The following is a 114,667-nucleotide window of genomic DNA, read 5'->3' as shown; positions in this document are numbered from 1 at the left end:
AAGCGGCGTGTTGACCTGTTGTTCCTGAGGGGTCAATGGACGGAAGCTGTATGTCGTGCGGCGTAATGCGACGTTATATGAGTCTGCCTTGTCCAAAGGCATGATGAACAGGAACTGATAGGTCGAGTCTTCATGCCGGATAACGACCACGCGCAACCGCGCAGCGCCAGAGCTTAGTGAAACATCAGCACTTCCGGTCGCGGCTTCCTGACCGTTAATATCAAGCATTTCGATATTCTGAAGTGTTATCTGTTTTGAAAATGCGCTTTTAAGATAGTTATCGAGGCGCATGTCCCGCGCTTCGGGCGCTCCTTCAAAGACGATTTGCGCCCCTTGTTTGTCGCGCGCGACCACGGCCGTTGGCTGATTAATCATGGAAAAATCATCGGGAACTTCAAACTGGAAGTTAAGCGGAACATGAACGAATTCCGGACCATGGATATAACCCTGGTCCGGACCATCGCCATACAGGATGCCATCAATGGCGGTCATGTATCGCACGGTGCCCAGTTCCGGGTTGGCAACCGGGGTGACATTGGCCTGCGCATGGGCTTGTTGTATGCGGTCAAGTGTACGCGGGTGTGTCGCCATGAAATCAAACTGATCGACATCATCGGGTGAACGTCCCGCAAGCACGGCCTGAAGGCGCGAATGCGCACGCAGCTTTTCAAGGAAGGTTGCCATGGCGTCAGGGTCATATCCTGCCCGCGTGATATAGCGCACGCCCAGCATGTCTGCTTCCAGTTCATGCTCACGCGAGAAGGATTTCAAATAAGCGTTCGCACCGGTGCCAATAATCTCCCCAGCGCCATTGCCTATGGCAACCGAAAGCCCCCCAGCCAAAATCTGGGTAATCATACCCCGGCTATAGCGCTGGGCGGAATGGCGGGCAACCACATGGCCGATTTCATGGGCAAGAACGCCTGCAAGTTCTGCTTCGTTTGAGGCAAGTGCAGTAAGCCCACGCGTGATGTAGACATATCCCCCCGGAAGCGCAAAGGCGTTGATGACAGGGGAATCAAGAACCGTGAATGTAAACTTCTCATCGGGTGTTTCTGACACGGCGACCAGTTTTTCACCGATTTTAGTGACATAGGCTGGCAGGTCCTTTTCATCGTATTTCCCGCCAAATTCCTTGACCATTTTCGGGTGTTCTTGTGCCCCGATCTTGCGTTCTTCGTCTGGAGACATAAAGGCGGTAAAGCTGTCTTCGCCGGTTGCACGATTGGTCGAGCACCCCGCAAGGCCAACCGTAAGGCTGGCTGCCGCAAACAATGCCGCCACGTGTCGTTTGTGTATGGAATGCAGCCAACCCATTGATGTCTTTCCTCTCGTTGCTTTGCCGCGTAAGTTTGAATCAAACGCCAGACAGAATTTCATGAGAATTGGTAACGCGTGTTGCAGAACCGATCAACACATTCGCAGTCTTTATCCTACGCGGTGAAATTGGGAAATTTTACGGCCAAGGTGGTGCGCGCTTTCAAAGTGATGTTGGTTTTACTGGTTTCTCTGATGCCAGTCGGGAGGGCTCAAGCAAGCGATTGGCGCTGTGGGGCCGGTGTAAACTCTGATGGTGCTGACAGTATGGCTGCCGGGAGCGGGTCATCATCATGGAGTACGTATCAGTTGTTGCCTCCTGTTGCGGTTGACCAGCTTTTTGCGCCTGATTTTGCAAAACAACCGCTTCGATTGTCTGATATCGCGTTTGTACCGCAGTTCGAGGCCGCTGCATTTAATTGGCTGAAAAAAGCTAGTCAGGAACCGGTCGAAATTGCCAAGATTACCGCAAAGGCAGATTACCTTAATCGTCTTCCTGTCCGCATTCGCAGTGGTTCTCCAAATTCCTTTCTAATCTGGCAGGAAGCGCTGTTGTCAAAGGGGTTGGCGTTGCTGATGCTTGAAACTTCCGATGATATGGGCCGATTGATTGCAGTAGAAGATGCCGCCATTTCCAATGGGCTGGGTATGTGGCGTGATGATGCGATGGATGAGCCTCCTTATGTTGTTGCAGGTGCCTCAGACAAAACCTTGTGGGGACGTTCAAACCTTGCGGATGTAAAAGATGCGATTGGCCGGTTTGTTGTGGTTGATGCAGTTCTTGTCAGTGTCGAGCATCAGGAATGGCGCAGTTACCTCAATTTCGGGCAGGACTGGCGACGTGACTTCACCATCGCAATTGGTTCTGATCTTCGTGATGTATTGGTCGGCTCTAAAGAAGCTCTTGATGATTGGATTGGTCGGAAAGTTCGGGTTCGAGGTGTCATTGAAAACCGCGGCGGTCCTTATATCGCACTTCGAAACCTCAATTGGTTGTGCGTTGAGGCACAATAGGTGCTTGTTATTGCCGTCAAAATCATGAGAAAGGTAATTTCTGGCATTTACCAAACTCAATGAATGAGGTCTCCACGTGCTTTATCCAGACGTTACTCCCCATGCAACCGGCTGGATTGTCCGTGATGATGGTCATGAAATCTACTGGGAAGAGGTCGGAAATCCGGACGGTATTCCGGTTGTTTTCCTGCATGGTGGGCCCGGCGCTGGGATCTCGGTCAACAGCCATCGTTTCTTTGATCCTCAAAAATATCGGGTGATTTTGCTTGATCAGCGTGGTTCCGGGAAATCAACACCATTTGGCAGTCTTGAAAACAACACCACAGATCATTTGATTGGGGATATTGAAGCCCTGCGCGAAGATCGTGGCATTGACCGTTGGCTGGTGTTTGGCGGATCGTGGGGATCGACATTGGCGCTGGCATATGGGCAGGCCCATCCCGAGAATGTTCTTGGGTTCGTTTTGCGTGGGATTTTTCTGTGCCGGGAAACGGAAATTGCCTGGTTTATGGACGGCATGGGGCGTTTCTTTCCGGAAGCGGAGCGTAAATTTATCGAGATTGTTGGATTCCAGAAAAATCCGGGTTGGCAGAAATTACTTGATCGCTATGACGATATTTTTGCAGGCAAAGAAGGCGAAGATATCGCAATTGAATCAGCCCGAGTCTGGTCTGCATTCGAGGCAACCTGCTGTACCCTTTTGCCCGATGATGGCTTGGTCGAAGATTTCGAGGGTGATCAGATCGCATTGGCCTTGGCAAAACTTGAACATCATTATTTTGTAAACCGGGGCTTTTTTGAGCCAGATCAGCTTTTGCGCAATATAGGACGCATTTCGCACTTGCCTGCGATCATTGTGCAGGGTCGCTATGACGTTGTTTGTCCGCCGACCTCAGCATTTTCATTGCATGCGGCTTGGCCCGGGGCTGAGATGTTTGTGGTTGATGATGCTGGTCACGCAGCAAGCGAACCTGGGATTGTCCGTGAACTGGTTCGGGCAACCGACAGATTTGATGGTTCTCGGTTTGCGGGAAAATAGGATTTTCGTTCCAATGTTTGATTGTGTCTGTTAAATCCTTGGCTAGAATATCTTATTGATTGATCTCATGGGGACGTGATTGATGAAGCTGGGCTTGGGGAAACTGCTTGCAGTTTGTGTCTTTTTTGGGTTTTTGGGTACTGCGCACGCGCAGCAGATTTTGGGTAATAACAACGATTCGGGGCTGCTTGAGTTCTCGACCGGTATGGTCGATATCACTCAGGATGAAGAAGCAGCCGAGTTTCGTCTTGATTACCGCGCCCAGCACGCAATGTTTGATGTGACCCGCCCGATTGGCGGTGTGATGGTAACCTCCGAAGGTGCGGTTCACGGATATGGCGGTTTGGCCGTTGACGTGCTCTGGGGGGATCACTTCGTCTCGAGTGTCTATACCTCTGTCGGGGCATATCATCAGGGGAACGGTGAAGACCTTGGTCATTGGATCGAGTTTCGCTCTGGTCTTGAACTTGGTTTCCGCTTTGACAGCCACGAACGTCTGAGCCTTGGCATCTCACACATCTCGAATGCGAGTATCGGCGATGAAAATCCGGGTACAGAAATTCTGTCGCTGACTTATTCGTTCCCGATCGAACGCATTTTTGAATAGTCGCCTAACGAGTACGAATACGTATGACTGACCGGTTTGCCTTCGATGTAAGTTTCGTGATCACGGTCTTTAACAAGGCCCCATATTTGGGGCCGATGTTGCGGAGCATCGAACGGCAAATCGGTGACTTTTCCAGAGAGTTCATCTTCGTTGATGACGGTTCGACAGATGAGTTTGTTGCCCTGATCAAAGAGGCAACAGCGCACTGGGACAATGTTCATATCATCAGTCAGAAAAATGCGGGTCCCGCTGTTGCCACCAATACAGGCGGGTTTGCTGCCAAGGGCGAGTTTATCAAGATTGTCGATGCCGATGATGTGATGACGCCCTTTGCAACGCTACGTTTGCTCGAGACCATTCGACAAAAAGATATCGACTTTCTGTATGGCCGTTGGCGTTATGCCGATGATCCGGAGGCCGAAAGTCTTGCCGAGCCCGACATGGTCGGGGACTTTTTTGAATATCCCGATCCGTTGGCACATTTCGTTAAGCACGGTATGGCGGGTTCGACCAACGTCATCATGCGCACAGCCATTTTTCAAAAGATTGGCGGTGCCGATCCTGAACTGTTTGTTCAAGACATGTCGCTACCTTTGAGATTTTCCAAAGATCATCGTATCGGCAATGTTGATGTCATGGCCGTCATGGGCCCAAAAGAAGTTGCCGGTCGCATAATGGGCAACAATGCCGAAGTGGTTTATTCGTTGACGGCGACGATGTACCATTTCTTGCGTGATAACCCCGATGTGGCCCCGGAGTTGCAACGTATTGCGTTTAAGAGGTGTGCTGGTCGGGCTTGGAAATGGGCAAAACGTAACAACGGCAAGACATTTATCTCGCGCGAATTTGGATTTTACCTTTTATCGCGTCTTCCGGTTTGGAAGCGTACCGGGCTTCTGATCGGCAAGACAATCCGGGTTTGGAAAGACGCTGATATCCGCTATATGATTAAGCTCCCCGATTGATCACACTTTGATTTGCTGCTAAGTCAAGGCTGCCTTTGTGCAGCGCGCCCGTAGCTCAGCAGGATAGAGCACCAGATTCCTAATCTGGGGGCCGTGGGTTCGAATCCCGCCGGGCGCGCCAAATTCCTATTTTCCCTTAATATATGTCCCCATAAAGTACATTAAAGTCGGCACGTTTCGGGCTTGCTAAGCATGGTTTTGTGTTTAGGTAAGGGTAGGCGGTAATCTCTACATCTTATGAGTGTACGGGGATAAAACTTTGCTCGGCTTGAAAAGAAGGTCCATTCTTCACATATCCGTAATAGGTGCGGCACGCATAAAACCGCCAAACAGGGCCGCCATTGCATATCGGCCGGGAGGGTATCGTGAAGAACTGGATCAGACTTCCAAATAGCGAAGGGAACTGCATTTCAACACCGGATGGTGGCTCCGGACAAAAACTGTATCAGCGAGAAGTTGGCCGATCAGGTTTTCGGGGGCCATCCGCCCAAATTTACCACAAGCATCCACCTGCGGGTTGGTCGACTTTTGAAGGACCATTGCGCCCACGTGCTTTTACGCTTGGCAAGCTTGCTGCGGGGCCCGCGTGCCCGCTTCAGGCGCGGCGGGTGTTGTTTAATGATGCGATGGAAGTTCGGTACTGGAAAACTGATAGCAGAATGCATGCGTTAGCACGCAATGCCGACGGTGATATGCTTTTGTTCGTGCACGAAGGTGCGGGGGAACTATTTTGCGATTACGGACATCTCACCTATCGCGACGGGGATTATATTCTGTTGCCTCGTGGAACGGCGTGGCGGGTTGAGCCAGAAGGCACTTGTGAATTTATGATGATAGAGGCAACGGGTGACGCGTTTGGTCTGCCGGACCCAAACAATGTACCCGGCGGCGTTTCTGTGGATCCGATGCGCTTTACCCTACCCAGCATTGATGATGCGTTTCGCGCCCAGCAAGATGATGCCTTTTGGGAAATCCATATCAAACGCCGTGGGGCGATTTCAACACTGACATATCCCTATAACCCGCTTGATGCCGCAGGCTGGGAAGGGGATTTATGTGTTGTGAAGCTGAATTGGCGTGATTTGGCGCAACGTCGGGCGCCCGGGCAAAAGGTTCCGCCTGCCGCTCATTGCACGTTTGTCACCAGCAATATGTCGGTTAGCACCTTTGTGCCCAAGGTTGGTGAGGGGCAATCGGGCATGCTGCGCGTACCATTCTATCATTCCAACGAGGACGTTGATGAATTCGTGTTCTACCATCGCGGCGAGTTTTTCAGTCGCGGTGACATCAAGGCCGGTATGGCAACCTTCCACCCCAGTGGTTTCCCGCATGGCCCGCATCCATGTTCCTATCAGGAAAAAATGATAGAAGCCCCGGTGGAAACGGACGAAGTGGCGGTTATGATCGACAGCCTAGCTTTCCTGAATGTCGATGAAACGATTCCCGATGGTGCTGAATGGAAAGCTTATGTGAAAACTTGGGAAAAAGCTCAGGAAACGCTATAAGCTCTTGATCGGGATCATCGGGCAGTGGCAATGTTATCGCCGCGAGATTTGAGCGCGGCGATGGCCAAAACGTTAATGATTTTGTCAGCTTGTCGCGGTAGCTTATGATTTGATCAAGACACAGGCCCTATGGTGTCAAAATAGTCCAAACACCAGACGTTCCGATAGATGGTCGTTGTGGTTTCGCAAAACGTGCAAGCGGCTCAAGAATTATTGTTACCGGAACAGGTTGACCAAAGCCGATAATGACCAAACAGAAGATTGTCCAATCCGTAAGTCATAAAACTCCTGATGCGCCACAGGCATCAGAACATCCGTTGGCATGTCTGCCGCAAAGTTTTCTTTCGCGCGGCGCACGCACACCGTTCACCAGCAAAAGCCTACGATATGCGCGCGTGGCTGAGGGCAAGGGTGGACGCGCCATGGTCAATTTGCCCGGTCTTGCCGGCGGTCTCGGGACATATGAATTGCCCCTTGATACCCTGCGTGAAGTCTTTGATCTTTCGGTTCATGACAGGATGTTGTTTGACCGTCTGCTGGAGCTTGAAACATTACGCCCGAACACGGTTCTTGAACAAGCACGTGCTGTTGCGATTACCGGCGTTGGTGGTATCGAACTGGCGCGGGTGAACAATGCGCGCGGCCAGGAAGAAAAATCATCTCGTGAACTTGGCCAGCTTGCCGTTTTGCATCAGGCCTTGCTTCAGCTCGGTGGTGCTGCCGTTCAGGACATGAAGCGTGAAGAGCTACTGACGATGGAAGGGCAGATACGTGCCCGCAAAGCGCTGAACCGTTTTTCCTCGGAGCACAAGGTTGCCAATGACACTATCATCGACAGTCTTGGCGAGTGGAGCAAAATGTCGGCACCGGTCGGGTTGGCACTTGACGGGTGTCAGGGACCGTTGCGTGTTCTGGTCGCCGATCTTAAAAAGTTTGCATCAGATGTTGAGGAATGGTCAAATTCTGAACAAGCTGATTTCCGGTTTATGGCAGGGCGTATCAGTAGCGCGACCAAGGCAACCTGTGATCACGCGATGAAGCTGATCAGCCAGGTTGATGGCTGGAACAATGAACTTGGCAAGGTCCTGACCAATTGGGAGCGTGCCAAGAATGATATCGCGAAAATGATTGATCATCTTTGGTGGTTGCTTGATGGCTGGCAGGAACTGATCGATCTTTGGCAAAAGCGCCCGGTAAATGACCGCGTGCGCCAACGCGAAATCATCGAAGAGGTCGCAAGTTTCACACCGGTTCTTCCAATCGATGAAATCTCAGTTGAAGAGCAGCCGTTCTGGATTGATGTCCGCGTGAACCAGATGTTGTGGGCTGGTGAATTGCGTAAATTGGGTAGTGGTGAAATTGATGCGGATATGGTGGATCGTCTCGAGCGCTTCAGGAGACAGTCTGCATGAAGATTGAAGAGGCCGGAAAACTCGGTGCTTCGCAGCTCGGTCAATTGTTTGAATCCCTTAGCGGTTCTGAAATCGCCCGGTTTACCCGTGCGATCGAAAGCGACCGTGTCGATCCGAAGCTTCCCCTTCCGCATGAGACGATTCTGCAAATCCTGCGTCCGCGTCTAGCGTCTCTCAAACCGGAACGTTATCCCACACCGATGCGCCAGTTTTGCGATCCGATCGAAGATCTTTTGACGTCGGCAATGCCAAGTGACAAAAGCATTCGCATCAGCCGATCGTCGTTAATGCCGATCTGGAACTTTGTCAGCAGTGCCGCCGGACCCGAATTCCAAAAGGCGATGCGCGATATCGAGGTCGCGGCCGCCGCGCGCAATGCTGATAAACTTGCCGCTGCCGAAAGAACGCTTTGGAAGCTGGGCGCACGTTGCATCGAAGATGAGGTCGAAGCGTCTCATAACGGCGTAAAGCAGGAACGTGCCCTTGCAACCCGGCTTGGGTCACGCCTTCATCTTAAGGCCCTGATCGAGATGGGTCAGATTTTGAATGTTGGCGAAGAGATCGCGCAGGTTCGAAACCGGTTCCCGTCCGCACCGATACGTGCCCTTGACCCCAATGATGTTTCCTGGTTGCGTGACCGGTTTGTTGAAATTTCCGAAGCCAAACCGGGGCTGGAGCCGATGTTCCTGCTTGCGGTGCTGGCCCGGCTTTTACGCCCGAGTGAATTGTTCAAGCTGATCCGCGTTCTGTCAAACAAGGCAGATGACCGTACCATCGAAAAAACCAATCTTGCGGAAACCGGCGACCTGATCATTGACCTGTTGGCAGAAACCGTGACCGAGATTGAAGAAGGTGTCGGGACAGGCAAGGACGAAGCTCATATTCTGTCGCTTGCACGTTGGTATGCATCTGAATTTACGCGCATCACCCGCGAATTTAAAATCCGTAAAGATGGTCGCTGGGGCGAAAAGCTGCTTGAAACACGCCGGCGCGTGTCAAAGGCGTTGGCAAATACAATGTTCGGGGCAACACCTGAACGCGTAATTGATGCCTTGCCAAAACTTGAAGTGCGTCAGGGACCAGGTTCAGGCGCGAAAGGATTGGCAAGGCCAATCTTTGCTCAGGATTTTGATGATGAGAAGGTTCTGGCGGCTGAAAAGTCGGCAGAAGCCATCGCCGAAACAGCACGTATTTCCGATGTGCTTGCCGCACAAAGCTCGGCAGCCAAGGCTGTTGTAGAGCTTAAGAAAAAGCTCAACCAGATCGGTCGGGCAGGCGTTGATGGTATGGGCCGCCTGGCCCCGGAAGAAATCCCGATTGCCCAGCGAAACCTTATGGCGACGGTACGTTTACTTGAAATTGTCGATGGCCCCGAAGATGCGGATGTTTTACGTTAACGTGGCATGTCAGCCTTGCGCGCGCTTCAAGGGCAGAAGGCAGGTTAAGGAGCCTGTTTTCTGATGTCTTGAATGTTGGCGATGACCGAAACTTTTGGCCTTAAGGCTTGAGTTTTGCTGTGACTTCAAGCTGATCCAACCATCCCATGAAGGCGCGAATTTTTGGGAGGCGTGATCGGCTGGTGGGGCTGGTCGCATAATAATGAAACGGGCTTGCCTGTGGCGGGCCGAACGGGGCAATAATCCGGCCGTTCTTGAGCTCGTCTTCAATGGCAAATGTCGGGAGGAGTGCAACGCCCAGTCCGGCTGCCGCCGCCTGCATGGCCATGGTGAAATGTTCGAACTTCGGCCCGTTTTCCCCATCAATATCGGTAAATCCACTTGCGGCAAGCCAGTCAGCCCAGCCGTGTGGTCGGGTTGCGATATGAAGCAGGGGGAAGTGGCGTAAATCATCGGTTGTTGGCGCATGATCAAGCTTGCTGATCAATTGCGGTCCACAGATTGGCACCATTTCCTCGCCGTGCAAAATATGGGCATCTAGCCCCGACCATTGGCCGTTACCAAACAGAACCGCGATATCGATTTGTTCGCGGTCAAAATCGGGCATGCCGATGCGCGAAATGAAATTGATCACGATATCTGGAAATTGGGCGCGAAAGGCTGGCAACAAAGGGATTAGACAGCGCGAGCCAAATGTTGGCGGGGCGGCAACGGTCAAAACACCGCTTTCCGATCCGCCCGACAGCAACGTCAATGTTGCACTTTCAAGGTGATCAAGGGCCGGGCGGATTGATTGCAGATAATTTTCGCCCTCAGGGGTCAGGACAAGTCTCTGCTTTTCACGGGTAAACAGTTTGCAGCCAAGCCAGTCTTCAAGTCCCTGTATCTGACGGCTGATCGCACTTTGCGTTAGATAGAGTTCTTCTGCTGCACGCGACGCACTACCAAAACGTGCTGTTTGCTCAAAACAGCTTAGGGCCTTCAGGCTGGGGATGCGGCGGCTCACGATTTGGTCCTGTTTTTAATGTGATTAACCTAGTTCATGAGTTTTATGCATAAACTAAATCAGTTTTATCATTTGCAACTTGATCTGCCAATTCCTAGCTTACCCCTATAAGCGATAAGCTTTCAGGGGTAATGTCGTCTCGCCCTTCTATGACGTTACCCCTGTTTTGTTTTCATTAATTTCATAAGAGGATCAGGCATATGGCCAGCCGCGCACCTTTTCACTGGGAAGATCCGCTCCTGCTTGAAGATCAGTTGAGCGAAGAAGAGCGCATGATCCGCGACGCGGCGCGCGCATATTGTCAGGAAAACCTTCAGACCCGTGTTCTCGAAGCCAACCGTCACGAGATTTTCCATCGCGAAATCATGACCGAAATGGGCGAGCTTGGCCTGCTTGGCCCGACGATCCCTGAAGAATACGGCGGGCCGGGTGTCAACCATGTGGCCTATGGTCTGGTGGCGCGCGAAGTCGAACGTGTGAACTCGGGGTATCGCTCGGCAATGTCGGTACAAAGCTCGCTTGTAATGCATCCGATCTTTGCCTATGGCAGCGAAGAACAGCGCAAAAAATACCTTCCGAAACTGGCAACTGGCGAATGGGTTGGTTGTTTTGGTCTGACCGAGCCGGACCACGGTTCCGATCCGGGTGGTATGAAAACCCGTGCCCGCAAGGCCGATGGTGGTTTTACCCTTTCGGGTGCGAAAATGTGGATCACCAACAGCCCGATTGCGGACGTATTCGTTGTTTGGGGCAAGGATGACGACGGTGTCATTCGCGGCTTTATCCTTGAAAAAGGTATGAAGGGCCTGTCGGCACCTAAGATCGAAGGCAAGTTTTCGCTGCGTGCCTCGATCACCGGTGAGATCGTTATGGACAATGTCTTTGTACCCGAAGAAAACATGCTGCCGAATGTGAAGGGCCTTGGCGGTCCGTTTGGTTGCTTGAACAAGGCACGTTACGGTATCGCTTGGGGTGCCATGGGTGCAGCTGAATTCTGCTGGCATGCTGCACGTCAATATACTCTTGACCGCAAACAGTTTGGTCGTCCATTGGCGGCCAATCAGCTGATCCAGCTGAAACTGGCGAACATGCAGACCGAAATCACGCTGGGTCTTCAGGGGGCTTTGCAGTTAGGTCGTATGCTCGATGCTGGAACGGCGGCACCTGAATCGATCTCGCTGATGAAGCGTAACAATTGCGGCAAGGCGCTTGATATTGCCCGTGTATCGCGGGATATGCACGGCGGCAACGGTATTGCAGACGAATACCATGTTATTCGCCATGCGATGAACCTTGAAGCTGTGAATACTTACGAGGGAACGCATGACATTCATGCTCTGATCCTTGGTCGTGCTCAGACCGGCATTCAGGCGTTCTCGTCCGAAGGCTAAGTTAAGGTCTCGGCGGGCGGTTGCGTTAAGCTTCCGCCCGTTTTGAGTCCTGATCGCATATTCTGTTTTTGATATTTCCGGGATAAATAGATGACAGGCGCGCTTTCTGGCATTCGTGTGCTCGACCTTTCTCGTGTGCTGGCAGGGCCTTGGGCCAGTCAGACGCTGGCCGATCTGGGGGCTGAGGTCATCAAGATCGAACGTCCCGACGCCGGGGATGACACCCGTGGCTGGGGCCCGCCCTTTGCCAAGGACGAAGCCGGAAACGATACCACCGAAGCGGCCTATTACCTGACGGCAAACCGGGGCAAAAAATCACTAACGGTCGATATCACCAAGCCCGAAGGTCAGGAGATCGTCCGCAACCTTGCGGCCCAAAGCGACGTGGTTCTGGAAAACTTTAAGGTTGGCGGCCTTGCCAAATACGGCCTTGATTATGTGTCGCTGGCAAAAATCAATCCCAAGCTGGTTTATTGCTCTATCACCGGGTTTGGTCAGGATGGGCCGTATAAAGACCGACCGGGTTATGATTTTATGATTCAGGGCATGGGCGGTCTTATGAGCATCACCGGCGCACCGGATGCCGTTCCGGGTGGTCAGCCGATGAAGGTCGGGGTTGCGGTTGCTGATATCTTTACCGGGCTTTATGCCACCATCGGTATTCTTGCTGCACTCCGCCACCGCGATGCGACCGGAGAAGGTCAATATATTGATCTGGCTTTGCTGGATGTGCAGACCGCCGTCCTTGCCAATCAGGCGATGAATTATCTGACAACCGGCACGGCACCGGGACGCCTTGGCAATGCGCATCCCAATATTGTTCCTTACGAAGCCTTCCCGTCTGCAGATGGTTATCTGATCTTGGCGGTTGGCAATGACAGCCAGTTTAAAAGTTTCTGCAAAGTTGCTGGCTTGGCAGACCTGCCGTCTGATGATCGATATACAACCAACCGGTCACGTGTGGCGAACCGTGAAACGTTGGTGCCTCTGATCCGCCGTGCGATGGTGACCAAAACCACCGATGAATGGATCGCAGCACTTGAAAAGGCCAATGTACCGTGTGGCCCGATCAATACCCTTGATCGGGTGTTTGACAACCCGCAAGTTCAGCACCGCGGCATGATCCGCTATCTTGATCATCCAACAGCTGGTAAAGTTCCAACGGTTGCAAATCCAATCAAGTTTTCCAAAACGCCAATTTCCGGTGAAACAGCCGCACCGATGTTGGGGCAACATAGTGATGAAATCCTGCGTCAGGTTGCCGATCTAAGTGACGAGCAAATCGAAAAACTTCGCAGCGCCGGAATTATCTGATCATCCATTTTGGTGGGCTGTTTCGGTTTGAATACGCATCGGTTGACGTCGAAAAGATGGTAAATGGACGATTTGTGCGATGCACAAAATTTTAAAAACCCTTGCTTTAACGCAACCAAAGTCTTTCAGGTCATAGATCATGCGTGGATGTTGCGGAACTTCTTGAATTTTACGTGTTTTTGCTCAAGGTGAATTGCAACTATCTGAATATTTTATATCCTTTTAAAAAATACAAATCGGGGATGTGCATGTCAGAAGTTGTGATTTCTGCTCAGTCGATCAGTAAAACCTTTGGCGCGGGGGCCGATAAGGTTACCGCCCTTGACGACGTATCGGTTGATATCTTTCAAAATGAATTCTTCACAATGCTGGGCCCGTCAGGCTGTGGCAAAACCACTTTGCTGCGTCTTATCGGTGGGTTTGAGCAGGCAAGTGCCGGGCAGATTTTGCTCGAAGGGCAGGCGTTAAACGATTTGCCGCCGTTCAAACGCCCGATCAATACCGTTTTCCAGTCATATGCGCTGTTCCCGCATTTAACGGTGCGCCAGAACATTACCTTTGGCCTTGAAATGAAGTCCATATCGAGTTCTGACGCAAATGCGCGGGCTGATGAAATGTTGGAGTTGGTGCAGCTTGCCCAATACGGTGATCGTTCACCCAGTCAACTTTCCGGCGGGCAGCAGCAACGTATCGCGCTTGCGCGCGCCCTTGCCCCCGCACCAAAAGTGTTGCTTCTTGATGAGCCGCTTTCGGCCCTTGATCTGAAATTGCGCAAGGAAATGCAGATCGAACTCAAACGTCTGCAAACCGAAACCGGCATCACCTTTGTTTTTGTCACCCACGATCAGGAAGAAGCACTTGCGATGTCTGATCGCATTGCGGTGATGCAATCTGGTAAAATCTTGCAGGTTGGCGCGCCGCGTGAAATTTACGAACAACCGACCCATCGCTTTGTTGCTGACTTTATCGGGGACAGCAACTTCCTGCGGGGGGATTTGGTTGATGGGCCACATGGTGGGCACGCAATCAGCTTTGGTGAAGGTCAGGTGATCAATCTGGCGCAGGATGTTAAGTCCGACAAGCTCAAGGATGTGAATGTCTCGATCCGCCCAGAGCGCCTCAGCATCACAGACGCAAAAGCCACCAACGGTAACCAGCTTACCGGGACGGTGACGTTTGTGACCTATTTCGGAACTGATACCACCTATCGCGTTGATCTGGATGGTCAGGGACCGGTGACGGTCCGCATGCAAAATGGTGATGGGGCAAATGCACAGTTTGGCAAAGGCGACCGTGTCGGTGTTGTGATGCCTGCCGAAGCAATCCGTGTTTTGGTGGATTGATCATGGCGCAGTTGTTTCGCAGTAAACGATTTTGGCTGATCGCACCGGCGGTTGTTTATATCGCATTCTTCATGGCCATTCCGCTGATGCAGATGGCTTATGTCTCAATCCTGGAACGCGGCGATTATGGCGGGGTTAATTGGGGGGCGTTTTCGGTCGATGCCTATGTCAATTTCCTGTTTGAACGCGACCTTATGGATAATCTGGTGCTCAACACCGATTATATCCAAATCTTTGTCCGTTCCTTTGGTCTGTCGGCCATGACCATGGTTTTTGCGCTGCTGCTTGGTTTTCCAACCGCGTTTTACATTTCCATGCAGTCGCAGGGGCGTCGCAACTTTCTGATCTTTTTGGTGACGATCCCGTTCTGGACCAACATTCTGGTGCGAAACTATGCGTGGATGTTGTTGCTGCGCAATGGCGGTTTGATTGATGGATTTCTGAACTGGGCCGGGATTGAAACCGGCGGGCTTGATATCCTCTATACGCCTTATGCCGTTTCCATCGGCCTGACCTACACCTATTTGCCGTTCATGGTGTTGCCAATTTATGCCAGCCTTGAAAAGCTTGATCACAGGTTGGTCGAGGCCGCATTTGATCTTGGTGCCAATAAACGCCGTGCCATGAAACGTGTCATTTTACCGCTTGCCGCACCGGGCATTGCGGCGGGCTGTATCCTTGTTTTCATTCCGTGCCTTGGCGCCTATGTCACCCCGGAACTTTTGGGCGGGGGCAAGTTCATGATGATTGCCAATCTGATTGGCAGTCAGTTTGGCGCAGCGCGTAACTGGCCGTTTGGCGCGGGGCTTGGCTTTGTTTTGCTGGCGCTGGTTTTGATTTCGATGCTGGCCTATTCGCTGAAATTCAAATCATTGCCGGAGGAAAAGATATGAAGGTCGATGCCTCCAACCCGCTATGGCGTTTTCGCGGGATCACCTCGACGGCAATGTTGTTCTTTGCCTATTTATATCTGCCGATTGTGATCCTGATTGCGTTGTCATTTAACGAAAACAGGCTGGCGACCATCTGGACGGGCTTTACCACTGATTGGTATGTTGTGGCATTGTCCAATGATGACATGTTGCGCGCGGCACAAAATTCGCTTGTGGTGGCTGTGTCGGCAACCGTCATTGCCACCATTGTTGCAACGCTTGCCGCAATGGGAATGTCACGCGGGCGTTTTCGTGGTGAAACCGGTGTATCGGCCATGTTGGCCTTGCCGTTGCTGGTCCCCGAAGTTGTCACTGCGATTGCAACCTTGCTGTTCTTTGTTGCTATCGGGATCAAGCTTGGCCTTGTGACCATCATAATTGCCCATACGGTATTTTGCATTCCGTTTGCCTATTTGCCGATCCGCGCCCGGCTTGAGGGCATGGACCCGTCTTTGACCGAGGCGGCAAATGATCTTTATGCCAACGAATGGAAGGCGTTCCGTCGTGTCACCTTGCCGTTGCTGTGGCCCGGCATTTTGTCGGGTGCTATGTTATCGTTTATCATCTCGCTGGATGATTTTGTGATTTCATACTTCGTCGGCGGGGCAGGGGCGACCACGCTTCCGATCTATATCTTTGGCATGATCCGTATTGGCATTACCCCAGAGGTCAACGCCATTTCGGCAATGATGTTGCTGGTGTCGATTATCTTTGTCAGCGTGTCATTCCTGATAGATCGCATTCGCTACTGACAATTCCTTTTCAGGTGTTCGGTTTCTGGGCGGGCCGAACGCATAAAACAATAAATGACCGTCCATAACAGGGAGACTTACGATGAAATTTCGTTCCGTAATTTTAGGAGCATCTGCTCTTGCCTTGTTGTCCGTTGGGTCGGCAAAAGCAGATGGTGAACTGTTTTTCTATAACTGGTCGAACTACTTTCCGCCGGAACTGATGGAAAAGTTCGAAAAGGAAACCGGCATTAAGGTCACGCTGGATGTCTATGATTCCAACGAAACCATGCTGGCAAAGCTTCAGGCTGGCGCATCGGGCTATGACATTGCCGTGGCGTCTGATTACATGGTCGATGTGATGATCAAGGAAGGCTTGGCAACCGAGATTGATGCCAAAGACTTTGAGAATTTTAAAAATGTCGCCAAGCCACACGACACCATGAAATACGATCCTGATCGTAAATACTCTGCGACCTATCTTTGGGGCACAACCGGCTTTACCTATGACGCATCGGCAACCGATGCTGAAATGGAACGCAGCTGGAAAGAGTTCTTCGAACCACGTGAAGAATTCCGCGGCAAGATCGGCGCGCTAAATGACGAAGTCGAGATGTTCAATGCAGCGTCCTACTACGCTGGTGTGGAAAAATGCACAGAAGACCCGGCTGAGGCGCAGAAAGTCCTCGACGTTCTGCTAAAGCAGAAACCTTATATCGCGGTGTATAGCTCCGAAGGTACGATTGACCGGATGTCCGCGCGGGAAGTTTCCATGCATATGCAATGGAACGGTGCCGCACACCGGACCAAGGAAACCATTCCAGAAGCTGTCTTTGTGTATCCGAAAGAAGGCCTGACCTATTGGTCGGATCACTTCGTTGTTCCGACCGGGGCGCCGAACCTCGAAAATGCCAAAACCTTCCTGAACTGGATGATGAAGCCAGAAAATGCCGCCGAGGCATCGAACTATGCCGGTTACATGAATTCGATCAAAGGAAGTGGTGAGTTTATGGATCCGTCCATGAATGATGATCCTGCGGTGAATATGCCCGAAGAGTATGCCGATCTTTTGATCCCGGGGCAGAACTGCTCAGTCAAGGCGCGTGACTTGCGCAACCGCGTTTGGACCAAGCTTAAAAGCTGATCTCAATTATGAAAACCTGATTGTTTCGGCCCGGTGCATGTGCTGTCGGGCCGAAACAATCAATTGGGTTCAGACCCTAGCCACCATCGCCCCATTCGACAGGAAGACCATGTCATGACGTCGCCCGCTTCTTTCCCTGATTACGTTACGATTGCGCTTTGGGCCACCAACCTTGGTAAACCGATCAGCAGCATGGCCGATTGGGCCGATCATGTTGATGGGCAAATGGCGAAGGCCGCCAAACAGGGGGCGAAGGTCTTTGTCATGCCTGAATATGACAGTGAACAGTGGATGGCCTTTAAGCCGGAAGGTCTTCAAACCAATCAGGAAATTTCCTGGATGGCGGATCAGGCACCGGCTGCACGTGAACATGCTGCTCGGCTTTCAAAAAAGCATGACATGCTGTTCGTCGCCGGAAGCATGCCTTGGCATCTTGATCCGGCGGACCCGGCCAAGGGGCAAACAAACAGTGCGATGATCTTTACGCCAGAAGGCGATGCAATCATTCAGGATAAACTTTCCCTAACCCCCGGTGAGCAGGAACCTGATGACTGGAACCTCATACCCGGTAAGGAGTTTGGCGTTTTTAAATGGCGGGGTTTGAACGTAGCAGTTCTGATCTGCCTTGATATTGAAATGCCTGCTCTTTCGTGCTTGCTCGCCCCGCTTGATATTGATCTTCTTTTGGTGCCCTCGATGACAATGACCCCGTCGGGCTATCACCGTGTGTTTGGCTGCGCCAAAGCCCGTGCGGTTGAACTGATGACTGTGGTTGGGGCCTGTGGCACGACGGGGACGGCAATCAATACAACGCAGAACCCGACAAATTATTCCGGCTGTTCGGTCTTTACCCCGTGCGAGCCGCAGCTTGGCCACACGGGTATTTTTGCCCAGACCGAACCAACATTTGATGATGGCGGCGATGGTGAACTGCTGATCGCCAAGGATATCCCCGTTGGACTTGTCCGTGCGTTGCGTGGTGGCGATGCCGAAGTCTGGCCCGGTTGTTGGACGGCAAATCACGTGCAAATCAACAGTAAGACGTCATAACGACTTGAACCTTGCGGCAAAATGACAAGGATGATGTTGGTTGGGTAATCTGGCCACGGGGCATCTGTGCGCGCGACATGGACCAAGATACAAATAAGTTTGGAGCAAAAATCGCATGAAGATTGCAGTTATGGGTGCAGGTGCTGTCGGGTGTTATTACGGTGCCATGCTGGCGCGTGCCGGGCATGATGTGACTTTGATCGGACGTCCCGCCCATGTTGAGGCAATGAACCGCGATGGATTGCTTCTCGACCTGGGAACATCGCAGGAATATGTCGCCGTGACCGGCAGTACGGAGGCGTCGTCCGTTGACGGTGCAGAACTGATTTTGTTGTGTGTAAAGTCGACGGATACGGAAGATGCGGGTCAGCAGATCAAACCGTTTATTGGCAAGGACACCATTATCCTGAGCTTGCAAAACGGTGTTGATAACGCCGAACGCCTTGGTCAGGTTCTTGGTCAGCCAGTTATTCCTGTGGTGGTGTATGTCGCAACCAGCATGGGTGGTGCCGGCCATGTGAAACACCATGGTCGCGGTGAACTCGTCATTGGCATGTCATCGCAAAGCCAGGTGGTCGCAGATACATTGCGTCCGGCGCGCATTCCCGTCGAAATTTCCGAAAATGCCGATGGTGCATTGTGGGCCAAAATGATTCTCAACTGTGCCTATAACGCATTGTCCGCAATTACCCAGACCCCGTACGGTGAACTGGTGAAACAGGACGGTATTTGGGATGTGATGCGCAACACGGTGGATGAATGCCTTGCGGTTGCGGCGGCCTGCGGCGTTACTGTTCCGGGTGACGTCTGGGGGGCAATTGAAAAGATTGTCGAAACCATGCCCGCGCAGTTTTCATCGACCGCACAGGATTTGGCACGCGGCAAACCAAGCGAGATCGATTATCTCAATGGTTATATCGTGCGCAAAGGCCGCGAATTTGGTATTGCCACCCCGACCAATCTTGCACTGCATGCCATAACGAAATTGCAGGAACGCAGAGCCTGACAACACGTGACGTCCGGGGCGCCTTATTCAGCCTGTTTGGCCGGTGGCGTTGTGATGTCCGGTTTTGGAATGGGAACACCTATTCTGTCACCAAACATCACAATCGCGGCGGCAAGCACGATCAGGAAAGCCCCAACCAAGCTCACCGGTGCGGGTAGTAGGCCAAACACGGTAACGTCGAGCAACAGCGCCCAGATCATCGCGGTATATTCGAACGCGGCCAGTGTCGATGCTGGGGCGCGTGCCAATGCTTCGGTCATGAAAATATGGGCAAGTCCACCGGTCAGCCCCGCCCCGATCAGGCAGGCCAGAACTTTGAAGGATGGATCAGCCCAGCCAAACGGCAGGGTCAGTAACCCACCCAGCAAGCAGATCACAGCAAAATAAAACGCGATGGTGCCAGCTGATTCCGTGCTGGTCAGAGCCTTGATTTGAATCTTGGCAAAGGCGGTGGTGACGGCCATGGCAAGCCCAGCCCCGATGCCGAGCAGAACGCCGGTGTCGATCCCCGGTGTTGAGAGTGTCGGCCACAGCATCAGGAACACGCCGCCAAACCCGGCGAAGGTGGCGGTAAACACGGCAATGCCGGGCTTTTCGCGCAGGATGACCATGGCAATCGGTAAAACCAGAAGCGGTGCCAAAAAGCCAAGTGCTGTTGCAAGAGCAAGCGGTAGATAGGCCAGAGACAGGAACGAAAAGAACATCGACACGACGCCAAATGTGCTGCGTTGAAGATGGCCCATGGGGCGCGCGGTGCGAAGTCCACGCGGGAACTGGTGCCGCCACATCAAGTACATCACAATCGGGATCAGCGCGACGGAGCTTCGCCAGAACATGATTTGACCCACCGGTGCCTCAAAGGACGCCAGCCGGACAAAAAGGCTCATCACGGCAAACAGGCCGGTTGCCGCTAACCGCAAGCCAACACCGGACCAAAATGTATTCATTCCTGCTAACCTCCCAGAATATCTCCTTTATCAATACTGGAACCCGTCAGGTTTGCATGAATGACAAATTCTCATATCTGGGCTGAAGAAAATTTGCGACTTGGTTGCAGGTGCCGACGTTTTGCAGGGCGAAGGCAAATATCTGGACGCTTAGTGCATAGATATGGACAAACGGCATAGTGACATTGCCAGATTTCTTCAAAGTTGTGCTCATCAGAAAGGGTGTCGTTGCCAGATACGATGAAGTGTCATCGGGCGATGGTGCAGGTCGAAAACCAGGTAGGGAAAGGCCTTTGATGATGTTAAGCGCGACGTATTGTAGCGGCGATGATGTCATCGCGTGCAGACAGCCGCCTCACCAGCGTCCAGTGGTGATTATTGAACAAAATCTTGCAAACCTTGATCAGGCGATTACGCAATACCTTGGTTTTGGGGATATTATTCTTGTGCCCAATCCGTATCATGGCCTTCATATGATACGGATGTTGGAGGCCGAGAATATCGAAATTATGGCGGTCGTGGGCATTCATCCTGCGCACGATACAACGCTTTGGGCAGTATAACGCACAAATATCCCTGATCGTCTAACAAAAGCCTGAAAAGGACGCCCAACCGTACCACGTCGGTTGGGAGTTTTGCCATTAGATCAGTCCGTAAAGCCAGCTTTCATAGCGTTTGTCGACAAGGTCATTGGTGTTTGTTGTTTGGCGTTCGTTAACAACAGCCCCATTGCGGACTTCACCCGGTGTCGTGTCGTATTTTTCACGGAATGCCCGGATAAAACTGGCGTCGCTGGAAAAACCGCACTCCAAAGCAATGTCATAGATCGAAGAACGCGCCCTTAAAGGATCGTTCAACAGCGAGATTGCCTGACGCAACCGCATGTCGCGAATGTAATTGTAAACACCGCCATAAGGCGCAAAGTAATTGTACAGCTTGGACCGAGAGACCCCAAGATCATGTGCCGCCTGACGTGGGTTCAGATCCGGTGAGCCAAGATTGTCGCGAAAGTAACGGCGCATGCGGACCATGTTCATGATGCCGTTTCGCTGATGGCTTGTTTCACGGGTGAGGCCGGTTGCCGTGTTGATGCAGTTTGCGAACATCAAGGCGAATATTTTCTCGACAGTACTTGATTGTTGATGAGTGAGAGCGCGGACATTTTTGTGCAATGAGATCAATTGATCACGCAGCATTCGGACCATCGGGTCGCTTGGATCAAGAAACCGTATGCAGTGATCGTTCGGTTGATGAAGTAATTCTTCAACAAGGGGACGTGGCATGACCAGTGTTAAGGTCTGCAAATCACTTGTCTGGGCTATAAATGGTTGTGTCAGGTCATAGACAACAAGGCCATTACGTTTTATTTCCGTGCCGCCCTTGCCGGTTTCGCAATGAACCGTACCGTTGGTGTACAGGCCAACGCCATAGTGGTCCATACCGTTGCCAGCAATCTGACTATAGGCACGCTCAAAACTTTGTTGCCGCGATTTCACATCCATCAACATCAATGAGCCAAAAAGATGAGACTCAATACTTGACGTAAAGTTTTCGTCGCGAACCGTTTTGTCGGCTTCGACCCCAAAAAGACAATTGATTGAGTCCTTCCAAACGCCATAGCGTTCATGCATTGGAAGGTTATCGACCGTAAAAAAAGAGCTGGAACAACCAGCTGACGCCTGTTCCGATTGCATTGTTATCTTCCCAAATGGCCTACATGGCACGCATCAGATGATGCATTATCTAAAATGTGGATTGGGTCAGGCTTACTTGCCTATCCACTAATTTAAGATAACTTAAATTAACCATTTATGCAAAAGCACTTATGTATAGGCCCATCAAAAGTGTTAATTAGAATGCTGAGAAAATGGTAATGCAACGTCGTGCGGTACGGGGTCTCATGGGATAGGCCATGATGTCCGAGCCAAGGACTACGTGTTGCAGGCCGACGCCTGGTTGTCAGGCCGAGGAGCTAAGGAACAGTTTTCGTACGACTTGTGGCGGAGTCCCTTATTCGAGGTGCTTGTATTTCTTGCTGTTTTTGTCTTGCGCCTTGAGGCTCGGGCCACGGATCAGATCGAATTGCGCATATCGTGTGTTTATATATTTAATTAACCGTATATTTGAAAATACTTTAGTATAGTAAATTCTTGAATTTCTACACCAAAGTATTGGCCCGTGTTTCGGTAACGCGCGGATTGCAAGGGTTAGCGGGCTTTTTCTGGACATTATGTAAAATGTTTTGGACGCTCTGCGCATTGGTTTCACGCAATGTGTGATATCTCCGTCTAGACAAAACTAAAATAGAATCTCGAAAGCACAATACCGCTTCGAGCGATCAGGTAGAGCCGTCATATTTCTCCGGGGGAGAAGATGAATTCATTCGAATTACACCCAGCACGCCGTAAAGGAGAGGTCTATCATACAGACCCTGGACGGTATCTGGGGGAAAACTGCCATCTAGACCCAGGCCGTCGGCATGGGGAACCAAACCACGAGGTTTGGAAAGATCTCATTTCGATGCGTTTGACTGCAGCAGCCAAACGCACCTTGTTTTCCGCACAAGAGGCGGAAAATTCGACCTACTTTGATAGTTCCAACGCTGAAAACGCCACAGCAATGATCCGTGCAATTGGCGACAGTGTTGCGGTCCTAAAGTCCATTGTCGATATCATGCCCGCTCTTGAAAGATTGATTTCAGTGAATTCTGGGCTTGAAGCCAAGCGCCGAGATCCCAAAACTATTGAGTATCGAACATCGGAAAAGCTTCCGCCCAAGCGACCGTTGACAAACAACAGCGGCTGGTCAGCGGATGCCATGATCGAAATGCATAATATGTGTGCCGAAAGCCGCCGAAAGCCAGCAGGAAAGCCGACATTAAACGAAGTATATGAACACAAAGACGACAGCACGGATAATGTGATCCCACCCTGTCCACGTTACTACAAACCGAATTAACGGCTGTCCGGATGGATGAGTGGGTTTTACAAGTCCCCGAAATTGTCCGGACCAGATAGTTGCTGTGATCAATGATTACGCCGCCGAAACGACGAAGGTGACTTTGTCTGTTCGGCGGTAGTTTTTTGCGATCTGTAGTGCGCCACGCATCCGGTTTTTTGTCTCTTGGCGCAGCATCCAGCGGTTTACCGGAAATAACCCCCGGGTGTTTTGCCCGTTGCCTTGCGGAACATGGCAATGAAGGCCGACGTGTTTTCATATCCCAAATCAAGGGCGACTTCTGTGACTGGCCGTTCATTGGCCAGCCGCTCCAACGCATACAGCAGTCTTAGCTTTTGCCGCCATTCACGAAACGGCATGCCGGTTTCACGTTGAAACAGACGGGCAAGTGTGCGGCTTGACGCACCACAAACCTTTGCCCAGTCATCAAGTGTGCGGTTGTCGGCAGGATCCCCCTGCAGATGTTCGCATATTCTTGAAAGTCGGGGGTCTTTTGGGGCAGGCAAATACAAATTGTCCTGATCCGGGGCCTTTAGTTGATCGAGCAAAACACGGATAAGACGCCCTTCTTCGCCGTCTTCGTCATACTCAATCGGGATTTCGGTCGCCGCGCGGATCAGTTCACGCAACAGCGGGCTGACGTCAAGAACCATGCATCGGTTGGGTAGGTTCACCGAAACATCGCGTCCGATATAAAGGTGGCGTGCACGGGTTAATCCGCTGCAGGTTACTGCATGATCGGTATGGGGCGGCACCCAGACAGCCCGCTGTGGTGGGACAATCCACATGCCGGCCTCTGTCAGGACGGTCATGGTTCCTTCAATGGCGTACAGTAGCTGGTTCCAGTCATGGCTATGGGCGGCAACGTGATAGCCCGCAGGCATGTCACTGACCCGGACATAGACCGCACGCGGCAATTCCTTTGGCCGGGGGCGGTTGTTGTTATGAATGGGGCGGCTTTCAAACGTGTTCATGATGTGAGACATGACATTCGTCCAAATAAAACTGTCTGATTTACGGTATATATTGGCAGATTATCGTAAGACAGACGATCTCGACAGGTTTAACTTGGTCTCATTCCAAATCAACTATTGTTGTGACAAAGGACCCGCCACCAATGCGGCCCTGTCTGGGGAGACAAAATGTCCAAACAAATCATACCAGAAGCCAGTAATCACGCGGCCCCGCTCGGTGAAGTGGCAAATGGTGATGTCGGTGGCCCGGTCTATAAGGGCTGGCGCAACCCCGAAGTTCTTTTGATTGTAATGGCTGCGGCGATGCCGCTGTCCTTTTCGACCTGGATGGCACTTTTAAATAATTTTTCGGTTGAGATGGCCGATTTTACCGGACGTGAAATCGGAATTTTGCAGTCTTTGCGTGAAATTCCCGGTTTTATGGCCTTTAGCGCGATATTTGTTTTACTGATTTTACGCGAACAGACCTTTGCCTTGCTCTCACTTTTGGTGCTGGGGATCGGGGTGGCGATTTCGGGCTATTTCCCGACAGTGATCGGGCTGTATTGCACCACGGTCCTGATGTCCATCGGCTTCCATTACTTTGAAACCATGCAGCAGGCCTTGTCCCTGCAGTGGGTGAAAAAGGAACGCACCGCAATGGTGATGGGCCGGCAGCTTTCAGCCAAGTCCGTGTCGTCGCTGGTGATGTTTGGCATCGTCTGGGTGATGCTTGAAGTGTTCAATGTCGAGTATCGCTATGTCTATCTGCTGGGTGGTGCACTGACCATTCTTGCCGCCCTGTTTGTCTGGGGGGCTTTCCCCAAATTCTCTGATGCCCATCCGCAAACCAAAAAACTGATCCTGCGCAAACGCTATTGGCTGTATTACGCCCTGACCTTCATGAGCGGTGCCCGTCGTCAGATATTTACCGTCTTTGCCGGTTTCCTGATGGTTGAGAAATTCGGCTATGACGCCGCGACCATCACGCTGTTGTTCCTTTTCAACCATGCGATCAACATGGTGCTGGCACCAAAAATTGGAAAACTGATTGCCAAATGGGGCGAGAGACGGGCACTCACGTTTGAATATGTCGGTTTGTTCATCGTCTTTGTGTCCTATGCCTTTGTCGAGAACGACAAGATCGCCGGTGGGCTTTATGTGATTGACCATCTGTTCTTTGCGATGGCGATTGCGATCAAAACCTATTTCCAGAAGATCGCCGATCCGGCTGATATCTCATCGACTGCAGGTGTCAGCTTTACGATCAACCATATTGCTGCGGTGTTTATTCCTGCGGCCTTTGGTCTGATTTGGCTGTTGTCACCAAGTGCGGTCTTCCTTGCGGGGGCTGTGATGGCGGCCGTGTCGCTGGTCCTTGCCCTTAACGTGCCGAATGACCCGGAACCGGGAAATGAAGTAGTGCGGGGGTATAAATCGGCGCAACTGCATCCGGCCTGATCAGAAGCTTTTAAACTGTCGATTGACGTGACTTTAGAAACGCCTGCGCAATGACGCAGGCGTTTCTGTTTGTGTTTGCCGCATCTTTTTCGCAAAATCTTCAAAATGTTGACCATCTGAACGGGAATAATGTTTCATGATTAAGTACGTGAACAGGGAAAAGACACATGGCGCACATTCGTAAAACTGGGGCTGTACTCGTCGGGCTGTCGCTGGCACTGGCCAGCGGGACGGCTTTGGCGGACAGTTCGGTCTCGCTTCGCATTCTGGAAACCACCGACATCCATACGCATCTGGTCAATTATGACTATTACCGTGATGGGGCGTCTGAGACGGTCGGGCTCGCCAAGGTCGCGACATTGCTCAAAACCGCACGTGGCGAAGCCGAGAACATGGTCCTTGTTGATAATGGCGACCTTATTCAGGGTAACCCGCTGGGCGATTATATGGCCAAGGAACGCGGCCTGAAAAAAGGTGAAATACACCCGGTTTATAAGGCAATGAACCTTCTGGGGTATGACGCCGCCAACATTGGCAATCATGAGTTTAACTATGGTCTGGACTTCCTCGCCACGTCACTCGCCGGTGCCGATTTCCCCTATGTCAGTGCCAATATATTTGTCGATGACGGCGATGATAACGCAGAAAACGACAAACCGTATTTCGATCCCTATGTTTTGCTGGATCGTCAATTCGTTGATGATAACGGTAAAACCCATAAGGCAAAAGTTGGCGTGATCGGGTTTGTTCCGCCGCAAGTCATGCAATGGGACAAGGCCAACCTCGCCGGTAAGGTGATTTCCAAAGACATCGTCGATATGGCGAAGAAATACGTGCCGGAAATGCGTGCCAAGGGGGCGGACATCGTTATTGCGGTGCCTCATTCCGGCTTTTCGACCATGGAACGCCATGGCATGGAAGAAAACGCCACCTATTACCTGTCCGAAGTTGAAGGCATTGATGCCATCCTGTTTGGCCACGCCCACACGGTGTTCCCCTCAGAAGACTTTGCCGATGTCAAAGGTGTCGATCTTGCCAAGGGCACGATTAATGGTGTTGCAGCTGTCATGCCGGGCTTCTGGGGCAGTCACCTTGGCGTGATTGACCTGCAACTGAATGTGTCAGATGACGGCACATGGAGCGTGGTCGACAGCCTGTCGGAAGCCCGCCCGATTTATCAGCGTGAAGGTCGTGAAGTTACCCCGCTTGTCGAAGCCGACCCCGATGTGGTCGCAGCGGTAAAAGAAGAACACGAAGCCACCATTGCCTATATGCGCGAAGGTGTCGGCACAACTGAGGCCCCTATCAACAGCTTCTTCGCCTTGGTGGCTGATGACCCGTCGATCCAGATCGTGACCAATGCCCAGAAATGGTATTTGGAAAAACTGCTGAACGGTTCGGAATATGACGGTATTCCAATCCTCTCAGCCGGAGCCCCGTTCAAGGCCGGTGGTCGTGGCGGCCCGGATTACTTTACCGATATTGCAGAAGGCAAAATCGCGCTTAAGAACGTTGCGGATCTTTATATCTATCCCAACACAGTCCGTGCGGTACTGCTGAATGGAGATCAAGTTCGCGAATGGCTGGAAATGTCGGCCGGCCAGTTTAATCAGATTGATCCGAACAGTCGCGAAGAACAGCCGCTTATTAACCCGGATTTCCCGACGTACAATTATGACGTGATTGACGGGGTGACCTATCAGATCGATGTCACCAAACCAACCCGCTATAACAAGGCGGGTGAGGTCGTCAATGCCGACAGTCACCGTATCGTCAATCTGGCATTTGAGGGCAAATCGGTGAGCGCTGATCAGCAGTTTGTTGTCGCGACCAATAACTACCGCGCCGGTGGTGGGGGCAATTTCCCGGGGCTGGATGGATCGACCATCATTATCGAGGCACCCGATGAAAATCGCACCGTTCTGGGCAACTATATTCTGTCGGAAAAGACGATTGACCCGAAAGCGGATGGTAACTGGAGCTTTGCCCCGATTAGGGATGCGTCCGAGGTGACGTTCGTCACCAGTCCAAAGGCATCATCGGCGGTCAATGCCCCTGACGACATCAGCTTTATCGGTGAAGATAAGGACGGTTTTGCCAAATATGTCCTGCAAACCAAATAATGATTGATGTTTGGCCGGACCCGCCTTGCGCTATGCTTGGTGTGTTCCGGTTCAGAATATGAAACTGAAAAAGCCGCCCGGATGTGCCGGGCGGCTTTTTGAATTCTGGAGGTCGTTCTAAGCCGATCAGCTTATTTCTTTGCGCCGGGGCGCTGTGGGCCTCTGTTCGGACCGCCCTGCTGCGAAGGCGGATTGTCTTCACGTGGGTTTTTGCCGTTCAAATAGGCCTGCGCGCAATGTTCATCGCAATAGGGTTTGGTCGGAATGTTTTTCTTACCGCAGAAATAAAAATCATCCGTATCCGGATCACCAAACGGCCAGCGGCACATGCCCGGCCCGAGATCATAGATAGAGATGCCTTTGCTCTGCTGTTTCGGCGCAGGAGCCTTTTTCTGTTCGGCTTCTTCCGCGCGACGCTGGATCGGGGAGGGGCGCTTGGGCAGTCCCAGGCGGTGTGCCTTGCCAACCACAGCATTCTTGCCAACGCCCAGTTCTTCACCGATGCGTGCCGTGGTCCAGCCCTGATTCCAGAGCGAAGTCAGCAATTCAATCTTTTCCGGCGTCCAGCTCATTTCGAGTATATTCCGTGTTCCGTTGTCTGCCCGACGGTATGTTACCGATGACAGATGCTTATTGTCCGATGTCAAACAGGGATACAGACGTATCTACTAATATCGCGCAACGCAAGTGTCATGGAGATTCGCACCACGACCAAGATGCGCGAACAGCGCAATTTGCATGTTGGTGCAGTAATGTAAAGGGGAGATCGTCATTTGATCTGGTTTTTCATATCTGTTGTGGTGTTCTTGGCGGGCCACATCATCCCCGGTCTGATGCGAAATCAGATCGTCGGATCGATGGGGCGACGGGCCTATGTTTTTTGCTTCTCAGTGCTTTCGCTGGTGTTGCTGATATGGGTCATTCACGAAGTTCTTGTCGCTGATTTTATACCCCTTTGGCCGTTTGCCCCATGGCAGGTCTATGTCGCTCTGTGCCTGATGTTGCCTGCATGTATTTTGTGGGCCGCGGCCATTCTTCAACCCTGTCCATTGTCGATCGGGCGAAAAAATGGTTTTGATCCAAATCGCCCCGGGATTAACGCATTTTGTCGGCATCCGTTGTTGCTTGGGGCATTCTTGTGGGGGCTTGGACATGTGTTGCCCAATGGGGATCTGGTCGCTGTAATATTCTTTGGCGGAAGTGCTGTTTTTGCTCTGGTCGGTTTTGCCAGAATGGAAAAAATCCGCATGAAAGAGATGTCAAAGGCTGAAATATCTGAGATTTTGGCAGGGACTCGGCGGTTTGCCCCGCGTGCAGTACTTCATGGTGCGATTGGTCTGGGTGAAATTGGTTTGGGGGTGATGATTTATGCCTGCCTGATCATCGTCCACCGATATGTCATTGGCATCAGTCCACTTGGGGCGCTCGGCGCATTTGGTGGTTAAGCGATCTTTGTTTTAAATGCGTCTTTCGATGTGTTCTTGACCACGGTGCTTGCAAGCCCGGCCTTTGATAAGGATACTATCTTTACCGCGCATGCATTCTGTGCCGCTGCCGGTTACGTAAAGCGAGGTACCATGACTTCTTCCCAACTCGCGACAAGCTTGGCGAAATTCGCTGAAATGGAAGGCCGTCATCCACGACTTCTGTTGGCGACAGCATCTTCGCATGAGGAACGTCACCATAAAAAGGTCGCGACCCTGTTTGCCGATGGCGGCTTTGACGTCAACGTCGCACCCGCACATTCAGATGCACAATCGATTGCACGTCAGGTCATTGATTGTGATGCGGATATGCTCGTCCTGATCAGAACGTCACTGACCGCGGACGACCGGGTGAGTGTCGCAGACATCATCTCGTCGCTTGATGCCATGGATGGGGAATATGTGAAATTTGGCATTGTCGGCCACCCGGATGACCCGGCGAAAAGCAATGTCGATTTCCTGTGCGATCTTGATCATCTCAAAACCACCGACTGCGAAGCTTTGATTGAATACATTTTGGCCGTTGAAGAAGGACGTGTCGCACAACATATTTAAAGTGCTGTCGAATCTTCTAATATGAAACAGGCAATGATTTCGAAACCCTTTCGGGTGCATAATAGTTGCCCCCGGAAGCGGGATGTTTAATCAAAGGACGTATTGATGGGATTGCTCAAGGAAACGCTGATGCGCGTCTTTGTCGGCAAAAGTGGCCGGGAGGCCATTAACGCCTACAACAAAGCGCAATCCCTCGAAGTCCGTGATACGGCAGTCGCCGAACAGATGGCGACCAATGCCCGACAGGCGCGCCGTATTGAAGATCGCGCCATGGCCCATCAGGAAGACGGCATGTCTCTTGAAGAAGCCCGTGCTCTTGCTTTGGCAGAAACCTTGACCGAGCAGGCCGACGCGCCGCATGCGGCAATCCTCAAGGCATTGGACGCCGCCGACGTCAAACTGGGCAAAAAGAAAAGCAAAATGCCGACCAAGGCAGACGCGCGGCGCGAAGAACTGATCGCAGAAGCCGTGTCGGCCTTGCGCAAAAAGCAGGTTGATCTTGATAAACTTGATCCAGACTTGCGCGCCAAACTGACGGTTATGGCCGTTGGTGCATTGCTGGGCGGGCCAAATACGCGTCAGTAGCCTGTGTTACCTGCTGTCCACAAGACCATCATTGACCCGACAGACAACAGGTTCTAGCGATTGATATCGCGATGAAGACCCGTGATCAGGTCACCGTAATCTGGTTCGTCATCTGCGGTGAGGTAACCGTGCCGGATCAGAAAGTCGATGATCACCAGCGCACAGTTGAATTTGAAGTCAAACCCGCTACGAATAATCTCAGCCACCTCGGCAACTGGCAGAAGGTCAAATCGCTCCACCTCGCCATCGGCACATCTTGGTTCAAATGTCTCGGGCAGTTCCAGATCATAATTGACCATGACATCCGGTTTAAGGCCCTCATCAGTCTCATACAGATATGAAACCGTACCGACCGCCTGAAGGCTATCGGCAAGTGAGGATGGAATGTCGGCTTCTTCAGCGCATTCCTTGATCATATTTTCACGAAAGCCAAGTCCTGCGGGCTGTCCACCAGCCACCATATTGTCGAGCATGCCGGGGTAGGTTGGTTTGTCTTGTGACCTTTTAGCAATCCACATGTGAAGACCATCGGATTTTCGGACATAACCGTTCATATGCACACCCCAGGATCGAAACCCGAAATGGGGCATGGCAAAACGATCCAGCTGACAAAGTGGCGCTTCTGACAGAGAGGCCCGAACGTCAAACCTTTCGCCGTGCAGGTGCCTTATATGGCCGGTATCGCAAAGCTGAACCGTTGCTCTATGCAAGGTGTCGTTGCGTTGTACTGGCGTCTGAATATGACGGGCAAAACCAAACTCACCATTTTCATCGCGGACGAAGTCACCGCCAAGCCCGATCAGCGCATTGGCAAAATCGGACCGGACGGCACCAAGTGGTGCATTGCCAATGCGAAAGCGCGCATAGCGTGACAGGTTGGCATTGTTGCAGGCTTTGATATGGTCAAGGTAGGACAAAGGGCACTCCGTCGGTTGGGGCGCACTGTCTTGTGATCAAGATGATCAAGACAGTGCCACGACCCGGACACCCTAGTTCATTGGCCTTGAAACATGCACCATTTTCTTTACGGCACGGCGCTGGTTTGATGCGGTGAGCTACGCAGCCCTATGCGCTCAGTGCCGAGTTTGAATACCCTTTTTCCGACGTCAGTACCGTATTTACATGCACGATTTGACGCAGGCAGCGCGCGATATGCTCGGCCACCTTGGACTCAAGCTGCTGAATCTGGATGTCGATTTGCAGTTCGTCGTAACCGCTATTGGTGCTGGCAACGGTTGAATGCCAGCTGGTCGGTGTCAGGTTGCGTTTGGCAAACAGTTCCAATACGCGGGGCATGACGTCCGGTTCGGCTGCGGCGTGGACGGAATAGCAATAGACGGATTTCTTGGGCTGCGCAGTTAGATCAAGCGCAGCATAAGCATGATTGGTCATGACGATGCACACATGTTTTCATTGTATCAAATAGGCGAACAGGAACGTCCCGGCGTCCTCAGACTGCCGGGCTGATAATTCGCGTAAAGATGGCAACGAAAATACGGTGATCGGTCATGAAGCTAATTTGCAGTCATTTATTTTCAGAACCGCACGGTTCAAAATTGCGAACCGGGAAAAGATGAACGCGGGAATTCGATCAAATGATCAGTAGCGATGCGATAATGGCCACAATGGTTCCTGCAAACAGGATTTCCATCGAACGGGCAATCTGCTGTTCGCGGGCAATGGCAATAGCAACGGCTTTACGCTTGTTCATCATAGTCACTCCGTCTTCTGACAGGTAGCTTCGGGGTGCCTCAGGGCACAGAACGAATATAGGCAGGCAAAAGGGCGCGATACAAGGGCTCTGACTCAAAAAACGTCAAAAAACTTTCAACCTGATGGAAAAGGTCGCTTTTTTCCTGCTGTTTTTGTCACAAATGCGGTGTTGCCCAAATCAGGCGACGATAGTTTCGGGTAAACGGTTTAACGCGCCTCGGATCCAGAAACCCGATTCGCGCTTTTCGCCAGATCGGCTGCGATATCCCGATCGTTGCTGTTCGGATGGACAACATGCCAATATTCGTTGATCGGGCGGGGGTAGCCGTATTTGTACCCTTGAACCTCATTGCAGTCGTTATCGGTCAGGAACCTTGCCTGATCATCAGTTTCAACGCCTTCTGCAATGACAGAAAGGTTAAGATCATGGCTCAGGTTTATCACCGCGCGCACAATTGCCACCGCCTGATCATTGCCGATCAGTTTGGCAATAAAGGACTGATCAATTTTGATCCGGTTGACCGGGAAGTTTTGCAACGTCGCCAGCGATGAGTAACCAGTTCCGAAATCATCCATTGCGATGCGGACACCAAGTTTCTTGATCTCGGACAGGATCTTCATTGATCTGGCCGGGTTGTGAATAAGTGCTGTCTCGGTAACTTCAAGTTCAAGACGTTTCGGATCAAGACCGCTTTGTTCAACAATTCTGCGAACGAGGTTTGGAAGTTCAAGGTCCTGTAACTGAACAGCCGAGAGGTTGACGCCAATGCCAAGCGGTTTTCGCCAACTGGCGGCTTCCTGACATGCCTTGCGCAGAACCCATTCGCCGACCTGATTGATCAAACCGGTTTCTTCGGCGATCGGGATAAAGCGACTGGGCGGTATGTTGCCCATTTGTGGATCGTTCCAGCGTAAAAGGGCTTCAAATGACATAACTTCCTGACTGTCTGCTTGGCATTGCGGCTGGTAATAAACTTCCAGCGTATCGTTTTCCATTGCCTGACGCAGATTGGATGATAGTTGACGCTTGAAGCGGTATTCCTCGTCCATTTCCGACGAATAAAATACCGTATCATTGCCACCCGACTGTTTGACACGGTACATGGCAAGGTCTGCATGGAACAGGATCGCCTCGGCATCCTCACCGTCGGATGGATAATGCGCAATGCCAATGCTGCCAGACAGTTTTGCCCGGTGGTTGTTATTGATAAAGATCGGGATGGCAATGCAATCAAGAATGTCTTGCGCAACCGCGCGCGCATTTGCCGATGCAAGCGCCACGTCGGGTCGGTTTTGATGATGAAGCAATATGACGAATTCATCACCGCCAACCCGTGCGATTGTAATATTGTCTGAGTTCAGCTTGCTCAGCCGTTCGCCAAGTTCACGTAGCGCATGATCGCCTGCGATATGGCCAAAGCTGTCATTGAGTTCCTTGAAATGATCAAGATCAAGACACATCACCGTCACCGGCACGCCGGTCTCATCGGCTTCAGTGATTGCTTCGGCAATACGATCATTAAAGGTCGTACGATTTAAAAGTTGTGTGAGTGAGTCGTGCTCTGCAAGGAACCGGATATGCTTCTCGGCGGCGAGACGTTCGCGCAGGTCACGCAGGCCAAAAATCACCGTGTTGTCGGAAAAATCATCGGCCGGGATTTCACGGCGTATGACTTCAACCGGAACATCGACCTGATCGCGTGTGCGCAGGGATGTTTCAACGTAGCTGATGCTCCCACTGCGAAAAGCTTGCGGCACCTCGGTCAGCCAGTGCGACAGGAATTCGCTGTCATTGACCTCATCCTGCTTGGCATCTACCAGCCGCAAAAAGCTCTCGTTGGTTTCAATCACCCGACCATCCTGAGTCAGGACAAGTGCTTCGATGGCTGAGTCACCCAAAATACGCATCCGGTTACTGACATGGGCACGCAGTTGGCGATCGACCATGGCGGTGATAAAGCCAATGGCAATCAGGATTGTGACAATAACGGCCACACCAACAGACAGATATTCGGTTGATATCAACTGTGCTGGCACCCGCATTGTCGGGTCAGGCGTAATGATCAAGGCCCCCATGGCACTGAAATGCATGGTGGCAACGGCAACCGTCAGGTTGGTCTTGCCCCAAAGCATCTCGCGCGCAGTGCGCGCAGACCCGGCCAACCAAAGTGATATCATGCCAAACACAGCGCCCAACACAATGGCTGCAATTACGATATCCATGTGCCAGCTGATCACGCCAGGAACGCTCATTGCCGACATGCCAGTGAAATGCATGGCCGAAATGCCAAGCCCGATGACCAAGCCGCCGACCATCCGTGACAAAACCGGATGCGGGCCACGGAACGACGCAATCGCAAAGCCGACACTGGTTGCGGCAATGGCAATCACCAGCGAAACCGCGGTTAAAACCGGATCGTAGCCAACAGGTACAATCGGGTCATAGGCCAGCATTGCAATGAAATGCGTTGCCCAGATTGCACTGCCGGTCACAACGCCGGTCAGAAACAGCCAGGCGATCCTTTGGCGAAGACGTCCGATACAGGCGCGTGCATACAGATTGAAGGCAGTATGAATGCCACCAAGCCCCAGTAATACAGCAACCAACACCAGAACGATGTCGTGCTGCGTTGTAAGGCAATCATATATTCTGTACATCTACGTGCCGATCAATTCGGAAATATCTTTTATTTCCAGGTGGTAAGCGAATTTACGCGCATGATTTTATTTCTGAACCCGGGTGCAAAGCAAACGTATTTGTTTGTGAAGCCCGAAGGTTCTGCACAACTGCCGCTTCTGATTGAATATTGGGTTGTTTTTGCACTTTATCGTGCGGCAGTTCTATTTTACCCAAAGACGGGCACAACTAAGCTCATTTTATTGCACTACGTAAGAAACCGCAAACCAGATGTAACTTCATCAAAACATTCGTGTGCATTCCCGCCGCACCTTGCTGCACCTTTTGCCACGACAGGTGTTTGATGCCTCAATAGGTAGGTCCTGACTCTAAGGCCTACCGGATTGTCAGGTCGGTGTTGCCAATCGTTTTCGGTGTCTGTCCCGGGCGCGTAAAGGTGACTTCACCGTGATAGGATCCCGCAGGCCATAAGTTGCCCGGGCGATCCATATTGATAAAGAACCATTTTGCGCGTGGTCCCTGATCATTGGGCAGATCGATTGTAAAATCGCGATGCCCGCCTTTGCCATTCGGGCTTTGCAGGCTAAGGCGGATGACGTCGCCATTATTGGCACCAATCAGATACGCCCAAAAATACAAAGCCGGGGCTGAACGGGGTAATTCAAGCTCTTTACCGTATCCCCGTTTCAAATCCGATGCATTGGGCCGCGCCATTGAAAAACCATGGCCATACAGCGTGACATCATTGTACGTCATTTGTTGGCGGGCTGCTGTCAACCAAAGCACCGCGTTTTCGGCTGTGCAGTCACTGGTCGAACTTGCGCCCATAACGGTGCCGCTGAACGGATCAACGAGTTGTTTGTCCTTGCGCAGGTTGAAATGCAGATGCGCAAAGGTTGCCTGACCTGACATGCCGATTTGGGCGATCGCTTGACCGCGACTGACCGTGTCACCGTTTTTCACCGCAACCGATCCGCGGCGCAAATGGCAATATTGGCTTTGCCAACCGTTCGCATGGTCAATCAGGATGCCATTGCCGCATTCGATGCCCTCAAGACTTTCTTTATCCAGACGGCCGGAATCAATGTCCTCGACCCCTTCGCGAAGGGCTGTGACGGTGCCGTCTGCAATCGCACGCACCGCGACACCCGATAACATGGTGGCCTCGTCCGGAATGGCAAAATCCGTTCCGCGGTGGCCGTTATAGGTGGTCGTACCACACGCATAATCGCGAATTTCCGGGCCTGCATCATGATCAACATAATGCACGATCTCGCATTCGCCATTCAGGCAATCGACGGGTAAGTCAAACGGCGGACCATCTGCGTGGGCAATGCCACCAAATGACAGGGTTGCGAACACACACAGCATAAGTGTCCGAAAACGTCCTGTTGAGTTTGGCATGCAGGCCCTCCTTGGTGCTCGGTCGAGCGGATTAAACATATGGTGCATTACGAAACGCTTATTATCTAACATAATGGTGATCGTGTCGCGACCAGCAAGATATTGTTTGTACGTGTGATTATCCGCTATCAATTCAAGATGACACAGTTGATCGATCCTTATGGAGGGTCAAACTGTAACCCTAGGAAACGCCAGACAGGTTTCCAGAACGGTTTAAGGCAGTGGGACGCATGGATCAGAATGGATTGCTTCGGCTTGGCATTTTTGCCGCCATATTGGCTGTTATGGCCCTGTGGGAAGCGGTTGCGCCTTATCGTCCCCGTGAAGCTGTGCGTCGGCCATTACGGTGGCTGACCAATTTTGGTTTGTTGCTGATCAGTGCTGCCTTAACCCGCTTTACGGTCGGGGCGGCCATGATTGCGACTGCCATCTGGGCTGGGCAAAACGGCTTGGGCGTGATTAATCTGATCGGGGTTCCGCCCTTTCTTGCCGGACTGATCGCGATTGTGGTTCTTGATTGTGCGGTCTATTGGCAACACCGTTTGACCCATATTGTCCCGCTGTTCTGGCGGTTTCATCGGGTGCATCATTGCGATGTTGAATTTGATGTTTCAACTGCCGTACGGTTCCACCCCGTCGAAATCATTGCATCGGCAGGCTATAAATCGTTCTTCGTTTTACTGATCGGGGTCGATCCGTGGGCGGTGGTTGTCTATGAAAGCATGCTCAGCGGCTTTGCCCTGTTTAATCATGGCAATGTGCATTTTCCCTCACCGTTTGATCGCATGTTGCGGACGCTAGTTGTCACCCCTGATATGCACCGGGTTCATCATTCCAGCGTGATGACCGAAACCAACAGCAACTATGGAAATATCCTGTCGGTGTGGGATCGCCTGTTTGTCAGTTACATTGATCATACAAAGACCAATGATCATGACATGCAGATTGGTTTGGATGAATTTCGTGATTCCAAAAGCCAAAGTTTGCTTGGGGTGCTGTGGCTTCCATTCCGCCAGCCATGATGTATAATCCTCATACGTATGAGGATATTGGTCAAGGTGGCACAATCCCGCGCACAGCAAGGGCCGATGCCACTAAAGACCGCCGACCATCTGCTTTGCCGCTAAGGAAGGCACGCATCGTTGCCTGTTGCACATCATGGGCAAGTTCGGGCGACAGGTTGGCAAAAAATTCCCGGATCAGGCTGTGCGCGCCCAAAAGAGACTGCCAGTAATCATCAAAATCCAGAAAGTCCATGCGCACCGCAATGGTTGTCGTATCAACATCATGAAGTCCGGCATCTGCCCACAGATCAAATAATGTATCCTCGTTCTGATAGGGCACATCAAAAACCTTTTTGCGCAGGTCTTCGCCCGGCCCATCGACCAGAATGGCGGCCGCATCAAGAAACAAACGGATAAAGGTCAGCCCGCCCGCGCGGTCCCAAACCGTGGCGGCAATCCGGCCTTTGGCGCGGGTGACGCGGACCATTTCGCCAACGGCACCGGCCGGACCATCCAGATCGTTCAACAGCAATTGTGAAAAGGCCGTGTCAAAACTGTCATCGGCAAACGGAAGGGCGGATGCATCGCCGGTTTCAAATCGGACATTGGTTGCGGTATTGCGCAGCGCCTCGGTCAGATAATCGGTCATCAGGTCGATGCCGACGATGTTTGCCTTGGGGTAACGGGTGGCTGCGGCCAACGTCAAACTGCCCGTGCCACAGCCGACATCAATCAGGGAACCACACGATGGCGCGGCGACAAAATCAAGGAAGCTGCGCGACAAACGGCGGCTCCAGCGGCCCATGGCAATCTCATAGATATCTGCGCTGGTCGAATTCATAAGCGTGCGTTTCCTTGAAATAGGGTCAGTCTGCCACGGTGAATTTTATGGATGCATAAAGACCTGTATCCGAATTACCAAGCCCTTGATGTGTCGTATTTTTTATCAATTGCAATATACATCCAACAGCATGTTCGACGAAATAGGCATTGCCCAATCTTGAACTTGCGCAATAAAGTTACAAAATATTGCGATGCAAAAATTAACCACAAGCGCGTAAAGCGCAAGGTCGATACCGACTGTGACAGGCAAGGAAACTGACGATATGAAAGAAATGAACGGACTGGAAGGGCTGTATCTCGAAGATCTGGAGGTGGGCCAGTCCGCGAGTTATGGCAAGACGGTAACGGAAACCGATATTGTCATGTTTGCCGGAATGTCTGGTGATACCAACCCGGTTCACCTTAATCAGGAATACGCCGAAACCACCATGTTCGAAGGGCGTATTGCGCACGGGATGCTGTCGGCCGGTTTCATTTCCACGGTGCTTGGCACCAGATTGCCCGGTCCGGGAACGATTTATCTTTCACAAAGCCTGCAATTCAAGGCACCGGTACGCATTGGCGATACGGTGACGGCCAAGGTCGAAGTCCGCGAAATCATTGCAGCCAAAAAACGCGCCATCCTTGAAACCAATTGCTATGTCGGGGATCGCTGCGTGATCGCAGGCGAAGCCGTGGTCATGGTGCCCAGCCGGGCTTAAACACACTTTCGAAATCCTCACATGGCATGGCTATAAGATGTTTCCGCCAAAGGACTGCGCGTTTTTTGGTGGAAAAGTCTTTACGCTTTGGGCCTGCGCCCTTTATAGCTGCCTGCTGGATTTGCCGATATGCTGTCGGCTGACATGGACCCAAGCAGCAAGAGAGACCAGCGCGAATGCGCGTTTTTCGATCTTTTGAAAACCTGACCGATGAGGCGCGTGGCGCTGTTGTTGCGATTGGTAATTTCGATGGTTTGCATCTGGGGCATCAATCGCTTCTTGATCAGGCGCGCGAGATTGCGCGTGACCTTGGCGTGCCACTGGCAATCCTGACATTTGAGCCCCATCCCCGCATGCTGTTCCGTGCCGATGATCCGCCCTTTCGCCTGACATCGGCTGATGACCGCGAAACCGCAGCCAGCACGATTGATATCGATCTTTTCTATGAAGCGGAATTTAACCGCGATTTTGCCGCCATGAGCGCAGAAGAATTCATCGAGCGGGTTCTGGTCAAAGGGCTTGGCGCCAAACATGTCGTGGTTGGCTGGGACTTTTGCTTTGGTAAAGGACGGGCAGGTGATGTTGATTTGCTGCGTTCCATTGGCCAAACATCCGGGTTTGGTGTGACGGCGGTCGAAGCCGTAACCCATGATAATGGGATTGTTTATTCATCAACCGCCATTCGTCAGGCCCTGCGCGATGGCCGCCCACAGGACGCCACCCATTTGCTTGGACGTCCGTGGGAAATTGCCGGGACTGTTGCGCATGGGGATGCACGTGGCCGCACCATCGGGTTTCCGACGGCTAATGTTGCCTTGGGCAATCATTTGCGCCCCAAATTTGGTGTTTATGCCATCGAACTTGGCCTGATTTCGCAAGATGACGGTCAAACAGTAGAACGCTGGGTGCGCGGAGTCGCAAACATCGGTGTACGTCCAAGCTTCGGCGGCGATAATGATGCCGGGCTTGAAGCACACCTGTTTGATTTCGATCAGGACATCTATGATCGCCCCGTTCGCGTGCGGTTACACGGCTTTATCCGGGGCGAAAAGAAGTTCGACGGGTTGGATGCGCTAAAGGCCCAAATCGCATCCGATGTCGTTGCTGCCAAAGAGATTCTCGGCAAGATTTGAATTTATCGACGAACCCGCTATGATCCGCGCGCCTTTTAAGGGGTAGCTGTAATCACCGGGGGTTCGCCCTTTTTAATTTGTTCAAGACCACAGGACCGTCACGATGAGTGTCGAATACAAGAAAACCGTTATCCTGCCCAAAACCGATTTCCCGATGCGGGCGGGTTTGCCAAAGATGGAGCCCACCCTGCTCGCGCAGTGGAAGGATGAGGATCTCTATGGCAAAATTCGCGGTATTTCGGCAGATCGTGAAATGTTTGTCCTTCATGATGGCCCGCCCTATGCCAACGGTCATCTGCACATTGGTCATGCGCTGAACAAAATCCTGAAAGACGTGATCACCCGTTCACAGCAAATGCTGGGCAAGAACGCGGTTTATGTTCCGGGCTGGGATTGCCACGGTCTTCCGATCGAATGGAAAATCGAAGAGCAATACCGTGCCAAAGGCAAAAACAAGGACGATGTGCCAATCGCCGAATTCCGTAAGGAATGCCGCGAGTTTGCCGAGAAATGGCTCGATGTTCAGCGCGAAGAGTTTAAACGTCTTGGCGTGATGGGCGACTGGGATAATCCCTATGTCACCATGGATTTTAAGGCCGAAGCCTCCATCGCGCGTGAGCTTGGCAAGTTCCTGATGAACGGGTCGCTCTATATGGGCTCCAAACCGGTCATGTGGTCAGTGGTTGAAAAAACAGCACTGGCCGAGGCCGAGGTTGAATATCACGACCACACCAGCAAAACGATCTATGTCCGTTTCCCGGTGCGTGAGACCAAGGTCGATCTGCTTAAAGACACCGCGATTGTCATCTGGACCACGACGCCATGGACCATTCCGGGCAACCGTGCGATTTCCTATGGCGACGATATCGAATATTCGGTGATCGAAGTTACCGAAACCGCCGAAGAAGCCTGGGCGACGGTTGGCGAGAAGATGGCGGTTTGTACCGATCTTCTTGAAGACATGTGCAAAAATGGTCGCGTGACCGGCCATAAGGTTGTCGGTACTTTCACCGGTTCCGAGCTTGAAGGCACGGTTGCGGCCCATCCGTTCCGCGGGCAGGGCTATGAATTTGATGTACCACTTCTGGCAGCTGACTATGTCACGACCGATACCGGTACCGGGTTCGTGCATACCGCACCGACCCACGGCCCGGACGATTACCAGACCGGTTTGAAATATGGTCTCGAAATCCCTGAAATGGTCGATGGCGACGGTGCCTATTATCCGACCGTGCCACTGTTTGCTGGCAAGCGCATCTATGATGAAAACGGTAAGGAAGCAGACGCCAACGAAGCCGTCATCACCAAACTGATCGAAGTTGGTGCCTTGTTGTCGCGTGGCCGTTTAAAACACTCCTATCCGTGCTCGTGGCGCTCCAAGGCACCGGTGATCTATCGCACCACCCCGCAGTGGTTCATTTCCATGCAGGACAACGACCTGCGTGAAAAGGCGCTCAAAGCGATTGATGAAACCCGCTTTGTGCCCGAAGGCGGTCGCAACCGTTTGCATTCGATGATTGCTAACCGCCCGGATTGGTGCGTATCGCGCCAACGTGCGTGGGGTGTGCCGATCACGGTGTTCATTGATAAAAATACCCGTCAGCCGTTGCGTGATCAGGAAGTCCTTGATCGTGTTTATGAAGCGTTCTGTGCCGAAGGTGCCGACGCGTGGTTCATCCGCGACGCGCAGTATTTCCTTGGCGATAAATACGATGCCAATGATTTCGAACAGGTCACCGACGTTCTTGATGTCTGGTTTGATTCCGGTTCGACCCATGCCTTTGTGCTTGAAGAACGTCAGGACCTGAAATGGCCAGCCGATCTTTATCTTGAAGGGTCTGATCAGCATCGTGGCTGGTTCCACAGCTCGCTTCTTGAGTCGTGCGGAACGCGCGGTCGCGCGCCGTATGAAGCGGTTTTGACCCATGGTTTTGTGCTTGATGGCAATGGCCGCAAAATGTCGAAATCGCTCGGCAACGTTATTGCGCCAAATGACATCATCGAAAAGCTTGGTGCCGATATCCTGCGGTTGTGGGTGGTAAGCTCGGACTATCATGACGATCTGCGCATCAGCCATGAAATCATCCAGCGCCATTCGGACGTCTATCGTCGTTTGCGCAATACGCTACGCTTCCTACTCGGCAACCTTGATGGCTTTACCGAGGCTGAAAAAGTTCCCGACAATGAACTGCCGGAACTTGAACGCTGGGTTCTGCATCGTCTGAGCCACCTTGACGATATGGTGCGCAAGACAACGGCGGATTACGATTTCCACAGCATGTTTATCGAACTGCACAACTTCTGTGCGCTCGACATGTCGGCCTTCTATCTCGATATCCGCAAAGACGCACTGTATTGCGACGCGCCAAGCAGTGCGCGCCGCCGTGCCGCACGGACGGTGATGGATCGTGTGTTTGACAGTCTGGTGCGCTGGTTGGCACCGGTTCTGTGCTTTACCGCCGATGAGGCATGGCGTGCACGCTATGGCGCGGACAGCTCTGTCCATTCTGAAACCTTCAATACGGTTTCAGATGGCTGGAAAGATGATGCTCTTGCTACCAAATGGGCAAAAATTCGTAAATTACGCCGTGTTGTCACCGGTGCGCTTGAACTTGAACGTGCGGAAAAACGTATCGGGGCCAGCCTCGATGCCGTACCAACGGTTTACGCGACAGCGGACTATGTCGAAGCACTCAGCGGCCTTAATCTTGCCGAAATTGCCATCACATCTGACATTGAATTGGTGACGGGTGATGCACCGGAAGGTGCCTACACACTTGACGATGTTGCGGGTGTTGGCGTTGTGCCGGGATTGGCCGATGGGGATAAATGTGAACGCTGCTGGCAGACTCTGCCGGAAGTGGGCAGCCACGCCGAACATAAAACCATCTGCAACCGTTGTGCGGATGCTGTTGATGAAATGGGAATTACCGCCGCCGAATAAGGCAGGTGGTTTTCTGGTGCGGGCTTGTGCTTGGGCGAGCCCCCTCGATCAATAAGTTTGAAGGCCGGTAAGTTTGCAGACCGGCAAGTTTGAAAGAGTATTGATGAAGCGTTGCGCCTTTTTGTTTGGTCTGATTGTCATTGCGGTGGTTTTTGCGCTGGACCAATGGACCAAGCAGCTTGCGATTGACGGGTTGTCCAACCCGTTCCGCGTGATTGAAGTCACACCGTTCATGAACTTTGTGCTGGCGTGGAATCCGGGTGTGTCGTTTGGCCTGTTTCAGGGGCAGGCCCCATGGGTAATGATCGCTGCGACAGCGGCGATCACGATTGGTTTTTGCATCTGGATGTGGCGCACGCGCGATCGTATGCTACGTTTGGCACTTGCGCTGGTTGTTGGCGGGGCGATTGGCAACCTTGTGGATCGTCTGCGTCATGGTGCGGTAACCGATTTTATCGACCTGCATGTGGCCGGATATCACTGGCCGGTTTTCAATATTGCCGACAGTTCGATTACAATCGGTGCAGCGCTACTGTTGATCGATTCTCTTTTTGGCGGTAAAAAACCAGCTAGATAATTTAAGACCGGTGTAATTCCACCCGGTCACGATGTGTATAAGAGGCAGGAATGGCCCGGAAACTGACGACCAATCTGTTTAAAATTGCGCTTTTGGGTGGGCTCGCCCTTGGTGTTGCCGGTTGCGAGTCAACGCGCGAAACCTTTGGCCTGAACAAACAGGCACCTGACGAGTTTCAGGTTGTCTCGCGCGCACCGCTCAGCCTGCCGCCTGATTTTACCTTGCGTGTTCCTGAACCGGGTGCGGCACGTCCGCAGACCGGGACCACCACCGATCAGGCCCGTCGCATTTTAACTGGCGAAGATCCCAACGGCGTTAAACGTGACATTTCTGATGGCACGCGCAGCAAGGGACAGGTCGCACTGCTGTCGCAATCGGGCGCGCAATATGCATCGCCTGACATTCGTAATACCGTTGATCGGGAAACATCGATCTTTATTTCGGAAAGCGACAGCGTTGTTGATGACCTGATCTTCTGGCAGGACAAGCCAGAATACGGCACCACGGTTGATCCGGCGGCTGAGGCAAAACGCATCCGCGATCAGCAGGCGCTTGGCGACTCTGCTGCTGGCGGTGGCGACACCCCGGTGATCGAACGTAAACAAAAGGGCTGGCTTGAAGATATCTTCTAAGCCGATCTTGCCATCTGGGCGCACTAAGCCACAGTTTTGAGATTTCATCAGGGGCGCGGAATTTCCGCGCCCTTGTTCTGTCATATTCGGTTTTTAAGAACTTCCTGTCGCGATACCCATGAGCCGCAAAAGTGCCGGGATCGCAAAGCAACCAGTTTGCACCACCATGCCTGATGGAATGGGATGACATAATGAAAATTCCGACACTATCCGTAATGTTTGCACGCACGCCTGTGACGGCGTCGATGCTGGCCGCTGTGATGATGGTCATAATACCGCATCTGTCACAGGCGGCGGTTTTCAATCCGCAAACCGTAACCCTTGATAACGGTATGCAGGTGGTGCTGGTGGAAAACCACCGTGCCCCCGTCGTCACCCAGATGGTCTGGTATAAGGTTGGCTCGGCTGACGAACAGACCGGGATTTCGGGCATTGCGCATTTTCTTGAACACCTGATGTTCAAGGGCACGAATGACATTGCACCGGGTGACTTTTCCAAGATCGTTGCGCGCAATGGCGGCAATGACAATGCATTTACCTCGTGGGACTACACCGGCTATTTCCAGAATATCGCACGTGACCGTCTTGATCTGGTGATGAAGATGGAAGCCGACCGGATGGCGAATTTACAGTTGTCTGATGATGTTGTCCTACCGGAACGCGATGTCATCATCGAAGAACGCAGGTCGCGGATCGATAACAATCCGGGCGCCCTTCTGGGCGAGCAGATGCGCGCAGCCCTTTATATGGCGCATCCCTATGGTCGGTCGATCATTGGCTGGATGAATGAAATGGAGCAGCTGTTGACCAAGGACGCGCTTGATTTCTATCACGAATGGTACGCCCCCAATAACGCCATTCTGGTGGTGGCTGGCGACATCACGATGGATGAATTGCTGCCGATGGCCAAAAAATACTATGGCGTCATCCCGCGCGGCGACGTTTCCACCCGTCACCGGGTCAAGGAACCGGTCCAGCATGCCCCGCGCAAGGTCACCATGCGTGATCCGCGCGTTGGTCAGGCCTCCATGTCGCGCTATTACCTGGCACCATCTTATAACTCTGAAAACGCGGCTGACGCGGCCCCGCTTGAGGTTTTAAGCGAGATCATTGGATCGGGCACGACCAGCCGTTTCTTCAAGGCATTGGTTGTCGATCAGTCGATTGCCTCAAGTGTCGGGACCTTCTATGACCCGGTGGCTGTCAACCTGGCAAGCTTCGGGCTTTATGCCGTGCCACGCGGCGATGGCGAGTTGGCCGATCTTGAAAAGGCGGTTGATGATCAGATTGCCAAGCTCAAAACCGATGGCGTGACCGAAGATGAACTCGACCGTGCCAAACAGAAGCTTCTGGATAGTGCGGTCTTTGCCCGTGATTCCCTATCGGCTGGCGCGCGCGTGCTGGGTCAGTCACTTGCGGTTGGTTTAACCGTCGATCAGGTCGAAAGCTGGCCAGACCGGATTTCAGCCGTCACGGTTGATCAGGTCAACGAAGCTGCCAAGCACGTCTTTAATGACAAACAATCTGTCACCGGCTGGTTGATGCCACCCGAAGGAGGCCCTGTATCGGGCAGTGGTCCCGCTATTCCACTGGATTCCGGCGGGGGAGTACATTGATATGAACCATTTTACAAAACACATTGCCGGACTGACCGTTGCCGCCTTTGCGACCTTTGGTCTGGTAAGTCAGGCCAAAGCCGTCGAAGTACAAGAAGTTGTTTCTGACGGCGGCATTCGGGCCTGGTTGATCGAGGATCATCTCAATCCGCTGATGACCATGGACATTGCCTTTACCGGTGCTGGGGCTGCAACCGATGCCGATGGTAAGCTTGGTCTGGCCAACATGGTGTCGGGGCTGATTGACGAAGGGGCGGGCGAAATGGACAGCCAAACCTTCCGCGGTGAAATGGAAAACCGCTCGATCAGTCTGTCTTTTGATGCCGGGCGCGATGATTTCGCCGGGTCGCTGGTGACCTTGACCCGCGAACGCGATACGGCGATTGATCTGTTGCGTCTGGCGCTGTCCGAGCCACGCTTTGACGATGAAGCAATTGAACGCATTCGTGCGCAAATCGTTTCGGGCTTGAAAAGTGCGGAAAATGACCCGGGCGATATTGCCAGCCGGACGTTCTTTAAATCGATCTTTGGTGATCATCCCTATGCCCGTCCGGTATCAGGCAATTTTGATACCGTGGCATCGCTTAACGCCAATGACTTCCTAGGCTTTGTCCGTCATGCCTTTGCCAAGGACAACCTGATCATTGGGGTGGCGGGCGATATTACGGCCGATGAGCTGGGCCCGTTGCTGGATGAGGCATTCGGCAGTCTGCCCGATCATGCCGATCTTCCGGCGATTGCCGACGTCACACCGACATTCGGTGCGGTGGATGTGGTGGAGCAAGACATCCCGCAAAGTCAGGCGATCTGGGGCCAAAAAGGCATCAAACGTACCGATCCTGATTTCTATGCCGCCTATGTGATGAATTACATCCTTGGCGGCGGTGGCTTCGCGTCGCGCCTGACCGAAGAAGTCCGTGAGACGCGCGGGCTTGCCTATGGCGTTTACAGCTATCTGGCCGATCTTGATCATGCGGAAATGATGATGGGCGGGGTTGCCACGCGCAATGACGCGATTGGGCAAAGCCTGTCACTGATCAGCACCGAATGGACCAAGATGAAGGACAGCGGCGTGTCACAGGAAGAACTCGATAACGCCAAGTCCTATCTGACCGGCGCCTTCCCGCTGCGCTTTACCAGTCTTGGCAATCTGTCGGGCATGCTGGTCGGCATGCAGAAAGAAGACCTCGGTAAGGACTTCCTTGATCGACGCAACAGCCTTGTTGATGCTGTCACGCTTGATGACGTCAACCGGGTGGCGGGTGAACTGATGGACCCGGCCAATGTTACTGTAACAGTGGTCGGTAAGCCCGAAGGGGATCTGGCTTTCTAACGCGAGAACAATCTAAATGATCAAAGCGCGGCGAAAGAGATTTCGCCGCGCTTTGTGCTTTGATAGGTTCAATCCAACCAAGATCAACACATCAAGATTACGAGCATCGCCCACATGACCCTGCGCGTCCTGCCCCAGAACCTGATCAATCAGATTGCCGCCGGTGAGGTGGTCGAACGGCCTGCGGCCGCGCTCAAGGAACTGGTGGAAAATGCGCTGGATGCCGGGGCGACGCGGGTGGACGTCAATCTGCGCGATGGTGGGCGCACGCTTTTGTCGATCACTGATGACGGCAAGGGCATGACGCCCGAGGAACTCGCCCTGTCGGTCGAACGCCACGCGACGTCAAAGCTGCCCGATGATGATCTTTTCAATATCGGCTTTATGGGGTTTCGCGGTGAAGCCTTGCCGTCGATTGGCTCTGTCTCGCGGATGCGCCTGACCAGCCGGGTGCGCGGTGCGGAAAACGCATGGACACTTTTGATCGAAGGCGGGGCCAAGGGGGAGCCCGAACCAGCAGCCCATCCATATGGTACGCGGGTTGAGGTGCGCGATCTGTTTTACGCCACCCCGGCACGGCTGAAGTTTTTAAAAACCGCGCGCACCGAGCAAATGTATGCCCGTGAAATCATGGACCGCCTGGCGATGGCGCGGCCCGATGTCGGCTTTACCCTGTCGGGCGATAACAACAAATCGATCCTGAATTATCCGGCCTGCGAAGGTGATCTGTTCGATGCGCGGCTTAAACGTCTTGGTGCGGTGATGGGGCGCGAATTTCAGGATAATGCGCTTCAGATCAATGCCGAACGCGAAGGCATCAAACTGACCGGCTATGCCGGGGTGCCGACCTTAAACCGTGGCAATGCGCAGATGCAGTTTTTGTTCGTCAATGGCCGTCCGGTTAAGGACAGATTGTTGCAAGGTGCTGTGCGTGGCGCCTATCAGGATTTCCTGGCACGCGATCGTCATCCGTTACTTGCATTGTTCTTTGAACTTAGCCCGCGTGATGTTGACGTTAACGTCCATCCGGGCAAGACCGAAGTGCGTTTTCGCGATCCGGGCATGGTGCGCGGCCTGATTGTCGGCGCACTTAAACATGCGCTGGCCGGTGCCGGGCACCGGGCATCCACCACGGTGGCTGATATGGCGCTGGGGGCCGCTCGCCGCGAAGGGGAAGGACCAAGTCTGCCCTATGGTGGCGGGGCGCGATCATCTGGCGGCGGTGGTTTTAACATCGGCCAATATCAGGCCAACACCCCCAGTCACGCGGCAATAGAACGCAACTATGCCGCCCAATCGCCGGGCTATGGCGGGCTTTTTGATCGTGGACGCGATTTTGGCGGTGCACCGGACGCGAATGGTGGCTTTGCCGCTGCTGCTGCCGCCGCCCTTGCGGGGGGCTATGACGGTGTCGGGCCATCGGCACGTGTTGACATGACCGATGACACCAAGTTTGTCGACCATCCCTTGGGGGCGGCGCGCGGGCAGGTGCATGCCAATTATATCATCGCGCAAACCCGCGACGGCTTGGTGATTGTCGATCAACATGCCGCCCATGAACGTATTGTTTATGAACGGATGAAGGCCGACTTGGCCGAAAGCGGGGTCAAGCGACAGGGATTGTTGTTGCCCGAGGTGGTCGAGCTTGACGAGGCATCGGCAGATCGCATAGGCGACCGGGCCGACGAATTTGCCGAACTTGGGTTGGTGATCGAGCCGTTTGGCCCCGGTGCGATTGTTGTCCGCGAAGTGCCCGCCATGCTGGGCAAGGTGGATGTGGCATCGCTTGTACGTGATATGGCCGATGAAATTGCCGAACTGGGGCAGGGCATGTTGCTTAAAGACCGGCTGATGTATGTCTGTGCGACCATGGCGTGCCACGGATCGGTACGATCTGGCCGTAAGCTTAATGCCGACGAAATGAATGCGTTGCTGCGCCAAATGGAAGCCACCCCGCATTCCGGGCAATGCAATCACGGTCGCCCGACCTATGTTGAACTGAAACTCCATGACATCGAAAAGATGTTTGGCCGCCGATAAGGATTAAAACCAATGACCGATCGCATCGTTGAAATCGCATCCCTGTCAGATGCTGATGCGATCAGTGCGTTGTTTACCCGGTCTTATTCCCAGCTTCTTAAAGACGACTACGCGCCGGATATTCTTGCTCGCGCCATGCCATTTCTGTCTTTTGCCAAGCCAGAATTAATGTCGTCGGGCAGTTATTATCTGGTAAAGGAAACAGGCAAGCGCGTGATCGCGGCAGGTGGATGGACCGCCGTACGCCCCGGAGCTTCGGAACAGCCAGTTCAGCCGGGATTGGTGCATGTACGCCATTTTGCCGTTGATCCGGAGTTTACCTGTCAGGGGTTGGGAAAGGTGCTTTTTGATCGCTGCGTACATGATGCGAAGGTGGCCCATACGGCAACTCGGTTTGAATGCTATTCAACCCTGTCTGCACGCAGGTTCTACGAAAAGCTTGGCTTTGAAGTTATTGGGACGTTTGAAGCCCCCTTTGCATCGGACTTTACGTTTCCAAGCTTACATATGGTCTGCGAGCTTTAAGCGATTAACTGCGCAGTTTCAAATTGCGGGGCAGGCGGGTGTTGGTGTTGACGCGGGCACGCTGGATCTGTTCGGCAAACAAGCCATTGGCACCGCTTAAATCCGCATCCCTGAAATCCGCCCCGGCAAGGTTCGTGCCGCTGAGATCACAATTGATCAGATGCATGCCCTTAAAGCAGGCATTGGATAGATCGGACCCCAGAAACACGGTATTGCGCAGCGTCGCCTCGTTAAACCGTGCGCCGGATAAACGGCTGGCGGCAAGATTGGCACTTTCAAGGTTACTTTCAACAAAGTCAGCCGCGGTCAGGTCACACCGTCGAAGAACCGCATTCTTGCAATTGGCGTTTCTGAAAGACGCAAAACGAAGGCCGCATCGGCTAAGATCAATGCCTTCAAGATCAGCATCGCGCAAATTGGCATGTTCAATTGCCATGACCGACCCTTCCTTACCGCCGGTATCGACCCAAAGCTTGTGATCCACAAGGGCTGCTTGCAGATCAATTTCAACAAGCTCCTCTTCATCAATCTCGGGCTCGGCTTCAACCTCAACCTCACGCTCACCGGCAACGTCGGCCTGTTTTGAGACAGACGCAGGGACTGGTTCTTCTTTGGCGAGTTCTTTTGGACTTGCTGCAACGGGGACTGTGTCTTCTTCGGCTTCTGTGGTTTCCGCCGCGACCTTCTGTGGTTTTGATTTCGGCTTTGGCTTTTGGGGCACAGGATCTGGTTTTAAAAGCGCGCGCGCGGCAATTGCCGCTTTGATGTTGCGGGCATCAAGAGATTCCTTGTCTTGATTAGCAATTCCGGCAAGTTCGCCATCATCAAAGGTTTGTTTGTTCGTGCTGTCTGGCAGGGATGTTGGCTCAGGTTTCACAGCAGTATCGCTGCGGCGTCGGCCATTTGGTTTAATCGTGACGGACGCAGATGCCGGTGCGCGGGCCTTGTCGCTGTGCCGACGCTTCTTGGTTTCTGAAACACTTTCGTCTTCGGGTGACGGTACGGTGTCGTCTTTGGCCAAGTCCTGTGGCCGTGCGGGACCGAAGTAATCATCTTGAAGAACAAACCGGCGCGGCTTTTTCATCACGGATGTAATGATCTTGCGCAACCGTGCCGGATCAACAGGCTGGCGGAAGATGCCTTCTATACCGGCATCAACGGCCTCACGCATGGCGCGACGGTCAAGTTTTGGCGCACCAAGCAGGATGGTGACATCCTTACCGTGGCGGTTGGTGGCCGTGATGCTTTCGCGGATCGAACGGATGGTCGAAATGCCGCGCATGCCATCAAGATAAAGACCAACCAGAACGATGTCGGGCTTTAAGGAACTCACAAGTTCAACGGTCTTTTCACGGTCGTCGCAGCGAATGAAGTCGCCAAATCCAAGCGGATCAATCGCTTCCTTAGCGGAACGAATGTTGCGTTCGCTGTAGTCGGCATACAGGATCGTTTTATTGTTGTTCTCTTGCATCGTCATGATGCGTGAATTCCTATTGTTGCCAACCGCGTTAAGCAGCGCTGATGTCGTCCTTGCCACGCGGTTCACTGCGCAGTTGGTTAAATATGCCGATCACTGGTTCCCCGGAATGCTGAAGGTTCGACGCCTTGTTGTCGAGGCTTCTTCGGGCGTTGTTGGGCCGTCTTGGGCCGAGCTTTCACTTTGGGCAGGATCTTCTTCATTCTGACCGGTGGGTGCAGCACTGCCATTTGTCGCCCCATCTGGTTTGTTGCTTTCGACCATTTCGATGGTGATCGCAACCCGACGGTTTTGTGATCTCCCTTCCGGGGTGTCATTTGTCGCAATCGGACGGCTGTCACCATATCCCTGAATGACCATTCGTGACGGCTCCGTGCCGTTCTGATCAATCATGTGATGCAAAACGGCTGTCGCCCGTGCGGCGGAAAGGTCCCAGTTTGATATATAGGGAGAGGAAGACGAAACGGGAATATTATCGGTGTGACCTGCGATATGAACTTCACCGTCAGTCTGATTGATCACGGGCGTAACGCGGTTCAGGACGGCGGCGAATTCTTCTGTCATGCCCGAAGAGCCCGACGGAAAGGCCAGCTCATTTGGAAAGCTGACGATCACATCGCCATCAATGCGTTCCAGCCCGACTTGATCGCTCAGCCCCATGTTTTCAAGAACGGTGCTGAGTGTTTCTTCAAGTGCCTCGGCTTTTTCTTCTTTGCTGTCGGTCTGATCGATCTCGACTTTTGGCGTTTCGGCCTTGGGGATTTCTGCAACAACCCGCGGGGTGTCGGGCGTTGGTGCCTTTAAGGACTTACCAACAATCGACCCGTCCATTTCAATTACACCGGCAAGCTGATCTTCCTTGGAAAAACCAAAGGCACCTTTGATCGAACCTGCGATTTGCTTGTAACGGATCACATCCATCTCAGCAAAGGTCAGCAACAGAACAAACAAAACAAGCAGCAACGACATCAAATCGGCGAATGTCGCCATCCATGCGGGGGCGCCTGCTGCGGGTTTCTTTGCCATGGCCTTACACCATGTTCCGGATGAAAGAAGGTACCATGATCATTCCCCATCGCCGTCGGCATCTTTGGGGACGCCACCGGGCAAATAGGGACCCAGAATTTCCTTCATCACCATCGGGCTTTGGCTGCCCTGAATTTGAACGACAGACTCAATGATCAATTGTTTGGTGTTTTTCAGACGGTCAACCTTAAGGGCCAGCTTGTCAGCAATCGGAAGGGCAATCAGGTTGGCAAGTACCGCACCATAGAATGTTGTCAGCATGGCAATGGCCATCGCCGGACCAATCGCATCAGGATCAGACAGGTTGGCCAGCATCTGCACCAGACCCACCAATGTGCCGATCATGCCAAATGCTGGCGCGGTATCACCGATCCCGCGGAACATCAGTTCCCCGAGCTCATCATTTTGAATGGATTTTTCAACTTCGCTTGAGATCGAGCTTCGGATCACTTCACCGCTGTGACCATCCACACACATGCGAATGCCACGCGCCATGATCTCGTTGTCAACTTCTGCTGTTTCAAGACCAAGCAACCCGTTTTTGCGGACAAGACCGGCAAGTTCGATGGCTTTCTCATAGATCGAAAGCGGGTCTTCCTTGGGGTTCTTAAAGGCGATGCCGATGCCGATCTTGAGTGACTTGATCACATCGCGCATCGGAAACTTGATCAGGGTTGCCGCCGCCGTGCCGCCAAACACAACCATGATAGACGGCACATCAACAAAGGCACCAAGATTACCACCGATCAAAATAGCGCCAACAATAACGCCCGATCCAGCAAGGATCCCAATGAGTGTCGCAATATCCATATCGGTTTCTGGTGTCCAGCGTTATGACTGTTTTTGTATCACCTGATCAGCCGCAGCAGATAAATCCGTGCCCCGGATAGACGAGGCGGTGCGTCGCGTCACAGATGTCGGGCGAAAAGTCTTCATAGGTTTATGATTGTGGCCTGAATGTCGATTAGTCCCCCTTTCAAAGAGTTGGGGGTTGTGGCGTCCTTTTTCCATAAAAAATCTGACAACTTTTTACGCCAGTAAACGTGATCGATCCGGGAACACTACAAACCGCCTGTAAAGCTCCGGCATTAGGTTAGGTCGATCTATACGTTTGGCATTAAATGTTTGTTGCCAGACTTTTAGCCAAGCCTCAACCCCATCGTAAGGATAATTACCCTAATTCAAACGATGAAATGCCAAAGGTCATATCAAGATCAAGTGCTGGTGCCGGGCCTTTATACATCCGTGCCGTCTCAAATTCAGGTTGCATGCCGTGGCTGCTGGCAAGCTCAATTGCCGCCTGATTGGGTTCGGGCACATCGAGAAAGACTTTGCCGCCCTGATCGGTGCGACGTGCCAAAAGGGCGTCAAACAGCACCTTGGCATCTTTGGGGTTTGGGGCAAAAAGCGGACCGACCTTGTGACCCTCTTCACAGGGGCGAATAACGCCATATCCGCGCAATCCCATTGGGCCCTTTAGTGCAATCGCCGTGTGGTTTTCAGCACCGATCCAGCCGCGCAGGAATTCAATCCGGCTTTCGGCAAACAGCTCGCAAGTTTGCTCAAACGCATTGATGACGGCGATGTCATCAATCAACAGATCAAACAGATCGTCATTTTCCGGACTTTGGGCCTTCACGACCCCGCCATATCGGACATTGCGGTGGGCAAATTCAAAACCGGATTTACGATAGTTATCTTGCTGATCGACAACACCATCAAGACCGATGGTTTTAAGCGGGTTGTCTTTTAAAACCGTTTGCCACAACTTGTATCCAAGGCCCGATCCACGGCGGTCTTCGCGGCAGATATAAAATCCGACAAATCCAAAATCGGAACTGTACTGCACGGCGGATATCACCGCTGCCATCCCCCTTTTATCGAACGCGCCCCAAAAGCCTTCAGGATCAGTATTGAAAAATACCTCGGCGTCAGCATGGCCGGGATTCCAGCCTTCTTTGGCAGCCCATTCAACGGCCAATGTGAACTCAGACGGTTTGAGACGGCGGATTTTATCGATCATGGTCGGGTCTTTATACTTTCAGGGGCTTGCCGGGCGATACACATGCGCGCCAGCGTGGGTCTATGGATTTGGCTAAATGTATAGGCCCGACCCTAGCATGGCAGTTGCTATTTCATGAGAAATTTTGTTAAGAATGACTATCAGTGTTATTCTCAATGTTGTATGTGTTCACCAATACATTTTCATCCTGTCGAGAGCCTCATGCCATCATCTGTTTTAACCGCCAAAACCCGCATCACCCTTCCTGATAGTGCTGCGATCATCGCGCGCGCGTCAGACTATTACAAAAGCCATGATTGCGATGTGCAGGGCGATGCGAACGCCATCAGGGTTTCGGTATCCATCGGTCATGTTCACCTTGCCTGCAACGATTCTGGTTTGGATATTGAGGTCGGCGCAACCAGCGACGTTGGCGTTATCCAGATGAAATCGGCGATCATTTCGCTGCTCCAGGGCGCCTTGCCTGAGGCAAATCTTGATTGCCGCTGGAAGGGGGCCGGGAAAAGCAACGGCAAGCTGCCCAATTTTCGCGAACTTACCGTCGTAAAAGTGACCGATCTTTCGCCCCATATGCGCCGGATCAGGCTGCATGGGGCGGATCTTGCCGCCTATGATACCGACAGCATCCATATTCGTCTTTTGATCCCACCGCGCGGGCAGGTGGCCCCAAAATGGCCAACGCTTGCTGATAACGGCATGCCGGTCTGGCCTCATGGCGAAAATGCCATCGAACAGCGCATCTATACCATCCGTGATATCGATGCTGCGGCGGGCTGGATGGATGTTGATTTTGTCGTGCATGGCGATAATGGGCCGGGATCATCCTTTGCCATACATGCTTGCACAGGCGATCTGGTCGCCATGACCGGGCCGCTTGGCAACGAATTGCCTGATGCGGACTGGATGTTGTTCGCCGGGGATGAAACCGCCCTGCCGGCAATCAGCCGCTACCTTAATGCCATGCCGCCCCACGTCAAAGGCCATGCCATGATCGAGGCTGGTAGCAAGGATGACATCATCGACATCGCCACCGACAGTGCGATTGAAGTCCGCTGGTTGTTACGCGATTGTGGTGATGATGTTGAACACAGTCTCATTCAGGATGCTGTGCGCGTCATCTCCATCCCGAAGGACGCACACAGCGTCTATTGCTGGGCCGGGGTAGAGCAGGATGACTATAAACCGATCCATAACTACTGGCGCAAGGATATCGGGTTAACGCGTGATCAATGTCTGGCCATGACGTTCTGGCGCAAGGCCGGTCGAGGATAATTAACGATTAAGGGGTGGCAACCGACTGATGAAGCTTTGGTGCGAGATGTGCAATCGCATCATCGAGATCCATCAGGATTTCCGAAACCAAAGGCGATGGGGGGTTAAGTCCGCCCTGGTCTATTTCTTCGCGCAGTTCGGTTACCGCGCGTGTCAGTTCGCGATTTGTCGGATTAACCCCGGTTGCCAGGGCCCGTGCGCGGGCAAAAACCAGTTTCCGTACCGACCTGAACGCGGCAATTTCCTGATCAGGGGTAAAGGTCTCTGACAGCTGTATGTTTTTAATCCTGTATTTGACCGAAAGGCCGGTCATATGGCTGGCATCGGCAAACAGGGCGGCCGTTACCATGCGAAAGGCGATGATATCGTGCGCAAGTCCGTCGGGGGTGCTGATCGTTTCGGACAGGGCGTTGAACGCGAAAATATCGGCATCAACTTCGTCGGCGTGGCTTTTGGTATCTCCGTCCCCGTAATGTTCGGGCATACAGTGACGCGCTTCATGGTGGATCAGCCACTCAAACGTCAGCTCGGCACTGCTGTGATAGGTCAAAGATTGCCCAAACCACCCACGCATCAACTGGGCGAAAATCTCATTGCCACTTTGTGGTGCGATATTGGCGGGCACGAAAATCTGGCAGGACGGTATTTGCTTGCCACTCTTCCGCCCGGTGATGGCAAAGGGCGACCGGGGCAGTTTGGCAAATGTCTTCTCCGGGCTGGCGATATTTTCCAGACCAAGGGTGTCATCCATAATCGTAAGAAACGCTTGGCGATCCTTGAACACATAAAGATCAATATCGCCATATGCCTGAAGATCGGTTTTGATCCGTTCAAGTACAGGGTCGGGCGCACCATTGGTTTGCGCCAGTGCGGATGTCGCAAAAGACATCAGAACGCACATCACCATCACAAGATGCTTGAAAACCCGAACACGTGGCATCGGTCAAGTATGTGCGATGCGTCCCCCATGGGCGAGGAGAAATTTACCTTCCGTAAAAACGGCGGGGCAATATGGTGGACGAATTATGCTTCAGCCTGTTGGCCAATCCGTTTGCGTTGCGGGCCAAACAGGCAGGTCAAAAGCATGATCACACCTGAAATGGTGGCAATCATGCCCGCCGCACTGACCGCATAGGGGGAGCCGAACCATCCCGGCCCATATCCGGCAAAGACATAGCCCAGAATGGCCGACATCGTCGCAAACGCCACCGACCAGCCAACCTGTCGGCCAAGCTGATTGGTCATCAGGCGCGCACTTGCCGGTGGGCAGACAAACATCGCAATCACAATGATTGAGCCAACCGCGTCAAAGGCCGCCACAGCGGCAATCGCTGTGGTCACCACCAGTGCAAAGCTGAGAAGTCCTGTGCGAATACCAATCGCCCCGGCAAAGGCGGCGTCAAAGGTCGAGATTTTAAGTTCTTTCCAGAACAGAACAACAAACAATCCGATCCCAACCAGAACAAGCGCCAGACGCGGTAATTGCGGTGGCAGGGTCGCCAAGGCGGCTGGATCAACAAGCGACTGCCAGCCTTCTGCATCAAACCAGATCAGGCTTTCAAGATTACCAACCAACGCATGCTGCACATCAATATGCACAGAGCTCGTGTCGGTGACCTCAAGGAACAGCACACCGGCGGCAAAAAGGGTGGTGAACACCAATCCCATGGCGGCACCCGGTTCAACCCGACCCAGACGTTTGACAATCTCGATCATCACCACGGCGACAATCGCGGCCGCCCCGGCACCGAGCATCATCGGAACCGCGGTAATCGTGCCGGTGACAAGGAAGGCCGCAACGATACCGGGCAAAACCACATGGCTGATCGCATCCCCGATCAGGGCCTGACGACGCAGCAACAGGAAATTGCCCGGCAACGCACAGGCAACAGCAGCCAGAATACCAATCAGGATCGGTGTTAAGCTCAGTTGGACAAACTCGGCCCCAAGGGCGGTCATCAGATTGTCGATCATGCGGATGCTCCTTGCTTCTCGGCAAGCATGCGGTCGATTTCGGCAATCTGGTCGGATGTCATCATCCGTTCAATCGGGGTCAGTCCGTCATAGCGTTCAATCGCTGAATCATCGGGCAGAATACGGCGCGCCATGGCCCAGCGGGCCTCATCGCGCGACGCCTTTTCCGATGCGGTGCGTCCGCGCAAGGTCGCGACCCCATCACGCCGGATCATGCCAGAACGGCGCAAAATGCGCAGGGTCAATCCGTCATAGATCGGTTCACGCCGCGACAGGGCCAAGAGTCCCTGACGGCGATGGACGCGGCGCTGAAACCGTTGATGGCGCAACGCTGATGCCAGTGCGCCACGTAACGGGGAAAACAATGCGGATATCATGAAAAAGCCAAACGCCACCAACACAATGATCGGTCCGGTGGGGATGGAGGCCTCGGCCGCGGACAAAACCGCGCCGATATAGCCCGATACCCCGCCAACTAGGGCTGAAATGCCGATCATCGGGCCGACCTGATTGGTCCAGAACCGGGCGGTGACCGACGGAATGATCAAAAGAGCGACAATCAGGATCAATCCGACGATCTTAAGCCCGATCACGGTAACAATCAGGGCCAAGCCCATCATGGCAAGGTCGATATTGCGCACATTGACCCCGGTGGTCGCGGCATATTCCGGATCAAAGGCCACCAGCGTCATCGGACGGCGCAGCAAAAAGACGAATGCAGCGGCAAGCGCACCGGCAACCGCAATGGTGGTGGCCTCGGATATCAGCATGCCCGCCGTCGATCCCAGCAGGAAGTTCTCAAGGCCAGCCTGACGGCCTGATGACATGGTCTGGATTATGGTCAAAAGAACAATGCCAAACCCGAAAAATACCGACAGCACCGCACCAATCGCCGCATCTTCGGTCAGTCGGGTTTTGCGCGTGATCCATTCCACAAGGATCAGGCCAATCGCCGATGAAATCGCCGATCCAATGATCAACCCCGGCAACCAGCGGCCATCAGACCCAAAGGCGACCATGATCATAAAGGCCAAGCCGACACCAGGCAGGGTGGCGTGACTGATCGCATCGGACACCAATGCGCGTTTGCGCAGGAAAATAAACGCCCCGGCACTGCCCGCCGACAGGCCAAGCAACCCGGCACCAACCGCGACAAGGGCGCTGTTATATCCGGCCTGCAACAACAGGGCGCTTATGAAATAATCGAGAAAACTCATGGTGCGATCTTTGCGTTACCGTGCTTTGCTTGTCTCAGGCTGCCTCAATCAGGCGAGGCGCAACTCGTCGATATGGGTGGCGGCAAGACGCCCGCCATAGGTTTCCTGAAGGTTCTCGGCGGTAAAGGTCGTCTCAACCGGGCCTTCGGCGATGCGGCGCACATTGATCAGCAAAACCCGGTCAAAATATTCCGGCACGGTCGAAAGATCATGATGCACACAGACAACCGTGCGGCCCTCGGATTTAAGGTCTTTAAGCACCGATACAATGGCGCGTTCGGTTGCGGCATCGACCCCGGCGAACGGTTCATCAAGCAAGTAAAATTCTGCGTTCTGCGCCAGTGCTCGGGCCAGAAAAACACGTTGCTGCTGCCCGCCCGAAAGCTGGCCGATCTGCCGGTCGGCAAAATCATTCATGCCGACCCGGTCAAGGCAGGCCATGGCCTGTTCACGGTGGCGTGCGCGCCATAGGCGGAACAAACCGACCGATCCATAAAGCCCCATCAGAACAACATCAATCACCCGTGCAGGGAAATCCCAATCAACGCTGGCGCGTTGGGGCACATAGGCCACCCGATCGCGCGCCTCGTGAAACGGTTTGCCAAAAATGCGCACTTCACCCGACAGGCGCGGTACGACGCCAAGCGCCCCTTTCAAAAAGGTTGATTTCCCCGCCCCATTCGGGCCGATGATGGCGGTCATCGATCTGGCAGGGATGGAGGCGTTGACGGAAAAAACAGCCGGTTTGTTGCCATAGGAAACCGTCAGGCCGCGCACGGTCAACGGTGCGTCCTTGCCCGCGACATCAACGATCTTTCCTGACTCGGCAATCAGTTCAGCATTGCCCATGAGATGTCCTTGTTTCTTGATCGGTGATCCGAATGTATGTGCATTTGGTCATTGGGTTTATCAGCGTTTTACGTATTTGGCACGGATGGTTTTGCCGTTATGAGCTTGCCGCCAGCTTGCCCTGCATGCCGCCTTCGGGGGCATCCCCGCCCAGTGCACGGGTGATCAGGGTGGTGTTATGGTCAATCATGCCGATATAGGTGCCTTCATAAGTGCCCGGTTCCCCCATGGCATCGGAAAACAGTGTACCACCGATGATGACATTTTGCCCACGGGCTTCGGCCCCTTCGATCAAGGCACGGACGTTGCGCTCAGGCACCGAGCTTTCGACAAACACGGCGGAAATATTGCGATCAACAATGATGTTAACCAGCTCTTCGACCCGGCGCAGCCCGGCCTCAGATTCGGTTGAAATGCCCTGAATACCCAGAACCTCAAAGTCATACCCGCGCCCGAAATAACTAAAGGCATCATGTGCGGTCAACAGCACACGGCTTTTTTCCGGAACAGACGTGGTGACCGACTTCATATAGCCAATCAGCTTTTCAATATCCGCAATGTGTTTGTCGGCATTGGCGGTATAGATCGCTTTGCCATCGGGATCGGTTTTGATGAGTGCATCACGTACAGCCCCAACCACGGTTTTCCACAACTGTGGGTCCATCCAGACATGTGGATCATACCGGCCGTCGTAATCCGCATGGCTCAAAAGCTTGCTCTTGTCGATGGCTTCGCCAACTGCGACCACATTGCGACGTTTTTCGAGATCAAGGAAGAATTCTTCCAACTGCGCTTCAAGATACAGCCCGTGCCACAAGACAAGATCAGCGCGCGCCATGGCGGCAATGTCGCTGCGCGTCTGACGGTACGAATGCGGATCAACCCCAGGGCCCATCAAGGCGGTGACCTCGGCCCGATCACCCGCGACCTGACGGGCGGCATCGGCGATCATGGATGTGGTTGCGACAACATTCAGCGGTTTGGCAAAGGCCATGCCAGCGGTGGCACCAAGGCCAGCAAGGACAGACACAGCAAGGATGGCGATCAGGCAAATACGGCGTGCAACATTTCGAAGGGTCATGACGGGTCCCGGCAGCAAGTTAAAATCATTCAATAGAATACCCACTATCTATGTGCGGACTTTTAAAGTTAGTCAAGGCTAAATTGCTTTTTAAGAACTTAGTTGTTATGAAGATTTCAAGGACACTGTTTGGAGAGACCCATGGGCGAGAAAGCAGCACTTAACCCGCGCCATAACAAGGCAGAAGTCTTTGCCCGCCTGCGCGACGCACATGCCCGCGAGGTCACCGAAGATTACGTTGAAATGATTGGCGATTTGATCGCCGAAGAAGGCGAGGCCCGCTCTGTCGCGCTTGCCGAACGCTTCGGCGTCACGGCCGCCACGGTCAATAACACCATCAAACGCCTCGAGCGCGACGGTTTTGTCACCTCACGCCCATACCGCTCAATTTTCCTGACAGAAAAAGGTGAAACGCTCGCCAAAAAATGCCGCGACCGCCACCAGATCGTCTATAATTTCCTCGTCTCAATCGGCGTAGATCCCGATACTGCTGAGTTTGATGCCGAAGGGATCGAGCATCATGTGAGTGAGGAGACGTTGAGGGTGTTTGAGCGCTTCTCGGGAAAGTAGCCGCTGCACTAAATGCTGCAATTGTTTGCTTCAATACAGCAAATAGATTTGGGTAAGTATTCATCAGGCAGGAAAATGGCGGAGAGGGTGGGATTCGAACCCACGGTACTATTGCTAGTACAACGGTTTTCGAGACCGCCCCGTTCGACCACTCCGGCACCTCTCCGCATGTGTGGTCTTGGCGTTCGAGGCGGTGTTTACCCATCCTCGCGCCAGAATGCAAGAGAGAAAACGCATTTTGGGCCAACTCTTTTGGATCGTCGTCCAGCTCGTGCCGGTGCATGCTGTCTCAATCCAGCCCTTGTTGCTCCTGATGGGCTGACGTCCGGGCGGCTTGCGCCTCAAATGCCGGGTTGAGTGCGCGGTGGATTTCCCCGGCGGATTATGGCCGCACGGTTCGCCGGGCTGCCATGCGCGCAAACCATCCCAAAGCCGACGTCTCATCACGCTTTGGAGTTGACTCTTGGGGCCAAAAACGGTAATTCACCCGTTCTTCGCAGCGGTTCGGTATCAGTTAGCAGCGACACCGAAGCGCGCGTTTTGATTCCAGAATGATTTTTCAGGAAGTTTTAGATGTACGCAATCATCAAAACTGGCGGCAAACAGTATAAAGTTGCTGCCAACGACGTTATCAAAGTCGAAAAGATCGCTGCCCAGGCCGGTGACACTGTGAAACTTGAAGAAGTTCTCATGGTTGCTGGCGACGGCGCGCCAAAAGTCGGTGCTCCGTTGCTCAAAGGTGCTTCTGTTACCGCAGAAGTTCTCGAACAGGCCAAGGGCGACAAGGTGATCGTTTTCAAGAAAAAGCGTCGGCATAACTACCGTCGTAAAAATGGTCATCGCCAGAACCTGACTGTTCTGCGCATCAAGGACATCAACGCCTGATTTATCAGGTTGAGATGCAGTTTTAGGAGAGTTTCATGGCTCATAAGAAAGCTGGTGGTAGTTCGCGCAACGGTCGCGACTCCGAAGGTCGCCGTCTCGGCGTGAAAAAATTCGGTGGTCAGGCAGTTGTAGCAGGCAACATCCTCGTTCGTCAGCGTGGCACCAAGTTCCATGCCGGTGACAATGTCGGCCTCGCCAAAGACCACACCCTGTTTGCGACTGTGAACGGTTCCGTCCTGTTCAAGTCGGGCTACAAGGGTCGTACTTACGTAACGATCGTTCCGGCAGAGGCGTAAGCCTCCCGTCGGCTGCGCGATACGTAGCAAGATTTTCGAGGGAGGAATGAGCAATCATTCCTCCCTTGTTTTATGTAATATAGAATTTATCTTCCCGTCGAAGCGCAGCCCTTTTTGCGCGCCGGGATCGCAAATACAAAAACGGGCGCTGCCCAAAGGACCGGTTATGAAGTTTCTCGATCAAGCCAAGATTTATGTGCGCAGTGGCCGCGGCGGTGCCGGTGCCGTAAGCTTCCGGCGTGAAAAATATATCGAGTTCGGCGGGCCGGACGGCGGTGATGGCGGGCGCGGCGGCGACGTTATTCTTGAGGCGGTCGAAAACCTCAATACCCTGATTGATTTCCGCTATCAGCAGCATTTCAAGGCCGAAGTCGGCATGCATGGCATGGGCCGCGACCGCACCGGTCGTTCGGGCAATTCCATCACCATCAAGATCCCGGTTGGCACCCAGATCCTCGCCGAAGACCGCGAAACCCTGATTGTCGATATGCTCAAACCCGGTCAAACCCACCTGTTGTGTCGGGGTGGTGACGGCGGGCGTGGCAATGCGCGTTTCAAATCCTCGACCAATCAGGCCCCGCGCCGTTCCGAAGAAGGCTTCCCAGCCGAGGAAATGTGGGTCTGGATGCGCCTGAAGCTGATCGCCGATGCCGGTCTGGTTGGTCTCCCCAACGCGGGAAAGTCTACCTTCCTCGCTGCATCATCGCAGGCACGTCCGAAAATCGCCGATTACCCGTTTACCACCCTGCATCCGCAGCTTGGCGTGGTCAGTGTGGATGACACTGAATTCGTTCTGGCCGATATTCCCGGTCTGATCGAAGGTGCGTCCGAAGGCAAGGGGATCGGCACGCGGTTCCTTGGCCATATCGAACGCTGCGAAGTTCTGTTGCACCTGATCGACTGTGCCGAGGAAGACCCGGTCGCAACCTATCAGACCGTGCGTGAAGAGCTCGAAGGCTATGCTGATATCCTGATCGATAAGCCCGAAATCGTCGTTCTGTCCAAGGCCGATCAGCTTCTGCCCGAAATGGTCGAAGAACAGCGCGAGATCCTTGAAAAAGGCATTGGCAAAAAGGTTTATGTCGTCTCAGGTGTGACCCAGCAAGGTGTGCAGGACATCCACCGCGAAGTCCGCGCCTATATCGATGGCGAGCGCGAACGCCGCGCCATGGAAGGCCGCGGGGATAACGTCTACCAACCGTAAGATCGGGGTCTCAAAAATGCAGGCTGCACTCGCGGACGCAAAACGTCTGATCATCAAGGTCGGCTCGGCCCTTCTGGTTGATGAAACCACCGGTAAGCTTCGCCGTGCCTGGCTCGAAGCCCTGGCCGATGACATCGCCCTTTTGCGTGAACGCGGGGTAGAGGTCATCGTCGTCTCCAGTGGTGCCATTGCCATGGGCCGACGCTTGCTGCAGCTTGATCACCGCACCATCAGCTTGGCCGATAAACAGGCCGCCGCCGCCACTGGCCAAATCAGCCTGTCACAAGTCTGGCAAGAGGCCCTTGGTCGCAATGGCCTGACCATGGCGCAGGTGCTGGTGACGCTGGAGGATATGGAAGGCCGCCGTCGTTATCTCAATGCACGCGGGACACTCAATGCGCTGCTCGCCCACGGTGCTGTCCCCCTGATCAACGAAAACGATACCGTCGCGACCGAAGAAATCCGCTTTGGCGATAATGACCGTCTGGGGGCCAAGGTCGCGCATATGATCTCGGCCGATACGCTTGTGTTGTTGTCCGATATCGATGGCCTTTATACTGCCGACCCGCGCAAGAACCCGGATGCCAAACTGATCCCCGAAGTCCGCGAGTTGACCCCGGATATCATGGCCATGGCCGGTGCTGCCCCGACCATGTATAGCTCGGGCGGCATGGTGACCAAATTGCAGGCGGCTGAAATCGCCATGAAATCGGGCTGCCGCATGATCATCGCGCGCGGCACCATCTATCATCCGCTCAAGGCCCAGCTTGAAGGTGGACCCAATACCGTCTTTTTGCCCAGCGAAAGCCCGCTTGCCGCACGCCGCCACTGGATTGCAACGTCGCTGTCGGCCCCCGGTGCGATCATTGTCGATGACGGGGCGGCCAAGGCCCTGCGGGCTGGCAAAAACCTTCTGGCAGCAGGAATCAGCGGCGTTGATGGCGGTTTTAAGCATGGTGACGCTGTGCGCGTGCTCGATGACAAGGGCAATGAGGTCGCACGCGGCATCACGTCTTACGGTGCCGAAGAAACCCGCCTATTGATGGGCCATGCCTCCGCCGATATCGAAGCCACCCTTGGCTTTACCCGTGGAAATGCTGTGATCCATTCGGATGATTTGGTGGTGGCAGAGGGGTGAAACGCTCTAAGGTCAGCGCGGTTTGGGGTTATTTGGCGTCCGGATGGTAATGCGACTGCATGCGCATGTCTGACAGCGCAAAGCTGCCATTCCCGGACATCACCTGTCCGGGTTTCAAGCCGGATGTCTGCGGCACGCCCATGTCCCTTTGAGACGGCGCGACGTTCATCTGCAATAGGGTTCCGGAATATCCGCCAAGGTAAAAAATGTAGATAGGTCAATCATCGTTATTCTCTTTGTTCATCGCCCTGACAAATAGTTGGCGATGCGCGCCAGACGTGAGGTCTGTGGCGTATCGCGCTGGGCTTCATGACCGTCGGCCATGTGATAAAGATGATACATGCCATGTACGCCCAACCACCGCAGGGGTTCTGGTTCCCATGTGCGTTTAGGCCGGTTTACCCAAGGCAGTTTGGTCAGTTCTGTGGCGCGCTCCAGCACCAGATCGGCAAGCGTCTGGCCGGCCAAGTTTGACGTGGACACCCCCAGACCGACATATCCGCCCGCGGCACCGATGCCTGAGGTCGGGTCATAATCGACACGTGCACACCAGTCACGCGGCACGCCCAACACCCCGCACCACGCATGATCCAGCTTTATGTCTGCCACCTGCGGTAACAAGCGATGTATGATCGCCTGTAACATCGCGATGGTTTTTTGCTGGGTTTGTCCGCGATCATCAATTCCGTTGCCAAACCGATAAGGCACGCCTCTACCACCCATCGCAATCCGATTGCCTGCTGTACGCTGCGCATAGCAATAGCCGTGCACCGCATCTCCCAGCAACTCACCGCCCTGCCAGCCGATCTGGTCCCAGATCAGATCAGGCAAAGGTTCCGTCACGACGATGGAGCTGTTCATTGCCAGCATATCGCGGCCCTGTCCCGGCAGGCTGGCGGTATAGCCTTCTGTCGCACGAATAATTTTTTCGGCGCGGATGGTGCCGCGATCCGTCGTGACCTGCCCTTTGGACATCCCCGTCACTGTTGTCTGTTCATAAATGGAAACGCCCGCCCGTTCCACGATCTGTGCTAACCCGCGCACCAGCTTGGCCGGTTGGACCCGCGCCACGCCATGCAAAACAACCGCCCCAACGGCGTTTTGAACTCGGATCCGGTCGGTCATGTCACTGGCGCCGATCAGGTGCATACGTTCCTGTGGTACCTCCCAGTCCATCGCGGTCGCGTAGTCGTCGCGCAACCGGGCCATCTGTGCCGAAGTGCAGGCCGCGATAAGCTCGTCTGTGCGGTGAATATCAGCGTCGATGCCTTCGGATTCTGTGACTCGAATGATTTCATCCACGGTGCCGCGTAAGGCCCGCTCAAGCGCTATCACGCCTTCGCGCGAGCCCGACTTGGCATACCGATCCCGGTTCCAGTAAAACGCACCGGTCAGCCAGCCGCCATTTCTGCCTGACGCACCGAAGCCCGCGAAATCGCGCTCGACGATAGCGATTGACAGATCGGGGGCTGCTTTTTTCAAGTACCACGCCGTCCACAGACCGGTGTAACCGGCCCCGATGATGCAAACATCTACAGTGCGGTCGCCTGGCAAGGCAGGACGATAGGGCGGCAGTCCCCCCATATCCGTGTGCCAGAAAGAAATATCACCGTTACGGGTCATGTCATCTTTGTCTTCATCAGTTGCCGCCGTCTTGGCATTGCCGACAGGCTCATGTGCTTTACTGGAATGGGGGCCTTGAAGGTATGTGCTTGAAGGTATGTGTAAGTCCGAACCCTAAGCTTCACAGAGACATGCATAATTCACAAGGCACAAAAAAAGCTGCCCCTATGATGGAGGGCAGCCTTTTTTTCGGTGGCGCTAAATCCGGAAATCGGATTTACGCAGCCTGATCAGCAAGAGCACGGGCCATCTGGCTCAGAGCTTCCTGATGCTTTTCATGCTTGATGCTGGCAAAGTTACGGGCCAGTTCAAGGCACATGCGCTGACGTGCATTAAGCTCGGAAGCCTGATTGCCGTCGAGGCCTTCGTAGAAATAGCTGACAGGAACACCCAGGACCTGGGAGATTTCATAAAGACGACCAGCAGAGATACGGTTGATACCGCGCTCATACTTATGTGCCTGCTGGTAGGTAACGCCGATAAGGTCAGCCATCTGCTGCTGGGAGAAACCCAGCATGATGCGACGTTCGCGAATACGCTGACCAACATAACGGTCAGTGTCAGTTGCGCGGTTTGCGCGTTTTGGTTCTTCTTTTGAGATAATCTCAGTCATGATATAATCCGTTATCAACCGCCAGTTATTTAACCCCACTTTGGACGCTGTTGGGCTTATTTGTTTTTGCCCAATTAACAACTTGTCACAGGACCATTTTTGACCTGCGATATGTTGAAATGTATCTGAACATTGGTCAGGTAATCGTTACAGCAATCCGCCAGAAGCTAGCTATATAGGTCAATTGAGCTGTCTTTGTCTAGTGCAGAAGGTGAAAAAAAGTCGTGGGTTTCTATGCTGTAAGGTGTGGAATGCTGTGCATAGCTGACATGCATTTCCTGAATGACCGGCGGTTGTAAAAGGTTTTCCTGAGGTAAGAGCTGCCCTAAAAGCTGGGTCCAGAATGCTGCGCTGCCCACAAGATCATGGGGTTGCAGCCATGCGCCACCGTTCTGCGCAATTTCCCGTACAGGCGAAATACGCGCAGTTGAAACTGTTCCGATCCCGGCAGGACCATCCGTTCCGCTGCTCGCAGAATCCGTCCTGCGGGCCGGGAGCATGGAAATCGGTGTAATGGCTGTCATGTTTTCTGATGTTATTTGACTAAAATTGACTGTTTGTGCGCAGACTCCGTGCTTTTGGTATGTTTGGGTGATGCACCCGGCAAAAATTGCCGCCTGACAGCACTGTCGGGCGGTTCGAAAGAGTTAATAAAAAGTTTATGCAGGATTGATGCCGTGTCGAGGTACGCCTGCGCGAGTCGGGGTACACCGGACATTCGCCGGATATGGCGCAAAGATCAGATGGCCGTGATGACCCGCCAGCCGGTGGGGGACGGCATTGTTTTCCCGGCAACCCTGATAATTGGGATGTGACACTGGGGCGGGGCATATCCGATAGAGCTGTCTGGAAAGACAAAAAAGGCGGAGCCGCTTATCGCGTCGCTCCGCCTTTTGGAATTTGGGGTCGTAACCTGTGAAGGTCTTATTTGTCGGTCTTGCCGCTCGCCAGCGTATTGAGCTGGGCCTGCATGGCTTCAAGCTGGCTTTTAAGATCATCAAGCGATGCATCTGCTTTGCCGCTTGCTGCGGCTGACGGGGATGCCGCGCCAGTGCCGCCCGTACCACCGGAGTGGCCGTTTTCACCATCTTTGGCAAACGGCGAGAACATTTTCATCGTCTGTTCGAACAAGGCCATGTTTTGCTTGTTCATTTCGTCTAACTGGCCAAACGGGAAAATGCCATGCATCGTGCCTTGCATATATTCGCGCATCTGTTCCTGATTATGGGCAAAGGCCTGCATCGACTGTTCAAGATAGGTCGGAACCAACCCTTGAAGGCTGTCGCCATAAAATCCGATCAACTGCCGCAGGAAACTGATCGGCAGAAGGTTCTGCCCCTTGTTTTCTTCTTCGACAATGATCTGGGTCAGGACCGGGCGGGTGATGTCATCGCCCGTTTTGGCATCGTAAACGACAAAGTCGGTATTTTCCTTGACCATCTGCGACAGATGATCAAGCGTGACATAGGAACTCGTCGCCGTGTTATAGAGGCGGCGGTTCGCATATTTCTTGATGACGATGCGGTCTTGATCGTCTGATTTCTTGTTGGTCATGGCGAGGTTTCCTGCTTCCCTGTTTCCCGGACATCTGCCTGGCATTTTCATTAGGGGCATGTTTCTGCCCCGGTTTGCGCATGCACACATCGTGATGTTGCGCAGCATTTTCAATTTTGCATTTGCTCAGGCAGCTGTGACAGTGACGTGATTTTTTCAATGTGTCCAGTCTTCAACGTGAAGTGCACTGCGAAAAACAACCCCGAATACAGTTTGTTGCGCCACAGCAAGGGATTTCATTTTCCCGTGCGCCGCATCCTTCTATAGTAAAGCAGATCTGCCACACAGCATCAGGAGGCGGCAAGGGTGTCAAACAAGACAACCAGTACCGACGCCAGTACGAAGGCAAGTGCCGGCACCAGCAAACAGACAAGCACCGCGACCCGCAACCAACGGTCGGGCACAAACACGGACCCGGCACCGGATCAAAAGCTTGCCGGATCACCGGATCAAAAGCTTGATGGGGATGATCACCTTGATCAGTTGGCACAGCGCTTTCTTGATCTATGGCGTCAACAGGTCGCGACAACTGTCGATGGCACGCAGGCCGCCAGTGCGATTGGGCGTCTTTATGCCTCCCTTGGGGCCGATACCTCGCGCATGGGCGAAGGGTTTGAGGCATGGGGCAATCTGATCGGTCAGATGGCAATGGGCCAGCAGCCCGGGACGTCAGGCGCGCCCATGCCCGGCATGGCGACAAACCCGATGGCGGGAATCCCGGTGGACAACCCGTTGCAGGCGATGATGGATCAAATGGCCAAAGCCGCGCGCGATCTTCCGATGCCGCCTTTTGCCGGTGGTCCATTTCCAGGTGGCGCGTTTCCGGGGATGCCATTTCCGCCCAATATGACGGGTATGTCCGGGGCTGGCGCGCCGGACACGGCAGGTGATGCAGGGCCGAAAACGCCAGAAAAAGACACGACAGGCAATACGACCAAGACGTCGTCAGGCACCGACAGCCAGGATGATGTGACACCAGACGAACCAGACGCCGCACCAACCGCAAAAGCAGGCCGCACAACACCGGCAAAGGGGCAGGGAAAAAATGATCAACCCGCAACGGCAAAAGAAACTGCCACCCAAACGGGAAAATCAAAGACGGGCAGGGCCAAGGCCGCTTCCGATGCACATGGCAGTCGAGATGACGAGCTGGCTCAGCTCGCGCGCCGCATTACCGATCTTTCAGAAACAATTGCTGCCCTGGAAGGCCGACCTTCGGGAACAGGCAAAGACCCTTCTGACCGAGATTGAAGCCTATCACCCTGATGATGTGGCACAGGCGCTCGACCGTGTCGCCTTTGACCGCCATGCGGCATTTCATGACGGGGTGCGCGCCTATCAACGTCATGACTATCGGCGTAATGCCGATGATGTGCCGGTGATCTGGGAAGACGGCTCAACGCAGATATTTGATTATGGCGTCACCGCCCCGAAAAACAGCAAGCATCCCAACGGGATTGTCTTGCTCGTGCCGTCCTTGGTTAATCGCGGCTATATTCTTGATCTGAATGAAAAACGCAGCTTCGCGCGCTTCTTGGCCAAATCGGGCTATCGACCGCTTTTGGTCGAATGGGGATATCCCGGCGAGGATGAGGTTAATTTCGGGCTCGATGATTATATCGCCGGGCGTCTGGTCATGGCCCTGCAAGACGTTGCCGATATGAATGGTGGCCCGGTACCGATGATTGGCTACTGCATGGGCGGTGTTTTGGCCTTGGCGGCAACCTTGCTCGATCCGGCACAGGTCAAAAAACTGGCCCTTTTGGCCACCCCGTGGGATTTCATGGCCGCCGGTCCGGCGCAGTCGCGTATTGCCGCGGCCTTCGCACCCTCCTTGCCCCATATGCTGGCCATTCACGACATCTTGCCGGTTGATGTGTTGCAAAGTCTGTTTGCCAGCCTTGATCCGTTCATGATTGGCGAAAAATTCCGCCGGTTCGAACAGATGCCCGCCAAATCTGCCAAGGCGCGTGATTTCGTCGGGTTGGAAGATTGGCTCAATGACGGGGTGCCGCTGACGCGCCGGGTGGCGGTTGATTGTTTGATCGGCTGGTATGTCGAAAACAAACCGGCCAGCGGGCAGTGGCAGATTGACGGCATTGATATCAATCCGGCCGACATCTGCTGTCCAACGCTGACCGTCATCCCTGAAAGCGACCGGATTGTTCCACCCGAAAGTGCCAAGGCACTGTTTGATGCATTGCCCGCAGACATCCGCTCCGAACTGCACCCCTCCGCCGGGCACATCGGCATGATGGTCGGATCACGGGCTGAAAAATCAATGTGGACGCCGCTGATCGATTGGCTTGGGTCCTGACCTTTGGGGAAACTTGCGTATTTTGGAGGTCAGATGTTCTGTGAATTGAAACGACGTCTGGCGACAAAGCGTCCAACTGCGAACCAGCCAAGCAACGCCCAAAATAAAGCGATGAGAATAAAGACTGGAGAAAACCGTGATGTAGAGGACATTACGAGTAACAAAACTACGTTTAAAACGCCAAATCCTGTAGCCCAAAGCATGGCGCGCTTGAATGATCGTGCAAATATGCCGGACAGAAGGCCGCCGATGCCCCCAACGTCGAGGGACATGACGAGCAACATAATGAACGTGTTCAAGTGACTTAATCCCTTATACGTGGTTTGCTAAAACGTTCTCTGAGCTTCAAAATATCTGGGGTTCCTAGGAAACCAATAATGCCGCCGAGTATAGCGAACAGCATAACCCCTGGGGCTCCACCGAAAGCACCTACTATCCCCGTTCCCGCACCAAGAAAAGCGCCAATCAGAGCGCCAAATATTGTCAACGATAGCCTTTTTAGCATTTTATACCTTGTAACTTTTGACGTGTTTTCAGGTGCCTACTGAAGCTTTTCTGCAATCCACAACTTGATCAGTGATTGCCGGGTCACGCCCAAATGGCGGGCTTGCTTGTCCAGACTGTTGACGACCCATGTCGGGAAATCGACGTTTACCCGCTTGGGCTGATCGTTCTGGCGGCGGGCCTGAGACCAGTCAATTGCATCGCTGATATCTTCGTCTGCGTCGAACTTTTTGTCGAATTCAGTTGCTTTCATAAAATTCGATCTCCTCTTTCCGGGCGCGGCGGGCCGAAATGATCCGCACCGCTTCGCCGCGCGGGGTCCATACAACTGCCCAGTGCTTGTCTTCTATCTTGCCGATCAACAGAAAGCGCGGTTCATCAACTGTCTTGGCTGGTGCCTCAAGCACCCATGGATCGTCCCAAAGGGCCTGTGCCTGATCAAAGTCAATACCATGCTTTGACAGGTTCAAGGCGCTTTTAACGGGGTCATATTCAAAATCCATGGTCAAATATGGTATATTAATTATCCATTTTCAAGCATGGACTCTTGAGTGCCTAGCTAGGGTTTTCCGCAACCAGCTGATCGGGTTTGCGGTCCCAGCGCAGGGTCAATCGCGCCAGAAGGGCAATAATAATCAGCGTCAGGATCACCCGTCCGACCAGAATAACCCAGATATCTGCACCAAGGGCCAGCATGATCGCGGTATCCTCAATCAGCGAATGCGACAGCGACAGCCAGCTTAACGACAGGAAAAGCGTACGCGGCGGATAGTTGTTTCGGCGGGCCTCATCAATGATCAGCGCCCCGCCAAAGGTCAGACCCAGCAATACCCCAATCGTTGTCACCGGCGCAACATCGCGCGACAGGCCCGACACCCGCAGGATGGGCAACATCGCAAGGGTGAATTTATCGGTCAGGCCAGTGACCTTCATGGCATCCAAAATCACCAGAAGCCCGGTAATCACGCCAAAACTGACAATCAGTGATTTTCCGGTCTGAATAAGCCATTCACCCCAACCGGCAAGCCCGGTCGCGGCCTCTGTGACATCACCCCCGGCCATCCATGAAAAATCAACTGGTTCAGACAGCCAGCCAGTCGCATTGCTGACCCATGTCACCAGCGCGCCATAGCCAATCGCCGCCCCGATACGAAGGGCGGTGGTCGCAATCAGGCTGGCCCCGGCGCGTTTGACAATCGCCTGTTCGACCGGCAACCCATGGGCAAACAGCATCATCGCACACAGCGCGCTAAGCTGTGCAGCCGTCATATCAAGGGTTCCGGCCAATCCGATAAACGCCCCGACCGCGCCATACATGCTAACCAGCGCACAGGTCGCCCAGATCAAACCGGCCTCGGGCGGCAAACCAATCAAGGACATTACCGGGGTCAGCATTTCGGACGCCACATCAATCGCGCCAAATTCCTGTGCAATGCGGACAATCACCATCACCGGCAACATCACCTTCATCAAGGTAACAAACAGCTTCTGGCTGCGGTTGATCAGGTCAGGAAAATAATGTCGCATGGCGCGGGTTATCGTGCGTGTCATCTGGGGGAGGCTCATCGTTTGGGGCGAAAGATAAAAGGTCTGTGACAAGGCAACCAGAAAGGTGTGTATCTGGTTTTTACGCGGTGGGCGAGGGCGTTTCAACACCGGGATAATGCCATGTCGGCATGCGTCTGTGACGGCGAATTTGCGCAAATCCAAACAATATGGCAGCGTTATAGGATTATCTTGCGCTTTGGAGTTGCGTTTAAATGGCCGAGCTGGATCAGATCGATACCAAAATCCTGCGTTTGTTGCAGGAAAACGCCGATACTCCCAATGCCGATCTGGCCGGGAAAATCGGCCTGTCGCCATCGGCCTGTTTGCGGCGCGTCGCCAAGCTGCGCGAAACCGGCGTGATCCTGAAAACCGTTGCGGTGGTCGACCCGGCCTTGGTCGGACGGCCGCTCACGGCGATAATTAATCTTGAATTCCACCGCCACGGCAATCAATACCGCCGTGATTTCATCCGCAAAACCCGTGAACTTGCTGCTGTCCGGCAATGCTATCTGGTAACCGGCGAAGTCACCGGCGTTCTGATTTTGCACATGCAAGACATGGCCGAATACACAGCCCTGTGTGACACGCTGTTTGATGCGGACGAAAATGTCGTCTGGTATCGCACCTACATCGTGACAGAAACCCTAAAACACGACCAAGGCGTTGCGTTCTAGCAGCACTGCGTATCCTCACGGTTTATTGGGCCGGTATGTTCTTTTTGGCGCCGTTTTGTAAGCCGGTTCGGTCTTCTGCGGGCAAAAGAACATGAAATGTCGTGCCTTTATTGACCTCTGTTTCAAACCAGATGCGTCCACCATGGCGGGTTTGGACAATGTCATGGGTAATCGCAAGCCCTTGGCCTGTGCCTTTGCCAACGCCCTTTGTGGTAAAGAATGGGTTGAAGACTTTTGACCGGTTTTCCGGGGCAATTCCGGCACCGTTATCTGCAATGCTAATCAGAATGCTGTCATCAAGGGATGTTGTTTTGACCGTAATTTGGCCGTCGTCAGGTGAGCGGCCTGCGCTGTTGATGGCCTGCGCAGCATTGACAATCAGATTGAGGAAAACCTGATTGATTTCATTGACGTGAGACGGGATATGCGGAAGCTCAGGATCCAGGTCTTCAACCAGATTGGCATAGTGTTTCCATTCATTTCGGGAAATCACCAAAACGTTCTGGAGCACACGGTTGATATCCGTTGCCGTTTTTTCAGCCCCACTTGGGTGGGAAAACTCTTTCATCGACAAGACAATCTTGGCCACCTGATTGATCCCATCAAGGGATTGTTGGGTCGCGTGGGGAATCTCATCAAGCAGGAATTCAAGATCGGCATCGCGCATCTGTTTTGCGAAACGCGAAAATGCGTTATCGGACAACTCGTTGCGATGTTCCCACAAGACTTGCAGCGCAAGCCCCAGCATGCGTGAAATCGCGCCATATCCGTCATTCAGGAACTTGAGGTTGTCGCGGATATACTGGCTCGGTGTATTGATTTCATGCGCAATGCCGCCCGCCAGATGACCTATCGCCTCAAGCTTTAAGGCTTCGCGCAGCTCGCCTTCAAGTTTGTTGTGGGATTCTTCCGCTTGTTTCCTGCGGGTGATGTCGCGGAAAATATACAAATAGTTCATCTCACCCGTGAGATTGGCTGGACTTATGGTGATTTCCATCGGAAAGCTGTCGCCATCACGCCGCTGTGCCATCGTTTCGGTATAGTCGTATTTCAATGTCCCGCTGTGGATGCTGATGCATTTGTTGAGCAGCCGGTGCCGGATGGTCGCTTTTTTGTCGATGAACATTATGTCGATGCTGCTGCCAATCAGCTGGTTGTCTTCGGCACGCAGGATTTCGGCGGCTGATTTATTGAAATCCTCAATAACACCACCGTTGTTCACAACAAGTATGCCTTCGACCACGCTATCAAGAATGGTTTTAAGACGCTGTGTCGTTTCTTGCTGTCGTTTTTGTTGTTCTTCCAAAAGCGCGCGGAATTGCTTCTTAACGTCATCATCGCCATCTATTTCGTTAACGGATAGCAAAAGGTCGTTGGTTTCCACACTTACAGAATCGGAACTAAGAATTTTTGTGTCTTCTTGTTCGTTTTGGTTTTCACTCATGACATAGATCCAGTTTGCCGCCCTTCAGACAGATCACGTGCGCTTTCTTTGAACCCCGCGTTTGACTTCAACGGGTTCACGGAAGTCATGTGCTTTCTGAAACACCCTGATCCGCGCAAGCTGTACTTGGGAAATAAAATTTCCATGCGTCAGGACGACATGATCTTCCATCGTTTCAAGATCCGTCATCAGAAGATCACCCTCTCGCAGATTATCAATGCGGACACGCATTTCGAGTCCTTCCGGGGGGAACTCCTGTTCGCCATCAATGACGGCCAATAATGTGCGAATTTTGGAAAATAGGACGGGATCATAGCGATGTGGTTTGCCACCAATCACTTCGAAATCAATATCGGTCGGCTCTGGTCCGTCTCCAACATCGGCAAGGTCTCTGGCAATACGCAATATTCTCGCCCCGAGTGGAATATTCTCACCAGAAGGCCCGCTTTCCGGGAAGCCACTGCCATCAAAGTTGCGGTTTTGCAAAAGGACCATATCGGCGACGGCCTCAAGACGTGGAATATTGCTAATCAGCTTATGCCCAACCTCCGGGGTTCTTCTTAACAAGTCTTTCTCAAGCGGTTGAAGAGGTTTGCCGAGTGCCAGACGTGCTAGAATATCGGGTGGCAACGCCACAATACCGATCGGGCAAAGCAGTGCCGCAATTCCAAGTTCCCATGGGCGTGGGTATTCAAGTTCTTTGGCGATGATGTCACACCAGCCCTTCATTTTCATCGACCGCCCGAAAACCGTGGGATTAAGCTGTGCCATGACATCTGTCAGAAGCTTGACACTCCCGGCAAGTGTCTCCTGTATGAGGGTTTTTTCGGCGGTAATCAGTTGATGCTGTCGCAAGCCATCAGACAGCGCTCTTTCGAGATCGGCCGTCTCATACGGTTTGGAGAAAAACCGGAAAATATGACCTTTGTTTATGGCATCAACCGCCGTTGCCTGATCGGCATTTCCTGTCAGCATGATACGCACGGTGTCAGGGCTTATTTTTTTGATTTTCTCAAGGAACTCAAGGCCATTCATGTTTGGCATTTGCATGTCGGCAACGCAGACCGCGATTGTGTCATGTTCCTCAAACATTTTAAGCGCACTGGTTCCGCCTGCCGCGGTCAAAATCTCAAATTTTCCGCGCATTTGACGGCGAAGCGCCATGAGAAGGTTAGAGTCATCGTCAACGAAGAGAATATGATACTCGGCCATTCAGGAAGCTTCCCCGTTTAGTGGAAATTACGTGTAACTCTCAAGGACAGTGGCAACAATTTTGCGCCATGCTTCAACGCTGTCGGCTTTCCCGATCTGTTCGAGATATGACATGTCAATCGTGCTTTGCTCTTCGCTTTCCTGTGCTGACGCCCTCCCGCCGATCTCGCGCGTGATGTGTTGGGCGGCATAAAGTGCGGTTAACTCGGTCATTTCAGTCTGTGCAAAATCGGCGGGGTTGTGGTGATATGCAACAGATTGCGTCACTTTTTCAGGGAAGCCCCAAATCCCCAGAAGATACGCCCCAATTTCTGGATGAGCCGCACCAAACGCATCTCTTTCGGCATCAACAATCGATATATCTTCCTGTTCAACGCGTGCGATGACCGTTTCCATTCTCTCGTGATAGTAAAGATAAAGGATCAGGCTGCCGATATGGCTCATCATGCCGATGCTCGGGAGTAACTGGCATGTGGCCTTGCTGAGTTTTTCGTGCTCGCCAATCAAGGCCGCTGACACACCAATCTGCTGTGACCGTTCACACAGGGTTTTAATGCGGCGGACTACAACCGGCGGGCCATCGAAACTTTTGAACAGGCCAACAAAAATCGCCAGAGACTTAAGCGTATCAGTGCCGATCATGCGAACAGCGTGCGAGATCGAAGTGATTTTACTCGGCAACGCGAAATAGGCCGAGTTTGTCACTTTCAATATTTCCGCAGTTAACGCGATATCTGAGGAAACGATGGCTGTTACCTTGTCATTCCCGGCTTTTGGGTCCTCAAGCGCATTTACAAGGCGGGTATAGGTATCGGGTGGGGATGCCAAAGCATCTATGCCACCAATAATGCTTCGGATATCGGGTTTAAGAAGGAGTGTGCGCATCTTGAACATTTGTGCGATTGCCTCGAACAAAACCTCGTCATCACAAGGTTTCGCAAGATATCTTTGGGCCGGACCCACTGTTCGAAGGATTGCTTCGTCTTCTGAATAGCCAGATAAAATAATACGCGCGGTGTCGGGGCTGTTTTCCTGAAGCTGATGCAGAAGCTCCGCACCGTCCATACCGGGCATCCTCATGTCCGAAACAACGACATCGAAGGTTTTTTGATCGCACAGCGACAAGGCTTCTGCACCACTCGTTGCAAAAGAAATATTCCATTCAGGGTGTCGGCCACGTGCACGGCGGCGTAATCCGCTCAGAATATTCATGTCATCGTTGACAAAAAGAATATCGTTCATCAAATGGCTGCCTTTGGTCTTGCTGTGTCTGAAACAATCCTGACTGTTGTCTGATCTTAAGGGCGCTTATCCTTCGTTGTAGTCGTCAGAACCCTCTTAAACAGAGGTGCTTTTGTAATCTTCTGGTCATGTGATCGATGCAGGCTGACCAAAATAGAAACCCTGCAGCTCGTCTACGCCAATGTTTTGTAGATATGTCGCCGTATCGAGTGTTTCGACCCCTTCGGCAATGACGGTCATATTCATCTGGTGCGATATCGTGGTCGCCCACTCAACAAACGAGCTATCGACCGGATTGTCGTCGTCCAGTCGCATGATCAGGGATTTGTCAAGCTTCAGCCCCGAAAACTGGCCGCGCCGCAAAAGAGCGATCGAGTTATTTCCCGAGCCAAAATCGTCGAGGAAAATGGGATAACCAGCATCGCGCAACTTTGGAAGATTTTCCTGAAAGGCGGCTGTAAATGCCATGCTACTTTGTTCTGTTACCTCAAATTCCAGATTTGGCAGCGTGGGCCGCTCGGCAAGAAAGGCTGTAAGCGACGTCATGAATTTGTTATCGGCAACCGAATGCGGGGATATGTTGACGCCGATTGGGACGTTGCCAAACGTATTGGCAATCACATCTTTGTGGGTGTGAATGAAGTCAATGACTTGGAACGTAAGTTCGCCAATAACCGGATGATCTTCAGCGCCGGTGATGATGTCCTCGACCGTAAATGTCTTTTGAAGTTCGGGAAAACGGCTTAGGGCTTCCAGACCGGAAACATTAAAGTTTTTGGCATTGACCCGTGGTTGAAATGAAACGCTATGGTCCGTGGAAAGCGATGAACGCATACGCCGGACCATCGGGTTGGCTGGCTTGGTGTTATCATTGCCTGCCGATACCAAGTCCCAAACAATGCTCAGGATCGTGCTTGCGGTAACCGGTTTGACGATCACCCGGGATATACCGGCTTTATTGATCGCTCCCTGCAAGGCGCTTTCGGATAAGCTTCCAGACAAAAGAACCCTTGGCGTGGCAGGTGAAACCGATCTGGCCTCTGTCAAAAACTCGACACCATCCATGTGCGGCATCATTAAATCAGAAACCACCACATCGACTTGACCCGGCGACTGCCGGAGAAAGTCGAGTGCCGCCGCCGCATTATTGTATGTTTTCAAGATACATTGTTTGTGCAGCATGCGTCGTGCAGAGGCCAGCAACGCGTCCTCATCATCGACCAGCATCACCGTCAGATTGCTCGTTTCCTGTGGAAGAATATGATTCTGCTCTTCCATGAGAAATGTTCTCCAGTTCGCCGCGGGTCATTTGGGCGGCTCTTTGAATACCTCTGTCAGTCCCGTACGAAACAACACCACCTGAACTTAGCACTCATAATGCGGCCAAAATCTGTCTGCGCGGTGCTTTGTGAGCATCTACCAGTGGTTTAGTGCCTGTCTCGTATGTAAGTGGTTCATCGAAAAAAAGAAAGCATGTGACATCATATTTTCCCGACGTTTCCACGCGGAAATGTCGCCGTGTTCCAGATGAGCTTAAACACTTTTGGTTGCTGGGGCGACCCAAAGTGTACTGTCGGCATCATGTGAAAGTTGCTCTGGTCGCCGCGCCCGATTTTCTTTCGGCGTCCCCAAGGATAATACATCTAAATGGCGTAACTGGGGTTGCGATATAGCCCTAATAAGCACACACTCTACATACAGGATAAAAAGAACCATAATCGATAAAACGCCAAGGGATGGTTCTACTTTTGAGGGCGCGGCATGCGCGACTGTCCAAAAGTGGTATGTATCAATGCTTGGTTTTTTGTTGCGGTGCGATAAAGTCGTTCAAGGGCCATAACAGCATGTGGAAAAGACATCGCTGAGGGGCTCAGGGAAAACGTAATCAAGATAAATATCGGAGAGTTTCATGACCGACGTCGTAATTGTAGGTGCCGCAAGAACGCCAATTGGCGCATTTAGCGGTACGCTAACCAACACCCCGGCCCATGATCTGGGCGCTATTGCGATCAAGGCGGCACTTGAACGTGCCGGTGTCGAAGGCGACGCGGTTGACGAAGTCATTTTGGGTCAGGTTCTGACCGGCGGGCAGGGGCAAAACCCCGCACGTCAGGCCGCCATTGGTGCGGGTATTTCAGACCGCGCAACTGCCTTTCTGATCAATCAGGTCTGTGGGTCGGGCTTGCGCACCGTCGCCCTTGCCGCCCAGCAAATCATGACCGGGGATGCCAACATCGTCGTTGCCGGTGGTCAGGAAAACATGTCGCTTTCGGGCCATGTCGCGTATCTGCGTGCCGGTCACAAAATGGGCGACGTCAGCTTCATCGACACCATGATCAAGGATGGTTTGTGGTGTGCCTTTAATGGCTACCACATGGGCAACACGGCGGAAAACATCGCCAAAAAATGGGGCATTTCACGCGAAGAGCAGGATGCCTTTGCTGTTGCCTCGCAAAACAAGGCCGAAGCCGCCCAGAAATCTGGTCGGTTTGCTGATGAAATCGCCGCTGTCACCATTGCACACCGTAAGGGCGAAACCGTGTTTGATGCCGACGAATATCCGCGTCACGGGGCCACGGTTGAGGGCATGGGCAAACTGCGCCCGGCCTTTGACAAAGAAGGCACGGTGACGGCGGGGAACGCATCGGGCATCAATGATGGGGCGGCTGCCTTGGTTGTCATGTCGGCTGCCGAAGCCTCCAAACGGGGTCTGACCCCGCTTGCGACGATCAAAAGCTGGGCCACGGCGGGTGTTGATCCGGCGATCATGGGTACGGGCCCGATCCCGGCCTCGAAAAAGGCACTTGAAAAGGCTGGCTGGTCGGCCAGTGATCTTGACCTGATCGAAGCCAACGAAGCCTTTGCCGCACAGGCCATCGCGGTGAACCGCGACATGGGCTGGGATACCGATAAGGTCAACGTCAATGGCGGGGCGATTGCCCTTGGCCATCCGATCGGTGCCTCGGGTGCGCGCGTCTTTACCACCCTGCTCCATGAAATGCAGAAACGCGATGCGAAAAAAGGCCTCGCGACACTTTGCATTGGTGGTGGTATGGGGGTTGCGCTTTGCGTCGAACGCTAAGCCGCAATTTTCATCTGAATTTCTAAGCACGCGGGGCGTCCTCTTAGGGTCAGGACCTATTAATTTGATGGAAATGGTCAATCAGATTTGTGCGGATACGCGAAGCAAAACCACAGGAAGATATACATCTTGCAAGGTTTTGCGACAAAGTAGCCCGTGCAAATCCGATTGATCCGAAGGACAGCCGTTGTATTTGTCAACTCCTGCGTCAAATCCCTTGTTCGGGGTTCCAGCCCGTTCTGCGGGCTTTTCCTTGGATCTGACAAATATAGCGGCTGCCATTTCAATCAAATTAATAGGTCCTGACCCTCGCGGGGATGCCCTGTTTGCTTTTAAGCAACCCGATATGCGGTTCGACCAAAGACTACACCCTTGAATGACATAGATCATGGAGAGGAAATAAAATTACGTATATGACTATATTTATGGATTAAAGTTTCGTATGTCGTAGAAGGGCAAACGACGAAAATCAACATACCGATACGCTTGATGAACGAAGTTTAGGGAGGCGACCATGAAAAAAACAGCACTGATAACCGGTGGCACACGTGGAATTGGCAAATCAATCAGTCTGGCACTGAAGGATGCGGGCTACACCGTTGCCGCCAACTATGCAGGCAACGACGAGGCCGCTCGCGCCTTCACCGAAGAAACCGGAATTCCGGCCTTTAAGTGGAGTGTTGCGGATGCCGATGCCTGTGCCGAGGGCATCGGAAAGATCGAAGCCGACGTCGGGCCGATTGATATCCTGATCAACAATGCCGGGATCACGCGCGATGGTTTCATGCACAAGATGGATGTCGAAGCCTGGACCGCTGTGATCGACACCAATTTGAGTTCCCTGTTTTATATGACCAAACCGGTTCTTGAAGGCATGCGCGCACGCGGCTTTGGCCGGGTGGTGAATATCTCGTCGATCAACGGGCAGGCCGGCCAATTGGGCCAGACCAACTATTCCGCTGCCAAGGCCGGCGTGCATGGCTTTACCAAGGCACTGGCACAGGAAGTCGCGCGCAAAGGCGTCACGGTCAATACCGTCGCACCGGGCTATATCAACACCGACATGGTGGCAGCCGTCCCTGAAAAGGTCCGTGACAGCATCATCGCCAAAATCCCGGTCGGCCGCCTCGGCGAAGCCGACGAAATCGCCCAGGCGGTCCTCTATCTCTGCGGCCCCAATTCCGGCTTTATCACCGGATCGTGCCTGTCGATCAACGGCGGACAGCACATGTTCTGACCAAGCATCACGGTCATGACGACCCTCATGCGAAAACGCCCCGGGTTTACTTCGGGGCGTTTTCTTTTGTCTGGCGATCCTCGATGACTATGCCTCAAGCACATCCTGTGTGGTGACAACCTTGGCGAATGTATCGGCCAGCATCGCCAATTCGCCCCGGTGCAAATCTGCCGCAGGGATTACTGATCCGCTCAGGGCATCGGGAAGGTCGCGCGTGCCGGTGGCATCGGCGATGACGGTGACGGCATATTGCTTTTCATTGGCTACCCGCGCGGTGGTCGAAATGCAGACATGGGTCATGAAACCGGCCAGCACGACATGCTTGATACCGGCTTCTGTAAGCAGTTCATCAAGGTTGGTATTGCCAAACGAACTTGGCACTGACTTTGTCACAATCGCCTCACCCTTGGTCGGGGCGACGTCTCCGATGATCGCAGCATAGGGGCCGGATGGATCAAACAGGCCCGTTGCCTGATGCTGAACATGAATGACCGTGCCGCCCTTGTCGCGCCAATGGCTCAGCAACCGCCCAATATTACCCAGCGCATCATCCAGCCCGACCAGTTTCAACTGACCGCTGCGGTATTCTTCCTGTGCATCAATCACAATAAGGGCGGCGTCTTTTGGCGTGCCGGTTGGCAAAGTTGCACCGGCAATGTCAAAGATGGTCTTGGCTGTCATGGTCTGATCCTTTTGCATACATCAAATGATGTGCGCAGTTTGATCCTGCAAATTTGCATTATCCAGCGGCAATAATTCGGCTACTATCTGCAAATTCGCAGAGTAAGGAAAGCCACCCGCTATGTCGCTTGATTGGGAAGGACTGCGCACCTTTGCCCACGTCTGTCAAACCGGGAATATGACTGCCGCCGCCCGCGAATTGGGGGTTAATCAAACCACCATCGCGCGCCGTATTGCCCGGCTTGAAGAATGGCTGGGCTATCCGGTCCTGCACCGCGATGGGCGTCTGTTGCGCGCAACACCGCGCGCCCGGTCCCTGCTTGAGACCGCCCAAACCATGCAAACAACCGTTTCAACCTTGCTTGAAAATCAACCTGCATCCGATAATGATCGCCATGCGGTGACGGGGATTGTGCGTGTCACCGGTGTTGATGCCATTTTGGAACATTGCGTCGCGCCGCATCTCGCATCCTTGCATCAAGCCCATCCGGCGCTCGCACTTGAGCTGATCGGTGCGAACCGCAACCTCAGCCTGCCGCAGCGTGAAACAGACATTGCCATTCGCCTTGCGCGCCCGGAAACCGGTGCCTTTCATATTCGCCGTTTGGGCACGCTTGGCTCCGGGGTTTATTACAGCGGCAATCACCCGCCGGTTAATCCGCATGACGTGCCCTGGATCGATCTTGATGACTTCTTTGCTGATAAACCCGAACAGAAATGGCTGGCGGCAAACTTTCCCGACCGCACAACAATCGGCTATGCCAACCGGGGATCCATCATGGTGGCGATGATGCGCGGTCAGCCATGCTGTGCTGTGTTGCCGGTTTGTGTGGGCCAAGCCCATCAGGATTTAAAACGGCTGGAGGGCTATCATCCTGATGGCCGCGAAGTTTGGCTTCTCACCCATCAGGACAAAAGGCACCTGCCACAGGTGCGTGTGGTTGCCGACTGGCTGGCGGACGTGCTGGTGGATGGGCAGGGCATCACCCGACTGTAACGCGGATATCAGAAGGACCGGTCATGGTCGCGACGATTTGCGCATTGGGAAGGTCATTGCCAAGCGCCTTTTCCAAGGCGCTCGCATCGTCAAAGCCAAACCCCCGCCAACGATCAATCAGCCGCGCGCGCAAGATATCCTCGGCCACATCAAGATAAATCGAAAGATCAAACATGGGTGCCAACCGATCCCACGGCGCCTGACCCAGCAAAAGGTAATTGCCCTCCACCAGGATAAACTTGTGACGCGGTGATATGCAGCGTGCCGATCCGCGTGACAGTTCAAGGCCACGGTCAAACAACGGCACATAAACGTCTTGGTCAGTCTCGGTCTTAAGGGCCGCAAGAATGCGCTGTAACCCGCCAACATCAAACGTGTTGGGCGCACCTTTGCGGTTCAAAAGACCGCGCTGCGTAAGGATGGCATCGTCAAAATGAAATCCATCCATCGGCACGACAGCAGCACCGGCTTTATCACCCCCCAGATGGTGACAAAGCCGGTCGGACAAGGTTGACTTGCCCGATGCTGGCGCCCCGGCGATTGCCACAAGGATGCGACAATCGTCCGATTGGGTGGCCCTGATACGTGCAGCCAATGCGTCAAGATCAGGTGTCATGACTGCAAGGCTGCCTGTCTTCTGGGGTTTGACCATGGCGGTGCATGTTCGTTACGCCGCGTCACTGATGTCGGGCGCTTCCTTGGCGCCGGTCATAAAGGCAACCGCGTCTGACATGCTGTAATCGTCTGGTTTGATGGTGCAAAGACGTTTGCCAAGACGATGCACATGGATGCGGTCGGCAATCTCGAACACATGCGGCATATTGTGCGAAATCAGCACAATCGGCATGCCGCGCGCCTTCACATCGGCAATCAGTTCAAGCACGCGTCGGCTTTCCTTCACCCCAAGGGCAGCGGTCGGCTCATCCATGATAACAACGCGCGATCCGAAGGCGGCCGCACGTGCAACCGCAACCCCCTGGCGCTGCCCACCCGAAAGCGTCTCAACCGCCTGGTTGATGTTCTGAATGGTCATCAGGCCAAGCTCGGTCAGCTTTTCACGTGCAATGCGCTGCATCGCCTTATGATCAAGCGCACCGAAATATTTGCCCATGATGCCCGGTTTACGCAATTCACGCCCCATGAACATATTGTCCGCAATCGAAAGAGCCGGCGACAGGGCAAGGTTTTGATACACGGTCTCGATCCCGGCTTCGCGGGCTTCCATCGGGGATGTGAAACCAATCGGCTTGCCATCAAGCTCAATGCTGCCTTCATCAATCGTGATCGCCCCGGACAAGGCCTTGATCAGCGATGATTTCCCCGCACCATTGTCGCCGATCACCGCCAGTATTTCGCCGGGATAAAGATCAAAGTCGGCACGATCAAGGGCGGTGACACGGCCATATCGTTTGACGATGCCGCGCGCCTTAAGAACCGGTGTGTGTGCGTTGCTCATGCTGACACCTTTCTGATCCACTGGTCGATTGCAACCGCGATGATGGTCAGCCAGCCAATGGCAAACACCTGCCACAGCACATCAACCCCCGCCAGTCGCAAACCTGAATTAAACACGCCAACAATCAACGCCCCGATCAACGGGCCAATGATTGATCCACGCCCGCCAAACAACGATATGCCGCCAATCACCACGGCTGTAATCGATTGCAAATTGGCTTCCTGAAAACTTTGTGGCGATACCGATCCAACCCGGCCAATCGATGCCCATGCCCCAACGGCACAGACAAGCCCGGCAAGGCCATAGACCATGATCAGGGTACGGTTGGTGCGAATACCCGAAAGCTCGGCGGCTTCCTTGTCATCGCCAATGGCGTAAACATGGCGGCCCCAACTGGTGTGATTAAGGATGTACCAAAGGACACCGAAAATCGCCAACATCAGGATCGAGCCATAGGTAATCCGCGCCCCGCCAATCGCGATGCTTTCACCAAAGAATTTCAAAAGCGGTGCGATTTCATCCAAAGTCTGGCTGCGGATCGATTGTGCACCCGAAAGCCAAAGGTTCAGCGCAAAAAAGATGTTCCACGTGCCAAGGGTCACAATAAACGGCGGCAACTTGATCCGGGTGACCAGAAATCCGTTCAACGCCCCGGCGGCGATGCCGCCAATAAACCCGATGAAAATCGCAATCGGGGCAGGGACGCCAAGGGTGATGGCAAGTTGCCCCATGATCACCGACATCAAAACCATGATCGCCCCGACCGAAAGATCAATCCCCGCAGTCAGGATCACAAGGCTCTGGGCGGCGGCAAGAATGCCAATGACGGCAACCTGCTGGAGGATCAGCGACAGATTAAACGGCGAAAAGAATTTGGGTCCGGCGACAAAGCCGAAAATGACGATTGAAAAAACCAGAACAATCACCGGCACCATGGTTGGATTGCCATGCAGGAAATGCTGCACGGTATCAAACAGGTTGCGGTGTTTATGGTCAAACTGCGCGACAGAGCTGTCGCTGGAATCAAGCGTGTGCTCGTATTCCTGTTTTTTGCGTGACGTTTGAGCGGGTTCGCTCATCGCTTCCTCCCGACTTGGTCATGACCGATATCCCGCCAGCACCTTTTCCGGCTCTTGTGGCTGGATTGGTGGTGGGCGCCTGACCAAGTGTAACCTGATGTGGGACAAGAAGGGCGGGGTTAAATCCGCCCTTCCTCGAAATGAACGGGCGGAATTAACCCCAGCAGCGATCCATGCCTTCGGCAACATCAATCGACGGAACACCGTCAACCGGCTGATCGGTGACAAGGTTAACCCCGGTGTCATAGAAGTTCAGACCGTCGGTGTTCTGCGGTTTTTCGCCGCTATCGGCCCATGCCTTGATCGCCTCGATCCCTTTGGCCGCCATCAAAAGCGGGTATTGCTGCGATGTCGCACCAATCACGCCATCCTTGACGTTTTCAACGCCCGGGCAACCGCCATCAACCGATACGATCAACACACCATCCTGCATGCCAAACGCCTTCAGCGCTTCGTACGCACCCGCCGCAGCCGGTTCATTGATGGTGTAAACCACATTGATTTCGGAATCGCGCTGCATCAGGTTTTCCATGGCTTCGCGACCACCTTCTTCATTACCGTTGGTCACATCATGACCAACGACCCGGTCGTCATCCTCGTCCCCAATCTTGTTGGGATCCTTGATGTCGATGCCGAACCCTTTCATGAAGCCCTGATCGCGCAGCACATCAACCGATGGTGCACTTGGTGTCAGATCAAGCATGGCGATCTTGGCATCCGCGGCCTTGTCGCCAAGTTTGGCGGCGGCCCACTGACCGATCAACTCACCGGCCTTGAAGTTATCGGTGGCAAAGGTCGCATCGGCCGCATCAATCGGCTCAAGCGGGGTATCAAGTGCGATGACCAGAAGACCGGCATCGCGCGCCTTTTTGACAACTGGCACAATCGCCTTGGTGTCGGATGCTGTGATCAGAATGCCTTTGGCACCCGATGCGATGCAAAACTCGATCGCCTGAACCTGCGTTTCATGATCGCCGTCCACTTTGCCGGCAAAGGTCGAAAGATCGATACCAAGTTCCTCGGCCTTGGCAGACGCCCCTTCCTTCATTTTGACAAAGAACGGGTTGATGTCTGTCTTGGTTACCAAACAGGCACCAATGTCGGCGGCTTTCGCCGGGCTCGGCAGGGCGGTAAGGCTAAGGGCAAGCGCACCAAGAGTTGCGCCAAGAAGTGCTTTCTTCATCATTTCCTCCCAGGATTTTACCTGAATAATCGGCTGTTTGTGCCGTTAATGTTTGTTTTCCAAACAGGATGCAACGCGCGTTAAATCTGTGGGTCTTCAACCTGTCTGGACCATACGACACACCAAATCACATCCCCTGTCAATTAATAAATCCGATTGATTTATTAATTAATCCTGTCACTCTTTAAGCCAATCGGGCATGAAAGATCCCCAGTGGGAGGAACTCTATGACTGCGTCACTATCGACCAATCCTGATCCGACCGGGACGGAAGATCAGGCTGCACGTCCGCTGCATCCGGGCGGCGGGGCAAATCAGTTGCGCGTGCGCGCCTATAATGAACGGCTGGTGCTGTCGTTGGTGCGTCGGAACGCCGGATTGTCCAAGGCCGAAATCGCACGGCTTTCGGGTCTGTCGGCCCAGACTGTCTCGGTCATCATGCGCGGCCTTGAAAAAGACGGTCTTCTGATGCGGGGTGATCCTGTGCGGGGCAAGGTCGGCAAACCCAAAGTCCCGATGGCGCTTAATCCTGACGGGGTCTATTCCTTTGGTCTTAAGATCGGGCGGCGCAGTGCGGAACTGATCCTGCTTGATTTTGTCGGCACCGTGCGTGGATCGCTCAAAGAAGCCTACAAATACCCCACACCCGATAGCATTCGCCAATTTGTCCGCGACTCGGTTGGCAAAATCACCGCGACCCTGAGTGCGCCCCAACAGGCCCGGATCGCTGGTATTGGCATTGCCGCACCCTTTGAACTCTGGAACTGGGGCGAGGAAGTCGGCGCGCCGATTGAGGACTTAAATGCCTGGCGCGAAGTCGATTTGATCGACACCATCGGCGCCATCGTCCCGTTCCCGGTGTTTCAACAAAATGATGCCACGGCGGCCTGCGGGGCTGAACTGGTGTTTGGTCTTGGCCCGAACTATACCGATTTCGCCTATTTCTTCATTGGCTCGTTCATTGGCGGCGGCGTTGTGCTCAATCAGGCACTTTATACCGGCCGCACGGGCAATGCCGGGGCCTTTGGCTCCATGCCGGTTTCGTCACGCAGCGGCCACGCCAGCCAGCTGATTGATCAGGCATCGATCTTTGTGCTCGAAGAAATGCTGACCCGCGATGGCCGTGATCCGGCGATGCTGTGGCGCGATCCGACGTACTGGGCGGAACTCGGCAAGACGCTTGATATCTGGATCAGCCACACCGCGCGCAGCCTTGCCCTTGCCATCACCTCGGTCTGCTCGGTGATTGATTTCGAAGCCGTGATTGTCGATGGCGGTTTTCCGCCCGATGTCTGTGCACGCATTGTCGCGGCAACCCGGGCTGCGATCTCCGACCTTGATCTTCAGGGCATTGCCCGCCCGCACATCGAACAGGGGCAGGTCGGCAGTGCCGCGCGCGCCATCGGCGCGGCAAGCCTCCCGTTATTCTCGCGCTATCTGCTCGATCAGAACGTGCTGTTCAAACAGATGCAATAACCAAAGAACGTTCTAGAAATTGTCTTTGCGCTTGCGGATTTCGGTGAAAATCTCGGTGGGGTTGGCATTCTCCATGCCCAGTGCGGTGGCAACATCCGGGTGATCGGCGCGCAGGAACGGATTGGTCGCAAGCTCGACATCAATCCGCGATGGAATGGTCGGGATGTTGCGCGCCCGAAGCCCGTCAATATCCTGACACCGTGCCGCAAGGATCGCATTGTCGGGCTCAATCGTTTTGGCAAATTTGGCATTGGACTGGGTGTATTCATGCCCGCAGTAAACCTGCGTGCTGTTGGGCAAATTGCGGAACTTTTGCAGCGACTGCCACATCTGTTCAGGCGTTCCTTCAAACAACCGCCCACAGCCCAGCGCAAACAGGCTGTCACCGGAAAACAGCGCAGTAATCGCAGGGAAATAAAACGCGATATGCCCCGATGTATGGCCCGGCACGTCAAACACCCGGCCTTCAAGCTCACCGATCAAAACCTGATCACCCTCGGCAACCATTTCGTCCATGTCGGGGATGCGCGCTTTTTCCGCCGTCGGGCCGAGCAATTTGGCGCCGTATTTCTTCATCAATTCCGCATTGCCGCCAATATGGTCGTGGTGATGATGCGTGTTGATCACCAGATCGAGCTGCCAGTCGCGGTCTTCAAGTTCCTTGATCACAGGGGCTGCTTCGCCCGGATCAATGATCGCGGTCATTTCGCTGCGATGGCAGCGCACGAGATAGGTGTAATTGTCTGAAAGACACGGAATAACGATAACTTCGCCCGCAGCCATAAGGGACCTCGACCTGATGATGATGTGATGTGCTCCACAGTATCAGCATCAACTGTCTTGAAACAATCACCCAACGATCAAACTTTCTGACATTCTATGAACAGGCTCGTTTCAAAGCTGTTTCCGTGAGGACCGATAGGGTGCTAAAGTCCAGCCATGCGTCAGGATGTCGTTGATCTTCACCGTTTTTATGCCAGCACTCTCGGGCAGGCCGCCCGGCGTCTGATCCGCAGGCGTCTGCGCCTGATGTGGTCGGATGTGCGCGGATTGCGCGTGCTTGGCTTTGGCTATGCGACACCCTATTTGCGGCCGTTCATTGGCGAGGCCGAACGCGTCATGGCCTTTATGCCCGCCCAGCAGGGCTGCGTGCATTGGCCCGCGGGCGAAGACAATCACGTCGCCCTGACCGAAGAAACCATGCTGCCACTGCCCGATAGCTCGATCGACCGTATTTTGGTCGTGCATCTGGTCGAACATACCGATTCCATGCGCCGCCTGATGCGCGAATGCTGGCGGGTTTTAACCCCCAATGGCCGGATTATTGTGGTGACACCCAACCGAAGCTCGCTCTGGAGCTGGTCGGAAAGCACCCCGTTTGGCTTTGGTCACCCGCACAGTGTGACGCAATTGCAAAACCTGATGCGCGAAAACATGTTCCTGCCGGTCCAGCACAGCCGCGCCCTTTTCATTCCCCCGACCCGACGGCGCTTTTTGCTGCGCTGGTCACAGGCGTTTGAAAACATCGGATCGCGACTGTTCAAGGCCTTCGCCGGGGTGTCCATCGTCGAAGCTGGCAAACAGCTATACGCCAGTACCGGCACACCGTCGCGCAAACGCCGTCTGGTGCATATCCCGGTGACCGTGCCGCCACTGCGCCCGGCCGACGGCAATCGACAGCATTTTGACGACACCGCGTCACAGCGCGACGATCTGCATCATAGCCAAGACGTGGCGGACGACGCCCAAACGACAAAATCCTGCCGAGCCCGGAAATAGCCAGACCGGGAAATAAGCGCGTGAAATCGGGGTGCCGCCACCATATGTGAAGCATATGGTTACAGTATCGCATTTGACAGCCCGCGCAGTTTGAGTGACATAATGTGTATGATCTCTCACAAGAATTACCGAGCATGAAGCCCAACCGCATCCGGAAGCATCCCGCCAAAGCTACCGCCGCAGCCTTGGCCTCATGGGTGTTGGTTCAGTCCGTCTCAGTACCGTCCATCGCGGTTGCGCAGGATGTCATCCCCGTTGTCTTGCACGGCGAAGACAACAATAAACCCTATGCCTTCCTCGATGCTGATGGCACGCCTGCGGGCATTTACGTCCGCATCTTGCAGGCGGCTGTGGACAAGATGCCGCAATATGATCTTCGGTTTCAAAATGTGCCGTTTAAACGCGGCATGGATCTTTTGCAATCGGGGCAGATTATGGCGTTCTTTCCCCCGTATTTGCGCGATGACCGAAACTGGGTCGAACGCTATTCCGTCCCGATCCTGAGCGAAACCGTGGTGGCGATTTGCAGCAAGGACTACGTGCTAAGCCACGACTTGCGGGTCTTCCCGGACGATTTCACGGGGGCGCGCTTTGCCAATAATGCCGGATACCGGCTGGCGGGTGAGGACTTCTTTGACATGGTGGCGGCGGGTGAGATCACCCTTGAAGAAGCCAACACCACCGAAAGCAACCTACGCTTTTTGATGGCTGGACGGGTTGATTGCTATGTCAATGAACGCATGGCCATCCTGGCGGGCCTGCGCGAACTGGCCGTGGATCAGGAACAGTCACGCAACATTGATGAAACCGCCATCATCGGGCGGGAATTTGGCTATGTCGCCTTTGGCCCGGACCCGCAAAACCAGTGGCCTTGGCGAGACCAGTTCGCCGATGACCTTGATGATGTCTTGCGTCAAATGCGCGACGCGGGCGAAATCGATCAGTTGATTGTCGATTACTTTACGTATTGAATGGCCATGATGATGGCATACCACGCGGCAAGTGCCCAGATGAAATACCCAGTCTGCCAACTGATATCGGACGTGGCCTTCTAATCTCTATCTGCAATTGGTACGGATATTGCTCATTGATCCTGCAATCTTAAGGATAGGAGGTGCGGGTGACGGAATATGCATTGCAGAGCGGTGTGCCGATGTCGCTGGCCGATATGCCGCGTGTTCAGGGCGGACAATACGATAAAATGGCAGAGAAAATGCTACAGCGAGAACGCGATTTTCTCCGCCGTAAACTTGAATATGACAGCGAAGCTCAACTGGCTTGGCAAAATGCACAACCAATACATACAGCTTTCCGGTTGAATGGTGAATTGGTTGGCACGATTGGTGTGAATACTGGGTTTACCGGCACAAAAATTTCCGATGGCGGTGCATTCCAGCGCGCCGTGGCCTTTGCCGAACAGACCGGACTGAGCGGTGCGGCCTTTGCCGACTATGCCAGCGAGAAGGTCTCCCAAGCTCTTAAAGAACGCTATGGCGCAAGTATCGAGGTTGAGGTCTTCGACCCGGCAAGCCGTCCGACATCCGGCGAAATGCATGCCGAAATGTTTGGCGCGCCATCAGCACCAGCAGAACCCGCCGGGCCCGATGAAAACGAACTGGCCTGGATGAAAGTCTTTGCCCAGCTTTACGCACAAAAGTTTGGCCAAGACCCGTTTGCCGGGCTGGAAGTTCCGTTTGAAACCTGATGATGGCTAGGCGGGATATTTCTTCCTACACCTTGGTACGGCATCAAAAGGGTGGGAAGAAACTTCAGCCTGACCAAAGGTCGGGGAAGTGGATCTGAATCTGGATGGTAACTTTAAACGTAAATGTTGTGAGTCTTACCGACCCGGCAGATACAAAAAACAGGCCACCGAAATTCGGTGGCCTGTTTCGTTTTTCAGTCTGAGGGATACGAACTTAATGTTCGATATCGCGCCAGATTTTACGTTTCACCGCATAGAGCATCGCGGTCAGAACGATCAGGAACAGGATGACCTTGATGCCCAGTGCTTTGCGGGCTTCAAGTTCAGGCTGTGCCGTCCAGTTCAGGAAGGCCGAAATGTCACGTGCATGCTGTTCCACGGTCGCAGGCGTTCCATCGGTGTACTCGACCGCTTCATCATAAAGCGGTGGTGCCATGGAAATCTGATGACCCGGGAAGTAGTGGTTGTAGTGTTTCCCATCCGCAAGGTCAAAGCCCTCAGGGGCTTCTTCCTCATAGCCGGTCAGAAGGCCGAAGACGTAATCGGGGCCACCAACGCGGGCTTTGGTCATAAGGGAAAGATCGGGCGGAATGGCCCCACCGTTCGAAGCCGCCGCAGCTTTTTCGTTCGGGAAGGGCGACGGGAAGTAATCAGACGGCTTGCCCGGACGGGTGAACATGTCACCATCATCGTTCGGGCCGTCTTCAACATCATATTCCGCCGCAATCGCCTTGATCTGATCTTCGTTAAAGCCAATGCCGTCCAGATTACGGAACGCAATGAAACGAAGACTGTGGCAACTGGCACAGACGGCTTTATAGACCTGGAAACCGCGCTGAAGTTGCGCACGGTCGTAGGTTCCAAAAATCCCGTCCCAGCTCCAGTCCTGTGCAGCCGGAACCGGGGCGTCGCCGGCTGCCTTGGCTGTGCCACCGGTGAATGCAGTTACCGCGAAGGCGGCTGCAATTGCGGTCAGTGCGAACTTACGCATTTGCACCCTCCTTCAAAACAGATTCGCTAATGCTAGCCGGAAGCGGTTTGGGTCGTTCCATCTTTCCAACCAATGGCATCACCACAAGGAAATGCGCAAAGTAGTAAAGCGTGGAAAGCTGGCCCATCACGATGACCTTAAGTCCCGGTACACCCATGAAGTAGTCATCTGGTGCCTTCGCTCCGCAATAGCCGAGGATGAAGGTATCAACGACAAACAGCCAGAAGAACCACTTGTAAACCGGACGGAATTTCGAGCTGCGTACCTTGGAGGTATCAAGCCACGGAATAACGAACAGGATGACAATCGATGCAAACATCGCCAGCACACCCAGAAGCTTTGCCGGAATGCCAAAGATGGTGAAATCGATCGACCGCAGGATCGCATAGAACGGCAGGAAGTACCATTCCGGCACGATGTGCGGAGGTGTCACCAGCGGGTTGGCCGGGATATAGTTATCCGGGTGGCCAAGATAATCAGGTGCAAAGAACACAAACCCGCAGAAGAAGATCAGGAACACGCCCATACCGAACAGGTCCTTGATCGTATAGTACGGGTGGAACGGAATGCTGTCCTGCGGGGTCTTGATCTCGACGCCGGTCGGGTTGTTCGACCGCACGCTATGCAATGCCCACACATGCAGGACAACAAGGCCCAGAATGATAAACGGCATCAGATAATGCAGCGAGAAGAACCGGTTCAGTGTCGGATTATCGACCGAGAACCCACCCCAAAGCCAGGTCACCAGCGGATCGCCGATGATCGGGAAGGCGGAGAACAGATTGGTAATAACCGTCGCACCCCAGAAGGACATCTGGCCCCACGGCAGGACATAGCCCATAAACGCGGTTGCCATCATGGCCAGCAGGATCAGGATACCAATCCACCACAGCATTTCACGCGGCGCTTTGTATGACCCGTAATACAGGCCACGGAACATATGAAGGAAGACAACGATGAAGAACATCGACGCGCCATTCATATGAATATAGCGGATCAGCCAGCCGTAATTGACATCACGCATGATGCGTTCGACTGATTCAAACGCCATGCTCGTATGCGGCGTATAATTCATCACCAGGAAAATCCCCGAAAGGATCATGGTGACCAGAACAAACCCGGCCAAAGAACCGAAGTTCCACATATAGGACAGGTTTTTCGGGGTCGGATATTCGTATGCGGAGTGGTGCAGCATGGAGATCACCGGAAGTCGGTCATCAACCCATTTCACCACTTTGTTATTCCATTGAGGTGCGCTCATCATACAGCTCCTTAGCCGATCCGGACGGATGTGTCGGTGAGGAAGGTGTAGGTCGGCACCTCAAGATTCTTCGGCGCAGGACCACGGCGGATACGGCCCGACGTATCATAGTGCGAGCCATGGCACGGACAGTACCAACCATCATAATCGCCCCGGGCTTCCCCGGTGGCGGTGCCCATCGGGATACAGCCCAGATGGGTGCACACGCCGACAACGATCAGCCATTCCTTCTTTTCGACACGCGCGTCATCACTTTGCGGATCGACAAGTTCATTTAATGCGACCTCGTTGGCCTCATTGATTTCACGTTCTGTACGATGGCGGATAAAGACAGGCTTGCCTCGCCACATTACTTTAACGGCCTGACCAACCGGGATGTTGGACAGGTTGACCTCTACAGAAGCCAGCGCGAGAACGTCCTTGGACGGGTTCATGCTGTCCACGAATGGCAACAACGCACAACCAGCGCCAACAACGCCGACTGCGGTGGTCGCCAAGGTCAGGAAATCCCTGCGGTTCTCGTCCGGCTGATGCTCGCCGGATGAATGCACCGATTGCGACATAATGTCTTCCTCTTTCTGCCCCCAAAACAGGCATGCGGAATGCCCAAAGCCAGACTTAGGGCATAGATGGTTAATTTCCCTTGATGAAAATCAAACAATCCAGCCGCCAAAAGCCTTTAGGCCTGTTTCGAGCTTCGTATACTAACAAAAAACAGGTTTGTTAAGGAGAACTTGGAGTTGCAAATTGTTTGCATTCGATAAGATCATCTGGTTTCGCACTGCACAAATACGTAAAACCTAGCGTATTTGCGCGATTATCCGCCCTTTTCAACCAAGATGACGCGGCCTTACCTTTTCTTATCCCAAATAAGTCTAATGCGGGTTTCTGTCGGTAATTTTATAACTTTGAAGGTCGATCGGCTTTTCATCGCGGCGATTCTGGACACATCATCAAAACGACGCGACAAGACGATTGCACCAAAGGCGATAGACGGGCGCAAGAACGGCACCAACGCGGTGCGACACCGGGCTGATATCGGGCAAATAAAATCGGAAAATTGTCGATTTAAGTTGGCCAAGGACGGCCCGGTGTGGATAAAACAGTTCCGAACATCGCAACAAGCTGACGCGCGCGATACCGTCGTCGCTTCACAAGGACCCCCATAGAACGCCCATGAGAATCTGTCTGTTTGAACCCGATATTCCGCAAAACACCGGCACCATCCTGCGCATGGCGGCGTGCTTTGGCCTGCCGGTCGATATTATCGAGCCCTGCGGCTTTTTGCTGACCTCGGCCGCCCTCAAACGGGCCGGGATGGATTATATCGATAAGGCGGACTATATACGCCACGCCGATTGGCGGGGATTTGTCGCCGCACGGCAGGACGGATCGGTACCGGGGCGACTGGTTCTTTTGACCACCAAGGGGGCGGAGCCCTATTGTGATTTCGAATTTCGCGCCGATGATATCCTGATGCTGGGCTCTGAAAGCAAAGGGGTCCCGGATCAGGTGCATGACTATGTCGATGCGCGTGTGGTGATCCCGATGCAGCCCGAAATGCGGTCGCTCAATGTGGCCATGGCAACCGCGATGACACTGGGCGAGGCGCTCAGACAGACAAACTGTTTCCCTACGGGGAACGTACAAGTAACGGAATGAGTAACCCCATGACGGACGCCAAGACCGACGCAAAGACGTCTGCGAAAAAGGCAATGAAAGCCAGTGCAGATCACAAGGTCGATCCCGCCCTGATCGCACAGCGCAAACAAACCGCCCAAAACTGGTTCCGTCAGTTGCGCGACGATATCTGTGCCGCGTTCGAGGCTCTCGAAGACAGCTATACCGGCCCATTGTCCGACCGCCCGGCAGGCCGTTTTGACCGCACCGTTTGGGAACGCGGCGAAAATGAGGGTGGGGGCGAAATGTCGGTCATGAAGGGCCGGGTGTTTGAAAAGGTCGGGGTCAATATCTCGGCTGTGCACGGCGAATTTTCCGAAAAGTTCCGGGCCGAAATCCCCGGTGCGGCCGAAAACCCCAATTTCTGGGCCGCGGGCATTTCACTGGTCGCACATCCATGCTCCCCGCATGTCCCGGCGGTGCATATGAACACCCGCCATATCGTCACCACCAAGGCATGGTTTGGCGGCGGGGCGGACTTAACCCCGGTCTTCCCCGATGATGCCGACACCGCCGATTTCCACGGCGCGTTCAAGGCCGCCTGTGATGCGCATGGGGATGACTATTACGACCGCTTTAAAAAATGGTGCGATGAATATTTCTGGCTTCCACACCGTAATGAAGCGCGCGGGGTCGGCGGGATTTTCTATGACTATCTCGATGCGGATTGGGATGCGGATTTCGCCTTTACCAAGGATGTCGGTATGGCATTTCGCGACATCTATCCCGAACTGGTCAAACGCCATTACAACAAACCATGGACCGATGACGACCGCCGTGCGCAGCTGATCAAACGCGGCCGCTATGTCGAATTTAACCTGCTCCATGACCGCGGCACCCGCTTTGGCCTGATGACCGGCGGCAACACCGAAGCCATCCTGATGTCACTCCCGCCTGAGGCCAACTGGCCGTAAACCAGCCATAAACCGCGCCGCCTCAGCGTCATTCCCGCGCAGGTGTTTTATTTCGGATGATTGGTTGTATAGTGATAGTGTAGAAAGAGGCATGGCTTATCTCAAGAAGAGGGCTGTATCATGGATCTGAAGCTGCATGCCAATGCCACCACAACGCCACGCACGCGCGCCTACATTCAAGCAAGCAGTGCTTCCGTTGCCGAACTGGCCGTGGAACTCGGCGTAAGCGCGACCACCATCCGACGATGGAAAGGCCGGGCCGATGTTGAAGATCACTCGCATCGCCCAAAACGGATCCAGACGCGCTTTGACGCTTGCGAGGAAGAAATCGCCGTTGAACTACGCTCGCGGCTTGGCTTGTCCATTGACGATATTCTGGAAGTCATGCACCGCTGTGTGCGGGCCGACATCTCGCGCTCGTCTTTACATCGCTGCCTCAAACGCCATGGCGTCTCTGGCAGGCCTGCAGCCCCTAAACAGGTGTCGCAGACTTTCGAGCCGGTGGCGTTTGGCTATGTCCATGCCGATCTCAAACATCTGACCCGGATCGGCGGGCGACCGGCCTACGTCTTTGTTGCCATCGAACGCGTGACAAGCTTCGCTCATGTCGAGATCGTCCAGGACCGAAGTGCAGAAACCATTGCGGCCTGCCTTGGGCGCTTCCTTGATGCCTTTGGCTATCCTGTTCACACCGTTCTGACGGATAACGGTTCGGAATTCACCGACCGGTTTGGCGGCGCTTATTGGACAACGCGCAACAAAGGAACCGGAAAGCACGCTTTTGACAAAGTCTGCGCCGCACACGGGATCAAGCACAAGCTGACCCGTCCCTATCGACCACAGACCAATGGCAAGGTCGAGCGTTTCAACCGTCGCCTCGGCGAAGCCCTCGCAAACGCCCCCGCAAACGGGAAAAATGCCGGGCGCAATCGATTCTCAACTCACGCCGAACGAAACGATTTCATAAGAACCTTCATCGACAACTATAACAGAACACGATTGAGATCCCTCGGTTACAAGGCTCCTTTGGAAGCACTTCTTAATCTCACGGGACACAACACGCAGGCGGGGATCGCTTAAATGCTCGGTTTTTGGGTGCTAAATGTCCTCGTTCAGCATCTCAGGGTGATTGTTGTGCTTCTGGTTGAAAGGTGGGCGATGAGGCAGTTGCCCGCTTTGCATGCAGGCAACTGAGTTTCGGCAAGTGAATCAATGAAAAGCACAAAATATGGCGTTCAACAGCTGATCCATTTCCGAAAATTCAGTTCGCAACTTCGTCGGTTCTCCGCCATCTTTCATTCGGGCTAGAAACCTAGTCGTAATCGCGTCTTTGTATTCCAATGCACCTTGGTATCGCTCAATTTGCCTGTTCCACCCTGTCCAGCGGATAGGATGGAACTCTCCATTGCGGTCGGTCAATGCAACTTTCCCCAGAAATAATTCTATTGAGCTTGCTGCACCGTTCACATTCATGCGGCGAGCTCCTTCTGGTCCAATTGTTGGGTAGTTTTTGGCTAGGTCAATATCTGGAAGGGTCATTGTCTTGATGTTTGAAGGCAATGCTCCAATGCTATCCAAGTGTTGTTTTTCGGATAATCCAACTGAATCGTTGTCGAATAGGGCCAAAATGGGTTGATCCATTCTGACACCCGCAAATGCCTTAACCATTTTAGTGAGCATTGAGGCGCCACCAGGCATATTAAATTCTGCAAAATCAACGAACTGATAAAGGTCAGAGTATTCTGGGTATAAGCTCAAAATTGCGTTAGACAGGACCAGTGTATCGGATTTTCCTTCGGTCAAAATAAGGACATTGCCAGTCGGGTGAATGAATTCTTGATTGGGATCTTCAAAGGTGTCGAGCCGGCTAAAATTTTTAGATTTGGATCGAGATAATCTGAGTACTCGCCGAGTTCTGTCCAAATAAACTTTGGTTCAAGAAAGTCAATTTTCACAGCCAAGTTGGCGAAATCATCGGTGAACTCGAATTCGGTTACTTTAGAACGGGTTGTTAAGTGATCAAGAGGAAAATTCTTTGAACGTTTCAACCATTGCTCGAAAGAAATGCCTTTTTGCTCAGAAATGTCCTTTTTTAAATCAATTCCATGTTTGCCATGCATATTTTCGAGCTTTGAGATGTGCCTTTGAAAACCAGGCTCCCAAAGTGCTCTGCAACTCTCACGCGTGTATCCTTGGACGAACATTCTCCGCCGTACTTTTTCGGCAGGAGCCAGAAGGTATGAAATTTCGAAATTTTCGTCTTGATACCAATCAATGACCTGCGCCCGGACAACTTGGTGCGCATCCCTTATTGGGCCTCGATAAAAATCTTCGTCAGAGAAACATAGCGTGCAGGCAATTTCCCAACAGTGTGAAAAGTCGCCGATTGGTGCATGGTCAAAATAAATGTCATTTTCGCTACTCAAGACGTCTCCCTCACTTAGTTAGAGTCTGACCAGACTGAGAGGTCAAAACAGCTAAACTGAATGTAAGTTTAAAGTAGATTGTGAATTCGTGTTTCAATGACCGATTACGGCGCTCTCAGAGATGGTAGATGTTCATCTCCAACTGACCAAACACTAATTCGCTTGCAGAGAACTTGGCAAAATTCACGTCTCATTAATCAACCAGTCCAGCAAGGTGCTCGTTGTGCTGCTCGCCGTCGGGCTGGGGACCAGCCAGTATCCGCGATCCTTGCGCGTGACCTCTGGCCCGACGGTAACAAGGCTGCCCAAATCAAGGTGATGATCGACCAGCCCGCGCCAGCCCAGCGCAACCCCCTGTTCGGCCAGCGCGGCCTGAATGATAAATCCATATGTATTCAGGCCCAAATCACCTTGGGCGCGGGGGCGTGTCACCCCAAAGGCTGCAAGCCACGTTGCCCATGTCAGCCAGCGCGATTTGCCCGTGGTTTCAAGATGCAGCAACGGCGCGTTGGCAAAGTCTGCCGGATCGTTGAACGGGCCGAACCGGTCGAGAAAACCCGGCGTGCACACCGGCACCACGCATTCGGGGATCAAAAGGCGGGCGGTGTCGGGGAAATCTTCCTTTGCACCAAACAGCATCGCCGCATCCGTATCGCGTTCCAGCGCATCTTCAAGTCCCTGTGACGCGACAATATGCACTTCTGCCTCGGGATGCAGGCGGCGGAAATCGGTGACACGCGGCATCAACCAAAATGCCGCAAACCCGAAATCGGTAAAAATCCGCACCGCGGGCACCTTTGACGTGCGCCGCGTATCGCGGGTCGCCTTGTCGATGGTCTCGACACTTGATTGCACCGCCTGAAACAAAATCTCGCCCGCATCGGTCAACCGGCTTCCCCCTTGGGACCGGCGCAGCAATGACACGCCGAGCTGCTCCTCAACCCGCTTGATCTGATAGGTGACAGCGGGTTGCGTCAGGCCAAGTTCATGGGCCGCCCGCGTTAAGCTGCCCAGCCGTCCGGCGGTTTCAAAAATACGCAGCCATCCAATATCAAGCGGGCGTTGTGACATAAAAATTCTTTATGTTTGTGATTAAAAATCAGCGGGTTTCATCACGTAATGATTTGTGGATTTAATGGTTGTTTCGCATTCAACGTCAAGAGCATTCCGCAGGAGTTTCATCGTGAATCCCCGGCAATGCTTGAAAAATGCGCGCTTTCCATCTTACCTGCGGAGTGCATTCCTTTCATGAAGTCCCCGAATATCCTGATCCTGATGGCCGACCAGTTAAACGGGACCCTGTTCCCCGATGGCCCGGCTGATTTTCTGCACACCCCGCACCTGCGCGCGCTGGCCAAACGCTCCGCCCGGTTTAAAAATTGCTATACGGCATCTCCGCTGTGCGCACCGGGGCGCGCATCCTTCATGGCCGGGCAATTACCCAGTCGTACACGGGTCTATGACAATGCCGCTGAATTTTGCTCCGACATCCCGACCTATGCCCATCACCTGCGCCGCGCGGGGTATTACACCTGTCTGTCGGGCAAGATGCATTTTGTCGGCCCCGATCAGTTGCACGGCTTCGAAGAACGCCTGACCACCGATATTTACCCGGCTGATTTTGGCTGGACGCCCGATTACCGCAAACCGGGCGAACGTATTGACTGGTGGTATCATAATCTGGGGTCTGTCACCGGGGCCGGGGTCGGGGAAATCTCCAACCAGATGGAATATGACGACGAGGTCGCCTATAACGCCACGCATAAGCTCTATGATCTGTCGCGCGGTCACGATGAACGCCCATGGTGCCTGACCGTCAGCTTCACCCACCCCCATGATCCGTATGTTGCGCGCAAGAAATTCTGGGATCTTTACGAAGACTGCCCGGAACTTGAACCTGAAATTGGCGCGTTTGCGTTTGACGAACAGGACCCGCATTCAAAACGTCTGTTGCAGGCAAGTGATCATACTGCCTTTGACATCACGCGCGAAAATATCCGCCGCTCCCGTCAGGCCTATTTTGCCAATGTGTCCTATATCGACGATAAAATCGGTCAGATCATGGATGTGCTTGAACGCACCGAGCAGGCCGACAACACCATCATTCTGTTCCTGTCTGATCATGGCGACATGCTGGGCGAACGCGGTCTGTGGTTTAAAATGAGCTTCTTCGAAGGTTCGGCCCGCGTGCCCCTGATGATGGCCGGACCCAACATCACGCCGGGCTGCTACACCGATCCGGTATCGACCCTTGATGTCACCCCGACGGTGGCCGATCTGGCCGGTATTTCGATGGATGAAATCATGCCATGGACGGACGGCACAAGCCTCCTGCCGGGCTTTTCGGGAAAAAAACGCACCGAGCCGGTCCTGATGGAATATGCCGCCGAGGGATCCTATGCGCCGCTGGTCTGCATCCGCGAAGGCAAATGGAAATACACCTATTGCCCGCTTGATCCCGAACAATTGTTTGATCTTGAGGCCGACCCGCATGAGCTGAAAAACCTTGCCATTGATCCGGCCATTGATGCGGCCAGTGCCGAACAGCTTGAACAGTTCCGCGTCCAACGGGCGGCCCGCTGGGACATCGACAGCTTTGATGCGAGTGTGCGCGAAAGTCAGGCACGCCGCTGGATCGTCTATGAGTTTTTGCGCAATGGCTCCTATTTCCCGTGGGATTATCAGCCGTTGCAAAAGGCGTCTGAACGCTACATGCGCAATCACATGGACTTAAACGAAGTCGAAGAAAAACAGCGCTTCCCGCGAGGGGAGTAAAGAAGCTGCGCCGGTAGTCTTGTGGGACAGACAGATCGGCGCAGCTTCAATACCGAATTTTCAAATTATAAGCCGCCTGGTGGTCTGGTTCGGGTGCAGATCACTTCCCTTTTCGGGGCCGTTGCGTGGGACGTGTTTTAACGGTGCTGATCAGGAGGCAAAAACAACGAAAAGTTGGATACCCGGCACAGTGAGGTAAGTATGAAAGACAAAATGAAGGTAGGTCCGCTTGGGCCTTTCCCCCATGTCTGCAAGCCGGTGTTTTCCATCTCGGCCTTGTTGATCCTGGGGTTCATCGTGTTCGGTGCGTTTTTCACCGACACAGCAGCATTGGTTTTCACAACCGCCCAGTCCGCGATTGCGGATTATTTCGGCTGGTTTTTGATCATCGTTGCCAATCTGGCGGTGGTGGTCAGTCTTTATTTGGCGATTGGTCCTTATGGGCGGGTCCGTCTTGGCGCGCAAAGCGAAGCCCCCGAGTACGGCCTGTTTTCATGGACGGCGATGCTGTTTAGTGCGGGGATCGGCATTGGCCTGCTCTATTGGGCGGTGGCCGAACCTCTGTATCATTTCTTTGCACCCCCGATGGCCGAGGCAGAAACCATTGCCGCGGCCGAGCAGGCAATGACGATTTCGTTCCTGCACTGGGGCATTCACGGCTGGGCGATCTACTGCATCGTTGGGCTGTCGCTGGCCTATTTCCATTACCGCAAAGGTCTGCCGCTTTCGATCCGCTCAGCACTTTATCCGATGATCGGCGAACGCATTTATGGCCCGTGGGGGCATGCGGTCGATATTCTTGCGGTCTTTGGCACCATGTTTGGCATCGTCACCACGCTTGGGCTTGGTGTGATGCAAATCAGTGCCGGGCTCAATGGTCTGTTTGGCGTTCCCGATACGCTGTTTGTCCAGATCATCCTGATCGCGATCATTACCATTTTTGCCACCATTTCGGTGATGGCCGGGCTCGACAGTGGCATCAAGCGGATCAGTAATTTCAACATTCAGCTCAGCTTTGTGCTGCTGGCCTTCATCGTGATTACCGGGCCGACGCTGTATATTTTTGACAGCTTTGTCGAAAATGTCGGCAACTACATCAGCAATCTGGTCCAGTTCAGCTTCTGGAGCGAAGCCTATTCAGGCACCGACTGGCAGGTGAGCTGGACCATCTTCTATTGGGCATGGTGGGTTTCGTGGTCACCGTTTGTCGGCATCTTCATTGCGCGCATTTCGCGGGGCCGCACGATCCGTGAATTCACCCTTGGTGTTCTGTTCATTCCGGTCGTCATTCTGTTCTTCTGGTTCACCGCCTTTGGCGGGGTGGCGATCCATATGGAACTGCTGGGCGATCCCGGATTGATCGAGGCCACCAAGCAGGGCTACGGCAACGCCATCTTCAAGTTGCTGGAATTCCTGCCAATGACCAAGTTTGTCACCGCCGTTGTGATTGTCATGATTGTGGTCTGGTTCGTGACCTCCTCAGACAGTGGCAGCTTTGTCATTGATATGCTGACCGCAGGCGGGCACACCGATCCGCCCCGCATCCAGCGCCTGTTCTGGGCCACCACCGAGGGGGTGATTGCCGCCATCCTGCTTGTCGCAGGCGGGCTATCGGCCCTACAGGCCGCCGCCGTTGTGGCGGGCTTCCCGTTTGCCTTTGTCATCCTTGTGATGATGTATGGGTTGTTGCGCGCATTGGGCCGCGATCATCTGGTCATGTACCGCTATAAACAGTGGTTCGAAACAGAACATGAAGCCGACCACAATCTGCCCAACGCCTATGTCGGCGAAACGGAGTTGCCCACCACCCCCGAAGCCCCGCAAGGCTCGGTCGGCGCAACGCCCAAATAACCTGAAAACCACGTAACAACATACGTGTAAACGGACGGTCTGGTGAACACTGGACCGTCCGTTTTTTTCTTGGCAAGGGATCACAAGACCCAATACCCAAGCCCGCCAAGACTCAAGCTCCAAGACGCAACGGCCACGTGATCCACAAAATCGGGAATATCTTTAACACAACCCTATCCCGGCGAAATTGAATGCCCTTTCGCCCATTCCGGGTTGGCTGATGGCACTCCACGACACGGGGTCAAGGCCTGCCCACATGCTGCCGCGCGCAAGAATATATTGTATGAGGAATAAAAAGGCCGCCGGCGGACTGGATGGATTTCGGTTATTTATGAAATGAAGGGACGCATTTCAGTCATGGGTTTGGCCCGAAAACCGGGTTTTAACCATGGAATCCCGGGCGCAGAAATCCTCATACCATTTGGCAAGGCGTGGTCTGCCAGTTTTGAAATCGATCAATTCGCGAAACGCGATCCAGTCAAGCCCGGTGGCCAGCGCAATATGGCCGATTGTAACCGGGGTTTTGGGATCAAGGGCTGTTTCAAGATGGTCAAACGTCTCGATCAACTTGGCCTTCTGCCCATCGGCCAACGGCGGATACCGAAGCTCTTGCGGGCGACGGTTGGTTTCCCAGCGATAGAGCACACCGGCATCGCACATCCCTTGCGCCAAGGCATGTAAACGCAAGGCATGCCAACGTTTTGGCGCTTTGTGCGGGATCAGTTTACGGCCCGAATGCAGGCGATCAAGGTAGTCACAGATCACCATTGAATCATACAACGTCATGCCGTCTGGCAGGATCAGGACCGGCACTTTGCCGAGTGGGTTGGCGGCAAAGATCGCCGCGTTGCGGTTGGTCGGGCTGGTCTCAAAATGCACAACCTCGATCCGATCGCCCAGCCCGCATTCAAGCGCAAACACCAGCACTTTGCGCGCGAACGGCGAGTGGGTTTGATACAGCAATGTGTGATCGGGTTTTAAATCATCAGACTTTTTATGCATGAATGTGCCGCTGCCTGCCACGTTAGTCGTCTTTGCCGCCTTGATATCATCTTGATATCACCTTGGGCCATCCCCGGCACGGCGATTATGTACGTACAATAAAAAACGCCCGATCCATCAGAACCGGGCGTTTATTCACTGAAAATGAATAATCACGATGATTATTCAAAAAAATTATTCGGCAGCAACCGCCGTTTTCTCACCGCGCACCAGCGCCATGTAATCTTCCATCATCGCTTTGCACACGGTCGCAGGCGTGAATTTATACGGCCCGATTTCGGCAACCGGCGTGACTTCGGCAGCCGTTCCGGTCAGGAAGCATTCATCAAAATCGGCCATTTCTTCTGGCATGATTGCGCGTTCAATCACCTCATACCCGCGCGCCTTGGCAAGGCCAATCACCGTGCGGCGCGTGATGCCATCCAGGAAGCAGTCAGGGGTCGGTGTGTGGATCTGATTATCTTTGATAAAGAACACGTTAGCACCAGTTGCCTCGGCAACCTGACCCCGGTAATCAAGCATCAGCGCATCGGCATATCCTTTACGCTCGGCTTCGTGTTTCGACAGGGTGCAAATCATGTAAAGGCCCGATGCCTTTGCATTTGTTGGTGCTGTATTCGGGGCTGGACGGGCCCATTTCGACAGATCGAGACGAATGCCCTTAAGGCGTTCTTCGGGCGCGAAATAGCTTGGCCATTCCCAGCAGGCAATCGCCACATTGATGTGGGTTGTCTGGGCGGAAACCCCCATCATTTCGCTGCCACGCCACGCAATACGGCGGACATAGCCCTCATTGATGTTGTTGGCAGCCAAGGTTTCAATCACCGCATCATCAAGCTCAGCCGAGCTATACGGGATCTTCATATCGAGGATTGCACCGGACTTGATCAGGCGTTCGCCATGCTCTGCCAGCTTGAAAACCTTGCCATTATACGACCGCTCACCTTCAAACACCGCACTACCATAATGGACAGCGTGGCTCAGCACGTGCAAAGTACTCTCACGCCAAGGTTTAAGGGCACCATTATACCAGATAAAACCGTCACGGTTGTCGAAGGTCGGAGTCGTCATTTGCCAAATTCCAATTCAATCTCGCTCTTGGGCGTAACTTTATGTCCTTATTTGTCTGGTCGAAGTAACATTCATAGATTAATATGTCAATATAACTGACATAACGGAAAAGCATGGCAGATATCTCTACACGCAAGGTCAACCCGCTTTTCCTGCGGGAAGAAGAGCTTAGGCAAGGCATCGAACTTCTGTTCTATGCCTACCGTGATTTCACTGCGGTCGCAGACCAGGTGCTTGAGCAATATAATTTCGGGCGCGCCCATCATCGGGTCATTTATTTCGTAAGCCGCAACCCCGGCATTACGGTAAGCGACCTGTTGTCGATCCTGCGCATCACCAAGCAATCGCTGTCACGCGTGCTTAGTCAGTTGGTCCGCGAAGGGTTCATCGATCAGAAAACCGGTTTGCAGGATCGGCGTCAGCGGTTGCTGACCCTGACTGACAAGGGCGATGCGCTTGAGCGTGAGATCACTGAAAAGCAACGCGCGCTGATCGCCGCAGCCTACCGCGAAGCCGGGGCCGAATTGGTTGAAGGGTTTCGCAAGGTTTTGCTGGGCATGCTTGAAGAAGATGATCGCAAACGGTTTGAGGACGATGGCCCCGTCGGTCCGAACGGCCTGCGCCGGCGCGCGGGGTAAGTTGAACGGGCTCCTGACGCCGACGACCGTTTCGCGCGGGCCTTGCGGTGGACATGTTTAAAAAGGGGCATTTTGCCCCTTTTGTCATGAATTGTCATGAAGTTGAGATGGCGAGCTTGACGCTTTTGAAACACTTTTTGGCCCAAGTTAATCGGCATAAGTCAGGGATGATTTCGGTGTTTGGGGGAGTTTGATGAGCAAAGCAGATCAGCCACATGTTCTTGTGGTCGATGATGATGATCGCTTGCGAGGGCTTCTCACCCGGTATCTGGGGGAGAACGGCTTTATCGTCTCAGCGGCGCGGAATGCGCAAGAAGCCCGATCCAGCCTTGCCGGACTTCAGTTTGACTTGATCGTACTGGACGTCTTGATGCCCGGTGAGAAGGGTGTCGATCTGGCGCGAAGCTTACGTGAGTCTGGTTCAAAGGTTCCGATCTTGCTGTTAACGGCACTTTCGGAAACGCAAGACCGCATTACCGGACTTGAAGCCGGGGCCGATGATTACCTTGCCAAGCCGTTTGAGCCCCGCGAACTTGTGTTGCGGATCGAAGCCATCCTGCGTCGGTTTTCCCAAATGCCCGATCCGGATGTCGATCAAAGGGATGGCAACGATAACGTCGTGCGGTTTGGCCCGTTTTCGTTTGATCCTGCACGCATGACATTGCAATCGGGCACGGAGCACATCTATCTGACCACGTCCGAACAGGCATTGCTGGCGGCATTGGTGGCGCGGCGCGGTCAAATCACATCGCGCGAGGAGCTTCATGGCCTGATGGGCGGCAATCCCGTCGATGCCGGGGCGTCACGCAGCATTGATGTGCAGGTAACCCGCCTGCGTCGAAAATTTGAAGAAGACCCCAAACAGCCAAGATACTTGCAGACAGTACGTGGTCGGGGCTATGTGCTGTATGCAGATTGAACTGAAGCGATGATTATGATCAGGTGTGGCGAAATGAACAGGGAAGTGCGCCGTGGGTAGTGAACGGAACGGATGGATCAAGCGATTGATGCCGACAGGCCTTTTGGGCCGGTCGCTTTTGATTCTGATGACGCCGATGTTGCTGTTGCAGATTGTCACTGTGCTGATCTTTTTTGAACGTCACTGGGATACAGTTGCACGTCAGCTCAGCCGTGGACTTGCCGGTGATGTGGCCTATGTCATTGACTATCTGGGGCAGTTCCCTGACGAAGAACATTACCAATGGATTCAGCATTCAGCCCGCGGGCGCATGCAACTTGATCTGGTGTTTGAACCAGACGAGATTTTGCAGGAGGAAACCACCGAGCCACCGTTTGGTCTGGTGTCCGAGGAATTGTTTAATGCCCTTGATGAGCGGTTAGCGCGTCCGTTTTATTTCAATCTCGATCTGGATGACCGCCGGCTTGAAATTCGGGTTCAACTGAAAGAGGGCGTGCTGTCGATCGTCGCCCCGCGCAAACGACTTTATAATTCAACCACCTATATCTTCTTCATGTGGATCGCCGGATCGGCGTTGATCCTGTATGGGGTTGCGGTGATCTTCATGCGCAATCAAGTACGCCCGATCCGCCGTTTGGCAAAGGCTGCTGATCAGTTTGGCCGGGGTGTTGATGTCGAGGACTTCAAACCCGAAGGGGCGTCTGAGGTTCGCATGGCGGCAACATCGTTCATGTCGATGCGCGACCGTATCGGGCGGCATTTGTCGCAACGCACGGCCCTTTTGGCCGGGGTGTCGCATGACCTTCGCACCCCTTTGACCCGCATGAAACTTGAACTGGCGATGCAGCAATCATCGCCGGGTGTCGATGCGCTCAAGCAGGATGTGGTTGATATGGAGCGCATGGTCGATGCCTATCTGGCGTTTGCGCGCGGCGAAGAAGGCGAAAAGGCCGAGCCGACGGACATTGGCAAGCTTCTGACCGATCAGGTTGGCGAAGCCTTGCGCGATGGTCAGCAGATTGATCTGCATATCGAAGACAATTTGGATATGGAACTTCGCCCGCAATCGATGCGCCGCTGCATTGCAAACATCATGTCCAATGCCGGGCGGTATGCCAACAACCTGTCGGTGCGCGCCGGTCGGCGTGGGGCCGATTATGAAATTGTCTTTGATGATGATGGTCCGGGCATTCCGGCCGATAAGCGCGAAGAAGTCTTCAAGCCATTTTTCCGGCTTGAGGAATCGCGCAATCAGGCCACCGGTGGCGTCGGGCTTGGCATGACCATCGCACGCGATTTAGCGCGTGGGCATGGCGGTGAAGTCGTGCTGGCGGATGCACCGGGCGGTGGCTTGCGTGTGCGCCTGATCTTACCGATCGGGCATTAAGGCCGCGATATTTTCCAGTCCCGCATTTAGCGAATACCAAAAGCCCCGTAACATGTTTACGGGGCTTTTGTCGTATTGAGCGATAAAAATGGTCGCTTAGAAGAATGTCGCGATTTCAGACAGCGGTTTTTTCTCGGTCGCGTGGGTCGGAATGGTGGCGTCTGATGCGGGATAGCCCGTGACCAGAAGAATGTAGGGTTTGTTGTGGGCAGGCCTTTGACAGATATCGGTCAGAAAGCTCATCGGGCTTGGCGTGTGCGTCAGGGTTGCAAGGCCCGCACGGTGCAGGGCGGCAATCAGAAAGCCCGTTGCAATGGAGACCGATTCCGGGACGTAATAGTTCTTGCGCAGCTTGCCGTCGGCCGAGGTGCTTTTGCGTTCGCCAAAGATGCAGATCAGCCAGGGTGCGATTTCAAGAAACGGTTTGCTGTCATCCGTGCCCAGCGGACCAAGGGCGTCGAGCCATTCTTCGCCGCCGCGTCCCGCGTAAAAGGCGCGTTCTTCTTCCTCTGCCGCATCGCGGATCTGCTTTTTCATCGCCGGGTCGCCAATGACCGAAAAATGCCATGGCTGATGATTGGCGCCATTTGGCGCGGTTCCGGCCGCACGGATGCAGGTTTCAATAATATCGCGCGGCACGGGCCGGTCAGAAAAATCGCGCACAGTGTGGCGGGTTTTAATGTCGTCATAAAAGCCCTGAGCCCGCGCGCGCATCTGCGCCACATCATATTCCTGATAATCTGGCAGGGGGATCGGAACGAAGTCAGTTGTCAGGCCCTTGGTGGCAGTCATGGCACTTCCCTGAAATTGTTGTTTTATTAAATTGTCAGACAATACTACGGGGAGATGTGCCCTAGAGCAAGTGTCAAAAACAGAAATTTGGGAGCAAAACCAGCGGGTCGGCGTGATCGCTCGGATGCTGGTCAGATATCGGGCAAGCATATTTTGAGGTCCCAAAACGCCCTGCCGCAGCAAAAAATGCAGCAGGGCGTTTATCGGGAGAAATCAAACCTTGGCAGGAATACGGGCGATCACTTTGATTTCGAAATCGAACCCGGCCAGCCAGTTGACACCAATCGCCGTCCAGTTCGGATAGGGCGCCTGATCAAAGACGGTGCTTTTCACGTCCATGATTGTTTCGAACTGATGCTCTGGGTCTGTGTGGAACGTTGTGACGTCAACGATGTCATCGATGGTGCAGTCTGCGGCTTTGAGCACGGCCTTGAGATTGTCAAATGCAAGGGTGACTTGCTTGCGGAAATCGGGTTCGGGAGAACCGTCTTCGCGGCTGCCAACCTGGCCAGAAACGAAGAGCAGGTCACCAGACTGTATGGCCGCTGAATAGCCATGCTGTTCATAAAGAGCATGGCGGTTTGCGGGGAAAACGGGTTTGTTGGTAAGGGGCATGTTGTCCTCATTAAGGTAAGAGTGGAATTGTTTTGGGTATTCACATACGATGCGTATATTAACTAACGACATACGAAGCGTATGTCAATGGCATACGGTGCGTATATGAAAGAGGTGGGACATGGCGACAACAACCCGCGCAGCTAAGATGGCGGAAACGCGTGCAAAACTGATTGCCGCAGGCCGTAAGGCATTTGCGGAAAAAGGCTATTCCGGTGCATCAATGGACGATCTGACAGCAGATGTCGGTTTGACGCGCGGTGCGCTCTATCACAACTTTGGTGACAAGAAGGGATTGATGGCGGCGGTTGTGGATGAGATCGACACCGTTATGGCCACACGTGCACATGAAGCGGGTCAGAAAGCTGGAGGTGGCTGGAAAGGTCTTCTGGCCGAAGGGGCGGCCTATATCGAGATGGCGCTTCAGCCCGAAGTGCAGCGGATCGTGTTGCTTGATGGACCGGCGGTGCTTGGCGATCCATCACAATGGCCAAGTCAGAACCGATGTCTTCAGGCAACAATCGCGACCTTGCAGGACCTTGCGGCCGAGAAGGCGATCAAACCTGTTGATATTGAAGCCATCGCGCGTCTTCTGAACGGTGTTGCACTTAATGCGGCACTTTGGGTGGCCGCAAGTGAGACTCCAGAAGCGACCCTGCCCAAGGTCGTAGCGGCGTTCGAATGTCTTGCGTCTGGTGTTCTGATCACGCCAGAAAGCCGTGTTTAGGTGGCGTGATCATTGAAATGATCGTCGGGCAGGGCCTGCACCAATTGGCGCGACTGATCGACGTGATCGACCATGATAAACTCGGCCCGTTTGGCATCCCCTTGTTTGATCGCGGCAACGATTTCGCGGTGTGCGCCATTGGTCGCCAGGACCTTCTCGTCGGCGACAAGCACACGAAATTGCAGCCAGTAGACATTATTGGCGATCCGGCGCAGCTGTTCACATAGCAGGGCATTGCCGCTGACATCGGCAAACAGCATGTGAAAGGCAAGGTTATGGCGCGACATGGCGGTGAGGTCGCGGGCGGCCTCGGCGCGATCAAGCTGGTTCTGGATGGTTTCAAGTGGGCTGATGTCTGCGTGCAGCGTGGGTGTCGCCAACCGTACCGCCAGCCCTTCCAGCGCACTTCGAACGGTAAACAGGTCATCGACTTCGCGCCGGGTCATGTGCCGCACACTGACACCGCGATATGGCTGGGAAAGCAGCAGGCCGTCGGAGGTCAACTGACGAAAGGCTTCGCGCACAGACGGGCGGCTCACCGACAGTTTCTTGGCAAAGTCGATTTCGGTCAGCCGCTGTCCGGGGGCCAGACGGCCTTCGCGGATGGCATTGGTGATGGCATCCGTGATGTGCTGAACCGTCAGGTTGTCGGGTTTTTCTGCGGCAGTTTGCATCATATATCACCCGTTTGCGGTGGATCATTGTTCGCCCGGTTCTGATCGGGTATCACACAGCAATGCCGTGTTGCCAATCGGGGCAGGTCACTCTATCGTGCATGATTGTCAGACAATATTCTACATATATTTTGTATAAATTTGTGTAATTCACACAAAAATTACAAAAAATGAGATTGTTTTCTTGCGATATACGATGAAGTGATGTTAAATCGCGCCAACTTGGCATGGACGTTTTGCCGGGATATACATCCTTATTCCCGCCGCGCCCCTGAAAACATCTTTAGACGAAACGGATTGATGCAGCGTTATGGCCAGCAATTTTAACGAAGAAACCGTCACCTATGTCCATCACTGGACGGACACTCTCTTCACGTTCAAAACCACACGTGATCCGGGCTTTCGGTTCATCAATGGTCAGTTCGCGATGATTGGCCTCGAAGTTGAAGGTAAGCCGCTTTTGCGCGCCTATTCGATGGTCAGTGCGAACTATGACGAGGAACTTGAATTCTTTTCGATCAAGGTGCCCGATGGCCCGCTGACGTCGCGTTTGCAGCACGTCAAGCTGGGTGACAAGATTCTGGTGGGGCGCAAGCCGACCGGCACCCTGATCCATGACAACTTGCTGCCGGGCAAAAACCTGTGGCTGTTGTCGACCGGTACCGGTCTGGCACCGTTCATGAGCGTCATCCGCGATTACGAAACCTATGAACGTTATGACAAGGTCATTCTGGTGCATGGCTGCCGCGAAGTACGTGAACTGGCTTATCAGGAATTCATTCACAGCGAACTGCCCAACAATGAATTCTTCGGCGAAGACGTTCAGAGCAAGCTTCTGTACTATCCGACCGTCACCCGCGAAGAGTTCAAAAATCAGGGCCGCATCACCGAGCTGATGACATCGGGCAAGCTGTATAGCGACCTTGGTCTGCCCAAGCCATCGCTTGAAAATGACCGCTTCATGCTGTGCGGCAATCCTGAAATGATTGCCGATACACGTGCGATGCTGGTCGAGTGGGGCGGCAAAGAAGGCAACATGAACGAGCCGGGCCATTTCGTGATCGAAAAAGCGTTCGTCGAGAAGTAATCGACACCCTTGAGAATTTTAAAGGGCGCAAGCATTCAGCTTGCGCCCTTTTTATTTGGAGCGTCATTGTACGAGCAGGTTAGAACAACCGCGCTCCATTGGGGACTTCCTGATCGGGGTTGATCAGGACAATGCCCTTGTCATCTTGCTCATCGGGGAAGCCCAGACAGAGAAATTCGGACATGAATGGTCCGACCTGTTTTTTGGGGAAGTTGACAACACCCGCAACCTGACGGCCGATCAGTTTTTCGGGGGTGTAGTATTTGGTGATCTGGGCCGATGTTTTTTTGGTGCCGATGTCCGGGCCGAAATCCACCCACAGTTTTAAGGCCGGGCGGCGGGCTTCGGGGAAGTCTTGCGCGTCAATAACGGTGCCAACGCGGATATCGACTTTTAGAAAATCATCAAAACTGATTTCGCTCATGGGAATGCTCCTTACATTTGGCCAAAGCTTAATCAGATCGAGTTGGACTGATAAGTCTAAAACGACAGGATGCGCAAAGTCAGGAGTTTGAGCAAAACATAAGAAAAATGGCAGGACCAGAAGGTCCTGCCATCAAGTAGATTACGGGAAGTGTAAAGCGTTAAGCTGTTACTTCGCGACCGCACTCTTTTCGATTACGGTTTTGAATTCGTCGAGAGAATCGGTAAAGCGAGTCTGCAGAAGAGAAAGTGCCTCTTCCTGGGACTTGGTTACCAGACCTGACAGTTCCTTGGCATTCGAAAGTGCTTCTTCGTATGCGGCTTTCGCGACTTCGGTCTGCTTTGCAGCAGACGCCATCGGGTCGTCAGCGGATGTAGCAGCGAAATCTTTGCCCTGCGTCTGGACTTTGTCCAGCAGCGACTTGAAGATTTCACCCTGGCGCTGAGCAACAGCCTGGAAACCATCGAAGGCTACCTTGTTGGCTTTGGTCAGGGCTTCCATGTTTTTACGCTGGAAAGCCATCATTTCGTTCACGTCAACACCCGGAATTTTAAAGTCCGCGGTGTACTTGGTGAAGTCGAGATCAAAGAACGGGTTCGTTGCCTTTTTTGCGGCGGTCATGGTTTGCACTCCATCTAAAAATTTGAACATTTATGGAATGAGGCGCTATTGTGCGCCGCACAAATTCAACTGCAATATGAAGGAACAGATCGCTTTCGTCAAGGATTATTTTGCACTGCACAAAAACCGTAAGGTTAGTGTTTTATGTTGGTAACATAACCCTGAGTGTCTATGTCTCTTTTGATTTTCAGATCAGATACTTAGGGTGCTGTTGCAGAAGATCCACTGGTCTGTGCGGGCGTTTGCGCCGTGGTTTCCTGTTGGGATGAGCCATGTTTTTTTGCTGCAAAGCGGTGATATTTTTTTGAAATTTTGCCGCACAGGGTGTGTGCCTTGCCAAGGCCCTTTTCAACCCGGGCGTCCCATGTTGCTGCCTTTGACAGTTCACGATCAAGCAGGGCCATGGTCGGGCCAAAGTCGGTGCTGGTGTCATCAAGCCACAGCTTAAAGCAGCGGGCATAGATCCCGGTCATCGCGGCAATGCGCAGGCTGCCGTGAAGGCCGCCGGTGCGAAAGCCTGCCGCGTCCAGCATCCAGCGCATCGATCCGAAATGAGTTTTAATGGCACGCAAAGAATCTGCCGGACCAAGATCACCACGCGCAGAAACGATCGAACGCAGGGCAGGGCGATAGGCCGCCAGCGCATCAAAGCGCGCCATCACAATCGCAATAAGCCGGTCATGGCCGGGTTCGTTGAAATCTTCGGCATCAAGATCGGCGAGAACGTCGCGGTCGATTTTATGGATGAACTTGCGCAGGATATCGCCCTTGCCACGACAATGATCGTAACATTCGGCAACCGTCACGCCAGCCGCTTGGGCGATATCAATCAGGGTGACGTCATGCCAGCTTTTATCGGCGGCCAGTTTCATGGTGGCCGTGATCAGGGAATTTGGGATATCCTTTTTCGCAGGCATGACTGTCTCCTTATTGGTGGGGGCGGGGTGTTTTAGCCCGCCAGTTCGACCGACCGCTTACGGGCGGCTTCAACCGCGCGGGTCATCAGTTCAGGCAGTCCGGATTTCTGATCCATCAGAACATTAAGGGCGGCGG

At 53.4% G+C, this 114,667-nt stretch carries 112 protein-coding genes and 2 tRNA genes (2 of these 114 only partly in view); 60 read left to right on the top strand and 54 right to left on the bottom strand.

The features are described 5' to 3' along the window. Positions 1–1,284 carry the 5' portion of a M48 family metalloprotease gene (locus AC0VXT_RS17210; protein ID WP_475546406.1) on the bottom strand. Its footprint begins 162 nt before the window's first position, so the window shows 1,284 of its 1,446 coding nt (coding positions 1–1,284); it begins with the start codon at positions 1,282–1,284; its stop codon lies beyond the left edge, outside the window. A gap of 111 nt (positions 1,285–1,395) precedes the next feature. Here AC0VXT_RS17210 and AC0VXT_RS17205 point away from each other — a divergent pair, with 111 nt between their 5' ends. The 8 genes from AC0VXT_RS17205 (at position 1,396) to AC0VXT_RS17170 (ending at position 9,256) form a co-directional block, all read left to right on the top strand. Then, a complete protein-coding gene (locus AC0VXT_RS17205; RefSeq protein ID WP_475546405.1) occupies positions 1,396–2,331 on the top strand; it encodes a hypothetical protein in 936 nt (311 codons plus the stop codon). A 76-nt stretch (positions 2,332–2,407) separates the two neighbouring features. Then, positions 2,408–3,370 (top strand): prolyl aminopeptidase, encoded by a 963-nt coding sequence (gene pip, locus AC0VXT_RS17200; RefSeq protein ID WP_475546404.1) that lies wholly within the window; start codon positions 2,408–2,410, stop codon positions 3,368–3,370. Positions 3,371–3,452: 82 nt separating this feature from the next. Continuing rightward, positions 3,453–3,977, top strand: coding sequence for an acyloxyacyl hydrolase (locus tag AC0VXT_RS17195; RefSeq protein WP_022731071.1), 525 nt, complete (start codon positions 3,453–3,455; stop codon positions 3,975–3,977). A gap of 23 nt (positions 3,978–4,000) precedes the next feature. Continuing rightward, positions 4,001–4,942, top strand: coding sequence for a glycosyltransferase family 2 protein (locus tag AC0VXT_RS17190; protein ID WP_475546403.1), 942 nt, complete (start codon positions 4,001–4,003; stop codon positions 4,940–4,942). Between the two features lie 44 nt (positions 4,943–4,986). Further along, positions 4,987–5,063 (top strand) — tRNA-Arg (locus AC0VXT_RS17185). Between the two features lie 418 nt (positions 5,064–5,481). Continuing rightward, positions 5,482–6,447 carry a homogentisate 1,2-dioxygenase gene (locus tag AC0VXT_RS17180; protein ID WP_475546402.1) on the top strand — a complete coding sequence of 322 codons (966 nt, stop codon included), beginning with the start codon at positions 5,482–5,484 and terminating at the stop codon, positions 6,445–6,447. Between the two features lie 245 nt (positions 6,448–6,692). Next, positions 6,693–7,859: a hypothetical protein gene (locus AC0VXT_RS17175; protein ID WP_475546401.1), complete on the top strand. Its 1,167-nt coding sequence runs from the start codon at positions 6,693–6,695 to the stop codon at positions 7,857–7,859. After that, on the top strand, positions 7,856–9,256 hold the full coding sequence (locus AC0VXT_RS17170) for a hypothetical protein (protein ID WP_475546400.1): 1,401 nt from the start codon (positions 7,856–7,858) through the stop codon (positions 9,254–9,256). The genes AC0VXT_RS17175 and AC0VXT_RS17170 overlap by 4 nt, the downstream gene beginning before the upstream one ends. Positions 9,257–9,356: 100 nt before the next feature. Here AC0VXT_RS17170 and AC0VXT_RS17165 read toward each other — a convergent pair whose 3' ends face one another. Continuing rightward, positions 9,357–10,262 carry a LysR substrate-binding domain-containing protein gene (locus AC0VXT_RS17165; RefSeq protein WP_475546399.1) on the bottom strand — a complete coding sequence of 302 codons (906 nt, stop codon included), beginning with the start codon at positions 10,260–10,262 and terminating at the stop codon, positions 9,357–9,359. A gap of 200 nt (positions 10,263–10,462) precedes the next feature. Here AC0VXT_RS17165 and AC0VXT_RS17160 point away from each other — a divergent pair, with 200 nt between their 5' ends. The 8 genes from AC0VXT_RS17160 (at position 10,463) to AC0VXT_RS17125 (ending at position 19,173) form a co-directional block, all read left to right on the top strand. Further along, on the top strand, positions 10,463–11,653 hold the full coding sequence (locus tag AC0VXT_RS17160) for an acyl-CoA dehydrogenase (protein ID WP_475546398.1): 1,191 nt from the start codon (positions 10,463–10,465) through the stop codon (positions 11,651–11,653). A gap of 90 nt (positions 11,654–11,743) precedes the next feature. After that, entirely contained in the window at positions 11,744–12,967 is a 1,224-nt protein-coding gene (locus AC0VXT_RS17155) for a CaiB/BaiF CoA transferase family protein (RefSeq protein ID WP_475546397.1), read from the top strand. A 248-nt stretch (positions 12,968–13,215) separates the two neighbouring features. Then, positions 13,216–14,310 carry an ABC transporter ATP-binding protein gene (locus AC0VXT_RS17150; RefSeq protein ID WP_475546396.1) on the top strand — a complete coding sequence of 365 codons (1,095 nt, stop codon included), beginning with the start codon at positions 13,216–13,218 and terminating at the stop codon, positions 14,308–14,310. Between the two features lie 2 nt (positions 14,311–14,312). Continuing rightward, complete coding sequence (locus AC0VXT_RS17145; RefSeq protein ID WP_475546395.1) at positions 14,313–15,203, top strand: ABC transporter permease; 891 nt, start codon at positions 14,313–14,315, stop codon at positions 15,201–15,203. After that, the gene (locus AC0VXT_RS17140; RefSeq protein ID WP_475546394.1) at positions 15,200–15,994 is read left to right on the top strand and encodes an ABC transporter permease; all 795 of its coding nucleotides are present in this window, start codon (positions 15,200–15,202) and stop codon (positions 15,992–15,994) included. The genes AC0VXT_RS17145 and AC0VXT_RS17140 overlap by 4 nt, the downstream gene beginning before the upstream one ends. 82 nt (positions 15,995–16,076) lie before the next feature. Then, on the top strand, positions 16,077–17,117 hold the full coding sequence (locus AC0VXT_RS17135) for an extracellular solute-binding protein (RefSeq protein ID WP_430469329.1): 1,041 nt from the start codon (positions 16,077–16,079) through the stop codon (positions 17,115–17,117). 114 nt (positions 17,118–17,231) lie between these two features. Then, positions 17,232–18,167: a nitrilase-related carbon-nitrogen hydrolase gene (locus tag AC0VXT_RS17130; protein ID WP_475546393.1), complete on the top strand. Its 936-nt coding sequence runs from the start codon at positions 17,232–17,234 to the stop codon at positions 18,165–18,167. Positions 18,168–18,282: 115 nt separating this feature from the next. Continuing rightward, positions 18,283–19,173, top strand: coding sequence for a ketopantoate reductase family protein (locus AC0VXT_RS17125; RefSeq protein ID WP_475546392.1), 891 nt, complete (start codon positions 18,283–18,285; stop codon positions 19,171–19,173). A gap of 23 nt (positions 19,174–19,196) precedes the next feature. Here AC0VXT_RS17125 and AC0VXT_RS17120 read toward each other — a convergent pair whose 3' ends face one another. Next, positions 19,197–20,120 (bottom strand): DMT family transporter, encoded by a 924-nt coding sequence (locus AC0VXT_RS17120; protein ID WP_475546391.1) that lies wholly within the window; start codon positions 20,118–20,120, stop codon positions 19,197–19,199. A gap of 179 nt (positions 20,121–20,299) precedes the next feature. Here AC0VXT_RS17120 and AC0VXT_RS17115 point away from each other — a divergent pair, with 179 nt between their 5' ends. After that, positions 20,300–20,683 carry a hypothetical protein gene (locus AC0VXT_RS17115; RefSeq protein ID WP_475546390.1) on the top strand — a complete coding sequence of 128 codons (384 nt, stop codon included), beginning with the start codon at positions 20,300–20,302 and terminating at the stop codon, positions 20,681–20,683. A 78-nt stretch (positions 20,684–20,761) separates the two neighbouring features. Here the strand turns inward: AC0VXT_RS17115 and AC0VXT_RS17110 are convergent, their stop codons facing one another. Further along, positions 20,762–21,814 (bottom strand): helix-turn-helix domain-containing protein, encoded by a 1,053-nt coding sequence (locus tag AC0VXT_RS17110; RefSeq protein ID WP_475546389.1) that lies wholly within the window; start codon positions 21,812–21,814, stop codon positions 20,762–20,764. A gap of 679 nt (positions 21,815–22,493) precedes the next feature. Here AC0VXT_RS17110 and AC0VXT_RS17105 point away from each other — a divergent pair. Next, on the top strand, positions 22,494–23,078 hold the full coding sequence (locus AC0VXT_RS17105; RefSeq protein WP_475546388.1) for a hypothetical protein: 585 nt from the start codon (positions 22,494–22,496) through the stop codon (positions 23,076–23,078). Between the two features lie 185 nt (positions 23,079–23,263). On the opposite strand, the gene AC0VXT_RS17100 is transcribed toward AC0VXT_RS17105, so the two are convergent. Next, positions 23,264–24,064: an AraC family transcriptional regulator gene (locus tag AC0VXT_RS17100; protein WP_417824829.1), complete on the bottom strand. Its 801-nt coding sequence runs from the start codon at positions 24,062–24,064 to the stop codon at positions 23,264–23,266. Positions 24,065–24,220: 156 nt separating this feature from the next. On the opposite strand from AC0VXT_RS17100, the gene AC0VXT_RS17095 reads away from it, so the two are divergent. Together AC0VXT_RS17095 and AC0VXT_RS17090 are read left to right on the top strand one after the other, a co-directional pair. Further along, on the top strand, positions 24,221–25,492 hold the full coding sequence (locus AC0VXT_RS17095; protein WP_475546387.1) for an MFS transporter: 1,272 nt from the start codon (positions 24,221–24,223) through the stop codon (positions 25,490–25,492). 167 nt (positions 25,493–25,659) lie between these two features. Further along, positions 25,660–27,615: a bifunctional 2',3'-cyclic-nucleotide 2'-phosphodiesterase/3'-nucleotidase gene (locus tag AC0VXT_RS17090; protein ID WP_475546386.1), complete on the top strand. Its 1,956-nt coding sequence runs from the start codon at positions 25,660–25,662 to the stop codon at positions 27,613–27,615. A gap of 131 nt (positions 27,616–27,746) precedes the next feature. On the opposite strand, the gene AC0VXT_RS17085 is transcribed toward AC0VXT_RS17090, so the two are convergent. Continuing rightward, positions 27,747–28,187 carry a GcrA family cell cycle regulator gene (locus AC0VXT_RS17085; protein ID WP_022731092.1) on the bottom strand — a complete coding sequence of 147 codons (441 nt, stop codon included), beginning with the start codon at positions 28,185–28,187 and terminating at the stop codon, positions 27,747–27,749. 201 nt (positions 28,188–28,388) lie between these two features. Between AC0VXT_RS17085 and AC0VXT_RS17080 the strand changes: the two genes are divergently transcribed. The 3 genes from AC0VXT_RS17080 (at position 28,389) to AC0VXT_RS17070 (ending at position 30,239) form a co-directional block, all read left to right on the top strand. Further along, on the top strand, positions 28,389–29,060 hold the full coding sequence (locus AC0VXT_RS17080) for an NnrU family protein (protein WP_475546385.1): 672 nt from the start codon (positions 28,389–28,391) through the stop codon (positions 29,058–29,060). A 132-nt stretch (positions 29,061–29,192) separates the two neighbouring features. Then, positions 29,193–29,654, top strand: a complete 462-nt coding sequence (locus AC0VXT_RS17075) for a methylmalonyl-CoA mutase (RefSeq protein WP_475546384.1) — start codon at positions 29,193–29,195, stop codon at positions 29,652–29,654. A gap of 105 nt (positions 29,655–29,759) precedes the next feature. Next, complete coding sequence (locus AC0VXT_RS17070; protein ID WP_475546383.1) at positions 29,760–30,239, top strand: hypothetical protein; 480 nt, start codon at positions 29,760–29,762, stop codon at positions 30,237–30,239. Positions 30,240–30,292: 53 nt separating this feature from the next. On the opposite strand, the gene AC0VXT_RS17065 is transcribed toward AC0VXT_RS17070, so the two are convergent. From AC0VXT_RS17065 to AC0VXT_RS17050, 4 genes are all read right to left on the bottom strand, one after another. Beyond that, on the bottom strand, positions 30,293–31,156 hold the full coding sequence (locus tag AC0VXT_RS17065) for an NUDIX hydrolase (protein WP_475546382.1): 864 nt from the start codon (positions 31,154–31,156) through the stop codon (positions 30,293–30,295). Between the two features lie 148 nt (positions 31,157–31,304). Then, positions 31,305–31,631, bottom strand: coding sequence for a hypothetical protein (locus AC0VXT_RS17060; protein WP_102783266.1), 327 nt, complete (start codon positions 31,629–31,631; stop codon positions 31,305–31,307). A 199-nt stretch (positions 31,632–31,830) separates the two neighbouring features. Then, positions 31,831–31,953, bottom strand: coding sequence for a hypothetical protein (locus AC0VXT_RS17055; protein ID WP_417804635.1), 123 nt, complete (start codon positions 31,951–31,953; stop codon positions 31,831–31,833). Positions 31,954–32,159: 206 nt separating this feature from the next. Next, positions 32,160–34,610, bottom strand: a complete 2,451-nt coding sequence (locus AC0VXT_RS17050; RefSeq protein WP_475546381.1) for a bifunctional diguanylate cyclase/phosphodiesterase — start codon at positions 34,608–34,610, stop codon at positions 32,160–32,162. Positions 34,611–34,670: 60 nt separating this feature from the next. Here AC0VXT_RS17050 and AC0VXT_RS17045 point away from each other — a divergent pair, with 60 nt between their 5' ends. After that, on the top strand, positions 34,671–34,934 hold the full coding sequence (locus AC0VXT_RS17045; RefSeq protein ID WP_475546380.1) for a hypothetical protein: 264 nt from the start codon (positions 34,671–34,673) through the stop codon (positions 34,932–34,934). 31 nt (positions 34,935–34,965) lie between these two features. On the opposite strand, the gene AC0VXT_RS17040 is transcribed toward AC0VXT_RS17045, so the two are convergent. Then, on the bottom strand, positions 34,966–35,994 hold the full coding sequence (locus tag AC0VXT_RS17040; protein ID WP_475546379.1) for a M23 family metallopeptidase: 1,029 nt from the start codon (positions 35,992–35,994) through the stop codon (positions 34,966–34,968). 230 nt (positions 35,995–36,224) lie between these two features. On the opposite strand from AC0VXT_RS17040, the gene AC0VXT_RS17035 reads away from it, so the two are divergent. Continuing rightward, the gene (locus AC0VXT_RS17035) at positions 36,225–37,016 is read left to right on the top strand and encodes a sterol desaturase family protein (RefSeq protein ID WP_475546378.1); all 792 of its coding nucleotides are present in this window, start codon (positions 36,225–36,227) and stop codon (positions 37,014–37,016) included. A gap of 31 nt (positions 37,017–37,047) precedes the next feature. On the opposite strand, the gene AC0VXT_RS17030 is transcribed toward AC0VXT_RS17035, so the two are convergent. After that, positions 37,048–37,839: a class I SAM-dependent methyltransferase gene (locus AC0VXT_RS17030; RefSeq protein WP_475546377.1), complete on the bottom strand. Its 792-nt coding sequence runs from the start codon at positions 37,837–37,839 to the stop codon at positions 37,048–37,050. A 265-nt stretch (positions 37,840–38,104) separates the two neighbouring features. Between AC0VXT_RS17030 and AC0VXT_RS17025 the strand changes: the two genes are divergently transcribed. From AC0VXT_RS17025 to AC0VXT_RS16985, 9 genes are all read left to right on the top strand, one after another. Next, the gene (locus AC0VXT_RS17025; RefSeq protein WP_022731103.1) at positions 38,105–38,542 is read left to right on the top strand and encodes a MaoC family dehydratase; all 438 of its coding nucleotides are present in this window, start codon (positions 38,105–38,107) and stop codon (positions 38,540–38,542) included. A gap of 176 nt (positions 38,543–38,718) precedes the next feature. Next, a complete protein-coding gene (locus tag AC0VXT_RS17020) occupies positions 38,719–39,675 on the top strand; it encodes a bifunctional riboflavin kinase/FAD synthetase (RefSeq protein ID WP_475546376.1) in 957 nt (318 codons plus the stop codon). Positions 39,676–39,778: 103 nt separating this feature from the next. Next, a complete protein-coding gene (ileS, locus tag AC0VXT_RS17015) occupies positions 39,779–42,619 on the top strand; it encodes an isoleucine--tRNA ligase (protein ID WP_475546375.1) in 2,841 nt (946 codons plus the stop codon). Positions 42,620–42,722: 103 nt separating this feature from the next. Then, positions 42,723–43,196 carry a signal peptidase II gene (gene lspA / locus AC0VXT_RS17010; protein ID WP_475546374.1) on the top strand — a complete coding sequence of 158 codons (474 nt, stop codon included), beginning with the start codon at positions 42,723–42,725 and terminating at the stop codon, positions 43,194–43,196. Between the two features lie 50 nt (positions 43,197–43,246). Further along, positions 43,247–43,828: a DUF3035 domain-containing protein gene (locus AC0VXT_RS17005; RefSeq protein WP_475546373.1), complete on the top strand. Its 582-nt coding sequence runs from the start codon at positions 43,247–43,249 to the stop codon at positions 43,826–43,828. Positions 43,829–44,019: 191 nt separating this feature from the next. Beyond that, positions 44,020–45,444 (top strand): M16 family metallopeptidase, encoded by a 1,425-nt coding sequence (locus tag AC0VXT_RS17000; RefSeq protein ID WP_475546372.1) that lies wholly within the window; start codon positions 44,020–44,022, stop codon positions 45,442–45,444. Between the two features lies 1 nt (position 45,445). Continuing rightward, the gene (locus tag AC0VXT_RS16995; protein ID WP_475546371.1) at positions 45,446–46,777 is read left to right on the top strand and encodes a M16 family metallopeptidase; all 1,332 of its coding nucleotides are present in this window, start codon (positions 45,446–45,448) and stop codon (positions 46,775–46,777) included. A 114-nt stretch (positions 46,778–46,891) separates the two neighbouring features. Then, complete coding sequence (gene mutL, locus AC0VXT_RS16990; protein ID WP_475546370.1) at positions 46,892–48,817, top strand: DNA mismatch repair endonuclease MutL; 1,926 nt, start codon at positions 46,892–46,894, stop codon at positions 48,815–48,817. 12 nt (positions 48,818–48,829) lie between these two features. Then, the gene (locus AC0VXT_RS16985) at positions 48,830–49,342 is read left to right on the top strand and encodes a GNAT family N-acetyltransferase (protein ID WP_475546369.1); all 513 of its coding nucleotides are present in this window, start codon (positions 48,830–48,832) and stop codon (positions 49,340–49,342) included. A 4-nt stretch (positions 49,343–49,346) separates the two neighbouring features. On the opposite strand, the gene AC0VXT_RS16980 is transcribed toward AC0VXT_RS16985, so the two are convergent. The 4 genes from AC0VXT_RS16980 to AC0VXT_RS16965 all read right to left on the bottom strand — a co-directional run bounded on the left by AC0VXT_RS16980 (position 49,347) and on the right by AC0VXT_RS16965 (position 53,868). Continuing rightward, on the bottom strand, positions 49,347–50,819 hold the full coding sequence (locus tag AC0VXT_RS16980; protein ID WP_475546368.1) for a pentapeptide repeat-containing protein: 1,473 nt from the start codon (positions 50,817–50,819) through the stop codon (positions 49,347–49,349). A 93-nt stretch (positions 50,820–50,912) separates the two neighbouring features. After that, on the bottom strand, positions 50,913–51,845 hold the full coding sequence (locus AC0VXT_RS16975; RefSeq protein ID WP_475546367.1) for an OmpA family protein: 933 nt from the start codon (positions 51,843–51,845) through the stop codon (positions 50,913–50,915). Positions 51,846–51,884: 39 nt separating this feature from the next. Continuing rightward, positions 51,885–52,655 carry a MotA/TolQ/ExbB proton channel family protein gene (locus AC0VXT_RS16970; protein WP_475546366.1) on the bottom strand — a complete coding sequence of 257 codons (771 nt, stop codon included), beginning with the start codon at positions 52,653–52,655 and terminating at the stop codon, positions 51,885–51,887. A gap of 361 nt (positions 52,656–53,016) precedes the next feature. Beyond that, entirely contained in the window at positions 53,017–53,868 is an 852-nt protein-coding gene (locus tag AC0VXT_RS16965; RefSeq protein WP_475546365.1) for a GNAT family N-acetyltransferase, read from the bottom strand. Positions 53,869–54,069: 201 nt separating this feature from the next. Here AC0VXT_RS16965 and AC0VXT_RS16960 point away from each other — a divergent pair, with 201 nt between their 5' ends. Continuing rightward, positions 54,070–55,140 carry a siderophore-interacting protein gene (locus AC0VXT_RS16960; protein WP_475546364.1) on the top strand — a complete coding sequence of 357 codons (1,071 nt, stop codon included), beginning with the start codon at positions 54,070–54,072 and terminating at the stop codon, positions 55,138–55,140. 7 nt (positions 55,141–55,147) lie between these two features. On the opposite strand, the gene AC0VXT_RS16955 is transcribed toward AC0VXT_RS16960, so the two are convergent. The 5 genes from AC0VXT_RS16955 to AC0VXT_RS16935 form a co-directional block, all read right to left on the bottom strand. Beyond that, positions 55,148–56,080 (bottom strand): hypothetical protein, encoded by a 933-nt coding sequence (locus tag AC0VXT_RS16955; protein ID WP_475546363.1) that lies wholly within the window; start codon positions 56,078–56,080, stop codon positions 55,148–55,150. Positions 56,081–56,163: 83 nt separating this feature from the next. Further along, entirely contained in the window at positions 56,164–57,114 is a 951-nt protein-coding gene (locus AC0VXT_RS16950) for a metal ABC transporter permease (RefSeq protein ID WP_475546362.1), read from the bottom strand. Next, positions 57,111–58,331, bottom strand: a complete 1,221-nt coding sequence (locus tag AC0VXT_RS16945) for a metal ABC transporter permease (protein WP_475546361.1) — start codon at positions 58,329–58,331, stop codon at positions 57,111–57,113. The genes AC0VXT_RS16950 and AC0VXT_RS16945 overlap by 4 nt, the downstream gene beginning before the upstream one ends. Positions 58,332–58,379: 48 nt before the next feature. Continuing rightward, the gene (locus tag AC0VXT_RS16940; RefSeq protein WP_475546360.1) at positions 58,380–59,180 is read right to left on the bottom strand and encodes a metal ABC transporter ATP-binding protein; all 801 of its coding nucleotides are present in this window, start codon (positions 59,178–59,180) and stop codon (positions 58,380–58,382) included. A gap of 97 nt (positions 59,181–59,277) precedes the next feature. Continuing rightward, positions 59,278–60,261: a metal ABC transporter solute-binding protein, Zn/Mn family gene (locus AC0VXT_RS16935; protein ID WP_475546359.1), complete on the bottom strand. Its 984-nt coding sequence runs from the start codon at positions 60,259–60,261 to the stop codon at positions 59,278–59,280. Positions 60,262–60,402: 141 nt separating this feature from the next. On the opposite strand from AC0VXT_RS16935, the gene mntR reads away from it, so the two are divergent. Beyond that, on the top strand, positions 60,403–60,831 hold the full coding sequence (mntR, locus tag AC0VXT_RS16930; RefSeq protein WP_475546358.1) for a manganese-binding transcriptional regulator MntR: 429 nt from the start codon (positions 60,403–60,405) through the stop codon (positions 60,829–60,831). A gap of 76 nt (positions 60,832–60,907) precedes the next feature. Here the strand turns inward: mntR and AC0VXT_RS16925 are convergent. Then, positions 60,908–60,997: transfer RNA gene (locus AC0VXT_RS16925), tRNA-Ser, on the bottom strand. A 407-nt stretch (positions 60,998–61,404) separates the two neighbouring features. On the opposite strand from AC0VXT_RS16925, the gene rplU reads away from it, so the two are divergent. The 4 genes from rplU (at position 61,405) to proB (ending at position 64,354) form a co-directional block, all read left to right on the top strand. Continuing rightward, the gene (rplU, locus tag AC0VXT_RS16920) at positions 61,405–61,716 is read left to right on the top strand and encodes a 50S ribosomal protein L21 (RefSeq protein ID WP_022731155.1); all 312 of its coding nucleotides are present in this window, start codon (positions 61,405–61,407) and stop codon (positions 61,714–61,716) included. Positions 61,717–61,751: 35 nt separating this feature from the next. Next, positions 61,752–62,012, top strand: a complete 261-nt coding sequence (gene rpmA, locus AC0VXT_RS16915; protein ID WP_022731156.1) for a 50S ribosomal protein L27 — start codon at positions 61,752–61,754, stop codon at positions 62,010–62,012. 166 nt (positions 62,013–62,178) lie between these two features. Next, positions 62,179–63,216, top strand: coding sequence for a GTPase ObgE (gene obgE, locus AC0VXT_RS16910; RefSeq protein ID WP_475546357.1), 1,038 nt, complete (start codon positions 62,179–62,181; stop codon positions 63,214–63,216). A 16-nt stretch (positions 63,217–63,232) separates the two neighbouring features. Beyond that, entirely contained in the window at positions 63,233–64,354 is a 1,122-nt protein-coding gene (proB, locus tag AC0VXT_RS16905) for a glutamate 5-kinase (protein WP_475546356.1), read from the top strand. Between the two features lie 240 nt (positions 64,355–64,594). Here proB and AC0VXT_RS16900 read toward each other — a convergent pair whose 3' ends face one another. From AC0VXT_RS16900 to phaR, 4 genes are all read right to left on the bottom strand, one after another. After that, complete coding sequence (locus AC0VXT_RS16900) at positions 64,595–65,977, bottom strand: NAD(P)/FAD-dependent oxidoreductase (protein ID WP_475546355.1); 1,383 nt, start codon at positions 65,975–65,977, stop codon at positions 64,595–64,597. Positions 65,978–66,194: 217 nt separating this feature from the next. Further along, positions 66,195–66,590: a helix-turn-helix domain-containing protein gene (locus AC0VXT_RS16895; protein ID WP_022731161.1), complete on the bottom strand. Its 396-nt coding sequence runs from the start codon at positions 66,588–66,590 to the stop codon at positions 66,195–66,197. Between the two features lie 167 nt (positions 66,591–66,757). After that, positions 66,758–67,114, bottom strand: a complete 357-nt coding sequence (locus tag AC0VXT_RS16890) for a hypothetical protein (RefSeq protein WP_475546354.1) — start codon at positions 67,112–67,114, stop codon at positions 66,758–66,760. Between the two features lie 400 nt (positions 67,115–67,514). Further along, a complete protein-coding gene (phaR, locus tag AC0VXT_RS16885; RefSeq protein WP_022731163.1) occupies positions 67,515–68,144 on the bottom strand; it encodes a polyhydroxyalkanoate synthesis repressor PhaR in 630 nt (209 codons plus the stop codon). 306 nt (positions 68,145–68,450) lie between these two features. On the opposite strand from phaR, the gene AC0VXT_RS16880 reads away from it, so the two are divergent. Then, positions 68,451–69,395 (top strand): hypothetical protein, encoded by a 945-nt coding sequence (locus AC0VXT_RS16880; RefSeq protein ID WP_475546353.1) that lies wholly within the window; start codon positions 68,451–68,453, stop codon positions 69,393–69,395. Further along, on the top strand, positions 69,286–70,461 hold the full coding sequence (locus AC0VXT_RS16875) for an alpha/beta fold hydrolase (protein ID WP_475546352.1): 1,176 nt from the start codon (positions 69,286–69,288) through the stop codon (positions 70,459–70,461). Before AC0VXT_RS16880 ends, AC0VXT_RS16875 begins: the two co-directional genes overlap by 110 nt. Positions 70,462–71,002: 541 nt before the next feature. On the opposite strand, the gene brnA is transcribed toward AC0VXT_RS16875, so the two are convergent. The 3 genes from brnA to AC0VXT_RS16860 are packed head-to-tail and all read right to left on the bottom strand — an operon-like array spanning position 71,003 to position 72,516. After that, positions 71,003–71,218, bottom strand: coding sequence for a type II toxin-antitoxin system BrnA family antitoxin (gene brnA / locus AC0VXT_RS16870; protein ID WP_475546351.1), 216 nt, complete (start codon positions 71,216–71,218; stop codon positions 71,003–71,005). After that, positions 71,205–71,468, bottom strand: coding sequence for a BrnT family toxin (locus tag AC0VXT_RS16865; RefSeq protein ID WP_475546350.1), 264 nt, complete (start codon positions 71,466–71,468; stop codon positions 71,205–71,207). The genes brnA and AC0VXT_RS16865 overlap by 14 nt, the downstream gene beginning before the upstream one ends. Positions 71,469–71,520: 52 nt before the next feature. Continuing rightward, a complete protein-coding gene (locus AC0VXT_RS16860; RefSeq protein ID WP_475546349.1) occupies positions 71,521–72,516 on the bottom strand; it encodes a nucleoside recognition domain-containing protein in 996 nt (331 codons plus the stop codon). Positions 72,517–72,725: 209 nt separating this feature from the next. On the opposite strand from AC0VXT_RS16860, the gene AC0VXT_RS16855 reads away from it, so the two are divergent. Continuing rightward, complete coding sequence (locus AC0VXT_RS16855; protein ID WP_475546348.1) at positions 72,726–73,187, top strand: Lrp/AsnC family transcriptional regulator; 462 nt, start codon at positions 72,726–72,728, stop codon at positions 73,185–73,187. Positions 73,188–73,209: 22 nt separating this feature from the next. Here the strand turns inward: AC0VXT_RS16855 and AC0VXT_RS16850 are convergent, their stop codons facing one another. From AC0VXT_RS16850 to AC0VXT_RS16835, 4 genes are all read right to left on the bottom strand, one after another. Beyond that, a complete protein-coding gene (locus AC0VXT_RS16850; RefSeq protein WP_475546347.1) occupies positions 73,210–74,631 on the bottom strand; it encodes a two-component system sensor histidine kinase NtrB in 1,422 nt (473 codons plus the stop codon). 33 nt (positions 74,632–74,664) lie between these two features. Continuing rightward, positions 74,665–75,843, bottom strand: coding sequence for an HD domain-containing phosphohydrolase (locus AC0VXT_RS16845; protein WP_475546346.1), 1,179 nt, complete (start codon positions 75,841–75,843; stop codon positions 74,665–74,667). Positions 75,844–75,870: 27 nt separating this feature from the next. Further along, positions 75,871–77,085, bottom strand: a complete 1,215-nt coding sequence (locus AC0VXT_RS16840; RefSeq protein WP_475546345.1) for an HDOD domain-containing protein — start codon at positions 77,083–77,085, stop codon at positions 75,871–75,873. A gap of 126 nt (positions 77,086–77,211) precedes the next feature. Beyond that, positions 77,212–78,312: an EAL domain-containing response regulator gene (locus AC0VXT_RS16835; protein ID WP_475546344.1), complete on the bottom strand. Its 1,101-nt coding sequence runs from the start codon at positions 78,310–78,312 to the stop codon at positions 77,212–77,214. Positions 78,313–78,994: 682 nt separating this feature from the next. Here AC0VXT_RS16835 and AC0VXT_RS16830 point away from each other — a divergent pair. Next, entirely contained in the window at positions 78,995–80,167 is a 1,173-nt protein-coding gene (locus AC0VXT_RS16830) for an acetyl-CoA C-acetyltransferase (protein WP_475546343.1), read from the top strand. Between the two features lie 514 nt (positions 80,168–80,681). After that, on the top strand, positions 80,682–81,404 hold the full coding sequence (phbB, locus tag AC0VXT_RS16825; RefSeq protein WP_475546342.1) for an acetoacetyl-CoA reductase: 723 nt from the start codon (positions 80,682–80,684) through the stop codon (positions 81,402–81,404). 87 nt (positions 81,405–81,491) lie between these two features. On the opposite strand, the gene AC0VXT_RS16820 is transcribed toward phbB, so the two are convergent. After that, entirely contained in the window at positions 81,492–82,085 is a 594-nt protein-coding gene (locus AC0VXT_RS16820) for a cysteine hydrolase family protein (protein ID WP_475546341.1), read from the bottom strand. Between the two features lie 121 nt (positions 82,086–82,206). Here AC0VXT_RS16820 and AC0VXT_RS16815 point away from each other — a divergent pair, with 121 nt between their 5' ends. Next, positions 82,207–83,082 carry a LysR family transcriptional regulator gene (locus AC0VXT_RS16815; protein WP_475546340.1) on the top strand — a complete coding sequence of 292 codons (876 nt, stop codon included), beginning with the start codon at positions 82,207–82,209 and terminating at the stop codon, positions 83,080–83,082. Here the strand turns inward: AC0VXT_RS16815 and AC0VXT_RS16810 are convergent. The 4 genes from AC0VXT_RS16810 to AC0VXT_RS16795 form a co-directional block, all read right to left on the bottom strand. Further along, entirely contained in the window at positions 83,069–83,698 is a 630-nt protein-coding gene (locus tag AC0VXT_RS16810; protein WP_475546339.1) for a nucleoside/nucleotide kinase family protein, read from the bottom strand. The genes AC0VXT_RS16815 and AC0VXT_RS16810 overlap by 14 nt on opposite strands. Before the next feature lie 51 nt (positions 83,699–83,749). Continuing rightward, positions 83,750–84,538 carry an ATP-binding cassette domain-containing protein gene (locus AC0VXT_RS16805; RefSeq protein WP_101299374.1) on the bottom strand — a complete coding sequence of 263 codons (789 nt, stop codon included), beginning with the start codon at positions 84,536–84,538 and terminating at the stop codon, positions 83,750–83,752. Beyond that, positions 84,535–85,617, bottom strand: a complete 1,083-nt coding sequence (locus tag AC0VXT_RS16800) for an ABC transporter permease (RefSeq protein ID WP_475546338.1) — start codon at positions 85,615–85,617, stop codon at positions 84,535–84,537. Before AC0VXT_RS16800 ends, AC0VXT_RS16805 begins: the two co-directional genes overlap by 4 nt. A 154-nt stretch (positions 85,618–85,771) precedes the next feature. Beyond that, positions 85,772–86,803: a substrate-binding domain-containing protein gene (locus tag AC0VXT_RS16795; protein ID WP_475546337.1), complete on the bottom strand. Its 1,032-nt coding sequence runs from the start codon at positions 86,801–86,803 to the stop codon at positions 85,772–85,774. A gap of 224 nt (positions 86,804–87,027) precedes the next feature. Here AC0VXT_RS16795 and AC0VXT_RS16790 point away from each other — a divergent pair, with 224 nt between their 5' ends. Continuing rightward, positions 87,028–88,275 carry an ROK family transcriptional regulator gene (locus AC0VXT_RS16790; RefSeq protein ID WP_475546336.1) on the top strand — a complete coding sequence of 416 codons (1,248 nt, stop codon included), beginning with the start codon at positions 87,028–87,030 and terminating at the stop codon, positions 88,273–88,275. Between the two features lie 12 nt (positions 88,276–88,287). Here the strand turns inward: AC0VXT_RS16790 and gloB are convergent, their stop codons facing one another. Beyond that, positions 88,288–89,058, bottom strand: coding sequence for a hydroxyacylglutathione hydrolase (gloB, locus tag AC0VXT_RS16785; RefSeq protein WP_475546335.1), 771 nt, complete (start codon positions 89,056–89,058; stop codon positions 88,288–88,290). A 156-nt stretch (positions 89,059–89,214) separates the two neighbouring features. On the opposite strand from gloB, the gene AC0VXT_RS16780 reads away from it, so the two are divergent. The 3 genes from AC0VXT_RS16780 (at position 89,215) to AC0VXT_RS16770 (ending at position 91,759) form a co-directional block, all read left to right on the top strand. After that, entirely contained in the window at positions 89,215–90,054 is an 840-nt protein-coding gene (locus AC0VXT_RS16780; RefSeq protein WP_475546334.1) for a methyltransferase domain-containing protein, read from the top strand. A 134-nt stretch (positions 90,055–90,188) separates the two neighbouring features. Further along, a complete protein-coding gene (locus AC0VXT_RS16775) occupies positions 90,189–91,025 on the top strand; it encodes a substrate-binding periplasmic protein (protein ID WP_475546333.1) in 837 nt (278 codons plus the stop codon). 149 nt (positions 91,026–91,174) lie between these two features. Further along, positions 91,175–91,759: a hypothetical protein gene (locus tag AC0VXT_RS16770; RefSeq protein ID WP_475546332.1), complete on the top strand. Its 585-nt coding sequence runs from the start codon at positions 91,175–91,177 to the stop codon at positions 91,757–91,759. A 214-nt stretch (positions 91,760–91,973) separates the two neighbouring features. On the opposite strand, the gene AC0VXT_RS16765 is transcribed toward AC0VXT_RS16770, so the two are convergent. The 3 genes from AC0VXT_RS16765 to petA are packed head-to-tail and all read right to left on the bottom strand — an operon-like array spanning position 91,974 to position 94,574. After that, on the bottom strand, positions 91,974–92,750 hold the full coding sequence (locus AC0VXT_RS16765) for a cytochrome c1 (RefSeq protein ID WP_475546331.1): 777 nt from the start codon (positions 92,748–92,750) through the stop codon (positions 91,974–91,976). Then, entirely contained in the window at positions 92,743–94,014 is a 1,272-nt protein-coding gene (locus tag AC0VXT_RS16760) for a cytochrome b (protein ID WP_081649465.1), read from the bottom strand. Before AC0VXT_RS16760 ends, AC0VXT_RS16765 begins: the two co-directional genes overlap by 8 nt. 8 nt (positions 94,015–94,022) lie before the next feature. Continuing rightward, entirely contained in the window at positions 94,023–94,574 is a 552-nt protein-coding gene (gene petA, locus AC0VXT_RS16755; RefSeq protein WP_022731212.1) for a ubiquinol-cytochrome c reductase iron-sulfur subunit, read from the bottom strand. 613 nt (positions 94,575–95,187) lie between these two features. Between petA and AC0VXT_RS16750 the strand changes: the two genes are divergently transcribed. From AC0VXT_RS16750 to AC0VXT_RS16740, 3 genes are all read left to right on the top strand, one after another. Further along, positions 95,188–95,673, top strand: a complete 486-nt coding sequence (locus AC0VXT_RS16750) for a tRNA (cytidine(34)-2'-O)-methyltransferase (protein WP_475546330.1) — start codon at positions 95,188–95,190, stop codon at positions 95,671–95,673. A gap of 53 nt (positions 95,674–95,726) precedes the next feature. Then, positions 95,727–96,605: an oxygen-dependent coproporphyrinogen oxidase gene (gene hemF, locus AC0VXT_RS16745; RefSeq protein ID WP_475548593.1), complete on the top strand. Its 879-nt coding sequence runs from the start codon at positions 95,727–95,729 to the stop codon at positions 96,603–96,605. 120 nt (positions 96,606–96,725) lie between these two features. Next, the gene (locus tag AC0VXT_RS16740) at positions 96,726–97,685 is read left to right on the top strand and encodes a DDE-type integrase/transposase/recombinase (protein WP_475546329.1); all 960 of its coding nucleotides are present in this window, start codon (positions 96,726–96,728) and stop codon (positions 97,683–97,685) included. Positions 97,686–97,814: 129 nt separating this feature from the next. Here the strand turns inward: AC0VXT_RS16740 and AC0VXT_RS16735 are convergent, their stop codons facing one another. From AC0VXT_RS16735 to AC0VXT_RS16725, 3 genes are all read right to left on the bottom strand, one after another. Next, positions 97,815–98,408 carry a hypothetical protein gene (locus AC0VXT_RS16735; protein ID WP_475546328.1) on the bottom strand — a complete coding sequence of 198 codons (594 nt, stop codon included), beginning with the start codon at positions 98,406–98,408 and terminating at the stop codon, positions 97,815–97,817. Continuing rightward, positions 98,405–99,031 (bottom strand): hypothetical protein, encoded by a 627-nt coding sequence (locus AC0VXT_RS16730; protein WP_475546327.1) that lies wholly within the window; start codon positions 99,029–99,031, stop codon positions 98,405–98,407. The genes AC0VXT_RS16735 and AC0VXT_RS16730 overlap by 4 nt, the downstream gene beginning before the upstream one ends. Positions 99,032–99,214: 183 nt before the next feature. Continuing rightward, positions 99,215–100,102 carry a choline sulfate utilization transcriptional regulator gene (locus tag AC0VXT_RS16725; protein ID WP_475546326.1) on the bottom strand — a complete coding sequence of 296 codons (888 nt, stop codon included), beginning with the start codon at positions 100,100–100,102 and terminating at the stop codon, positions 99,215–99,217. Between the two features lie 177 nt (positions 100,103–100,279). Here AC0VXT_RS16725 and betC point away from each other — a divergent pair, with 177 nt between their 5' ends. Together betC and AC0VXT_RS16715 are read left to right on the top strand one after the other, a co-directional pair. After that, positions 100,280–101,806, top strand: a complete 1,527-nt coding sequence (gene betC, locus AC0VXT_RS16720) for a choline-sulfatase (protein ID WP_475546325.1) — start codon at positions 100,280–100,282, stop codon at positions 101,804–101,806. A gap of 213 nt (positions 101,807–102,019) precedes the next feature. Beyond that, a complete protein-coding gene (locus tag AC0VXT_RS16715; protein ID WP_475546324.1) occupies positions 102,020–103,657 on the top strand; it encodes a BCCT family transporter in 1,638 nt (545 codons plus the stop codon). Between the two features lie 351 nt (positions 103,658–104,008). Here AC0VXT_RS16715 and AC0VXT_RS16710 read toward each other — a convergent pair whose 3' ends face one another. Together AC0VXT_RS16710 and AC0VXT_RS16705 are read right to left on the bottom strand one after the other, a co-directional pair. Further along, complete coding sequence (locus AC0VXT_RS16710; RefSeq protein ID WP_475546323.1) at positions 104,009–104,659, bottom strand: glutathione S-transferase family protein; 651 nt, start codon at positions 104,657–104,659, stop codon at positions 104,009–104,011. A 174-nt stretch (positions 104,660–104,833) separates the two neighbouring features. Further along, positions 104,834–105,730, bottom strand: a complete 897-nt coding sequence (locus AC0VXT_RS16705) for a branched-chain amino acid aminotransferase (protein WP_101299404.1) — start codon at positions 105,728–105,730, stop codon at positions 104,834–104,836. Between the two features lie 113 nt (positions 105,731–105,843). Between AC0VXT_RS16705 and AC0VXT_RS16700 the strand changes: the two genes are divergently transcribed. The 3 genes from AC0VXT_RS16700 to AC0VXT_RS16690 all read left to right on the top strand — a co-directional run bounded on the left by AC0VXT_RS16700 (position 105,844) and on the right by AC0VXT_RS16690 (position 108,674). Beyond that, complete coding sequence (locus tag AC0VXT_RS16700; protein WP_475546322.1) at positions 105,844–106,368, top strand: MarR family winged helix-turn-helix transcriptional regulator; 525 nt, start codon at positions 105,844–105,846, stop codon at positions 106,366–106,368. A gap of 193 nt (positions 106,369–106,561) precedes the next feature. Continuing rightward, positions 106,562–107,287 carry a response regulator gene (locus tag AC0VXT_RS16695; RefSeq protein ID WP_475546321.1) on the top strand — a complete coding sequence of 242 codons (726 nt, stop codon included), beginning with the start codon at positions 106,562–106,564 and terminating at the stop codon, positions 107,285–107,287. Positions 107,288–107,339: 52 nt separating this feature from the next. Continuing rightward, positions 107,340–108,674, top strand: a complete 1,335-nt coding sequence (locus AC0VXT_RS16690) for an ATP-binding protein (RefSeq protein WP_475546320.1) — start codon at positions 107,340–107,342, stop codon at positions 108,672–108,674. Between the two features lie 96 nt (positions 108,675–108,770). On the opposite strand, the gene AC0VXT_RS16685 is transcribed toward AC0VXT_RS16690, so the two are convergent. Continuing rightward, complete coding sequence (locus AC0VXT_RS16685) at positions 108,771–109,466, bottom strand: nitroreductase family protein (protein ID WP_022731231.1); 696 nt, start codon at positions 109,464–109,466, stop codon at positions 108,771–108,773. Between the two features lie 213 nt (positions 109,467–109,679). Continuing rightward, positions 109,680–110,081, bottom strand: a complete 402-nt coding sequence (locus tag AC0VXT_RS16680; RefSeq protein WP_475546319.1) for a RidA family protein — start codon at positions 110,079–110,081, stop codon at positions 109,680–109,682. A 121-nt stretch (positions 110,082–110,202) separates the two neighbouring features. Here AC0VXT_RS16680 and AC0VXT_RS16675 point away from each other — a divergent pair, with 121 nt between their 5' ends. Then, a complete protein-coding gene (locus AC0VXT_RS16675; RefSeq protein ID WP_475546318.1) occupies positions 110,203–110,808 on the top strand; it encodes a TetR/AcrR family transcriptional regulator in 606 nt (201 codons plus the stop codon). Here AC0VXT_RS16675 and AC0VXT_RS16670 read toward each other — a convergent pair. Next, the gene (locus AC0VXT_RS16670; RefSeq protein WP_475546317.1) at positions 110,805–111,485 is read right to left on the bottom strand and encodes a GntR family transcriptional regulator; all 681 of its coding nucleotides are present in this window, start codon (positions 111,483–111,485) and stop codon (positions 110,805–110,807) included. The two genes, AC0VXT_RS16675 and AC0VXT_RS16670, sit on opposite strands and share 4 nt — an antisense overlap. A gap of 307 nt (positions 111,486–111,792) precedes the next feature. Here AC0VXT_RS16670 and AC0VXT_RS16665 point away from each other — a divergent pair, with 307 nt between their 5' ends. After that, a complete protein-coding gene (locus AC0VXT_RS16665; RefSeq protein WP_475546316.1) occupies positions 111,793–112,569 on the top strand; it encodes a ferredoxin--NADP reductase in 777 nt (258 codons plus the stop codon). A gap of 79 nt (positions 112,570–112,648) precedes the next feature. Here the strand turns inward: AC0VXT_RS16665 and AC0VXT_RS16660 are convergent, their stop codons facing one another. The 4 genes from AC0VXT_RS16660 to proC all read right to left on the bottom strand — a co-directional run. Further along, positions 112,649–112,993: a tRNA-binding protein gene (locus AC0VXT_RS16660; protein ID WP_475546315.1), complete on the bottom strand. Its 345-nt coding sequence runs from the start codon at positions 112,991–112,993 to the stop codon at positions 112,649–112,651. Between the two features lie 168 nt (positions 112,994–113,161). Then, positions 113,162–113,614, bottom strand: coding sequence for a phasin family protein (locus AC0VXT_RS16655; protein ID WP_022731238.1), 453 nt, complete (start codon positions 113,612–113,614; stop codon positions 113,162–113,164). A gap of 200 nt (positions 113,615–113,814) precedes the next feature. Then, positions 113,815–114,531, bottom strand: a complete 717-nt coding sequence (locus AC0VXT_RS16650) for a TetR family transcriptional regulator (protein WP_475546314.1) — start codon at positions 114,529–114,531, stop codon at positions 113,815–113,817. Between the two features lie 32 nt (positions 114,532–114,563). Beyond that, a protein-coding gene (gene proC, locus AC0VXT_RS16645) for a pyrroline-5-carboxylate reductase (RefSeq protein WP_475546313.1) crosses the window boundary here: on the bottom strand, positions 114,564–114,667 show its 3' portion. It continues 712 nt past the right edge of the window; 104 of the gene's 816 nt are visible here — the last part of the coding sequence; the start codon falls outside the window, past its right edge; it ends in the stop codon at positions 114,564–114,566.

The organism is Thalassospira sp. Z349TD_5 (genome assembly GCF_056173045.1).
The sequence above is the reverse complement of the archived record's forward strand: the minus strand, read 5'-3'. Positions and strand labels throughout refer to the sequence as shown.

Bases quoted from the DNA above. Each gene is read 5' to 3' on its own strand.
- AC0VXT_RS17195 (WP_022731071.1), top strand. From the start codon at position 3,453: ATGAAGCTGGGCTTGGGGAAACTGCTTGCAGTTTGTGTCTTTTTTGGG.
- AC0VXT_RS17190 (WP_475546403.1), top strand. From the start codon at position 4,001: ATGACTGACCGGTTTGCCTTCGATGTAAGTTTCGTGATCACGGTCTTT.
- AC0VXT_RS17175 (WP_475546401.1), top strand. From the start codon at position 6,693: ATGACCAAACAGAAGATTGTCCAATCCGTAAGTCATAAAACTCCTGAT.
- AC0VXT_RS17170 (WP_475546400.1), top strand. From the start codon at position 7,856: ATGAAGATTGAAGAGGCCGGAAAACTCGGTGCTTCGCAGCTCGGTCAA.
- AC0VXT_RS17160 (WP_475546398.1), top strand. From the start codon at position 10,463: ATGGCCAGCCGCGCACCTTTTCACTGGGAAGATCCGCTCCTGCTTGAA.
- AC0VXT_RS17155 (WP_475546397.1), top strand. From the start codon at position 11,744: ATGACAGGCGCGCTTTCTGGCATTCGTGTGCTCGACCTTTCTCGTGTG.
- AC0VXT_RS17150 (WP_475546396.1), top strand. From the start codon at position 13,216: ATGTCAGAAGTTGTGATTTCTGCTCAGTCGATCAGTAAAACCTTTGGC.
- AC0VXT_RS17145 (WP_475546395.1), top strand. From the start codon at position 14,313: ATGGCGCAGTTGTTTCGCAGTAAACGATTTTGGCTGATCGCACCGGCG.
- AC0VXT_RS17140 (WP_475546394.1), top strand. From the start codon at position 15,200: ATGAAGGTCGATGCCTCCAACCCGCTATGGCGTTTTCGCGGGATCACC.
- AC0VXT_RS17135 (WP_430469329.1), top strand. From the start codon at position 16,077: ATGAAATTTCGTTCCGTAATTTTAGGAGCATCTGCTCTTGCCTTGTTG.
- AC0VXT_RS17130 (WP_475546393.1), top strand. From the start codon at position 17,232: ATGACGTCGCCCGCTTCTTTCCCTGATTACGTTACGATTGCGCTTTGG.
- AC0VXT_RS17125 (WP_475546392.1), top strand. From the start codon at position 18,283: ATGAAGATTGCAGTTATGGGTGCAGGTGCTGTCGGGTGTTATTACGGT.
- AC0VXT_RS17120 (WP_475546391.1), bottom strand. From the start codon at position 20,120: ATGAATACATTTTGGTCCGGTGTTGGCTTGCGGTTAGCGGCAACCGGC.
- AC0VXT_RS17110 (WP_475546389.1), bottom strand. From the start codon at position 21,814: ATGCAATCGGAACAGGCGTCAGCTGGTTGTTCCAGCTCTTTTTTTACG.
- AC0VXT_RS17105 (WP_475546388.1), top strand. From the start codon at position 22,494: ATGAATTCATTCGAATTACACCCAGCACGCCGTAAAGGAGAGGTCTAT.
- AC0VXT_RS17100 (WP_417824829.1), bottom strand. From the start codon at position 24,064: ATGTCTCACATCATGAACACGTTTGAAAGCCGCCCCATTCATAACAAC.
- AC0VXT_RS17095 (WP_475546387.1), top strand. From the start codon at position 24,221: ATGTCCAAACAAATCATACCAGAAGCCAGTAATCACGCGGCCCCGCTC.
- AC0VXT_RS17090 (WP_475546386.1), top strand. From the start codon at position 25,660: ATGGCGCACATTCGTAAAACTGGGGCTGTACTCGTCGGGCTGTCGCTG.
- AC0VXT_RS17085 (WP_022731092.1), bottom strand. From the start codon at position 28,187: ATGAGCTGGACGCCGGAAAAGATTGAATTGCTGACTTCGCTCTGGAAT.
- AC0VXT_RS17075 (WP_475546384.1), top strand. From the start codon at position 29,193: ATGACTTCTTCCCAACTCGCGACAAGCTTGGCGAAATTCGCTGAAATG.
- AC0VXT_RS17070 (WP_475546383.1), top strand. From the start codon at position 29,760: ATGGGATTGCTCAAGGAAACGCTGATGCGCGTCTTTGTCGGCAAAAGT.
- AC0VXT_RS17060 (WP_102783266.1), bottom strand. From the start codon at position 31,631: ATGACCAATCATGCTTATGCTGCGCTTGATCTAACTGCGCAGCCCAAG.
- AC0VXT_RS17055 (WP_417804635.1), bottom strand. From the start codon at position 31,953: ATGATGAACAAGCGTAAAGCCGTTGCTATTGCCATTGCCCGCGAACAG.
- AC0VXT_RS17050 (WP_475546381.1), bottom strand. From the start codon at position 34,610: ATGTACAGAATATATGATTGCCTTACAACGCAGCACGACATCGTTCTG.
- AC0VXT_RS17045 (WP_475546380.1), top strand. From the start codon at position 34,671: ATGATTTTATTTCTGAACCCGGGTGCAAAGCAAACGTATTTGTTTGTG.
- AC0VXT_RS17040 (WP_475546379.1), bottom strand. From the start codon at position 35,994: ATGCCAAACTCAACAGGACGTTTTCGGACACTTATGCTGTGTGTGTTC.
- AC0VXT_RS17035 (WP_475546378.1), top strand. From the start codon at position 36,225: ATGGATCAGAATGGATTGCTTCGGCTTGGCATTTTTGCCGCCATATTG.
- AC0VXT_RS17030 (WP_475546377.1), bottom strand. From the start codon at position 37,839: ATGAATTCGACCAGCGCAGATATCTATGAGATTGCCATGGGCCGCTGG.
- AC0VXT_RS17025 (WP_022731103.1), top strand. From the start codon at position 38,105: ATGAAAGAAATGAACGGACTGGAAGGGCTGTATCTCGAAGATCTGGAG.
- AC0VXT_RS17020 (WP_475546376.1), top strand. From the start codon at position 38,719: ATGCGCGTTTTTCGATCTTTTGAAAACCTGACCGATGAGGCGCGTGGC.
- ileS (WP_475546375.1), top strand. From the start codon at position 39,779: ATGAGTGTCGAATACAAGAAAACCGTTATCCTGCCCAAAACCGATTTC.
- lspA (WP_475546374.1), top strand. From the start codon at position 42,723: ATGAAGCGTTGCGCCTTTTTGTTTGGTCTGATTGTCATTGCGGTGGTT.
- AC0VXT_RS17005 (WP_475546373.1), top strand. From the start codon at position 43,247: ATGGCCCGGAAACTGACGACCAATCTGTTTAAAATTGCGCTTTTGGGT.
- AC0VXT_RS17000 (WP_475546372.1), top strand. From the start codon at position 44,020: ATGAAAATTCCGACACTATCCGTAATGTTTGCACGCACGCCTGTGACG.
- AC0VXT_RS16995 (WP_475546371.1), top strand. From the start codon at position 45,446: ATGAACCATTTTACAAAACACATTGCCGGACTGACCGTTGCCGCCTTT.
- mutL (WP_475546370.1), top strand. From the start codon at position 46,892: ATGACCCTGCGCGTCCTGCCCCAGAACCTGATCAATCAGATTGCCGCC.
- AC0VXT_RS16985 (WP_475546369.1), top strand. From the start codon at position 48,830: ATGACCGATCGCATCGTTGAAATCGCATCCCTGTCAGATGCTGATGCG.
- AC0VXT_RS16980 (WP_475546368.1), bottom strand. From the start codon at position 50,819: ATGACGATGCAAGAGAACAACAATAAAACGATCCTGTATGCCGACTAC.
- AC0VXT_RS16975 (WP_475546367.1), bottom strand. From the start codon at position 51,845: ATGGCAAAGAAACCCGCAGCAGGCGCCCCCGCATGGATGGCGACATTC.
- AC0VXT_RS16970 (WP_475546366.1), bottom strand. From the start codon at position 52,655: ATGGATATTGCGACACTCATTGGGATCCTTGCTGGATCGGGCGTTATT.
- AC0VXT_RS16965 (WP_475546365.1), bottom strand. From the start codon at position 53,868: ATGATCGATAAAATCCGCCGTCTCAAACCGTCTGAGTTCACATTGGCC.
- AC0VXT_RS16960 (WP_475546364.1), top strand. From the start codon at position 54,070: ATGCCATCATCTGTTTTAACCGCCAAAACCCGCATCACCCTTCCTGAT.
- AC0VXT_RS16955 (WP_475546363.1), bottom strand. From the start codon at position 56,080: ATGCCACGTGTTCGGGTTTTCAAGCATCTTGTGATGGTGATGTGCGTT.
- AC0VXT_RS16950 (WP_475546362.1), bottom strand. From the start codon at position 57,114: ATGATCGACAATCTGATGACCGCCCTTGGGGCCGAGTTTGTCCAACTG.
- AC0VXT_RS16945 (WP_475546361.1), bottom strand. From the start codon at position 58,331: ATGAGTTTTCTCGATTATTTCATAAGCGCCCTGTTGTTGCAGGCCGGA.
- AC0VXT_RS16940 (WP_475546360.1), bottom strand. From the start codon at position 59,180: ATGGGCAATGCTGAACTGATTGCCGAGTCAGGAAAGATCGTTGATGTC.
- AC0VXT_RS16935 (WP_475546359.1), bottom strand. From the start codon at position 60,261: ATGACCCTTCGAAATGTTGCACGCCGTATTTGCCTGATCGCCATCCTT.
- mntR (WP_475546358.1), top strand. From the start codon at position 60,403: ATGGGCGAGAAAGCAGCACTTAACCCGCGCCATAACAAGGCAGAAGTC.
- rplU (WP_022731155.1), top strand. From the start codon at position 61,405: ATGTACGCAATCATCAAAACTGGCGGCAAACAGTATAAAGTTGCTGCC.
- rpmA (WP_022731156.1), top strand. From the start codon at position 61,752: ATGGCTCATAAGAAAGCTGGTGGTAGTTCGCGCAACGGTCGCGACTCC.
- obgE (WP_475546357.1), top strand. From the start codon at position 62,179: ATGAAGTTTCTCGATCAAGCCAAGATTTATGTGCGCAGTGGCCGCGGC.
- proB (WP_475546356.1), top strand. From the start codon at position 63,233: ATGCAGGCTGCACTCGCGGACGCAAAACGTCTGATCATCAAGGTCGGC.
- AC0VXT_RS16900 (WP_475546355.1), bottom strand. From the start codon at position 65,977: ATGACCCGTAACGGTGATATTTCTTTCTGGCACACGGATATGGGGGGA.
- AC0VXT_RS16895 (WP_022731161.1), bottom strand. From the start codon at position 66,590: ATGACTGAGATTATCTCAAAAGAAGAACCAAAACGCGCAAACCGCGCA.
- AC0VXT_RS16890 (WP_475546354.1), bottom strand. From the start codon at position 67,114: ATGACAGCCATTACACCGATTTCCATGCTCCCGGCCCGCAGGACGGAT.
- phaR (WP_022731163.1), bottom strand. From the start codon at position 68,144: ATGACCAACAAGAAATCAGACGATCAAGACCGCATCGTCATCAAGAAA.
- AC0VXT_RS16875 (WP_475546352.1), top strand. From the start codon at position 69,286: ATGACGAGCTGGCTCAGCTCGCGCGCCGCATTACCGATCTTTCAGAAA.
- brnA (WP_475546351.1), bottom strand. From the start codon at position 71,218: ATGAAAGCAACTGAATTCGACAAAAAGTTCGACGCAGACGAAGATATC.
- AC0VXT_RS16865 (WP_475546350.1), bottom strand. From the start codon at position 71,468: ATGGATTTTGAATATGACCCCGTTAAAAGCGCCTTGAACCTGTCAAAG.
- AC0VXT_RS16860 (WP_475546349.1), bottom strand. From the start codon at position 72,516: ATGACACGCACGATAACCCGCGCCATGCGACATTATTTTCCTGACCTG.
- AC0VXT_RS16855 (WP_475546348.1), top strand. From the start codon at position 72,726: ATGGCCGAGCTGGATCAGATCGATACCAAAATCCTGCGTTTGTTGCAG.
- AC0VXT_RS16850 (WP_475546347.1), bottom strand. From the start codon at position 74,631: ATGAGTGAAAACCAAAACGAACAAGAAGACACAAAAATTCTTAGTTCC.
- AC0VXT_RS16845 (WP_475546346.1), bottom strand. From the start codon at position 75,843: ATGGCCGAGTATCATATTCTCTTCGTTGACGATGACTCTAACCTTCTC.
- AC0VXT_RS16840 (WP_475546345.1), bottom strand. From the start codon at position 77,085: ATGAACGATATTCTTTTTGTCAACGATGACATGAATATTCTGAGCGGA.
- AC0VXT_RS16835 (WP_475546344.1), bottom strand. From the start codon at position 78,312: ATGCTGGTCGATGATGAGGACGCGTTGCTGGCCTCTGCACGACGCATG.
- AC0VXT_RS16830 (WP_475546343.1), top strand. From the start codon at position 78,995: ATGACCGACGTCGTAATTGTAGGTGCCGCAAGAACGCCAATTGGCGCA.
- phbB (WP_475546342.1), top strand. From the start codon at position 80,682: ATGAAAAAAACAGCACTGATAACCGGTGGCACACGTGGAATTGGCAAA.
- AC0VXT_RS16820 (WP_475546341.1), bottom strand. From the start codon at position 82,085: ATGACAGCCAAGACCATCTTTGACATTGCCGGTGCAACTTTGCCAACC.
- AC0VXT_RS16815 (WP_475546340.1), top strand. From the start codon at position 82,207: ATGTCGCTTGATTGGGAAGGACTGCGCACCTTTGCCCACGTCTGTCAA.
- AC0VXT_RS16810 (WP_475546339.1), bottom strand. From the start codon at position 83,698: ATGACACCTGATCTTGACGCATTGGCTGCACGTATCAGGGCCACCCAA.
- AC0VXT_RS16805 (WP_101299374.1), bottom strand. From the start codon at position 84,538: ATGAGCAACGCACACACACCGGTTCTTAAGGCGCGCGGCATCGTCAAA.
- AC0VXT_RS16800 (WP_475546338.1), bottom strand. From the start codon at position 85,617: ATGAGCGAACCCGCTCAAACGTCACGCAAAAAACAGGAATACGAGCAC.
- AC0VXT_RS16795 (WP_475546337.1), bottom strand. From the start codon at position 86,803: ATGATGAAGAAAGCACTTCTTGGCGCAACTCTTGGTGCGCTTGCCCTT.
- AC0VXT_RS16790 (WP_475546336.1), top strand. From the start codon at position 87,028: ATGACTGCGTCACTATCGACCAATCCTGATCCGACCGGGACGGAAGAT.
- gloB (WP_475546335.1), bottom strand. From the start codon at position 89,058: ATGGCTGCGGGCGAAGTTATCGTTATTCCGTGTCTTTCAGACAATTAC.
- AC0VXT_RS16780 (WP_475546334.1), top strand. From the start codon at position 89,215: ATGCGTCAGGATGTCGTTGATCTTCACCGTTTTTATGCCAGCACTCTC.
- AC0VXT_RS16775 (WP_475546333.1), top strand. From the start codon at position 90,189: ATGAAGCCCAACCGCATCCGGAAGCATCCCGCCAAAGCTACCGCCGCA.
- AC0VXT_RS16765 (WP_475546331.1), bottom strand. From the start codon at position 92,750: ATGCGTAAGTTCGCACTGACCGCAATTGCAGCCGCCTTCGCGGTAACT.
- AC0VXT_RS16760 (WP_081649465.1), bottom strand. From the start codon at position 94,014: ATGATGAGCGCACCTCAATGGAATAACAAAGTGGTGAAATGGGTTGAT.
- petA (WP_022731212.1), bottom strand. From the start codon at position 94,574: ATGTCGCAATCGGTGCATTCATCCGGCGAGCATCAGCCGGACGAGAAC.
- AC0VXT_RS16750 (WP_475546330.1), top strand. From the start codon at position 95,188: ATGAGAATCTGTCTGTTTGAACCCGATATTCCGCAAAACACCGGCACC.
- hemF (WP_475548593.1), top strand. From the start codon at position 95,727: ATGAAAGCCAGTGCAGATCACAAGGTCGATCCCGCCCTGATCGCACAG.
- AC0VXT_RS16740 (WP_475546329.1), top strand. From the start codon at position 96,726: ATGGATCTGAAGCTGCATGCCAATGCCACCACAACGCCACGCACGCGC.
- AC0VXT_RS16725 (WP_475546326.1), bottom strand. From the start codon at position 100,102: ATGTCACAACGCCCGCTTGATATTGGATGGCTGCGTATTTTTGAAACC.
- betC (WP_475546325.1), top strand. From the start codon at position 100,280: ATGAAGTCCCCGAATATCCTGATCCTGATGGCCGACCAGTTAAACGGG.
- AC0VXT_RS16715 (WP_475546324.1), top strand. From the start codon at position 102,020: ATGAAGGTAGGTCCGCTTGGGCCTTTCCCCCATGTCTGCAAGCCGGTG.
- AC0VXT_RS16710 (WP_475546323.1), bottom strand. From the start codon at position 104,659: ATGCATAAAAAGTCTGATGATTTAAAACCCGATCACACATTGCTGTAT.
- AC0VXT_RS16705 (WP_101299404.1), bottom strand. From the start codon at position 105,730: ATGACGACTCCGACCTTCGACAACCGTGACGGTTTTATCTGGTATAAT.
- AC0VXT_RS16700 (WP_475546322.1), top strand. From the start codon at position 105,844: ATGGCAGATATCTCTACACGCAAGGTCAACCCGCTTTTCCTGCGGGAA.
- AC0VXT_RS16695 (WP_475546321.1), top strand. From the start codon at position 106,562: ATGAGCAAAGCAGATCAGCCACATGTTCTTGTGGTCGATGATGATGAT.
- AC0VXT_RS16685 (WP_022731231.1), bottom strand. From the start codon at position 109,466: ATGACTGCCACCAAGGGCCTGACAACTGACTTCGTTCCGATCCCCCTG.
- AC0VXT_RS16680 (WP_475546319.1), bottom strand. From the start codon at position 110,081: ATGCCCCTTACCAACAAACCCGTTTTCCCCGCAAACCGCCATGCTCTT.
- AC0VXT_RS16675 (WP_475546318.1), top strand. From the start codon at position 110,203: ATGGCGACAACAACCCGCGCAGCTAAGATGGCGGAAACGCGTGCAAAA.
- AC0VXT_RS16670 (WP_475546317.1), bottom strand. From the start codon at position 111,485: ATGATGCAAACTGCCGCAGAAAAACCCGACAACCTGACGGTTCAGCAC.
- AC0VXT_RS16665 (WP_475546316.1), top strand. From the start codon at position 111,793: ATGGCCAGCAATTTTAACGAAGAAACCGTCACCTATGTCCATCACTGG.
- AC0VXT_RS16660 (WP_475546315.1), bottom strand. From the start codon at position 112,993: ATGAGCGAAATCAGTTTTGATGATTTTCTAAAAGTCGATATCCGCGTT.
- AC0VXT_RS16655 (WP_022731238.1), bottom strand. From the start codon at position 113,614: ATGACCGCCGCAAAAAAGGCAACGAACCCGTTCTTTGATCTCGACTTC.
- AC0VXT_RS16650 (WP_475546314.1), bottom strand. From the start codon at position 114,531: ATGCCTGCGAAAAAGGATATCCCAAATTCCCTGATCACGGCCACCATG.